Annotated in this window: 108 protein-coding genes, 1 tRNA gene and 1 riboswitch (2 of these 110 running past the window's edge); of the genes, 50 read left to right on the top strand and 59 right to left on the bottom strand. The window is 58.9% G+C overall.

Annotation, left to right across the window (positions count from 1 at the left end):
- The 15 genes from V6936_RS11925 to V6936_RS11855 form a co-directional block, all read right to left on the bottom strand.
- Positions 1-358: the 5' portion of an ABC transporter ATP-binding protein gene (locus V6936_RS11925; protein WP_301606447.1), read on the bottom strand. Its footprint begins 401 nt before the window's first position; the window shows 358 of its 759 coding nt (coding positions 1-358); its start codon is at positions 356-358; the stop codon falls past the left edge of the window.
- Positions 355-1,293, bottom strand: a complete 939-nt coding sequence (locus V6936_RS11920; protein ID WP_059318469.1) for a branched-chain amino acid ABC transporter permease — start codon at positions 1,291-1,293, stop codon at positions 355-357. Before V6936_RS11920 ends, V6936_RS11925 begins: the two co-directional genes overlap by 4 nt.
- Positions 1,294-2,163: a branched-chain amino acid ABC transporter permease gene (locus V6936_RS11915; RefSeq protein WP_039943940.1), complete on the bottom strand. Its 870-nt coding sequence runs from the start codon at positions 2,161-2,163 to the stop codon at positions 1,294-1,296.
- Positions 2,164-2,171: 8 nt separating this feature from the next.
- Positions 2,172-3,374: an ABC transporter substrate-binding protein gene (locus V6936_RS11910; protein ID WP_336579929.1), complete on the bottom strand. Its 1,203-nt coding sequence runs from the start codon at positions 3,372-3,374 to the stop codon at positions 2,172-2,174.
- 251 nt (positions 3,375-3,625) lie between these two features.
- Positions 3,626-4,087, bottom strand: a complete 462-nt coding sequence (locus tag V6936_RS11905) for a MarR family winged helix-turn-helix transcriptional regulator (protein WP_059318470.1) — start codon at positions 4,085-4,087, stop codon at positions 3,626-3,628.
- 124 nt (positions 4,088-4,211) lie between these two features.
- Positions 4,212-5,024: an ABC transporter permease gene (locus tag V6936_RS11900; protein WP_336579928.1), complete on the bottom strand. Its 813-nt coding sequence runs from the start codon at positions 5,022-5,024 to the stop codon at positions 4,212-4,214.
- 4 nt (positions 5,025-5,028) lie between these two features.
- Entirely contained in the window at positions 5,029-5,814 is a 786-nt protein-coding gene (locus V6936_RS11895) for an ABC transporter permease (protein ID WP_059318472.1), read from the bottom strand.
- Positions 5,811-6,575, bottom strand: coding sequence for an ABC transporter ATP-binding protein (locus V6936_RS11890; RefSeq protein ID WP_003804437.1), 765 nt, complete (start codon positions 6,573-6,575; stop codon positions 5,811-5,813). The genes V6936_RS11895 and V6936_RS11890 overlap by 4 nt, the downstream gene beginning before the upstream one ends.
- Positions 6,572-7,624 (bottom strand): ABC transporter substrate-binding protein, encoded by a 1,053-nt coding sequence (locus tag V6936_RS11885; protein WP_201024865.1) that lies wholly within the window; start codon positions 7,622-7,624, stop codon positions 6,572-6,574. The genes V6936_RS11890 and V6936_RS11885 overlap by 4 nt, the downstream gene beginning before the upstream one ends.
- Complete coding sequence (locus V6936_RS11880; protein WP_219235477.1) at positions 7,621-8,637, bottom strand: 3-hydroxybutyryl-CoA dehydrogenase; 1,017 nt, start codon at positions 8,635-8,637, stop codon at positions 7,621-7,623. Before V6936_RS11880 ends, V6936_RS11885 begins: the two co-directional genes overlap by 4 nt.
- Positions 8,637-9,719, bottom strand: coding sequence for an NAD/NADP octopine/nopaline dehydrogenase family protein (locus V6936_RS11875; RefSeq protein ID WP_059318475.1), 1,083 nt, complete (start codon positions 9,717-9,719; stop codon positions 8,637-8,639). The genes V6936_RS11880 and V6936_RS11875 overlap by 1 nt, the downstream gene beginning before the upstream one ends.
- A 164-nt stretch (positions 9,720-9,883) precedes the next feature.
- Positions 9,884-10,663, bottom strand: a complete 780-nt coding sequence (locus tag V6936_RS11870) for an alpha/beta hydrolase (RefSeq protein WP_003804428.1) — start codon at positions 10,661-10,663, stop codon at positions 9,884-9,886.
- Between the two features lie 6 nt (positions 10,664-10,669).
- Positions 10,670-11,803: an ABC transporter substrate-binding protein gene (locus V6936_RS11865; RefSeq protein ID WP_003804426.1), complete on the bottom strand. Its 1,134-nt coding sequence runs from the start codon at positions 11,801-11,803 to the stop codon at positions 10,670-10,672.
- A gap of 13 nt (positions 11,804-11,816) precedes the next feature.
- Positions 11,817-12,602: an ABC transporter ATP-binding protein gene (locus tag V6936_RS11860; RefSeq protein ID WP_131071200.1), complete on the bottom strand. Its 786-nt coding sequence runs from the start codon at positions 12,600-12,602 to the stop codon at positions 11,817-11,819.
- Positions 12,603-12,605: 3 nt separating this feature from the next.
- Positions 12,606-13,658: a FecCD family ABC transporter permease gene (locus V6936_RS11855; protein ID WP_003804421.1), complete on the bottom strand. Its 1,053-nt coding sequence runs from the start codon at positions 13,656-13,658 to the stop codon at positions 12,606-12,608.
- An 83-nt stretch (positions 13,659-13,741) separates the two neighbouring features.
- Between V6936_RS11855 and V6936_RS11850 the strand changes: the two genes are divergently transcribed.
- The 3 genes from V6936_RS11850 (at position 13,742) to V6936_RS11840 (ending at position 19,452) form a co-directional block, all read left to right on the top strand.
- Positions 13,742-14,509: an alpha/beta hydrolase gene (locus V6936_RS11850; protein ID WP_003804419.1), complete on the top strand. Its 768-nt coding sequence runs from the start codon at positions 13,742-13,744 to the stop codon at positions 14,507-14,509.
- Between the two features lie 374 nt (positions 14,510-14,883).
- Positions 14,884-18,084 (top strand): SUV3 family DEAD/DEAH box RNA helicase, encoded by a 3,201-nt coding sequence (locus tag V6936_RS11845; protein WP_003804417.1) that lies wholly within the window; start codon positions 14,884-14,886, stop codon positions 18,082-18,084.
- A gap of 180 nt (positions 18,085-18,264) precedes the next feature.
- Positions 18,265-19,452, top strand: a complete 1,188-nt coding sequence (locus V6936_RS11840; protein ID WP_003804414.1) for a multidrug effflux MFS transporter — start codon at positions 18,265-18,267, stop codon at positions 19,450-19,452.
- A gap of 7 nt (positions 19,453-19,459) precedes the next feature.
- Here the strand turns inward: V6936_RS11840 and V6936_RS11835 are convergent, their stop codons facing one another.
- Positions 19,460-20,032: a DMT family transporter gene (locus V6936_RS11835; RefSeq protein ID WP_336579925.1), complete on the bottom strand. Its 573-nt coding sequence runs from the start codon at positions 20,030-20,032 to the stop codon at positions 19,460-19,462.
- A gap of 89 nt (positions 20,033-20,121) precedes the next feature.
- On the opposite strand from V6936_RS11835, the gene V6936_RS11830 reads away from it, so the two are divergent.
- Both V6936_RS11830 and V6936_RS11825 read left to right on the top strand, forming a co-directional pair.
- The gene (locus V6936_RS11830; RefSeq protein WP_003804410.1) at positions 20,122-21,024 is read left to right on the top strand and encodes a LysR family transcriptional regulator; all 903 of its coding nucleotides are present in this window, start codon (positions 20,122-20,124) and stop codon (positions 21,022-21,024) included.
- A gap of 161 nt (positions 21,025-21,185) precedes the next feature.
- Positions 21,186-22,160 (top strand): FecR family protein, encoded by a 975-nt coding sequence (locus V6936_RS11825; RefSeq protein WP_100214892.1) that lies wholly within the window; start codon positions 21,186-21,188, stop codon positions 22,158-22,160.
- A gap of 209 nt (positions 22,161-22,369) precedes the next feature.
- Here the strand turns inward: V6936_RS11825 and V6936_RS11820 are convergent, their stop codons facing one another.
- Both V6936_RS11820 and V6936_RS11815 read right to left on the bottom strand, forming a co-directional pair.
- Complete coding sequence (locus V6936_RS11820; RefSeq protein WP_003804393.1) at positions 22,370-23,929, bottom strand: TerC family protein; 1,560 nt, start codon at positions 23,927-23,929, stop codon at positions 22,370-22,372.
- Positions 23,930-24,001: 72 nt separating this feature from the next.
- The gene (locus V6936_RS11815; protein ID WP_131071202.1) at positions 24,002-24,352 is read right to left on the bottom strand and encodes a hypothetical protein; all 351 of its coding nucleotides are present in this window, start codon (positions 24,350-24,352) and stop codon (positions 24,002-24,004) included.
- A 298-nt stretch (positions 24,353-24,650) separates the two neighbouring features.
- Here V6936_RS11815 and V6936_RS11810 point away from each other — a divergent pair, with 298 nt between their 5' ends.
- The 4 genes from V6936_RS11810 to V6936_RS11795 are packed head-to-tail and all read left to right on the top strand — an operon-like array spanning position 24,651 to position 29,160.
- Entirely contained in the window at positions 24,651-25,388 is a 738-nt protein-coding gene (locus V6936_RS11810; RefSeq protein ID WP_336579924.1) for a sterol desaturase family protein, read from the top strand.
- Entirely contained in the window at positions 25,385-26,299 is a 915-nt protein-coding gene (locus V6936_RS11805) for a fatty acid desaturase (RefSeq protein WP_131071203.1), read from the top strand. Before V6936_RS11810 ends, V6936_RS11805 begins: the two co-directional genes overlap by 4 nt.
- Before the next feature lie 14 nt (positions 26,300-26,313).
- Positions 26,314-28,224 carry a StlD/DarB family beta-ketosynthase gene (locus tag V6936_RS11800; protein WP_059318483.1) on the top strand — a complete coding sequence of 637 codons (1,911 nt, stop codon included), beginning with the start codon at positions 26,314-26,316 and terminating at the stop codon, positions 28,222-28,224.
- Between the two features lie 3 nt (positions 28,225-28,227).
- Positions 28,228-29,160, top strand: a complete 933-nt coding sequence (locus tag V6936_RS11795; protein ID WP_003804382.1) for a DUF6999 family protein — start codon at positions 28,228-28,230, stop codon at positions 29,158-29,160.
- A 123-nt stretch (positions 29,161-29,283) separates the two neighbouring features.
- Here the strand turns inward: V6936_RS11795 and V6936_RS11790 are convergent, their stop codons facing one another.
- From V6936_RS11790 to V6936_RS11745, 10 genes are all read right to left on the bottom strand, one after another.
- Positions 29,284-30,126 (bottom strand): branched-chain amino acid aminotransferase, encoded by an 843-nt coding sequence (locus V6936_RS11790; protein ID WP_003804381.1) that lies wholly within the window; start codon positions 30,124-30,126, stop codon positions 29,284-29,286.
- Positions 30,127-30,256: 130 nt separating this feature from the next.
- Positions 30,257-31,027, bottom strand: a complete 771-nt coding sequence (locus V6936_RS11785) for a fumarylacetoacetate hydrolase family protein (RefSeq protein ID WP_003804379.1) — start codon at positions 31,025-31,027, stop codon at positions 30,257-30,259.
- A 6-nt stretch (positions 31,028-31,033) separates the two neighbouring features.
- Positions 31,034-31,699: an aspartate/glutamate racemase family protein gene (locus V6936_RS11780; RefSeq protein ID WP_003804376.1), complete on the bottom strand. Its 666-nt coding sequence runs from the start codon at positions 31,697-31,699 to the stop codon at positions 31,034-31,036.
- A gap of 7 nt (positions 31,700-31,706) precedes the next feature.
- Positions 31,707-32,345, bottom strand: a complete 639-nt coding sequence (locus V6936_RS11775) for a flavin reductase family protein (protein ID WP_131071206.1) — start codon at positions 32,343-32,345, stop codon at positions 31,707-31,709.
- 1 nt (position 32,346) lies between these two features.
- Positions 32,347-33,609 carry a Zn-dependent hydrolase gene (locus tag V6936_RS11770; RefSeq protein WP_003804372.1) on the bottom strand — a complete coding sequence of 421 codons (1,263 nt, stop codon included), beginning with the start codon at positions 33,607-33,609 and terminating at the stop codon, positions 32,347-32,349.
- Positions 33,606-34,973: a dihydroorotase gene (locus tag V6936_RS11765; RefSeq protein ID WP_059318485.1), complete on the bottom strand. Its 1,368-nt coding sequence runs from the start codon at positions 34,971-34,973 to the stop codon at positions 33,606-33,608. Before V6936_RS11765 ends, V6936_RS11770 begins: the two co-directional genes overlap by 4 nt.
- Before the next feature lie 122 nt (positions 34,974-35,095).
- Complete coding sequence (locus V6936_RS11760) at positions 35,096-36,604, bottom strand: amidohydrolase family protein (RefSeq protein ID WP_240208881.1); 1,509 nt, start codon at positions 36,602-36,604, stop codon at positions 35,096-35,098.
- Positions 36,605-36,606: 2 nt separating this feature from the next.
- Positions 36,607-37,425: an ABC transporter permease gene (locus tag V6936_RS11755; RefSeq protein WP_003804367.1), complete on the bottom strand. Its 819-nt coding sequence runs from the start codon at positions 37,423-37,425 to the stop codon at positions 36,607-36,609.
- On the bottom strand, positions 37,425-38,186 hold the full coding sequence (locus V6936_RS11750; RefSeq protein WP_003804366.1) for an ABC transporter ATP-binding protein: 762 nt from the start codon (positions 38,184-38,186) through the stop codon (positions 37,425-37,427). The genes V6936_RS11755 and V6936_RS11750 overlap by 1 nt, the downstream gene beginning before the upstream one ends.
- A gap of 65 nt (positions 38,187-38,251) precedes the next feature.
- Complete coding sequence (locus V6936_RS11745) at positions 38,252-39,265, bottom strand: ABC transporter substrate-binding protein (protein WP_003804365.1); 1,014 nt, start codon at positions 39,263-39,265, stop codon at positions 38,252-38,254.
- A gap of 150 nt (positions 39,266-39,415) precedes the next feature.
- Between V6936_RS11745 and V6936_RS11740 the strand changes: the two genes are divergently transcribed.
- From V6936_RS11740 to V6936_RS11650, 19 genes are all read left to right on the top strand, one after another.
- On the top strand, positions 39,416-40,324 hold the full coding sequence (locus V6936_RS11740) for a LysR substrate-binding domain-containing protein (protein WP_003804363.1): 909 nt from the start codon (positions 39,416-39,418) through the stop codon (positions 40,322-40,324).
- 260 nt (positions 40,325-40,584) lie between these two features.
- A complete protein-coding gene (locus V6936_RS11735; protein ID WP_003804362.1) occupies positions 40,585-41,574 on the top strand; it encodes a substrate-binding periplasmic protein in 990 nt (329 codons plus the stop codon).
- Between the two features lie 85 nt (positions 41,575-41,659).
- The gene (locus V6936_RS11730; protein WP_003804360.1) at positions 41,660-42,391 is read left to right on the top strand and encodes an amino acid ABC transporter ATP-binding protein; all 732 of its coding nucleotides are present in this window, start codon (positions 41,660-41,662) and stop codon (positions 42,389-42,391) included.
- A gap of 8 nt (positions 42,392-42,399) precedes the next feature.
- The gene (locus tag V6936_RS11725; RefSeq protein WP_003804358.1) at positions 42,400-43,071 is read left to right on the top strand and encodes an amino acid ABC transporter permease; all 672 of its coding nucleotides are present in this window, start codon (positions 42,400-42,402) and stop codon (positions 43,069-43,071) included.
- A 12-nt stretch (positions 43,072-43,083) separates the two neighbouring features.
- Positions 43,084-43,752: an amino acid ABC transporter permease gene (locus tag V6936_RS11720; protein ID WP_003804356.1), complete on the top strand. Its 669-nt coding sequence runs from the start codon at positions 43,084-43,086 to the stop codon at positions 43,750-43,752.
- A gap of 14 nt (positions 43,753-43,766) precedes the next feature.
- Positions 43,767-44,672, top strand: coding sequence for a dihydrodipicolinate synthase family protein (locus V6936_RS11715; RefSeq protein ID WP_336579923.1), 906 nt, complete (start codon positions 43,767-43,769; stop codon positions 44,670-44,672).
- A gap of 828 nt (positions 44,673-45,500) precedes the next feature.
- A complete protein-coding gene (locus tag V6936_RS11710; protein WP_003804353.1) occupies positions 45,501-46,058 on the top strand; it encodes a methylated-DNA--[protein]-cysteine S-methyltransferase in 558 nt (185 codons plus the stop codon).
- A gap of 125 nt (positions 46,059-46,183) precedes the next feature.
- Positions 46,184-47,674, top strand: coding sequence for an aldehyde dehydrogenase family protein (locus tag V6936_RS11705; RefSeq protein ID WP_003804351.1), 1,491 nt, complete (start codon positions 46,184-46,186; stop codon positions 47,672-47,674).
- Between the two features lie 113 nt (positions 47,675-47,787).
- Positions 47,788-48,660, top strand: coding sequence for a transporter (locus tag V6936_RS11700; RefSeq protein WP_003804348.1), 873 nt, complete (start codon positions 47,788-47,790; stop codon positions 48,658-48,660).
- A 31-nt stretch (positions 48,661-48,691) separates the two neighbouring features.
- Positions 48,692-49,864 (top strand): amine dehydrogenase large subunit, encoded by a 1,173-nt coding sequence (locus V6936_RS11695; RefSeq protein ID WP_003804346.1) that lies wholly within the window; start codon positions 48,692-48,694, stop codon positions 49,862-49,864.
- A 1-nt stretch (position 49,865) separates the two neighbouring features.
- Positions 49,866-50,408, top strand: coding sequence for a MauE/DoxX family redox-associated membrane protein (locus V6936_RS11690; RefSeq protein WP_003804345.1), 543 nt, complete (start codon positions 49,866-49,868; stop codon positions 50,406-50,408).
- Positions 50,409-50,417: 9 nt separating this feature from the next.
- Positions 50,418-51,059, top strand: coding sequence for a methylamine dehydrogenase accessory protein MauD (gene mauD, locus V6936_RS11685; RefSeq protein WP_003804344.1), 642 nt, complete (start codon positions 50,418-50,420; stop codon positions 51,057-51,059).
- Complete coding sequence (locus V6936_RS11680) at positions 51,043-51,591, top strand: methylamine dehydrogenase light chain (protein WP_003804342.1); 549 nt, start codon at positions 51,043-51,045, stop codon at positions 51,589-51,591. The genes mauD and V6936_RS11680 overlap by 17 nt, the downstream gene beginning before the upstream one ends.
- A gap of 137 nt (positions 51,592-51,728) precedes the next feature.
- Positions 51,729-52,229, top strand: a complete 501-nt coding sequence (locus V6936_RS11675) for a hypothetical protein (protein ID WP_003804341.1) — start codon at positions 51,729-51,731, stop codon at positions 52,227-52,229.
- A 118-nt stretch (positions 52,230-52,347) separates the two neighbouring features.
- Positions 52,348-53,298 (top strand): helix-turn-helix domain-containing protein, encoded by a 951-nt coding sequence (locus V6936_RS11670; protein ID WP_003804340.1) that lies wholly within the window; start codon positions 52,348-52,350, stop codon positions 53,296-53,298.
- Between the two features lie 115 nt (positions 53,299-53,413).
- Positions 53,414-54,217 carry a hypothetical protein gene (locus V6936_RS11665; RefSeq protein ID WP_003804338.1) on the top strand — a complete coding sequence of 268 codons (804 nt, stop codon included), beginning with the start codon at positions 53,414-53,416 and terminating at the stop codon, positions 54,215-54,217.
- A 31-nt stretch (positions 54,218-54,248) separates the two neighbouring features.
- A complete protein-coding gene (gene hemE, locus V6936_RS11660) occupies positions 54,249-55,325 on the top strand; it encodes a uroporphyrinogen decarboxylase (protein WP_003804336.1) in 1,077 nt (358 codons plus the stop codon).
- A gap of 285 nt (positions 55,326-55,610) precedes the next feature.
- Positions 55,611-57,704: a primosomal protein N' gene (locus V6936_RS11655; RefSeq protein WP_003804335.1), complete on the top strand. Its 2,094-nt coding sequence runs from the start codon at positions 55,611-55,613 to the stop codon at positions 57,702-57,704.
- A 246-nt stretch (positions 57,705-57,950) separates the two neighbouring features.
- Positions 57,951-60,026 (top strand): UvrD-helicase domain-containing protein, encoded by a 2,076-nt coding sequence (locus tag V6936_RS11650; protein WP_059318490.1) that lies wholly within the window; start codon positions 57,951-57,953, stop codon positions 60,024-60,026.
- Between the two features lie 320 nt (positions 60,027-60,346).
- On the opposite strand, the gene V6936_RS11645 is transcribed toward V6936_RS11650, so the two are convergent.
- The 7 genes from V6936_RS11645 to V6936_RS11615 all read right to left on the bottom strand — a co-directional run bounded on the left by V6936_RS11645 (position 60,347) and on the right by V6936_RS11615 (position 69,944).
- Entirely contained in the window at positions 60,347-60,583 is a 237-nt protein-coding gene (locus tag V6936_RS11645; RefSeq protein WP_022983381.1) for a hypothetical protein, read from the bottom strand.
- 760 nt (positions 60,584-61,343) lie between these two features.
- Positions 61,344-61,448 (bottom strand): hypothetical protein, encoded by a 105-nt coding sequence (locus tag V6936_RS11640; protein WP_003804331.1) that lies wholly within the window; start codon positions 61,446-61,448, stop codon positions 61,344-61,346.
- Between the two features lie 101 nt (positions 61,449-61,549).
- Positions 61,550-61,654, bottom strand: coding sequence for a hypothetical protein (locus tag V6936_RS11635; protein WP_003804329.1), 105 nt, complete (start codon positions 61,652-61,654; stop codon positions 61,550-61,552).
- 101 nt (positions 61,655-61,755) lie between these two features.
- Complete coding sequence (locus V6936_RS11630) at positions 61,756-63,228, bottom strand: glutamate synthase subunit beta (RefSeq protein WP_003804328.1); 1,473 nt, start codon at positions 63,226-63,228, stop codon at positions 61,756-61,758.
- Positions 63,229-63,261: 33 nt separating this feature from the next.
- Entirely contained in the window at positions 63,262-67,995 is a 4,734-nt protein-coding gene (locus V6936_RS11625) for a glutamate synthase-related protein (protein WP_336579922.1), read from the bottom strand.
- A gap of 220 nt (positions 67,996-68,215) precedes the next feature.
- Positions 68,216-68,959 carry an enoyl-CoA hydratase/isomerase family protein gene (locus V6936_RS11620; RefSeq protein ID WP_336579921.1) on the bottom strand — a complete coding sequence of 248 codons (744 nt, stop codon included), beginning with the start codon at positions 68,957-68,959 and terminating at the stop codon, positions 68,216-68,218.
- Positions 68,960-68,972: 13 nt separating this feature from the next.
- On the bottom strand, positions 68,973-69,944 hold the full coding sequence (locus V6936_RS11615; protein WP_003804322.1) for an NAD(P)H-dependent flavin oxidoreductase: 972 nt from the start codon (positions 69,942-69,944) through the stop codon (positions 68,973-68,975).
- A 245-nt stretch (positions 69,945-70,189) separates the two neighbouring features.
- Between V6936_RS11615 and V6936_RS11610 the strand changes: the two genes are divergently transcribed.
- Positions 70,190-71,422 (top strand): CaiB/BaiF CoA transferase family protein, encoded by a 1,233-nt coding sequence (locus V6936_RS11610; RefSeq protein WP_003804320.1) that lies wholly within the window; start codon positions 70,190-70,192, stop codon positions 71,420-71,422.
- Positions 71,423-71,453: 31 nt separating this feature from the next.
- Positions 71,454-72,989, top strand: coding sequence for a 3-hydroxyacyl-CoA dehydrogenase (locus V6936_RS11605; protein ID WP_336579920.1), 1,536 nt, complete (start codon positions 71,454-71,456; stop codon positions 72,987-72,989).
- Positions 72,990-73,246: 257 nt separating this feature from the next.
- On the opposite strand, the gene V6936_RS11600 is transcribed toward V6936_RS11605, so the two are convergent.
- Positions 73,247-74,140 carry a c-type cytochrome gene (locus V6936_RS11600; RefSeq protein WP_336579919.1) on the bottom strand — a complete coding sequence of 298 codons (894 nt, stop codon included), beginning with the start codon at positions 74,138-74,140 and terminating at the stop codon, positions 73,247-73,249.
- A gap of 244 nt (positions 74,141-74,384) precedes the next feature.
- Here V6936_RS11600 and V6936_RS11595 point away from each other — a divergent pair.
- Positions 74,385-74,459: transfer RNA gene (locus V6936_RS11595), tRNA-Arg, on the top strand.
- 414 nt (positions 74,460-74,873) lie between these two features.
- On the opposite strand, the gene V6936_RS11590 is transcribed toward V6936_RS11595, so the two are convergent.
- From V6936_RS11590 to gshA, 3 genes are all read right to left on the bottom strand, one after another.
- On the bottom strand, positions 74,874-75,650 hold the full coding sequence (locus tag V6936_RS11590) for a class I SAM-dependent methyltransferase (RefSeq protein WP_003804316.1): 777 nt from the start codon (positions 75,648-75,650) through the stop codon (positions 74,874-74,876).
- A complete protein-coding gene (locus V6936_RS11585; RefSeq protein WP_336579917.1) occupies positions 75,647-77,695 on the bottom strand; it encodes a TonB-dependent receptor domain-containing protein in 2,049 nt (682 codons plus the stop codon). Before V6936_RS11585 ends, V6936_RS11590 begins: the two co-directional genes overlap by 4 nt.
- Before the next feature lie 206 nt (positions 77,696-77,901).
- The gene (gene gshA / locus V6936_RS11580) at positions 77,902-79,485 is read right to left on the bottom strand and encodes a glutamate--cysteine ligase (protein ID WP_131071215.1); all 1,584 of its coding nucleotides are present in this window, start codon (positions 79,483-79,485) and stop codon (positions 77,902-77,904) included.
- Positions 79,486-79,693: 208 nt separating this feature from the next.
- On the opposite strand from gshA, the gene V6936_RS11575 reads away from it, so the two are divergent.
- Positions 79,694-80,209 carry a hypothetical protein gene (locus tag V6936_RS11575; protein WP_003804313.1) on the top strand — a complete coding sequence of 172 codons (516 nt, stop codon included), beginning with the start codon at positions 79,694-79,696 and terminating at the stop codon, positions 80,207-80,209.
- On the opposite strand, the gene V6936_RS11570 is transcribed toward V6936_RS11575, so the two are convergent.
- Positions 80,139-80,414, bottom strand: a complete 276-nt coding sequence (locus V6936_RS11570) for a response regulator transcription factor (protein WP_336579916.1) — start codon at positions 80,412-80,414, stop codon at positions 80,139-80,141. The genes V6936_RS11575 and V6936_RS11570 overlap by 71 nt on opposite strands.
- 203 nt (positions 80,415-80,617) lie before the next feature.
- Positions 80,618-80,696: riboswitch (SAM riboswitch) on the top strand.
- Between V6936_RS11570 and metX the strand changes: the two genes are divergently transcribed.
- The 4 genes from metX (at position 80,686) to V6936_RS11550 (ending at position 84,429) form a co-directional block, all read left to right on the top strand.
- A complete protein-coding gene (gene metX / locus V6936_RS11565; RefSeq protein WP_003804310.1) occupies positions 80,686-81,930 on the top strand; it encodes a homoserine O-succinyltransferase MetX in 1,245 nt (414 codons plus the stop codon). It overlaps the preceding riboswitch by 11 nt.
- Positions 81,927-82,562: a methionine biosynthesis protein MetW gene (gene metW / locus V6936_RS11560; RefSeq protein ID WP_003804309.1), complete on the top strand. Its 636-nt coding sequence runs from the start codon at positions 81,927-81,929 to the stop codon at positions 82,560-82,562. The genes metX and metW overlap by 4 nt, the downstream gene beginning before the upstream one ends.
- 11 nt (positions 82,563-82,573) lie before the next feature.
- The gene (locus V6936_RS11555; RefSeq protein ID WP_059318496.1) at positions 82,574-83,803 is read left to right on the top strand and encodes a muropeptide transporter; all 1,230 of its coding nucleotides are present in this window, start codon (positions 82,574-82,576) and stop codon (positions 83,801-83,803) included.
- A gap of 8 nt (positions 83,804-83,811) precedes the next feature.
- Positions 83,812-84,429, top strand: coding sequence for a trimeric intracellular cation channel family protein (locus V6936_RS11550; RefSeq protein ID WP_336579915.1), 618 nt, complete (start codon positions 83,812-83,814; stop codon positions 84,427-84,429).
- A gap of 21 nt (positions 84,430-84,450) precedes the next feature.
- Here the strand turns inward: V6936_RS11550 and V6936_RS11545 are convergent, their stop codons facing one another.
- From V6936_RS11545 to V6936_RS11530, 4 genes are all read right to left on the bottom strand, one after another.
- Entirely contained in the window at positions 84,451-85,185 is a 735-nt protein-coding gene (locus V6936_RS11545; protein WP_059318497.1) for an LrgB family protein, read from the bottom strand.
- Positions 85,182-85,535, bottom strand: coding sequence for a CidA/LrgA family protein (locus V6936_RS11540; protein WP_003804305.1), 354 nt, complete (start codon positions 85,533-85,535; stop codon positions 85,182-85,184). Before V6936_RS11540 ends, V6936_RS11545 begins: the two co-directional genes overlap by 4 nt.
- Positions 85,536-85,680: 145 nt before the next feature.
- The gene (locus V6936_RS11535) at positions 85,681-86,175 is read right to left on the bottom strand and encodes a RidA family protein (protein ID WP_336579914.1); all 495 of its coding nucleotides are present in this window, start codon (positions 86,173-86,175) and stop codon (positions 85,681-85,683) included.
- 93 nt (positions 86,176-86,268) lie between these two features.
- Entirely contained in the window at positions 86,269-86,646 is a 378-nt protein-coding gene (locus V6936_RS11530) for a RidA family protein (protein ID WP_059318498.1), read from the bottom strand.
- Between the two features lie 117 nt (positions 86,647-86,763).
- Here V6936_RS11530 and V6936_RS11525 point away from each other — a divergent pair, with 117 nt between their 5' ends.
- The 5 genes from V6936_RS11525 to V6936_RS11505 all read left to right on the top strand — a co-directional run bounded on the left by V6936_RS11525 (position 86,764) and on the right by V6936_RS11505 (position 92,354).
- The gene (locus V6936_RS11525) at positions 86,764-87,645 is read left to right on the top strand and encodes an ATP adenylyltransferase family protein (protein ID WP_336579913.1); all 882 of its coding nucleotides are present in this window, start codon (positions 86,764-86,766) and stop codon (positions 87,643-87,645) included.
- A 323-nt stretch (positions 87,646-87,968) separates the two neighbouring features.
- Positions 87,969-88,748, top strand: a complete 780-nt coding sequence (locus V6936_RS11520) for an AraC family transcriptional regulator (RefSeq protein WP_336579912.1) — start codon at positions 87,969-87,971, stop codon at positions 88,746-88,748.
- A gap of 421 nt (positions 88,749-89,169) precedes the next feature.
- Positions 89,170-89,967, top strand: a complete 798-nt coding sequence (locus tag V6936_RS11515; protein ID WP_336579911.1) for a winged helix-turn-helix domain-containing protein — start codon at positions 89,170-89,172, stop codon at positions 89,965-89,967.
- A 526-nt stretch (positions 89,968-90,493) separates the two neighbouring features.
- Positions 90,494-92,197, top strand: coding sequence for a sodium:solute symporter family protein (locus V6936_RS11510; RefSeq protein ID WP_003804293.1), 1,704 nt, complete (start codon positions 90,494-90,496; stop codon positions 92,195-92,197).
- 34 nt (positions 92,198-92,231) lie between these two features.
- Positions 92,232-92,354: a putative transporter small subunit gene (locus V6936_RS11505; protein ID WP_003804292.1), complete on the top strand. Its 123-nt coding sequence runs from the start codon at positions 92,232-92,234 to the stop codon at positions 92,352-92,354.
- A gap of 521 nt (positions 92,355-92,875) precedes the next feature.
- Here V6936_RS11505 and V6936_RS11500 read toward each other — a convergent pair.
- On the bottom strand, positions 92,876-93,511 hold the full coding sequence (locus V6936_RS11500) for a threonine--tRNA ligase (protein WP_336579910.1): 636 nt from the start codon (positions 93,509-93,511) through the stop codon (positions 92,876-92,878).
- Between the two features lie 86 nt (positions 93,512-93,597).
- Here V6936_RS11500 and V6936_RS11495 point away from each other — a divergent pair, with 86 nt between their 5' ends.
- Positions 93,598-94,539 carry a LysR family transcriptional regulator gene (locus V6936_RS11495; protein WP_336579909.1) on the top strand — a complete coding sequence of 314 codons (942 nt, stop codon included), beginning with the start codon at positions 93,598-93,600 and terminating at the stop codon, positions 94,537-94,539.
- Here the strand turns inward: V6936_RS11495 and V6936_RS11490 are convergent.
- Both V6936_RS11490 and V6936_RS11485 read right to left on the bottom strand, forming a co-directional pair.
- A complete protein-coding gene (locus V6936_RS11490; protein ID WP_003804288.1) occupies positions 94,536-95,060 on the bottom strand; it encodes a carboxymuconolactone decarboxylase family protein in 525 nt (174 codons plus the stop codon). The genes V6936_RS11495 and V6936_RS11490 overlap by 4 nt on opposite strands.
- Before the next feature lie 110 nt (positions 95,061-95,170).
- Positions 95,171-96,502 (bottom strand): aspartate aminotransferase family protein, encoded by a 1,332-nt coding sequence (locus tag V6936_RS11485; RefSeq protein ID WP_003804286.1) that lies wholly within the window; start codon positions 96,500-96,502, stop codon positions 95,171-95,173.
- Between the two features lie 181 nt (positions 96,503-96,683).
- Between V6936_RS11485 and V6936_RS11480 the strand changes: the two genes are divergently transcribed.
- Positions 96,684-97,544, top strand: a complete 861-nt coding sequence (locus V6936_RS11480) for a MurR/RpiR family transcriptional regulator (RefSeq protein ID WP_003804283.1) — start codon at positions 96,684-96,686, stop codon at positions 97,542-97,544.
- A 5-nt stretch (positions 97,545-97,549) separates the two neighbouring features.
- On the top strand, positions 97,550-98,587 hold the full coding sequence (locus V6936_RS11475; RefSeq protein WP_240208899.1) for a C45 family autoproteolytic acyltransferase/hydolase: 1,038 nt from the start codon (positions 97,550-97,552) through the stop codon (positions 98,585-98,587).
- A 69-nt stretch (positions 98,588-98,656) separates the two neighbouring features.
- Here V6936_RS11475 and V6936_RS11470 read toward each other — a convergent pair whose 3' ends face one another.
- Together V6936_RS11470 and V6936_RS11465 are read right to left on the bottom strand one after the other, a co-directional pair.
- A complete protein-coding gene (locus V6936_RS11470; protein ID WP_003804279.1) occupies positions 98,657-99,220 on the bottom strand; it encodes a cob(I)yrinic acid a,c-diamide adenosyltransferase in 564 nt (187 codons plus the stop codon).
- A 3-nt stretch (positions 99,221-99,223) separates the two neighbouring features.
- A complete protein-coding gene (locus V6936_RS11465; RefSeq protein WP_003804278.1) occupies positions 99,224-99,754 on the bottom strand; it encodes a GNAT family N-acetyltransferase in 531 nt (176 codons plus the stop codon).
- 162 nt (positions 99,755-99,916) lie between these two features.
- Between V6936_RS11465 and V6936_RS11460 the strand changes: the two genes are divergently transcribed.
- On the top strand, positions 99,917-100,171 hold the full coding sequence (locus V6936_RS11460; RefSeq protein ID WP_230406306.1) for a copper-binding protein: 255 nt from the start codon (positions 99,917-99,919) through the stop codon (positions 100,169-100,171).
- A gap of 245 nt (positions 100,172-100,416) precedes the next feature.
- Here the strand turns inward: V6936_RS11460 and hslU are convergent, their stop codons facing one another.
- The 5 genes from hslU to V6936_RS11435 form a co-directional block, all read right to left on the bottom strand.
- Positions 100,417-101,754, bottom strand: a complete 1,338-nt coding sequence (gene hslU, locus V6936_RS11455) for an ATP-dependent protease ATPase subunit HslU (RefSeq protein ID WP_059318504.1) — start codon at positions 101,752-101,754, stop codon at positions 100,417-100,419.
- A 17-nt stretch (positions 101,755-101,771) separates the two neighbouring features.
- Positions 101,772-102,305, bottom strand: coding sequence for an ATP-dependent protease subunit HslV (gene hslV / locus V6936_RS11450; RefSeq protein WP_003804273.1), 534 nt, complete (start codon positions 102,303-102,305; stop codon positions 101,772-101,774).
- A gap of 357 nt (positions 102,306-102,662) precedes the next feature.
- The gene (gene dksA / locus V6936_RS11445; RefSeq protein WP_039943815.1) at positions 102,663-103,100 is read right to left on the bottom strand and encodes an RNA polymerase-binding protein DksA; all 438 of its coding nucleotides are present in this window, start codon (positions 103,098-103,100) and stop codon (positions 102,663-102,665) included.
- An 82-nt stretch (positions 103,101-103,182) separates the two neighbouring features.
- On the bottom strand, positions 103,183-104,283 hold the full coding sequence (locus V6936_RS11440) for a CobW family GTP-binding protein (RefSeq protein WP_336579908.1): 1,101 nt from the start codon (positions 104,281-104,283) through the stop codon (positions 103,183-103,185).
- Positions 104,284-104,482: 199 nt separating this feature from the next.
- Entirely contained in the window at positions 104,483-104,974 is a 492-nt protein-coding gene (locus tag V6936_RS11435; protein WP_003804266.1) for a Fur family transcriptional regulator, read from the bottom strand.
- 81 nt (positions 104,975-105,055) lie between these two features.
- Here V6936_RS11435 and V6936_RS11430 point away from each other — a divergent pair, with 81 nt between their 5' ends.
- Genes V6936_RS11430 through V6936_RS11415 form a run of 4 tightly spaced genes read left to right on the top strand, consistent with a single transcriptional unit; the run spans position 105,056 to position 107,877 of the window.
- Positions 105,056-105,205, top strand: coding sequence for a hypothetical protein (locus V6936_RS11430; protein WP_336579907.1), 150 nt, complete (start codon positions 105,056-105,058; stop codon positions 105,203-105,205).
- A gap of 4 nt (positions 105,206-105,209) precedes the next feature.
- Complete coding sequence (locus tag V6936_RS11425; protein ID WP_003804263.1) at positions 105,210-105,932, top strand: metal ABC transporter ATP-binding protein; 723 nt, start codon at positions 105,210-105,212, stop codon at positions 105,930-105,932.
- Positions 105,932-106,834 (top strand): metal ABC transporter permease, encoded by a 903-nt coding sequence (locus V6936_RS11420; RefSeq protein WP_059318506.1) that lies wholly within the window; start codon positions 105,932-105,934, stop codon positions 106,832-106,834. The genes V6936_RS11425 and V6936_RS11420 overlap by 1 nt, the downstream gene beginning before the upstream one ends.
- Entirely contained in the window at positions 106,831-107,877 is a 1,047-nt protein-coding gene (locus tag V6936_RS11415; RefSeq protein ID WP_336579906.1) for a metal ABC transporter substrate-binding protein, read from the top strand. Before V6936_RS11420 ends, V6936_RS11415 begins: the two co-directional genes overlap by 4 nt.
- Before the next feature lies 1 nt (position 107,878).
- On the opposite strand, the gene V6936_RS11410 is transcribed toward V6936_RS11415, so the two are convergent.
- From V6936_RS11410 to V6936_RS11390, 5 genes are all read right to left on the bottom strand, one after another.
- Complete coding sequence (locus V6936_RS11410) at positions 107,879-108,832, bottom strand: tyrosine recombinase XerC (RefSeq protein ID WP_131071225.1); 954 nt, start codon at positions 108,830-108,832, stop codon at positions 107,879-107,881.
- A gap of 74 nt (positions 108,833-108,906) precedes the next feature.
- A complete protein-coding gene (locus V6936_RS11405; RefSeq protein WP_219235536.1) occupies positions 108,907-109,584 on the bottom strand; it encodes a DUF484 family protein in 678 nt (225 codons plus the stop codon).
- A 2-nt stretch (positions 109,585-109,586) separates the two neighbouring features.
- Positions 109,587-110,510: a diaminopimelate epimerase gene (gene dapF / locus V6936_RS11400; protein ID WP_131071226.1), complete on the bottom strand. Its 924-nt coding sequence runs from the start codon at positions 110,508-110,510 to the stop codon at positions 109,587-109,589.
- Positions 110,511-110,518: 8 nt separating this feature from the next.
- Positions 110,519-111,409, bottom strand: a complete 891-nt coding sequence (locus tag V6936_RS11395) for a lysophospholipid acyltransferase family protein (RefSeq protein WP_003804253.1) — start codon at positions 111,407-111,409, stop codon at positions 110,519-110,521.
- Positions 111,406-112,260, bottom strand: coding sequence for a lysophospholipid acyltransferase family protein (locus V6936_RS11390; protein ID WP_059318510.1), 855 nt, complete (start codon positions 112,258-112,260; stop codon positions 111,406-111,408). The genes V6936_RS11395 and V6936_RS11390 overlap by 4 nt, the downstream gene beginning before the upstream one ends.
- 237 nt (positions 112,261-112,497) lie before the next feature.
- Between V6936_RS11390 and metK the strand changes: the two genes are divergently transcribed.
- Positions 112,498-113,419, top strand: the 5' portion of a protein-coding gene (metK, locus tag V6936_RS11385) for a methionine adenosyltransferase (RefSeq protein ID WP_003804249.1). Its footprint extends 242 nt past the window's final position; the window shows 922 of its 1,164 coding nt (coding positions 1-922); it begins with the start codon at positions 112,498-112,500; its stop codon lies beyond the right edge, outside the window.

Here is a 113,419-nt window from a genome sequence, read left to right as displayed (position 1 = left end):
CCGCTTTGCGTCCCCACCACTGGTAGCCACAGTCTTTCTTGATGCGTACTGCCAGGCTCAGGTTTTGCAGCAAGGTCAGCTCGGGGAAGATCCGGCTGGTCTGAAAGCTGCGCACCAGACCGTGACGAGCCCGCTCAATGGGGCCCAGGCTGCGCAGATCCTGGCCTTGTAGCAACACCTGGCCGCCTGTGGGGCGGGTAAGCCCGCTGATGATGTTGAACAGCGTGGTTTTACCCGCGCCATTTGGGCCAATCAAACCCAGCGTTTCGCCGGCGCGTAGTTCCAAACTGACGTCAGTCAGAATAGAGAGGCCGCCTACCTGCAGGGCCAGTTCGCGAGTGCTCAGTAAAACGCTCATGCAGACCTCTTGCGTCGTTCCGCCAGCCCATGGGGCATGAACAGAACCGTCAGCACAAAGATCAAACCCACCAGCAACTGCCACCGATCGGTATAGGAGCTCAGGTAGGTCTGGGCAAACAGATAGAACGTAGCGCCGATGAATGCGCCGCGCCAGGTACGTATGCCACCGATCACGCCCATGATGATCAGCGTGGCCGAGAAGCTCCAATGCACCTGCTGCGGGCTGACGTACTGATTCGCAAAGGGATACAGCCCGCCAGCGGCACCGGCTATCGCACCTGCAATCATGAAGGTGTAGAGGCGGATACGCCATGCCTGATAACCCAGGGCGGCCATCCGCAAAGGCTGGTCGCGCAGACCAGTCAAGGCCAGACCGATAGGAGCGCGGCTAAATGAGCGCAGCAACAACCAGCAGATGATAGCCAGCAGCAGGGCCAGAACCATCAAGGTATAGGGGGCGCTCAAGGGCAGTTCGCCCAGGCTCAGACGCGGGAAACCGCGCAGGCCATCGGCGCCGCCGGTGACATCCCGCCAGCGAAACGCCACTTCCCAAATCAGTTGACCGGCAACGAGCGTGGCTACCATGAAGAACAGTTCGGAGCTGCGCAGGCTGATCAGTGCCATCAATATGGACAGCAAAGTGCCTGCCGCCATGCCGACCAGAAGCATCAGGGGCAGGGATGCGCCCCAATACTGACTGCTGATGGCCGTGGCGTAGGCAGCAAAGCCAAAAACGGCGCCATGTCCCAGAGAGACCAGTCCCCCATAACCGATCAGCAGATTGATGCTGAGCACGGCGCAGCCGATCAATAGGGCTTCGGTGCCAAAGCGCCATAGAAACGGGTCGCCCCAGGCATGGCTGCTGAGTACGAGCAAGCAGGCCAGGGTGGGCCAAAGTCCAGTGCGCAGCTGGTGAATGTTGAGCGTGTTCATTTAAACCTGTCGGGTAGCGGACTTGCTCAGGCCGTTGGGCCAGCACAGCAATAGACCCAGCATCACGGCCAAGGTGGCGGCGTTGGCAAAGGCTGGGACCCAGACGCGTGCGAAGGTGGTGACAAAGCCCAGGATCAGTGCGCATAGCAAGGTGCCGCGCACTGAGTTCAGGCCACCAATGACCACAACCAGCAAGGCCAGCAACAGGATTTCTTCATCCAGACCGGGGTAGACCGACAGCATGCCTGCCCCCAACGCCCCGCCCAAGCCCGCCAGAGCGGCAGACAGGGCCATGCCGATGGCGAACAGGCGGCGCGAGTTCAAGCCCAGGGTTTCGACGATCTGCGCATCGTGCACACAAGCGCGAATGGCCGCGCCCCAGAGGGTGCGATCCAGCAGAAACCAGAACAGCAAGGCCAGCGTCAGGCCTGTGACGATCAGAAACAGGCGGTAGGTGGGAAAAGGCAGTCCCAAGATCCACACTCCGCCCCGCAGCACGTGTGGCAGCATGGGCGATAGCGTGTCGGCGCTGAAACCCCAGCGCATCAGGTCCGCCAGAATGACGGACAGGCCGTAAGTCAGCAGCACCTGCATCAAGTGGGTGCGCTGGTAAAAGCGGCGAAAGGGGAAGCGATCCAGCAAGAAACCCATCAGGCCGCACAGGGCAAAGGCGGCGGGAAAAGCTAGCCACCAGGGCGCGCCCGAAGCCAGCCACTGGACGCTGATATAGCCGCCTAGCAGAAAAAAGGAGCCATGCGTCAGGTTGATGAAGTTCATCAGGCTGAGCACCAAGGACAGGCCCAGCCCTGCCAGCATCAGGAGGGCTGAAAAAGACAGGGCATTGAGGATTTGGAGCAGAAAGTAAGACAAGGCGGAGCTCAAGAACGTGGGCCGGGGTCCTGGATGCGCTGGTAAGTGTGAACCACGGTGTTAAACGGGCGGCCCTGGTCGTCTTGTTCAACCCGGTTGACGTAAATGTCCAGAATTGACTGGTTGTTGCGCGGGTCAAACGCCATGGGGCCAAAGGCGGTGTTGATTGGCTGATCCAGCAGGGCTTGTTTGAAGGCGGCCTTGTTGGACAGATCGCCCTTGACCGCTTCCAGCCCTGCCTGGATGACCTGGCCGGTGACGTAACCGGCGGTGCTGGCCTCGCCGGGCAAGCGTCCCCGGCTGGCCTGGTAGGCGGCCACAAATTCCTGGGCCGCTGCCGCGCCTGGCGATTGGTGAAACGTGCTGACTCCTCCCAGGGCGGCCTTGCCGACCGTGGCAATTACGTCTTCTTGGTCATACAAGGCACCGGGGCCGACAATCTGGATTTTGCCGTGCAGCTGATAGTCCTGCATTTGCTGATGGAAGCGAACCGCATCAGCACCGGCCAGAAAGGTGTATACGAAGCGGGGGTTGCTGGCGGCCAGATTCATCAGGATAGGCGCGAAGTCCGGCGTACCCAAGGGGGTCCAGATGCGCTCCCCCAGGGTGCCACCCTGCTCCTGGTAGGTCTTGGCAAAATCTTCAATGTATTCGCGGCCTGCGGTGTAGTCCGAGCCCAGGGTGATGCCGCCGGATTTCTCGATCTGCTCAAAGGTCCACAAGGCGCCGGTGTGACCCAGCATCCAACTGGTTTTGGTGGGACGAAAGACGTAAGGGCTGGCTGCCCCCCGGGCCAGATCATTGGCTGCCGCATTGGAGATGAAGGTTGGCAGTTGGGCATCATGCACGATGTCACGAATGGCCAGCGCGATATTGGCGCTGATCACCCCGCCCAGAATATCGATCTGGTCGCGCTCGATCAGCTTGCGTACTTTACGGATGGCTTCGTCCGGCTTGCCGTGGTCATCTTCGACCAGCAATTGAACCTGGCGTCCGCCCATTTCGTAATTGCACTGTTTCAGCAACAACTCCAGGCCAGCCCGCATGCTTTCTCCCAAGGAGGCAAAGGGGCCGGACAAAGAGGTCAGCAAGGCAATTTTCAAGGGGCCGTCTTGCGCGCGAAGCAGGCGAGGGACGCCAAAGAGCAAAGGACCGGCCGCCGCGGCCAGCAATAGCCGACGACGTTCAGCGCGCGTAGAAGAAAGAGTCACGAGATCTTGTTTCCGTAAGAGAGCCACGGTTGCCTGGCAGGACATCTCAGGCGGGTGACTGCGATACTAAATGTTAATCATTATCATTTTATGGGCTTTTTACCGGTAAATAAAGGCTCCTTCAGGATGAAGGACGATTTCAAGTCTGGTTCACCGGCCGGACATGGCCTGTTTTTGAAGAAGGCGCAGTAGCCTGGGCATAAAAAAAGCGTCTACCTGGACGCTGGGGTGAAGCAAGGCAAGCACTGACCTTAGGGCGTCGCCCCGTTGATATTGGCGCGAATGCGGTTGAGAAATTGGCGCAGTAGGGCGAGCTCCTCAACCGAAAAGCCTTGAATGGCACGGTGATGAATGTCCAGCGCGGCAGGCAGGACGCGCAGAAAATGCTGTCGACCCTGTTCATGCAGATGGATGAGCACGCGACGCTGATCCAGCGGATCAGCCTGGCGCGACAGGTGACCGGCGTTTTCCATAACGACCAGGGCGCGTGACAACGTAGTTTGATCCACGTCGGTGTATTGCGCCAGGGTGCTGACGCCCAAGCCATCGGTTTCATTCAGAAAAGCCAGTACCCGCCAATGCAGCAGAGTCAGGTCATGGCTGCGCAGCAAGGTCTGAAAGTCGGCATTCAAGGCCGAGGTGCTGCGATTGAGCAGATAGGGGATGAAGGTATCGTGCCCGGTATAGGCGTCGGTCAGAGGGCGGCTGGCCATAGTGAAGCGGCTTCCTTGAGGCAAAAAAAAGCAGGCTACCCGTTCTGAGTGATTGAGTCAGCCTGCGAAAACCCGGCCAGCGCTGCAAGGTGGCCGGGCAAGTGGTCAGTTCAGTCTTGATGGGTTAGTTCGTATGATCCACTTTGTGCTGTAAAGCGGCAATGGTCAGGTTCAGTGCGAAGCCCAGCACGCAGATCCAGACCAGGGGGACAAACATATCAATCGTGCGGTAGCTGCGTGCAGCGGCGGTCAGCATATGGCCCAGCCCGTCGGTAGAGGCAATCATCTCGGCCAGAAAGACCACCACGCAGGCAATGACACCGGCTACTCGCACGCCGGCCAGCACGGTCGGGCTGATGGCAGGCAAAATGATTTTCCACAAACAGGCACTGCGGGATGTCCCCGCGGCACGGGCAGACCAGATCAGCTTGCGGTCCACCGTCTGCGCTGCCACCCAACTGGCCATCAGCACTGGGAAAATCGCATCCGAGACCACCAGTGCGATTTTCGATGAGCTTTCAAACCCCATGATGAGAATCAGCGCCGGATAAAGGGCGATTTTGGGAATAGGGGCCAGCAGACGGATCAGGGCATCGAGCAGAAAGGAGCTCCAGCGCGTCAGTTGAGCTGTCAGCGCCAGGCTTACACCGACCACGCAGGCGATCAGCAAACCACTGAGCAGGCGGTAGATCGTCATGCTCAGGTTGTGCCAGAAGTCGGCCTGAGCGGCCAGCTCCAGCACCCGCAAAAAAATGGCGGAGGGGGCTGGCAACAACTGCGGGCTGACCCAGCCCGAGCGAGTGCACAGTTCCCAGACAATCAGCATCAAGGCCGGACTGATGCACAAAGACAGTCCTGACCAGTCCCGGCGTTTGACCGGGCGGCTTGGAGTAGAACGCCTAGCGTGTTCCGCTGAGGCAAGGGTTTTAGTGGTCATGGCGTCATCCTTTGTCCATCAGGCTTTGGGTGGAGTCATGCCAACGCGTGCAGCGTTTGCGAACAAACTCGAACAGGGCGTCGCAGGCAATGCCCAGTACGGCAAGCAGCATGATGACGGCATACACGGTGGAGTACTGCGCCATATCCATGGAGGTGAACAGCAGATTGCCTATGCCTTCCTGGCGCGCGATCATCTCGGAGGACACCATCACGATCAGCGCCATGACCACCCCCACGCGGCAGCCAATCATGACTTCAGGCAAGGAGGCGGGCAGCACGATCTTGCCCAGCCGCGCCAGCGGCCCCATGCCCATGGATTGGGCCACCCAGATCAGCTTGGGTTCGATACGGCTTGCGCCGTGATAGCTGTGATAGAGCAAGGGCAAGGACACCCCCAGCGCGATGACCAGAATTTTGGAAAAGTCACCCAGCCCGAACCACAGCATCAAAATCGGCATCAAGGCCGCTTTAGGCATGGGGTAGGCCAAGGCTACCAAGGGATAGAAGGCGGTATAGACCAGGCGACTGCGGCCCATGGCCAGACCCAGCGGTACTGCTACCAGCAGCGCCAGGGCGTAACCGGCAAACATGCGGCCTATCGATTGCAGGATAGCCGACCAGGCCATCGGGTCGCTGATCAGGGCCGGTACCTCATGCAGGGCTGCCCAGGGGCTGGGGAAAGAGTCCAGCCCCACCCAGCGGGCCAAGCCCGCCCAGACCAGCAGCACCAGGATGGCCGCCATGACCAGGCAGGCCCAGCGATGTTCATACCAGTGCTGGGGCGTCATGGATGGGCCTCCGCCATCAGGGATTGCTCCAGACGGATAATGGTTTCCTGATAGACCGGATTGCGTAGCAGTTCACTGCGGATACGGGGGCGGGGCAGGTCGATCTCCACCACCTCCTTGATGCGGCCGGGCGAGCCCGTCATGACAATGACGGTGTCGGACAGAAATACTGCCTCGTCCACGCCGTGCGTCACGAATACCACGGTATTGCGCAACTGCTCCCACAGACTGAGCAGTTCCGTTTGCAGGGTGACGCGGGTGTGGGCATCCAGTGCCCCGAAGGGCTCATCCATCAGCAGGATGTCCGGCTCATAGGCCAGGGTGCGGGCGATGGCTGCGCGCTGACGCATGCCGCCGGACAGTTCACGCGGATAAAAGGAGGCGTATGGCCCCAGCTTGACTTTGTCCAGCCATTCGCTGGCACGCTGTTCGGCCTGCGCCTTGGGCATGCCTTGCTCACGCATGCCGTAGGCCACGTTTCCCAGGACGGTTTTCCAGGGAAACAGCGCGTACTCCTGAAACACCGGGCCGCGGTCCGGGCCCGGGCCGGTAATGGGCTTGCCCTTGACGCGAATCTGTCCGCTGGAGCAGGACTCAAAGCCCCCCAACATATAGAGCAGAGTGCTTTTGCCACAACCGCTGGGGCCCAGAATAGACACAAAACGCCCTGCCGGAATGCTCAGGGCGATGTCCTGCAGGGCGGTGTGGCTGCGGCCCTGCCGGGTGTTGAAGGTTTTGCCGACACCATCCAGTTCAATCATGGTGTTGCCTCGCGTAAATCAGCCCGGTAGAAGTCCCGCACGTTCAGCGCTTTTTTCAGGAAGCCGGCCTGGTGATAGCGATCGTAGGTCCCCTGAATCGATTCCAGATTGGGCTGCATGTCCGGGACACGTGCAAAGTCCTGGTCGGTGAACAGGTACTGTGCCAGCAAGTCCTTGGGCGCACGGGTGATCTGGGCGGTTACATCCACCGCCAGTGAGGGGTCTTTGCTGAGCATGCCCATGGCCGCTTTCAAATCCTGCACGTAGGCACGTACCACTTCGGGGTTGGCGTCGCTATAGGCTTTGCTGCAGGCTTCGAAAATCTGTACGGATGGGCTGGCCACTTCGGACAGGGAAAACAGCTTGCGCAAGCCACCTTTCTTCTCGTTCAGCAGGGCAAAGGGCTGGGCCATGGGACCGGCATCAATGCGGCCGCTGCGAATGGCGTCGGCGGCAGGCGGAAAGCCCGTTTCAACGATTTTCACGTCCTTGTCCGGGTCAATGCCGTTCTGACGCAGCCACAGCAGCATGTCGAAGTACACCCCGGCACCATAGGCATTGGTGCCGATGACCTTGCCTTTCAGGTCCGCCGCGGTCTTGATCGGGCTGTCTTCCTTCACGGCCCAGTAGACGGAGAAATGATCATCGTCCGAGTGCACGTGCTGGGCCACGATATAGGCTTCCAGACCGCTTTCAATCGCACCATTGGCCAGCGACATGGGGGCCATGGTGGAACATTCCAGCACACCGGCCCGCATGGCTTGCACCATGGGGGAGGTGCCCTGGAACTGTGTCCACTGGATCTGGTATTTTTTGCCTAATTGTGGAAACAGCTCGGGGCGCTTGGCCATCAGATACTTGGCTTCCTCGCCCGGAATGGTCCAGCCTACCCGTAGGGTGGGGACTTCCTGAGCCTGGCTCAGACCATGACAGCTCATCAGGGCAAACAGCAAGGCAGCGGTTTTTTTCATCGTCGGGCTGCCCCAGGATGAAAAGCGCCCTCCTGGAGGGCAGCAAGCCGAAGGCGCAGCGTGGGAGTCTTTTTTCATTCCTGTGTCTCCTTGGCAAAGTGCTCGGCGTGGGCGGGGGCCAGGCCGATGTGATCCAGCATGCCCAGTACGCGGGCCAGCACGTCGCGTCGATAGGCGGGCTGCTGGTCCACTGGGTACTCGTGAAAGCCCTGTCCGCTGCGCAGACCGTTGCGTCCACTTTCCATATAACGGGTGATGATGTCGGGAACGGCGTAGCGCTCCGGGTCCAGGTTCTGCGACAGGTACTGGCCGGCGTGGTACAGAATGTCGTTGCCGCCATAGTCGATGAATTCGAGCACGCCGATGCTGGCAAAGCGGAAACCCAGACCGTAGCGGGTGGCTTTATCAATATCGGCGGCGCTGGCCACGCCTTCCTCAACCATGCGGGCCGCCTCATTCATGATGAGGGTCTGCAGGCGTGGCACGATGAAGCCGGGATGGCAGCCGCAGACCACGGGGACTTTCCCGATGGACTCCAGATTGCTTTGCAGACGGCTCAAGGTCTGTTCGCTGGTGCCGGGGTGGGCACTGATTTCCACCAGAGGAATCAGGAATGCCGGGTTGAGCCAGTGGGCATTGAGAAAACGCTCGGGGTGACTGAGCATGGGGGCCAGGTCGGAGGCCAGCATGGTGGAGGTCGTGGAGGCGATCAGCGCCTCGGGCCGGGCCAGTTCGCCAATGCGGCCCAGTGCGTCAGCCTTGGCCTCGCGGGTTTCGGGCACGCCTTCGTAAATCAGGTCTGCCTGGCCCAGCACCTGGGCCGCGTCGTTTAACGGGGCGATGCTGATGCAGGCCAGATAGTCGTCAATCTGCTGGGCTGCGAACATGCCCAGCTCGGCCAACTGCTCCAGCGTGGCGCCTAACTCCTGGCGTATGTCGGCTTCCAGACGGGTGCGATCAGCAGGCTGACGGGGTTTGAAGTCCAGCAAGGTCACGGCGTGGCCGCGCAGCGCATAGGCCAGGGCAATGCCCCGCCCCATGCGACCTGCGCCCACCGCAACGATACTTTTGATCGGGGCGGGCGCGTTCATCAGGCTCTCCCGGCGTGCAGCATGGCTTGCAGTTGTTCGCGGTTCATCGTGTCCAGACCCAGGCTGGCCAGGGTGCGCCGGCCTTGACGCAGGTCTTCGCCCACGATGGCTCCGGCAATGGCCAGCAAGCCTTTGGTGACGGGGGCGTCCACACCGGCCCAATCGGCGACGGACGCAAAGAACGCCAGGCCCAGCATGGTGTCTTCCCGCATGTAGCGGTGCTCTTGCAGGTCGATCTTCTCGCGCCAGTCGCCGCTTTTCACCAGCTTGGAGTGCGAGGAACGGTCGCCATACATCCACTGATCGTTCTCGTAATGGTCAGACAGAGGGAAATGCGGGGCACCGTAGCCCAGCGCTTCACGAATGCGCATGCGCTCATTGTCCAGTTGCGTTGTTACCGCGCGCACCGAGGGCTGGGTGCCTTCGTTGTGGATATCCCAGGCCGGGAAATGCTCCAGCGGGCCGGCATTCATCATGATCAGTGGCGGGTGGATGATGGGGCCGGCATTCATCAGCGCGCCGGACAGGGCATCTTCGCAGCGCTCCACGCTGGGGAACACCTTGCCAATCACCACCAGGGCATGGTCGGTATTGCGGGCTGGGTAGACGCCGGTAGGCAAGCGGGTGGCGCGGGTAGTGATGTTGATGACGGTATCGCCATGCTTGCGGGCCAGCCAGGGCAGCGTGCCGGTTTCCGCCCAGCTGACATCGGCCTTGTTGCCGGTGCCGCGCACGATCTCGCTCATGATGAAAGAGCCAAACGTGCCGGGGGGCAGGAACACCACCTGGCCGTCTGTCAGGTGCGGAGCCATGGCGCGGGCAATATCTTCCTGGGCGATCGCAGGTGACGGGATCAGCACCAGATCGGCACCGGCGATGGCCTCGCCAATATCGGCGCAGATCTTGGCAATGGGGATTTCACGCTCGCCTGCTTCGTCTTTCAGCGTCATGACCGGACGGTCCAGCAAGGGCTGCAACTGAGCCGTATCCCGACGCCACAAACGGACCTCGTGACCCTGTTCGCTCAAGTCGGCTGCTGCCGCGTAACAACCGTGTCCGCCACCTAATACCGCTACCTTCATAATCTGTCTCCCATCTCTTTTGTAATTTCTATGCACTTGCATATAAATACAGACTAAAAGAAGTTGAGGCCTAAAACAAGGGGAGAAATGGGGGGAGTTACCCTAGGGCGGGAAAACTTGGATATGAAGTGAAAACGCGCGTCATGCGCGCCAGGAGAACACGGCTAAGCCGCGCCACAAGCCAGTTCCAGGGCTCGCAAGGTGGCTTGTGCCAGAACGTGGCCGTGGCCGGCGCCGGGCAGAACATGCAGATTCGCCTGCATGCCTTGGGCTTGCAAGTGCGCTTGGAGTTGTCGCATGGTGGGCAGGGTAGGTACACCATTTTTGCGTCCTTCCGGGCCCGCTGCCTGAGCGCTCAGCGGATACCAGGCCTCGGAGGCACCGGCCAGAATATCCACCTGTACCGGCTTGCCCAATTGCTCCAGCAAAGTCCAGATCAGGGGATCGCGCCACCACAAGGACGGACTGGCGCACAGATAATGATGGATGGGCAGGCTCTGTTGACTAAGGGCGTACAGCACGAACAGACCCGCGTAGGAGTGGCCGTACAGGCTGATACGGGCACGGGTCAGTGCGGGCGCTACTCCTTGGGCCAAGGCCAGAGCCCTGCGCACTTGTTCGATCATGGCGGGTGCGCCACCGGCTTGCCACTCGGGAACGCGCGGATCTTCCCATAAGCCGCCGTCCGGGCCGGGCGGGGTGTAGTCCAGTGCGCGGTAACGGGTGATCTGATCGCGATCGCCTTGATAGCCCAGCGACAGAATCGCGCAGCGCTGCAAGGCGGGGTGGCCGCTTTCTTCCAGCAGTGGCAAGGTCCACTGACCATCAAGCAGGCACAGCACAGGCAGAGGGCCTTGCGCAGGCTTTCCGTCCGGCAGGCGCAACAGGACGTGATGGGGATGGCCGCCCGTGGGGGGCAGCTCCAGTGGAATCAGGCGCGACATGAAGGTTTAGGACGCGGGCTTTAGATCAATCATGTAAGTGCCTTCCATGGGCACGGTCAGAAAGCGCTGGTTTACTTCTTCCAGCGTTTTCAGGGCCGACACCCCTTCAAAGCGATCTGGATGAATCCAGCCTGCCAAGGCTTCGATGAAAATCATATGCAAGGGGGAGTCGTTGAAAGCGTGCCAGATACCGTGGCTGTTGCCGCTGCGCACGGCTGGCAAGGCCTGCAGACGGTTGCCGTCAATGATGGCCTGCAGGCTTTGACGCGCCTGATCTTCACTGACGCCCGTGCCAATGGTCAGCCCGCCGGAGGTGCTGCGCTTGCCGGCGCCTGTGCCGGTGGCCACATAAACCATCGGGGCGCGGGAGTGGATGTATTCAAAGTTCAGTTTGCCGGTAGCACTTTTGAGTACATCCGCGCCAATATTATGGCCGCCTGCATAGCGGATCATGTCGTTGAAGGTGCCGGCGCCAGGCGAGTTGCAGCAGTCCGTGCTGCCGGCATGCGCATGCACGAAAACGGGCGGGTGATCGTCTTGGGGCAGATCCGTCAGTCGCTGGGCAACACCCTGCATGTGTTCTTCGTAAAACTGGATGAATTCCTCAGTGCGCTCCTTCTCACCAACGGCGTAACCCAGGGCGCGCAGGCTGGGCACGGTGTTCTCCAGCGGATTGACAAAGAAGTCGATGACAATGACGGGGACCTGGGCGGCGGTCAGACGCTGGATCAGGGCCGAGTCGCGCGTGTCCTGGCCGGGCGTCAGGCCGGCAAAGGCAGCGGTCAGCACCACAAGGTCGGGGCGCAGGGCCAGGGCTTGCTCTACCGAGAAGGTATCAGCCGTATGGCGTCCCACAACGGGGATGTTGGCCAGTTGAGGGTAGTGCTTCAGATAACGTTCATATTCGTTGGAAAAAGAGGTCTTGAACTCGTCCGACCAGCCCGCAATCAGCGTGGCCGGTTCGGGGTGAACCAGCGCCAGCACCGGAAAGTGTCGAGCCTGAGTCAGCACAATCCGTTTGGCCGGTCCGGGCAGGGTAACGGTACGGCCCATGACATCGGTGACTTCGATGGGCTGTGCGTTCGCCCCCAAGGGCAGGAGCAGGCACAGCGACAGCAGCAGGTGGCGCAGGATGTTCATGGATTCTCCGAAGTCACAGCACAGGCTCTTGCAGCCCGTCGATAATGATTTGCAAGGTACCTTGCGAGCAACTTTCCACGCGGGCGCGCACGCCATAGGCCTGGGCCAGCGAGTGGGGGGTAATCACCTTGGAAGGCTCACCTTGCGCCAGCAGGCCGCCGCCTTCAATCATCAGCGCGTAGTCGCTGTGGCGCAGGGCCACGTTCAGGTCATGCAGCACGATCAGGGTGATCAGATTGTTGTCGTGGGTTTCCTGGGCCAGCAGGTCCATGACATGGAACTGATAGTTCAAGTCCAGGGCGGACAGTGGCTCATCGAGCAGCAGCAAGGTGGGCTTGCGGATCAGGGCTTGCGCCAGACCGACCAGTTGTTTCTGGCCACCCGAGAGTTGGTCCAGATAGTGCATGGACAGGTGCGCAATACCCAGGCGCTGCAGGATGTGCAGGATGTGTTCATGGTCCACGTCCCGTGCATGGCCACCGGGAGCCGAGGCATTGGCAGCCACCAGTACCGATTCAAAGACGCGCAGGTGAACCGACGCGGGCAAGGACTGGGGCAGGTACACCACTTTTTGGGCCCGCTGCTCAAAGCTGACACCGCTCAGTTCCTGGCCATCGAGCAAGACCTCGCCCGTGGTGGGCTTGAGCAGTCCTGCCAAGGACTTGAGCAGGGTGGATTTGCCGCTGCCGTTAGGACCGAGCAGGGCCACAAGCTGACCAGCTTGCAAGGGCTTGATGGTCAGCCGGGATAGAATTTCGCGTTTGCCGTAGGATAGGCTCAGATCGTGGACTTCAAGCATGGTTCACTTTATTTGGCGGCGCAGCACCACGCCCAGAAAGAAGGGCACACCCACCAGGGAGGTGACAATGCCGACCGGAATAATGATGCCGGGCACCATGTTTTTCGAGGCAATCGAGGCCAACGACAAAATCACTCCGCCCACCAGCGCGCTGCCGGGCAGGTAAAAACGGTGATCTTCACCAAACAGGCGGCGGGCAATATGCGGGGCAATCAGTCCCACAAAGCCGATGGTGCCGACAAAGGACACGGCCAGCGCGGCCAGCAGACTGATGCGCAGCAGGGACACCAGACGCAGGCGCGAGACATTGATACCAAAGCTGGCGGCGCGGTCCTCTCCCAGACGTAGGGCGGTCAGTTTCCAGGTATCGCGCAGGGACAGCGGCAAAATCAGCGCAAACACCGCCAGCATGATACCGACCTTGCCCCAGGAGGAGCGCGACAGGCTGCCCATGGTCCAGAACACCAGCCCTTGCAGGGCTTCGGCGCTGGCCACAAACTGCACCAGCGAGACCAGCGCATTGAATGAGAACACCAGCGCAATCCCAAACAACACCAGATTGGCAGTGCTCATCGCCCCCCAGCGCGCCACCGCGTCAAGCAGCAAGGCCGAAAACAGGGCAAATACAAAAGCGTTGGCCGCAATGGTCCAGGCCTGGGGAACACCGGGCAGCGACAGGTCCAGCACGATGGCCAGGGAGGCGCCAAAGGCAGCCGCCGAGGAAATGCCCAGCGTGAAGGGACTGGCCAAGGGATTATTCAGAATGGTCTGCATTTCCGCGCCTGACAGGCCCAGGGCCAGGCCAATGGCCATGGCCATGAGTGCATAAGGCAGGCGGATTTCCCAGACAATGACACGTGTGGTCGGATCGGACTGTTCTGGCTTGAACAGCGCGTGGCTGAGTTCGCCCAGGCTCAGGCCCGAGGGACCGAGCATGAAATCGGCCACAATCGAGGCCATGATGATCAGGATCAGGGCGCCCACCAGCAGCCAGCGCCGCTTGAGGATGTGTTGATAGTCGGCCAGCGCCGTGGCCGGAACAGCAGATGTGGACATTAAGTTTCTGAATGAGAACCGTTTACGCAGAAAGAAAGTATAGTTCATCGGCTACGCTTTGGCGTCATCACCGCGACTCTTTTATGCAGCTTGAACACCTAGACTATCTTTCGCCTTTGGGGCGTCATTATCGCCTGACCCTGGCCGTCCCCCTGGGCTCGGCCCCGGAAAGCGGCTGGCCGCTGGCCTGCGTGCTGGACCAGGCGCAGTTTCAGGCGGTGCTGGCCGCCGTACCCGGTGCGGCGCCTCTGTGCGGTGCGGTGCTGGGCGTGGGCTATGTCCAGGAAAATTGGCGCGATCAGGATTACACGCCCGGACCCGAGGGCGAAGCCGGGCGGGCCGATGATTTCCGGGTCTTGCTGCGCGATGTGTTTCTGCCCTGGGCGCACGGCAGGGCGCAACTGGATCCGCAACGCCGCTTGTTGTGCGGCCATTCGCTGGCCGGTTTGTTTGCCTTGCATGCGTTGGTGCACGAACCAGGCCTGTTCCAGGCCATGGCGGTATCCAGCCCTTCGGTGTGGTGGGGGGACGCCTATCTGGCCCGATTGCTGGCGCAGCCCCTGCCGCCGGCGGCCTTGACCGTGCCGGTGTCGATCACGGTCGGCGAATACGAACAGCGCCTGGGACCGGCCGAAGAGGCCCTGCCGGAACCGGCCCGCGAGCAGCGGCGTCAGCGTCTGCTGGAGCGCCGCATGGTCGATGGCGCGCGCGAGCTGGCGCAGGAGCTGGCTCAGCATCAGGGTGGGGAACCGCGCTTTCGCATGATACCGGGCTGCAATCACAGTCAGTCCGGTTGGGTCGCCTTGCCGCAAGGCTGTCTGGAATGGCTGGCTGATGTGTGGCCTCGCTGATCTTGTTTAGCTGAGCCGCTGTTTTGCTGCTGCGCTTGGCGAGGGCGCCGTGCTTGATGCCTTGTGCAAGCCGTCGTTCCCACGCGAAGGAAGGCAGTGTGACGGTTTCCTCGAGGCGGACCGCGTATGTGATTGGCTCTGCGCCATCCGCTGCGAGCCCAGTTTACTTTCTTTGCCTGCTTTGACTCGTTTGCTTGATGATTGTGGGCGGGGATTGTCCTATGTTTTCTTGCCCTCAATGACGTTTATTACGGTGATTGCCTGTATTCTCTGAACGTCCTAGAGCAGACCCGTATAATGCTGCTCATGCTTGCTGGAACCGGCTTTTCTGCCTTTCTCGTTCTCTTCTTCCCGTATTTTCAGGTCCCCGCCCTATGGCTGCGCGTCGCGCTTCGTCCGTTTCCGATTCTCCCGTCCCCACTCAAGCGGGCATGCTGCTCCATCCTCAATGGCTGGACTACCCGCGCCTGGAAGGCGTGGCTCGTCAGGTCGCCAAGAAAGCGCGTTATCAGGACCGGTCAGGCATACGGCGGATATGGCTGAAAGCCTGGCGCCTGCCGCAGGATGCCGCTTTTTTCAATCAGATCATCGCTGCCGAACTGGGTTTGAAGGATGCGGACCAGCGTCTGGCATCCCAAGGGGTGCCCGAGCTTGTGATTGGCATCTTGCGCTTGCTCTATCAGATGAGCGTGGACAAGCTGGAAGCGGATGCGTATGAAGCCTTGCGTGAGCAACTGCTTGAACAGCGCGGCCGCTTGGCCGGGGCGATCGCGTCCCAGTCTTTGCCCTTGAGCGAGAACTGGCCGGAAGCTGAGCGTGGACCACGTTTGCAAGCGCTGCTGCAGGCCTGGCAGAGCTTGCCCTTGGCACAAACCTATTTGTGGCAGTTACAGGCTGAACAGCGCGACCGCGAGCAGCGTAGTCAGCGTTGGGAGCAGGCCCAGAAAGAACGTGAACAGGCGCGGCAAAAAGAACAAAGTGACAAGCAGCGCAAGTTCGATCACGCACAGGAGCGTTTGACGGCATGGTTAAAAGAGCAAGGTTGCGAGCCGCAACGCATTACCCTGGAGGCTTTTGAGGGCCTGCAAGCCGGTGAGCCTGCTCATTGGTTCCTGACGGTGTATGGCCGTAATGCCAGCGCCGCTGTGTTGACCCAGGAATTCAAGCTGGATGCCCAGCAGCAGGAGTTTCTGTTGCAGGCACAAGCCCAGCGTCAGGAACGTCAGCGTGAGCAGCGCCAGCAACGTTGGGCTTGGGAGCAGGAGTGTATCGGTTCCGAAGAAACCATGGCCTTGCTGGGGATTACCCGTCAGGAGTATGAGCTGTGGCTGGCGGACCGCCGTTTGCCCAGTACCAAGCTGGAAGTGCGCAGCGCAGCCGCTGGAGGGCGTGACCGCGTCGCCCATCATCCGGATTTACTGGCTGCGATAGATCAAAGCCAGATTGAGCAATGGCGAGAACAGCACGCCAGTACCCTGAGCAATCGTGAACGAGCGCAGTATCAGCGAGCCGCTGACCGCGCCCGCACGCAATGGCGTCAGCAACAAGTACTGAACCGGATCAGGACGCAGGAAGCGTGCGATTACGAGCTCGACCCGGAAGATCCGTTACGTCTGTGGTGGCACAAGGATGTGTGGCTGGCGGTGAATGTGCCCGTAGCGGGCGAGCGTCAGCATTGGCGCGCCAATGTACGCATGCAGGCGGCTGTGCCTTTGCCGCGTACTGGCTCGGAGCTTGATCGTCTGCCGGCGCGCGTGGCGGTCTTGTTCAATACGGCGGCTCAAAACCGTCTCTCCCAGCGTCTGGAAGATTCGCTGGATGCGTTTTTGCAAACCCAGCGCCCCCTGATTGATGGCTCGTCGTTTCTGGAACTGGCCAAGGCCTTGCGCATGGCCTTGGAAGAGGGCATCGAGCAAAAGGAAATCGAGGCCGGAGATTTTGAGAAGCGTCTGCTCAATGGCCCGGTGCGCCGCATTCTGGAGAGTGTGGAGCAGCAGCGTGCCCAGGACTTGATGCGTCTGGGCGATTTCCCGGAAATGTTCAGTCTGGCTCGTGGCATACGACGTCACCTGGTGTTTCGTTTGGGGCCGACCAATTCGGGCAAGACTCACGAGGCCCTGGAAGCGTTGATGGAGGCCCGCTCGGGGGTTTACCTTGCGCCCTTGCGCCTGCTGGCCATGGAAGTGCGCGATCGCTTGATGAATGCGGGCATCCCCTGCAATCTGGTGACGGGCGAGGAGCGCGTGATGGTGCCCGGCGCCCAGCACACCGCCTGCACGGTCGAGATGATGGACCCCACGATGGAAGTGCGCGTGGCCGTCCTGGACGAGATTCAAATGCTGCAAGACGAGCAGCGTGGCTGGGCCTGGACGGCAGCCTTGGTCGGTGTTCCGGCCCGTACCCTGTTTGTGTGTGGCGATGCCTCGGTGTTGCGCCCTTGTGAGCGGCTGGTGCGCTCCATGGAAGAGACCATGGAGCTGGAATTTACCGAACGCAAGACGCCACTGGAAGTGATGCCTTATCCGGTTGAGCCACCGCCCGCCACGGGCAGACAAGGGCGTCAACCTGCCGCCTGGCGTGGCCGCAAGGATCGTCAGCGTGAAGCGCAGGGAGTGTCCAAGGGCGATGCGGTGGTGGCCTTCACCCGTAAAGATGTGTTGACCTTGAGTGCCCGCTACCGCGCCCAAGGCTGGAAAGTGGCCACGATCTATGGTGCGCTGGCTCCGGAAGTGCGCCGTACCGAGTCCGAGCGCTTTTCCCAAGGCGAGGCCGATGTGCTGGTGGCGACCGATGCGATCGGCATGGGTCTGAACCTGCCGATTCGCCGTGTGTTGTTCTCCACAGTGCACAAGTTTGATGGCCGCTCCATGCGCGTCCTGAACGCCACCGAAATCCGCCAGATTGCCGGCCGTGCCGGCCGCTACGGTCTGTACCCCAAAGGGTATGTGGGGGCGATGGACAAGCAGGACTTGAACCACATCCGTACGCAACTGCAAACTGAGGCACCCAGTGTGGATCTGCGTTTGCCCATCGCGCCCAGCCCCGAGCATGTCCAGGCGCTGGCGGCTTTGCTGGATAACAACAATATTGGCGCGGTGTTGCAGTATTTTGCCCAGAAGGTGGCCTCAGACAGTCCTTTGTTCCAGACGGCCGGCCTGAAAGATGCCATCGAGCTGGGTTTTTGGGTGGACCGCCTGGCACCGAAACTGGAGTTGCGCGAGAAGTTCACCTTTGCCTGTGCGCCGGTCTCGGTGGATAAAGATACCGAGCTGGATTATTTCAAACGTTGCCTGTCGGCCTATGTGGCGCAACGGCCGATGGCCCTGCCCCCGGCGCCCTCCTGGCTGAAGTCGGCCAGTCCCTCGCGTCTGGAGGATGCCGAATTGTTGAGCAAGCAGATCAGTCTGTACGCCTGGTTCAGCATGAAGTTTCCACAGGTGTTCGACCAAGGGCCCTGGCTGCCGGAAGTGCGCTCTCAAGTCAGCCGCTTTATTGAACGCAGTCTTTTGCACCAAAGCGGCTTTGGGCAGACCAGCCGCGAGGCGTTTGGAACACCCTCGCCCGGCAAGCGCTGAACCGGTTGTTAATCCCGGTGTCAGCGCGTTGGCCCGGGCGCCTCCCAGGGATTCGATCCTGTCTGGGGCGTTTGATACACTATGCTCCGTACGGAGGTGTCCGTACGGTCCGGTTAAGGGGTACCATGCCCCTATCCCTGCGCTGTTGTCTGGCGCCCTCCCTGTTTTCCAAAGCTATCTATGAATTACCGCAAGCTGACCTTGGTGTTGGCGGCGTTGGCGATGCTGGGGCCTTTTGCTACCGATGCCTATCTGCCGTCCTTTCACCGCATTGGTGTCGAATTTTCTGTTGACCAGTCAATGGTTCAGCAGACCTTAAGTCTGTATCTGTTCGGTTTTGCTTTCATGAGCCTGTTCTGGGGCATGTTGTCTGACAGTTTTGGACGTCGCCCCGTGATTTTGGCCTCTCTGATCCTGTTTCTGATCGGTTCGATTGGCTCTGCACTGGCCCCCAGTTTTTCCTGGCTGCTGTTTTTCCGTATGGTACAAGGCTGTTCAGCGGGAGCGGGCCGGGTGGTAGGCCAGGCCCTGGCACGAGACTGTGTGCAGGGCGTCACGGCCCAGCGTTTGTTTGCCCATATCACGATGGTGTTCAGCCTGGCTCCGGCGATTGCTCCCGTGTTGGGCGGCTACTTAAGCAGCTACTCGGGCTGGCGCTCGGTATTTTGGATGCTCACGGTGCTGAGCGTCGCGCTGATCGCCGTGTGTTGGCGCCAGTTGCCTGAAACCTTGCCCGTGGCCTCCCGTCAGCCCTTGAAGTTGGGGGTTATTCTGGCTAATTACGTGCGCGCTTTGAGCAATGGCCGCTTTGTGTTGGCGATCTCGGCGATTGCCTTCGCATTTGGCGGTTTTGCCTTGTACATTTCGTCGGCAGCCAGCTTTGTGATTGGCGTATTGGGACTGACGGAGACGGCATTTGCCTGGCTGTTTCTGCCCTTTATTGGTGGCATGCTGGGTGGCTCGATAATCAATGCGCGTTTTGCCGAGAAGCTGGCCCCGGCGCGCATGATCCGCCTGGGCCTGGGCTTGATGCTGGGAGGGGCGGCATTTAACACGGTGTACAACCTGCTGTTTCAGGCAGAGGTGCCCTGGGCGGTGATGCCGATTTTTGTCTATGCCTTTGGCATGTCCATGGCCTTGCCAGGCATGACCGTGGTGACGTTGGGGACATTTCCCAGCATGCGCGGCCTGGCCTCCTCGGTACAAAGTGCCTGGCAAATGCTCTTGTTTGCTACCGTGTCCGGCGTAGTGGCCCCGCTCCTGTTTGAGAGCGGTTTGTTGCTGGCGCTGGGCATGCTGGCGGCAGCGGCTTTGTCAGCCGGTTTTTGGTGGTGCAGCCAGTTCCGTTCTCAGTGCAAGCGGGCCTGAGTCGGCTTCAGGCGCGGGGCGGCGTGTTGGTTGGCGACTCTCGGGCTATCGCCTGATTCTCTGGCAGAGCTTCGCCGTGCTCGGCTGTGGCGTCTGGGCCCGAGGCCTTGCCGGTGGGTGCCGAGGGGGTAAACCATTGCACCAGTCCCACTCCGGCCAGAATCAGCAGCACGCCCAGGATGCGGCCCATAGGTACGGGACGGGGATTCAAACCCATCAGGCCATAGTGGTCGATCAGCATGGAGCTGAGCATTTGCCCGGCCACGACGCACACAATAAAGCTGGCCGCGCCCATTCGTGGGGTCAGGATCAAGGCCGCGCTGATGTAGATCACCCCGCCAATTCCGCCCGTCCAAACCCACCAGGGCGCCTGGGCCAATTGTGCGGTCACCGGTGCGGGGGCGCGCATCAGCCAAAGGGTGGGCAGAACCAAGACGGCGCTGATGGACAGGGACACGAGCGTGGCCCAGAGTGGGTGACCTAGCATTTTTCCCAGGATGGCATTGCTGGCAGCCTGGAACGGCACCACCGTTCCCGCAAAAACAGCCACGAACAGGCTTATCAAAGCGGTACCGGACATAGACAACTCTCCATAGAAGGTAAAACCTTATCTTGCACTATTCGTAAAACTTATTGAAATTGATAGTGCGCACAGTCATTATTCGTTCTATGGATGAGCTACGTCGTATAGACCTGAATCTGATGCTAAGCCTGCATGCCTTGTTGACGGAGCAGCATGTGACGCGTGCTGCCCATCGACTGCATAAAAGCCAACCTGCGGTCAGTCACGCCTTGGCGCACTTGCGCCAGGTGTTTAACGATCCCTTGCTGATACGTCGAGGCTCGCGGCTGGAGCTGACAGCGATGGCGCTGCAATTGCAGCGTCCCTTGGAACAGGCTTTGCAGCAGCTCAATGCTTTGCTGGATACGGGGGGCTTTGACCCGGTCAGCGAGCAACGTGAATTTCGTCTGGCCATGTCTGATTACGGTGCGCAAATCGTACTGCCGCCCCTGATGCGACGTTTACGACAGCAGGCACCGGGGATTCGGCTGGCGGTAAGCCAGGCCAGCCGCGAGGCCATGCTGGCCCAACTCAGTGATGGTGAGATTGATCTGGCCTTTGGCGTGTTCTCGGAAATGGCGGCCAGCTTGCGGGCGCAGACTTTGTTTGATGAGCATTTGATCTGCATCGCCGATCAAGCCAGCCTGAGCGGCGGGCAGCCCCCGGGCCTGGACGAGTGGTTGCAGCGTCCACATGTGTTGCTGGCCATGCGTCCCGGCGGCGAGAGTGAGGTCGACAAGGCCTTGAGCCAGCATGGCCTGCACCGGCAGATTGTGCTTTCCTTGCCGCACTGGAGTGCAGCGGCCCAGGTGCTGGAGGGCACGGACTTGATCCTGACAGTCTCCAGTCGTAGTGCCGAGCATTTACGCGATCAGGCCAGACTGGTGTTTTTCCAGCCCCCCCTGCCCATTCCCCCCGTCTTGTTTCAGCAAGTCTGGCATCGTCGCCGCCACACTGACCCAGCCCACGCCTGGTTGCGCCAGCAGGTGATGCAGTGCTGCCAAACCTAGGCTTTACCCTTTATGACGGCCTATCGCTTGACGATAGGGCCTGCAGTTTCCGACAATTTACGCTTACCGTTGAATTTCGCTTTTTATCCGTTTAAACGACGGGATAAAACGTTTGGATGACGCTCTGCGACCGGTGTGTCGCGTTTTTTTACTCATTGTTGATGAACCCCGCTACTGCCTTGAATCTGGATGAAGACACCTTGCACAAAGAGGCACGAGCTTGGGTCAGCCGCCTGAAAACGTCCTCGCTGACCTCTCGTCAGGCTCGGGAGCTGCGCCGCTGGTGTGGCCGCAGCCCGTCCCATGCGTCCGCCTTTGCTCATGCTCGCGAACTGTGGGATGCCATGCCACAGCATCGCGAAGACTGGCTACGTGAGGCCAAGCTGACCCAAAAACGTGGCCATCGGCCTTTGCGCCGTGCCTTGCTGGGTGGCCTGCTGCTTGGTGGTGGTTTATACCTGGTCGCCAGGCCACCGTTGCAACTGTGGCCCTCGCTGGCAGATTTGCGTGCTGATTACCGTACCGGTGCGGGTGAGCAGCGGCGCGTGCAGTTGCTCGATCATGTCTGGCTGGACATGAATACGCGCAGTCGTTTGAATGTCAGCGATGATCCACATCTGGGCCGGGTCGTGGCCTTGCTTGAGGGCGAAGTGGAAGTGCGCCAGTCCGAACGTTCGGCATCGGTCTGTACCGTGTTTGCTGGTGCCGGGTCCATTCAGACCTTTAACGGCCGCACCAATATTCGTTATGTGAATGGCGAAACCGAGGTGACGTGTTTGTCAGGCAGCGCCCAGGTGGATTTCGGTGGACAGGGTTATCGTCTGGCGGCCGGCGAGAGGCTGGTCTACGGACGCCACACCATCAGCGCGGTGCAAACCGTTCTGGAGAAGGATTTTCCTGCCTGGCGCCAGGGCCGGCTGGTCTTTCATGAACAGCCCTTGTCCCAGGTGGTGGCCGAGCTGAACCGATATTGGGCCGGGCACGTGATTCTACGGGACGCGTCCTTGGGTTCTATCCTGGTCAGCTTCGGGGTCAGTCTGGATAATTTGTCGGAGGCGCTGGACATCTTGCAGCAGCTCTACGGTCTGGATGCAATGCGTCTTCCCGGCGGGATTGCTCTGCTAAGTCGCGCCTGATTTTGGTACGCCCCCCTTGTCCTCGTCACAACAGGGCAGCGAATGCCGGTCGCTGCCGGCATTCGTGAACAACAAGAGCTACATACAGCGCAGAGGATGCCTGTCATAGGTAACAAGGCCAGGGTAATACCCTGGCCTTGTTTGCTTGCGACCTGGAGGCGTTCCTGCAGACCCGCTCCAGTACGGCCGCTGTGTAGCGTGGTCGCCGCTTATTCCTGCGCTTGCTCCGCTACGTGCAAGCGGCTGACGTGTACCGTGGCGATACGACGCTGGCTGACTTCGGTAATTTCAAAGCGCAGGCCCTCAGCTTCAACGACCGTGCCCACGGTGGGCAGGGAGTCCAGACGCTCCAGCAGGAAACCGGCGACCGAGTTGAAGCTGTTGTCTTTCAGGAGCAGATCGTCTGCTTCGACCGCCTGGGCCAGCAAGAGCAGATCTATGCTGCCGTCCACCTGCCACAGGTTGGGGCCGATCTGCTGGATGGCAGGCTGCTCGTCCTCGTCCGGGAACTCGCCGGCAATCGCTTCCAGAATGTCGATGGGTGTCAGCAAGCCCTCAATGGCGCCGTACTCGTCAGTGACCAGCACGAATTGGCCGTTGGACTGCTTTAGCATGGCAATCGCGCTCAGCACATCGGTGTGCTCGTGCACGATGATGGGTTCACGCAGATCCGGCCACAGCTTGACCTGTGGGTACTCGTCCAGATCCGCCAGCAGGTCCTTGGCGCGCGCTACACCGACGACCTGGTCCAGATCTCCCTGACAGACGGGCAAAAAGCTGTGGGGGGTCGCGCGCAACTGTTGACGCAAGGTGTCGGTGGTGTCTTCGATGTTCAGCCAGGTGATTTCCTGGCGAGGGGTCATCAGCGAGCGGATGGGGCGTTCGGCCAGACTGAGTACACCGCTGACCATATTGCGCTCTTCGGTGCGGAAGGTCTGTTCATCCAGATCCGGCTGGCCCTCGCTGCCACTTTCATCCTTGTCTTCATGCTTGCGGTTGCTGAGCATGCGCAGCACGGCCTCGGCGGTACGGTCACGCAAAGGGCGGCGCGACTCCGAACGCAGCAGACTGCGGCGGGCAATCTGGTTGAAGAACTCGATCAGGATGGAAAAGCCAATAGCGGCGTACAGATAGCCTTTGGGGATCTTGAAGCCCAGGCCTTCGGCGGTCAGCGTCAGACCAATCATCAGCAAGAAGCTCAAGCACAGCACCACCACGGTGGGGTGATTGTTCACGAAGGTGGTCAGTGGTTTGGAGGCCCAGATCATCAAACCGATGGATATGATAACGGCCGCCATCATGACAGGCAGTTCGTCCACCATCCCCACGGCGGTAATCACCGCATCCAGGGAGAACACGGCATCCAGCACCACAATTTGCGCCACCACCACACCAAAGCTGGCGTAAGCCTTGTTGGTGCTGGCGTGGTGACTGCCGCCTTCCAGACGCTCATGCAGCTCGCTGGTGGCCTTGAACAGCAGGAACAGGCCACCCAGCAGCAAGATCAGGTCGCGCCCCGAGAAACTGAGCGGGCCAATGGAGAACAGCGGCGTGGTCAGGGTAACCAGCCAGGAGACGATGGTCAGCAGACCCAGACGCATGATCAGCGCCAGAGACAGGCCGATCAGGCGAGCACGGTCACGCTGATGCGGGGGAAGTTTATCGGCCAGAATCGCGATAAAGATCAGGTTGTCGATGCCGAGAACAATCTCCAGCACCACCAGAGTTAATAAGCCGACCCATATGCTGGGATCGAGTAGCCATTCCATGATGTTGTCCTGTTAGACAGAGAAATAAGTGCAAAAACGCAAAACAAGCAGGGCGCAGGGGCGCGTCAGGAGTCAGACTCGTGGTGGACGATGCTCGGGGGCGAATTCGCAGCAAATAGCGGGCAGGGAATAAGGCGGGCAAGCCGAAGGCCAGGCATGCAGCCAGAACGACTGAACCGGGCAGGGCAAAGGGGTATCCGCATGGTCAGCGTACTGTTGCATGGGCGTATGCGCCAAAATGGCGCTGAGCTGCTGCAAAGGATGCTTTCCGGATTTGACTCGGTGGTCCACAGGCTCGGCCGCATCCGATTCGTGTTGAGCGAATAAGGCGGACTGACCACCTTGCACGGTTGCGTGGTAGTGAGAGCTGTAAGCCTGCAGGGGTAGGATGAGAAGTAAGACGACGACGAACCAACGTCTCATGGTGTCTAGGGAAAGTCTGTGACGACTCAGTATATCGTATGCGGACAAGTTCAAGGCAAGCGCAAGATCAAGTTCTGCTGTGTTGTGTATTCCTCACACAGGCGCCCTGGGTGAGTACCGGCTTCTCAATGGCACTGCCACGGAGCAAAAGTACACGACTGTTGTTCCCGCGCCGGGCTGCTGCAAGTCGGCCTGGCGTGGGCCGCTTGGACGGCGGCAAGCAATTAGTAACTAAATTAACAAACGTGATTTTTCTGACCGCGCTAGCATTAGCGCATTTTGTTACGTAGAGAGTGGAATGGGGCAGGCTTTTCAGGCCTTGAGCGTCTGGCAGGTAATGGGCGTGGGCTTATTGTTTTTCGGCGGCATCTACCTGCTGTTTGCACTGGTAACCCTGGCGCTGACACGATGGCTCTTGCCGGCTGTGGGCTGGGGGCGTCCTCTCGATACGCGTCCGTTGCGGCCCGGTCAACTGCGCCGGGAACTGAAGCAGTCGGGATCGGCCATTCTGATTTTCGGCCTGGGCATGGTGTTCCCCTGGGGGCTGCTGCAATTGGGCTGGGCGCGGTTGACGCCGGACGCCAGCGCCACCCGCATTGCCTTGGAAATTCTGGCCCTGATGATCTGGAACGATGTGCATTTCTGGGTGAATCACCGTTTGCTGCACACGCGTTGGTTGCGTCGTTATCATGGCCCGCATCATTCTTCTGTGGTGGTGACGCCGTTTTCCACCTACAGCTTTCACCCGCTTGAATCTCTGATGCTGGGCAATGTGATTCTGTTGCCGATGGTTGTGCATGATTTCAGCTTCTGGTCGCTCTTGTCGGTGCCCCTGTTCAGCCTGTTTTTCAATTGCATAGGCCACTCCAATTACGATTTTTTCCCCCATGTCTCCAGCCGGAACTGGTTGGCCGCCAGTCGTCGTCACCAGCGTCATCATGCCCAGTACAACGGGAACTATGGGTTTCAGTTCAGTTTCATGGACCGCCTGTTTGGCACGCGCCTGCCTGATCACCCCGAGGAGGCGCGGGGATGAGTGCTGCGTGGCGTTTACGTCACCCGCGTGACTGGCAAAGCCTGCTGTACCTGATTGTCTACCCGGTCGTGATGGTCGCGCTGTGGCGGGGTGGCTTCTCCTGGATTCTGTATGGCTTGCTGCTGTTTTTGACACTGGGTATGGGTGTCATCAACCACAATCATCATCATGTGCGCATGTGGCGAGGCCGTCTGCCCAATCGCCTGACGGATTTCTGGCTGACCCTGTTACAGGGCCATCCCGCTTGCGTGTTCTGGCCGGCGCATGGCTGCAATCATCATCGCTATAAACATGGACAAAAAGACGTGGGTCGTACCTACCGCTTCTGGCGTGGCGATACCAACGACGCGCTGGGCTGGTTGATGCACCCCTTTGAAGCCGTGCTTGCGCTGTATCCGGCAATTTATGCCTGGCTGGGCCGCCTGCGCCGACACTGGCCGGGTGTCTGGGGCTATTGCCTGGCGCAGTACGGACTGTGGCTGGGGAGTTGGACGCTTGCCCTGGCCCTGGACCCAGTCAAGGGTTTTTTATACGTCATCGTGCCGCAGCTGCATGGTTTGCACTGGCTCTTGACCACCAATTATCTGCAGCATGCCCATGCCGATGGCAGTCATCAGGCCCATCAGGGCGGTCAATTGAGCTACGCGCGCAATTTTGAGGGGCTGGTCAACCCCTTGCTTTTTAATATCGGCCTGCATGTGGCCCACCATGAGCATTCGCGTGCGCATTGGTCGGAGCTGAAGCGGCTGCACGATACCGAATACCGAGCCCGCACCCCCGAGACCTTGAATGAAGGGGGGCTGGTGCCCTATATGCTGCGTGTTTTTGTGTTGGGTCTGTTCGTGCCCCGCTACCGCAGTCAAACCATGAACGCCGTGGGCCAGACAACGCATTGGCGTGATGGCGTGTAATCAGGAGTAGTGTTATGCCCGTGGCCTTTGATCAGGTCGTGATTCATCAGGCTCAGTGGTTTATGCCCGGCGAGCCGGTCGACAACGCCGCAATGGACAAGTTTATCGCCCCGCTGAACCGTATTTCAGGGCGCATCAAGCAGCGCATTCTGGCCGAAAACGGTATTGCGCAGCGCTATTACGCCATTGGGGAGGATGGAAGTACGCGCTGGAGCAATGCCACCATGGCCGCTAATGCCGTGCGGGCCTGCCTGGAGCAGGCAGGTTTGACCATGGCGGATGTGGGCCTGCTGGCCAGCGGGTCCTCGGGCGGGGACTTGCTGATGCCCGGTTTTGCCAATGCCATTCAGGGAGAGCTGGCGGCCCCGCCCCTGGAAGTGCATTCCGTTCACGGGATCTGTGCCGCGGGTGTCACGGCGCTGCAGGCTGTTGCCCAAGGGATTGAGCTGGGCACACACCGTCACGGTGTGGCAGTAGCCAGTGAAATGCCCTCGCGCTTGTTCCGCCGTTCGCGCTTTGCGTCACAAGATTATCAGGCAGATTTTGACTCCCATTTTTTGCGCTGGATGTTATCCGATGGCGCGGGAGCTGCGTTACTCAGCCACCAGGATCAGATTCTGCCTACCACGCAGGCCGGTGTGCGTTTGCGTTTGCGCTGGATTCATCAAAAATCCTTTTCCGGCGATTATCCCGTATGCATGCAGCTGGGCGCGGCGCGTGATTCGACGCGCAGCCATCTGGATTACGATTCCTGGTCTCAGGCGGAGCAGGATGGCGCCTTGTCCTTGCGTCAGGATATCCGTTTGCTGCCTCATTTGTTCGATATCGGAATTCACGAATACGTAAAACTGGTGCGAGACGGTTGGGTTGACCCTGAGCGCATCAGCCATTTCCTGTGCCATTACTCGTCCGAGAAGTTCCTGCCCGTGGTGGCGGACTTGCTGGAGCAGGCAGGCCTGGGTATTCCTGCCGAGCGCTGGTACAGCAATTTGCGCTGGCGCGGTAATACGGGCGCAGCCTCGATTCTGATCATGCTGGCCGAGTTCATGCGCGATCGGACCTTGACGCCCGGCGAACAAATCCTGTGCTACGTGCCCGAGTCGGGTCGCTTCATGACGGCCTACATGCTACTGGAAGTGGAGGCCTGCAATGCACCGGCCCCCGCCGTGTCCTACCCGTCTGCCAAGCAGGCGGCGGTGGCGTCCTGCGATCTGGTGGACATCGCTCCCCCGCACGACCCTGCCACGGCCCCACAAGGTTTGCGCGACTTGTTGACGCAATTGGCCCCTATCTGGCATGACTATCGTTCGCAAGTGTGGCGTACGCCTTTGCTGCGCAGCCTGCACGACGGCTCTATCCGGATGCAGGATTATCAGAAATGGATGGCCGACTGGATTCCCCAAGTACGGGAAGGGGCTAAATGGATGCGTGAAGCCTGCGACTCCTTATCACCCGCCTACGCGCCCTTGGCAGAGCTGATTCGCCTGCATGCTGGCGAAGAGCAGGATGATTTCAACATTCTGTTCGAGGACTACCGGCACGCAGGCGGTACCGCTACCGAGATAGAGCAATTGACGCGTAATCCAGGCGGTCAGGCGCTGAATTCCTATTTGCATGCTCTGGCGGCCAGCCAGGACCCGATTGGCTTGCTGGGCGCGATCTACATTATTGAAGGTACCGGTCAGCGCATTGTGCCGGCCCTGCTGCCCTTGCTCAAATCCGCGTTGTCGCTGGAGCCGGATATGTACCGCTTCCTGCACTATCACGGCATGAATGACGAGCATCATCTGGCCCGATGGCTGGTGGCGGTGGAATTGGCCCTGGACTGCGATGAAACAGGCCGTGCCGAGCAGATTATTATTGACACCGCGCGTCGTACCGCCGCCTTGTATCTGATGCAGTTCCAATACGCGAAAGAGTATTAAGACATGGACCCCATCCCGGATTTTTTAAGCAAACCGCATGACCCGCAGGACCCCAATCCCTGGCGGGCCCTGTATCTGGATCGCAGCACCCCCTTGCCAGACGAGGTCAAGCAGGCCTGGCTGACTGATTCCAGCTCGTCCTCGCGCCAGTATTTGTTGCCGTTTTTGCGGCCCCTGGCCCGTTTGACGATTGTGCTGATTCAGGTCGTTAAAACCTTTTTGCCGCGCAAATGGTCGCACTCGGGCCTGCTGCACCGCATTTTGGTGTGGGGCCTCAAGCGTTTTGTTTCGCCTCAGGCAAACTGGCTGATCTTGCGACACTTTCACCTGGGCTCACAGGTGCTGGCTTTTATTGCCGCCAACTCGCCCACCTCGGTGCCGACCACGCCGCTCACGCCCATGAATCTGGACGAATTGCGGGATCACACCTTTGTGAAGCACGATTTGAACCTGTTCAATTTCGTCATCCGTCTCAATCAGGCTTTGCGGGACAATCATCAGGAAATTGGCCCGCCGGAGCGGGTGGATTTTTCCATGATTCAGCCCGTTCCCCTGGCCTTGGAAGATATGCCCCAAGGCCCCTTGAACAAGGTGGACCTGCAAAGTGCCATCGAACTGTTCACGCCCTTGTACCAGTTGCTGCTGACCGATAACGACTTCTGGCGCGCGGCCAACTCCCTGCAGCTGGATGAGACTATTGGCATCTACGCGGCCAAGATCCTGCAGGCTCCTGAGCACCTGATTCTGGTGAACAATGGCCACCCTCTGGTGCCCATGTCGACCTTGCGAGCTGGTTACCGCCTGGTGCTGCACGGTCTGTCCACCGAGATGCTGCATAGCTTGCTCCATCAGATGAAGCAGGCGCAGGCGCTGCAGGAAAGTGCCCCGGCCGCCAATGAGCCACTGGACCCATGCACGGTTGATTCGCAGGCTTGATTACGAAACGGCTCATGATTGAGCCGTTTTTCCAGGGGCAGAGCCTGTCCCGGACACCCAGTTGTTCAGGCTCAAGACTCATCCGCCCCCGGTGTTCGTGGGGGCGGCGAGTCTGTTCGCCCCTTAATTGCGTTCGGTATACGCCATGTACAGCTCGTGAGCACGGGTTTCAACCGGGCCGCGAGCATAGTGGCGGTCGTCAATGCGATTGCAGTGCAGGACCTTGCCGTAATTGCCAGTGCTGAATACTTCATCTGCTTCCAACACGTCTTGTGGCGTCAGGCTGGCTTCCCGCACCTCCATGCCGTCATCTCGCAGCAGCTGCAGGACACGTCGGCGGGTAATGCCGTTCAGGAATGTGCCGTTCAGTTCGGGCGTCAGCACGATGCCGTCACGCACAATCCACAAATTGGCGACGGCAAACTCGGCCACTTTACCCTTGGAGTCCAGCACGATGGCGTTGTCAAAACCGCGTGCGCTGGCATCGCGCAAGATACGCTGGGTATTGGGGTACAGGCAGGACGCCTTGGCATCGGTGGGAGCCATGGAGGGATCGGGGCGCAGGAATTCGCTGAATGTGGCGCTAAAGCCGCTGTCGTCCGGCATGGGAGATTCAAAAATATGAATGGCCAGTTGGCTCGTTGACGGATCAGGCTGGATAAAACCGCCGGGTGCGAAATACAGCAGCTTGATGTAGTAATCCGTCGTGTGGGACAGTTTTTTCAGGCCCTCGTGTACCAGGTCGACGGTCTGTTGGGGGGTCATCACCGGTTCCATGCCCAGGGTGATGGCCGAACGGTTCAGGCGCTCACAGTGCAGGTCCAGATCCGGCGTATGGCCCTGAATGGAGCGGGCACCGTCAAACACCGTCGTGGCCATCCAGAAAGCGTGGTCAGTAGCGCCAATCAAGGGGGCGCTGGTGTCGCTCCATTGACCATTGGACCAGGTGATTTCGTTTTTGCTCATGGGCCTTTCTCCGAATGTTGGGGTGGCGGGGCGGCAATGGATCGCGCCCGTGTACTTTTTGCAGTACACATCATAGAGAGTAAAAGCCCACTTGCGGTGCTATCCGATAGGCAGGCCGCTTCCGCTGGTGTCAGGCACAGATAAAGTCCAGTTCGCCTAGCCCTTGAATGGCCGCCTGAATCCGGTCTCCGGCAGTGGCATACAGCATGGGCAGGCAAGAGCCGGTGATGATGACTTGCCCCTTTTGCAATCCACCGCCATGATGGCTGCCTTGATTTGCCAGCCAGATCAGCAGCCGCGTCAACTCGCCAGCGGGGTTTTGAGTTGGGCCTTGTAGGGGTGTTTGCTGTCCGACCTGCAAGCGCGCCCACTGCGGCTGGAGTAGTGTCCTGTCCTGTGCCGCCTTGCCTTGGACTTGATAGACCAGCGCACCATGACTGGCCAGATCTGCCAAGGTGGATAGGCGGCCTACCGTATCGCGTTGCGCAAAGCGGGACTCTACGATTTCGACCGCCACGCAGACTTGGCTGACCGCCTCCCAGATCTGCTCCAGCGAGTAAGGGGCGTGACTGGGTGGCAGATCCTGTCCCAGGATCAGGCCAATCTCCACTTCCATGCCTCGCAAGTCCAGATCCGTGCCGACGGGCTCTGTTGGGTTGGCATGGCGAAAGCGCAGGGGTAGGGGCGCGCAGGTAGGGGGGGCCACTGCGGTGGCTGCACCTACTTTCCAGCCGCCGATAGGACCCAACACCTCCATTTGCAGTGCCTGGACAAGGTAGGCCTGCTCAAAAGACACCGGGCGTAGCGCTTCGGGCCAGTCCTGGATGGGGCGGTGTTCGTGGCGAGCCTGGAGCAGACGCCGTGCGCTTGCCAGACCGCTCGATTCTGGAGGGGCGTTCATCGACACTTACCAGCCTAGCAAGCAACGACCCAGGGCAACGGCCACGGTAGCCTGCGTGGGTTCCACGACGGCAATCCCCAAGGCTTGCTCCAGCGCCTCTCGTTGACTGGCCATGCCCGCGCAGCCGAGTACCACCACATCAGCACCGTGCTCGTCACGCAAACGCCGGCCGACTTCTGTCAGGCCTTGCAGGGTTCTTTTCTCGTCGGCCAGTTCTGACACGCTCATATTGATGGCCAGATCGGCAGCGAGGCGGTCGGTGACGCCCATGGCCCCAAAGTAGCGCAGGTGACGCGGGATGGAGGCCTGCAATATGGAGAGCACGCCAAAGCGTTGGCCCAGCGTCAAGGCGGTCAGCACGCCGGTTTCGGCAATGCCCAATACAGGCACATCCACCGCTTCGCGCAAAGTGTACAGGCCGGGGTCGCTAAAGCAGGCCACCACATAGGCGGCGGCGTCTTCTTGGACGCTCAGGGCCTGGGCGCGCAGGTGAGGAATCAGGGTGTCAATATCGGTTTGGCTTTGTACACCCGCCGGGCCTTGGGGCAAGCGCAGGCAGGAGATGGCCGGGCCATCGGCCAGACGCAGGGGCTGGACGGCACGGTCCAGGCCATCCGTTACGATCTGGCTGGAATTGGGGTTCAGAACGTAGATATGAGGGCGACGATTCATGATGTTTTTAGGTTTGGGTGGGCGGCGGCCCGTTGTGATGGCTCAGTTTTTCTGATTGAAAGCGGCCTTGCAGGCCGACATACCAGTCCGAACCATGCAGGCGCCCGATCGGGTCGTAAGCGGCTATGTCAATGCGCCCGTCAGGCGTCAGGATGGCGTCGTCGCAGTGCAGATGCAGGATTTCGCCAATGACGATATGGCGTAGCGGGCCCAGGTCCAGTGCAGTGTGCAAGCGGCATTCAAACTGCACCGGGCATTGGGCGATGCGGGGCGGCTGCACTTGTGCACTGGGGGCCAGATTCAGGCCCGCTTGCAGGTGCTCGGCCTGTCCGGTCGGGTAGGCTATGCCGCAGATATTCATGGCGCGTGCCAATTTCGCGCTAATCAGGTTCACCACAAACTGTCCTGTTGCCAGGATGTTGCGGGTGGTGTCTTTCAGGCCATCGGCAGAGTGCGCGTCGTTTTCCAGGCCCAGCGCCAAGACGGCAGGCTCTGAGCCCATCACATTGAAAAAACTGAAAGGGGCCGTGTTCACGCGCCCTTGCGGGTCACAGGTGGTGACCAGGGCAATGGGGCGCGGCAACACGGTGTTGACCAACAAGCGGTAGCGTTCGCGTTCGCCAAGCTGATCGCAGGACCAGTCCATGTCAGTTCTCCAGGTGCTGGTCCAACATGACAATGCTCTGATACAGCACGCGTGTACCGTCCAGCAACTGCTCGGAAGTAATCGATTCTTCGGGGCAATGGCTGCGACCATTCAGGCAGGGAATGAAAATCATGCCGATAGGGCCGCTGGGGGCCATGTAGACCGCATCGTGACCGGCTCCGCTGGGCATCACCATGCTCGGGTAACCCAACGCACTGGCGGCCTGCTCGATGATGCTCATCACATCGGGCGTGCAGTCCGTGGGCTTGGCCAGGCTGACTTGCGCCGCGTCCAGACCCAGGCCCATGGCCTCGATGTCCGGGCGCAACTGGGCCAGCAACTCCTCGGTGAAGTTCTGCATCAGCTCCTGGCGGTCGCTGCGTACTTCCACCATCATCTCCACACGGCCGGGTACGGCATTGGAGGCGTTGGGCGTCAGGTTCAGGTTGCCAATGGTGGCGACCAGATAGTCTGGCCCTCCCAGCGCACGGCGGGCCTTGCGGTCCACTTCACCGATGATCAGGCTGGCACCGACCAGGGCATCACGACGTATGTCCATGGGGGTGGTGCCGGCATGGTCAGGGCGACCGGTAATGATGATGCGATGGCGGCAAATGCCCACGATATTGCTAACCACGCCAATGGGCAGATTGCGCGACTCCAGCACGGGCCCTTGTTCGATATGCAGCTCGACAAAGGCGGCAGTATCGCCAGGGGCACGACGGGCCTGGGCCAGTTCCTGGGGGCGGCCGCCGATGCGGGCAATGCCTTGCGCCAGTGTTTCGCCCTGTGGATTGCGTTCGGCCAGCATGGCTTCGGACAGGACACCGCCCATGGCACGGCTGCCTACGCAGGACACGCCATAGTCGCTAGGTTCCTCAGACAGAAAATCCACCACTTCAAAAGGATGGTCCAGCTCGATGTCCTGCTCGTTCAGGCAACGGGCGACTTCCAGCCCGGCCAGCACGCCGATAATGCCGTCGTAGCGTCCGCCATACATCACGGTGTCGCAGTGTGAGCCGGTTGTAATCGGCGCCAGCCCAGGCTTGCGCCCTTCACGGCGACCGATCAGATTGCCGGCGGCGTCCATGCGTACGCTCAAGCCTGCTTGCTCGAACTGTTCCCGCAGCCACTGACGTGATTGCAGAAACAGATCGGAGAAGGCGCGGCGGGTCCAGGGCTGGTCGGGCAATGTGAACCTTGCCAGCTCCTGGGTGCTGCGCCACAGGCGCTCCTGATTCAACAAGGGCATGGCCAGACTCATGACAATTCGCCTGCTTTGTGCGGACGGATGAACTGACCGTCGCCCGCGGCATTGCGTATGGTCTTGCCGTCCCAGGCCAGTTGTCCTCGCACATAGGTGGCTTCCACACGTACCTGAAACTCGCGGTCCTCAAAAGAACTCCAGGTCACGGCGGACAGGCTGGTGGACGGGTCAAAGCGGTAGGTGTCGGGTTTGACGATCACGATGTCGGCATCTGCACCTACATTCAGCGAGCCCTTGCGGTGTTCCAGCAGGAAGTGTTGGGCCGGGCCCCAGCACAATTGCTTGACGACCATGGTGGGGGAAATGCCGTGCTCGGCGCAGCCGGTCCAGAAGGCGGGCAGCAGCGTTTCCAGACCAGGACCACCGGAGGAGTTCTGAAACACGTTTTCAAACTGTTTGCGCTCCAGGCCCCAGCTTACGTGGTCGGAGGACACGAAGGTACATTCGTCGTTGGCGATGTGGGTCCAGAGCAGATCCATTTCCGCTTTGGGACGAATGGGTGGGTAGTGTTTGGTCTTGGCACCAAAGCGGCGGGTATGCTCCTCGTGGTTCAGCATCAGGTACTGCACGCAGGTTTCGATCGAGGCTTTGTGGCCGGCCCGGCGATACATATTGCAGATCTCAAAGCCACGCGACAGGGAGACGTGTACGGCGTGGGCACGGGCGCCGGTCTGGGCCCCGATTTCATAAATGGCGCTGGTGGCCAGGTTTTCGATCAGGGGGGTATGGGCGCGCAAGAACGCGTCCCAGCCTGTATCACCCGCTTCAACCATGCGCTTGATGTTCTTGCGGGTCAGCTCCTGGTCCTGGTTATGCACACCGCAAGCCAGACCGGAGGGGGCGATCAGGCGAAAGGCCTCCATCAGAATGTCTTCTTCCACGCGCGGGAAGCGGTTGGGGCTGGCTTCAAAGGTTGAGAATTTGAAACCGCAGACACCGCCTTCAATCAGGCCGGCGGCCGCTTCCAGACCGTGCTGGTCATTCAGGGTGCCGTAGCAGGCCACGTCCACATGGCAATCGCTTTCAATGCGGGCAATCTTGTCTTCCAGCTGCGGGCGGGAGGCCACGGGTTCGGGGTCGTCATAAGGCATTTCCACCATGGTGGTGACGCCACCGGCTGCCGCCGCCCGTGAGGCCCAGCCCAGCCCTTCCTGATTGGCCTGGCTGCCGGAGTGCACCTGACCGTCCAGCACGCCGGGCATGACCCACATGCCACGCGCATCCACATGTTCACGGGCTGAAGGAGCCGCGCCAATACCGCGTGCGGCCACCCGGCCCTCACGCACGGCGACCCAGCCGTCCGTGATGATGCGGTCGCGCTCAACAATATTTCCTCGTACTACCAGATCAAAATCGCTCATTGTCTTCCTCCTTGAAGGGCTCGGACCCGCCTAGCTCGCGTGTCCGCAATCGTGTTCGTTTCCATGATTGAAGCAAATCCATTCATGAATGTCGTATGCCTATTTATCTGTAAAACATAACGTCATGTTAAGTCTTGGCTGGGGTGTGCCCAGCGCTGCACGTGATAGCGGTCATGGCCCAGGCACAGGCAGAAAGAACCTACGGCCTTGGCCAGTTTTTCCGTGATGTGGCGCTTGTCGTAGGTATTGCGTGTGATGCGTTCCTGGGCCTGCTCCACTTGCTGTCGCAGGCGCGGCATATTCACTTGTGTTAACTGTCGGTCGCGCACGGCAAACCGGCCGTCGACCATTACGTGGCGCAGGGCCAGACCGTCTTCCAGATGCACGAGCTGATTGACCGTGTTGTTATGCGGAATCCAGTTGATATGGGCCAGATCCAGAAACACGATATCGGCCTTGCGACCCGGCTCCAGACGTCCCAGTTGCTCGCCCATGCCCAGGCAGCGGGCGCTGCCTTCGGTGGCCGCGTACAGCGCTTGTTCGGTGGTAATCCAGCGTTCGGTATTGGGGCCACGCACCTTGGATGAGAAGGAGGCCAGGCGCATGGCTTCGTACATGTTCTGGTTATCGCCACTGTTTGAGCCGTCCGTGCCCAGACCCACGGTAATACCGCGCTCCAGCATGGCATTCACATCGGCAATCCCATTGCCCAGACGCATATTGCTGCCGGGGTTGTGGGCCACCATGGCTCCGCGCACCGCCAGAATGTCCAGGTCGCGCTCGTCCAGCCAGATGGCGTGCGCCAGGGTGAAACGGGGCGAGATCAGGCCCAGCTTGTCCAGGTGTTGAACAATGGTGCTGCCATAACGTTTCATGCCGGTCAGGGCTTGCACATAGGACTCGCCAACGTGGCTGTGCAGGCCGATATCGCGCTCCGCGCTGATTTCACCACAGCTTTGCAGGAACTCGTCCGAACACAACATGGGAATGGTCGGGGCCAGGGCCACGCGAATGCGGTCGGCGTTGCGCTGCTGGTCCAGAAAGTCCGTCAGCCCCGATAGCGTGGCCCGGAATGATTGCGGTGTCAGTTGGGCCACAAACTTCTGCAAGTCCTGGGGCAGGGCTTCGATCAGGCCGGGCACGGACTGGTAAAAGGACAGGTCGGCCATCATGGGCGCGACCGTGGCCCGCATGCCGGCATCCACATAGGCCTGGGCCACGGCATTCATGCCTTCGGCAGTGGGTACAGGCACCTCGGAGTACAGGTCGTAGCTGGCGGTACAGCCCTTGAGCAGCATTTCGGCCGCATTGAGCTGCGTGCTCAGGTATTTGTCTTCCAGATGGCGGTCGCCATTGATCCAGGGGCCAGCCGTCAATAACAGTTCCAGTGACCAGCGATCTCCCATGGCCTTGGCATAGGTGCCATGGCCGTGAGTGTGGGCGTTGATCAAGCCGGGATGCAGCAATTGGTCGTCCGCTTGTACCACCGTGGCATCGACGGGGACGGGCAAGCCGGGCGGGCCCATGGCTTCGATCTCGCCATTCTTGATCAGGATGTCCAAAGGCTCGGCCTTGGCCTGGGCGTGGGACAGCACCAGGCCACCACGGATGACGGTATAAGGGGAGGTCATGATCAGCTCCGATTGTCTTTGATCGCCCACGGGAACAGGATGCGTTCGGCGGCGGAAATCACCTGGAAGAACACAATGCCCAGGACCGACAGGATGGCCATGGCACCGAAGGCAACCGGCGTCTTGAAAAAGGCGGTGGAGGTCGTGATCAGGTAACCCAGACCTTGGTCGGCCGCCACAAACTCGCCCACCACGGCGCCCACCACGGACAAGGTAATGGCCACTTTCAGGCCCGAGAAAATAAAGGGCACGGCAAAGGGCAGGCGAATGCGGAAAAACTCCTGCAGGCGGGTGGCGCGGCACGCACGCACCAGCTCAATCAGCTCGGGTGGCGCTGCGAGCAGGCCTGCCGTCATGGAGATCACCAGCGGGAAGAAGGCGACCAGAAACGTCACCACCACACGGGGTAACTCGGTGGGGCCGAAGATAATGACCAGGATCGGAGCCAGAGCCACCTTGGGGATGGATTGGGTCAGGATCAATAAGGGATAGATGGCCTGCTCAAAAAAACGTGAATAGGTAATCAGCACGGCCAGCGGGAAGCTCACCGCAATGGACAGCAAAAAGCCCAGCATGATGGTGCGCGTCGAGACCAGCGTATGCATCAGCATGGCTTCTTTCATCTGCATGGAGTCGGCCCAGATGCGCGAGGGGGCGGGCACCAGGTATTCAGGGATGTCAAACAGGCGGCTGGCCAGCTCCCACAAAATGACCACGGCAATCAGGGTGATGGCCGGGACGGTAATTTCATTGAAATCGCGCAGGCGCAGCCGTCGTTTATAGACGGGCGTGACGCCCAGGGTTTGAGCTTGCTCACTCATCACGCCACCTCGTGTTGGAAAATAAGTTCACGCACGGCAGCGGCACAGCGCGTAAATTCCGGTGTGCCCACTAGGGAAAAGTCACGTTCACGCGGCAGGCTCACGTCCAGAATCTCGGTAATCTGGCCGGGGCGTGGCGACATGACCACGATGCGATGCCCCAGCATGACGGCCTCGGAAATCGAGTGCGTCACAAACACGATGGTTTTGGGGTCTTCGTACCAAAGGCGCAGCAACTCCAGCGTCATGGTCTCGCGGGTCAGCGCGTCCAGAGCGCCAAAAGGTTCGTCCATCAGCACCACTTTCGGGTTGTGAACCAGTGCGCGGCAAATGGCGACGCGTTGCTGCATGCCACCAGACAACTGTTTGGGATGATGGTGCAGGAAATTGCCCAGACCTGCGGTGGTCAACAGGCGCGTGGCGCGGCTGCGGGCCTGATCGTCCAGGCAACCCATGATGCTGGACGGCAAGAGGGTGTTGTCCAGAATATTGGCCCAGGGCACCAGGGTCGGGGCCTGGAACACAATGCCGGTGTCCTGGCGGGGGTGGGCAACGATTTCATCATCAATACTGACGGTGCCGCTTGAGGGCATCAGCAAGCCGGCAATCAGGCGCAGCAGGGTGGATTTCCCGCAGCCCGACGCGCCGACGATGGCAATGATTTCGTTGTCCTGGATGTCCAGATTGATGTGTTTCAGTGCCTGAGTCTCGCGCTCGGTATGACGACCGTAGATCAGGTTCACGTCTTGAATGCGTATCACAATGCGCTCCTAGGGCGCGCGCCGGCCCGCCGGGGCCAGCCAGCGCTCGCGAAAATCAGCGTGGCTCAGGGCTTGGCCGTGCCGTTGGCCTTGACGATGAACTGGGTGTCGTAGGCTTGGTGATAGTCCCAGGCAGGGTCCAGGCTTTGTGCCTCCGCCACCGCTTCATAGGTGTTTTTCATGCGACCCTCTTCCAGGCTGCCGACACCGTGCTCCTTGCTGAAATCGGTGTAGATGTAGCCCAGCACGGCGTTCAGATTGCCCATGCAGTCATCCCGGTCAATTTCAGGATTGGCTTTGACGTGGGCCTGACAAGCCGTGTCCGGGTCCTTGCGGGCGGCGTCCCAGGCCTCGATGGTGGCGTTCAGAAAGTTCTGCACCATCTGTGGGCGTTCGGCCAGCGTCTTGTCAGTGGTGAAAACGGACAGGGCGTAGATGTTGAAACCCTGGTCGCTAAAGGGCAGCACCACGATCTCCTTGCCAAAACGCTTGGCCTGTTTGTTCTGGTAGTAGTAGTTGGTGGCCAGGAAAGGGGCGGCGTCCACTTTGCCGTTAATCAGCAGTGGCGCCATGGAAGAACCGTCGACGGTGACCCACTGAATCTTGTCGGGATCGGTATTGGCTTTGCGCGCCACCATGGGGAAGTACAGCTTGTGGCTGTTGCCGGGCGAGACGGCAATTTTTTTGCCCTCCAGGCCGGAGAAGTTGGTGATGCCCGAGTCCTTGAGCACAAACAGGGAATGGGCCGAGTGCGAGAAGGTGGACGCAATGGCCTTGATGGGAGTCTGGCTGTTCTGGCGCGAGGTCAGAATGGCGGAAATGTCGGCCAGACCAATATCGGCGGCACCACCGGCTACCTTCAGCACGGTGTCGCCCGAACCTGTGCCGCGGGTGATCTTCAGGTCTATGCCGTGTTTCTCGTAAATCCCGTTGGCAATGCCCGAGTAATACGGGGCATAGTCGCCGGTGGGAATGAAGTCCAGCATCAGATGAACGTTGTCAGCGGCGTGGGCGGTGGGCGCAGCAGCGGCCAGTCCCACGCCCAGCACCGCCAGGGTGCGAGCAAGCAGGGTTTGCATGGTTTTGTCTCCGTGTCGTAGTAATGAGGCCGCTCTGTAAGCCCGGTGCGATCAAGGCGCGCCGGGATGGCAGCTTGAAAAAATTGAAACATAGGCCACTTAAAATGTCTTATGCTTATTTGTGCTCGAAACATAAGGCTACGTTAAGGGATGTTGCTCAATCTTCGTCAAATCGAGGTTTTTCGCGCCATCATGCTGACCGGCTCGATCAGCAAGGCAGCGCAACTGCTGAACGTGTCGCAGCCGGCCATCAGCCGCCTCCTGTCCTATACCGAATCACGCATTGGTCTGGTGCTGTTTGAGCGCATCAAAGGGCGGCTGTATCCCACGCCCGAAGCGCGTCGGCTCTATCAGGAAGTGGAGCAAGTCCATAACAGTGTGCAGCGGGTCAACGAGGTGGCGACCGACTTGATCGAAAAGCGTCATGGTAGCTTGCACATTGCCGTCAGTCCCAGTTTGGGACAGACCTTGATTCCCATGGCGGTGACGCGTTTTCGCCAGGCCTTTCCGGATGTGAAGGTCTATGTGCGTACCCTGATTTCCAGCGACCTGGTACAGGCTTTGGTCACGCAACAGGCCGAAGTGGGCGTGGCGATTGTGCCCCTGACCCATCCCAGCCTGCACGCCCAATCCATTTACGAAAACCATCTGGTGGCTGTGCTGCCAGCCAGCCATCCGCTGGCTGACAAGCAGGAGCTGGACGCCCGTGACCTGGAAGGTCTGGACCTGATTGGCTATGGCAATGACACCCCTTATGGCCAGATGGTGCAGCAGTTGTTCGGCAACCGTCCCGGCATACCGCAGCTGGCGGTAGAAGTGCGTCTGACTCATATTGCCTGTGCCATGGTGCAGGCCGGCGCGGGAATTGCGATTGTGGACGAACTGGCCGTGGCCGGTCGCGTCTGGCCGGATGTGGTGGTACGACCGATCAATCCGCGCACCACCATGCCCTTGCACATGCTGCATTCCAATGTGGTGCCGGTCTCGCAACTGGCACACGATTTCATGGAAATGGTGGTCTCGACGGCTTCCCGGGGCATGCGGGCGGGTTGGGCCTGAGTGGCTCGTTCATTACTCAAGCCCTAGTCCTGCACGGGGTCGCTGGCGCGTCGCCCCCTTTCTCATAGAGAAGTCTTGTTCCGGTTGCGCTATTGGCGCCTGCCGAACCTTGCCTGCAAACGCCATGTTATGCAGGCGGCAGCCTTATTGACTTAATGCAATGTTATGAAGAGTTAATAAAAAAGCATATGACATCAAGGTTTTGCCAACCCTAGAATGAACGCACTACAAACAGAAAATAATGGCAAGGAGACAACAATATGCAAGGTGTAAACACCATTGCCGCGTGGGTCGCGGCTATTTCTCGCACACGTACTCCCTCTCAAGGGGGACATGCCCGTTTGGGACGTGCCCGTTTGGGACATGTCCGCCTGGGACATGCCTGTCTGGGCAGGAAAGCGGGTGTGATGCTGGCGGCTGTCGCTGCAAGTCTGGCCTTGAGCCTGCCTGCACAGGCGGACAATCCCAATCAGGGCAAGAAGTTCAAAGTGGCCGCGGATGTGGGCCTGGTGCCGTTTTTCATGCGCGGCGCCGATGGCAAGCTGGATGGTTTTTCCAACGATCTGACCCAGGAAGTAGCCCAGCGCATGGGCTATGACGGTGCCGAGGTCATCGACACGCCGTTTTCCGCCATTTTTGCGGGCCTGTTTTCCAGTCGCTACGACATGGTGGCGGCGCCCACCAACACCACACGGGAACGGGCCGAGCAAATGCTGTTTGCCGAGCCGTATATGGCAGGCGGTCTGAGCTTTCTGGCTAAAAAAGGCGCAACGGTCAATACGCTGGATGATCTGAAAGGCAAGACGATTGCTGTCAATAATGGCAGTTTCTCGGATCGCTGGTTGCAGGATAACCAGGATAAATACGGCTACAAGATCCAGCGTTTCAACAAGAATACCGATGCGGTGCAGGCGGTGGCTATTGGCCGCGCGTTTGCCAATATGTCCGAAACGCCATTGGCCCGTTACATTGCCACGCAAACCCCTGCTCTGGCACCGGTGTACGACATGACGACCGAAGCCAACTATGCCTTTGCGTTTCGCAAGGACGATACGGCTTTGCGCAATCGTGTCGACGAAGTGCTGGAATGCATGAAGCAGGATGGATCGCTGTCCAAGCTGCACATGAAATGGTTTGGCACTGAACCCAATGCCGGCACCGCCATGACGGTGATCTTCCCCGGCTATGGCGTGCCTGATTATCCCGGCTACGAGCCCACCGGGCACACCCCCGACTGCTCCCGTCCTTAAGGCGCTTTTGCGCTGATTTTCCAGCTATACGGCCCTGCTGGGCCGGTTCCCGCCTGCCCGGATGGCAGGCGGTCAAGGAGCGACCATGAGTGAGATTGTCCGCATCCAGGGCTTGCGCAAATCCTTTGGGCAGGCCGAAATTCTTAAAGGCATAGACCTGAGCGTCAACACCGGCGAAGTTCTTGTGATGATTGGCGGGTCGGGCTCGGGAAAAAGTACCTGCCTGCGTTGCATCAACCGTCTGGAGACCCCCACCAGCGGCACGATTATGGTGGCAGGCAATGAAGTGACCTGCCCTCGCACCGATCTGAATCAGGTGCGCCAAAACATAGGCATGGTGTTTCAGGGCATCCATCTGTACCCGCATATGACGGCGCTGGGCAATGTGATGCTGGCGTTGCGCAAGGTGAAAAAAGTACCCAAGCCACAGGCCGAGGAACTGGCCCGTCATCACCTGGAGCAGGTCGGTCTGGCCCAGCGCATGGAGCACTATCCCAGCCAGTTGTCCGGCGGTCAGCAGCAACGTGTGGGCATTGCCCGTGCGCTGGCGCTGGAGCCCAAAGTCATGCTGTTTGATGAACCTACTTCGGGCCTGGACCCTGAACTGGTGGGGGAAGTGCTGAACGTGATGAAACGTACCCGTGATGCAGGCATGACCATGGTGATTGTGACCCACGAAATGCAGTTTGCCCGCGAGGTGGGGGACCGCATTGTATTCATGGACCAGGGTGTGATTCTGGATCAAGGCAGTCCCGAGGACATTTTGGGCCAGCCGCGTCACAAGCGCATTCAGGATTTTCTGAGCCGCATGCACTGAGGCCCGCCATGGAGCAGATTCTTTATTACTTCTTTAACTGGACGCTGATCAGCCCCTACCTGCCTGAGATATTGCAGGGCTTTTGGGTGACGCTGCAAATGGCCGTCATGACCGTGGTTCTGGGCACGGCCCTGGGTCTGGCACTGGCGGTGCTGCGCTGTTATGGCTGGCGTCCAGTCAATATCCTGATGACGCTGTATGTGGACGTATTCCGTGCGATTCCACAACTGGTCATTATTGTGTTGGTCTTTTTTGCTTTGCCGTCTGTGGGGATTGTGATCGATCCTATGCCAGCCACGGTGCTGGCCTTGAGTCTGGTGCTGTCCGCCTTTGCGGAAGAGATCTTTTGGTCCGGTATTGCAGCGGTGCCGACCGGGCAATGGGAAGCGGGGCGCTCGACAGGCATGGGTTTCAGCCAGACGCTGTTTGCCATCATCTTGCCGCAGGCCGTGCGGCTGGCGATTCCTCCACTGACCAATCGTGCCATCGGGATTACCAAAGGCACCACGCTGGGCTCGGTCATCGCTGTGCCTGAATTGCTTAACGTCTCCAGCAACATTCAGTCCACCATTGCCAACCCCACCGCCTTTACGGCCGGGGCCTTTTTGTTCTGCCTGATTTTCTTCCCCTTCGTGTATCTCACGCGGGTGCTGGAACGGCGCTATGCGATCAAATCGTAGGAGGGATGCGCGATGGAATTGATCGATACCTTCCTCAATCCGACGATTCTCGCCGCCAGCTGGCCCTTGTTGCTGCAGGGCTTGTGGCTGACCGTCAAGCTCTCGGTCATTATCGTGCCGCTGGCTGCCTTGCTGGGTCTGGTGATTGCCGCTGTGCACTATCAGCAGCATCGCTGGCTGAATCGGCTGATTTTGCTGTACGTGGACTTTTTCCGGGCCTTTCCGCCTTTGGTGCTGCTGATCTTCATTTATTACGGCTTGCCGTTCCTGGGCCTGCCTCTGAATGAGTTCTCTGCCACGGTGCTGGCCCTGGTTCTGAACAGTAGTGGCTATTTTGCGGAGATTTTCCGGGCGGGCCTGGAGTCGGTGTCACCGGGGCAAAATGAGGCGGCTCGCTCGACGGGACTGAATGCCCGCCAGGCCATGGCCTATGTGGTAGTGCCGCAAGGTGTGCGGAATGTGATCCCTGATCTGGCCAGCAATACGCTGGAAGCCATCAAACAGACCTCGATTGCCTCGGCCGTGGCCTTGCCCGAGCTGTTGCGCTCGGCCCAGATCATGCAGGGTGAGACCTACAGCCAGACACCGCTGGTCGCGGCCGCGCTGATTTACTTCATTCTTCTCTGGCCCTTGGTACGCATGATTTCGCGTATGCAAAAGCCGTTTGTCATTCCACGTTGAGCCTGAGTGTCATTATGAAAAATAAAGGTGTCTTTTCCATTTGCCCGACCCCTTTCAAACCGGGTGGCGAGCTGGATTTGCAAAGCCTGGTCAGTCTGGTGAATTTTCAGCTGGAGGCCGGTATACACGGACTGGCGATTCTGGGGGTGATGGGCGAGTTGCATAAGCTCAGCACGTTCGAGCGTCGGCGTGTTATTGAAACGGTGGTGGCCGGCGTGCGTGGCGCAGTGCCGGTCTGGGTGGGGGTGCGGGCCATGGGAACGGCAGCCGCGGTGGAGCAGGCTCGCAGTGCCGAGGACCTGGGAGCAGATGCCATCTTTGTCGCACCCCTGGCCGGGGCGGACGACGAGATGCAGGTGTCTTTTTATCGCCAGATCGTGCAGGCCATTCGTATTCCCGTCGTCATTCACGACTTTCCGGAATTGTTTGCAGCCCGTATCAGCCCGGCTTTGGCGGTGCGGCTGAAAGAGGAGGCGGGAGTATCCATTCTGAACTCCGAAGATCCCCCTGTCGGCCAGAAAATCACCGCCGTGCGGGGTTTGTCAGGGGATACCTTGCCCATTTTGAGTGGCTTGGGCGGCATGCATTTTCTGGAGGAATTGCAGCGGGGTGCCGATGGTGTCGTGACAGGTTTCTCCTTTCCGGAAATCCTGCTCAAAGTCTATGCGCTGTATCGGCAAGGCGAGCAGCAAGAGGCCGCGCGTGTGTTCGACCGTTATTGCTCGCTGATCCGTTACGAGTTTCAACCGCTAGTGGCACTGGCGCTGCGCAAATATTCCTACATGCGCCGTGGCATCATCGCCTGCGACGCCACCCGCGATCCAGCCACGGCGCTGGATCACCTCAGCCGTGACGAGTTCGAGGCTGTGGTACGCCGTGTGGGCCTGGACTTGTCCGTCATGGGTGTGCAAACCGTTTAAACCTTGCTGCACTTGTTGTCATTGCCGGATAAACATCGAGAATCCCCTCGCTGTTTATCCGTTTTTTATTTTTTGCTTGCGTCACTTCTTTTTCTTCTTCGTTTTGGGCTCTGGTAGAGCGGAGCTGCGTCCGAAGCAGGAGGCTGGTGAGATAAGGAAACAAGGAGCGCAAAAGTGGCTGCATGTTTAGAGAGTGTCTCGTGAAAACGCCGGTCTGGGCCGGAGGGCCGTCCTCCGGGCTTGGCTCCTTGCCGGTGCTACGCACCGGTACCCTGGTCAGGCGAGCTATTCGGGCGCGTCCTGAACTCGCGAAAGTGCCTTGTCCCCCGGACAAGGCACAAGCATTGCGCTCAAACAACAGGACGCTTGAACCCCGAATAGCCAGCCTGCCTGCGGCAAGAAGCCTGAATCGCCCGGAGGACGGCCCCCCGGGCCAGACCGGCTCACAATGACTATTAATACAAGCCCTGCCTGCTTCTAGGGCCTGGCCGTAGGTGGTTCTTTCGGCTTATGTAGCGGCGTTAGGGGCTTGAGGGTGTCGAGGTTTGCGTGTTGATCGTCACTCCCATCCGTTAGCGGTGGGTGTGGGCAGACACAAAAGTACAAGCCAACTCCTCACTATTGAGTGCCTGACGCTTTGTGGGAGCATGCGCCTTGCTTGGAGTATCCCGCTCAACAAACTGTCGTGCGTAATCTGGAGTTTGTCATTTGTCATTTGTCGATTCTCTTTGACGCTAAAGCCCAAGCTGCCTGGGTGTTGCCCGCGTTTTTGAAGAGGCTCGAGTCGCGCAGTATGATCAAGCATTCTGCCTTTGGACCGGAATTGCCATGTTTGCCTATGTCGGGCTGCGTACGGCCTGCTTTGACACGCCTTTAGGGACGATGCGTCTGTTGGTCGATGCTCAAGGTGCTTTGCTGCGTCTGGACTTCGAGCAAGAGACCGTGCATGGCCTGACCGCCGAGCAACGGGCCGGTCTGGTGCCTGCACCGGAGCTGGCCTTGCCGGTACAGGCACAACTGGATGATTATTTCGCCGGTCGTCGGCAGCAGTTTGATCTGCCCTTTCGCCTGCAAGGCACCGAGTTCCAGCAACAGGTCTGGCAGGCTTTGCTGACCATCCCCTACGGCCAGACCTGGACCTATGGTCAGATGGCCGATCATCTGGGCCGCCCCAAGGCCGTGCGCGCTGTCGGTCAGGCCTGTGGCCTCAATCCCATCAGCATCATCGTGCCCTGCCACCGCGTGCAGGGAGCCAATGGCATGTTGACCGGCTTTAGTTCCGGCTTGCATCGCAAAGCCAGCTTGCTGCACTTCGAACGCCGCGTCCATGTGAGCGGCGTGGGCGACATTCAAGCCAGCCTGCCCGCCCAGCTCGATTTGTTCTAACGCAGGTCGGGGTGCACTCCGTACCCAAATCAACAAGCCCTCGTGCACAGAATCACAAGTCTGGGCTTGGCCTCGTCCCTATACTGGATTCGTGAAGAATCAACTATTCCGTGTGGAGACAGACTATGGGGCAGGACGTACAAGCCGAGCGTAACGCGATTCGCGAACACATGATTATTGACGGCAAACCCGTCACTGAATCTCAAGGACCCACGATACCCGTCTACGATCCCGCCACGGGACACGTGATTGCGCATCAGCCCGAGGCTGGTGTTCAAGGCGTAGACAGGGCCGTGCGGGCCGCCCGCCAGGCTTTGGAGCAGGGCGAATGGAGCAAGATGCTGCCTGCCCAGCGTGAGCGCCTGTTGCTGCGTTTGGCTGATCTGGTCGAAGCTCATGCCGACGAACTGGCTCGTCTGGAAACCTTGAACAATGGCAAGCTGCTGTTCTTCTCCTACGGTCTGGAAGTGGGTGCCAGCGCACAATGGCTGCGTTACATGGCCGGCTGGGCCACCAAGATCAGTGGTGAGCTACTGTCGCCTTCTATCGCTTTTCCACCCGGTATCAATTACCACGCGTATACCCGTCAGGAGCCGGTAGGGGTGGTGGGGGCGATTGTGCCCTGGAACTTCCCGCTCTTGATGGCAGTATGGAAAATCGCCCCGGCCATGGCCGCTGGCTGCACCGTGGTTCTCAAGCCCGCTGAGGAAACCCCGCTCACGGCCATCCGTCTGGCCGAACTAGCTCTGGAGGCCGGTTTTCCCGCTGGGGTGATCAACGTCATCACGGGTCGTGGCGAGAGCACGGGCGCGGCACTGACAGCACACCCCGACGTGAACAAGATTTCCTTTACTGGTTCCACGGAGGTGGGCAAGTTGATCGGCCATCAGGCCGTCAATGACATGAAGCGCATGTCTTTGGAGCTGGGCGGCAAGTCACCTGTGGTCATCATGGACGATTGTGATGTAGACATGGCCATTCAAGGGGCGGCCAATGCCATTTTCTTTAACCAGGGGCAGGTGTGTACCGCCGGTTCGCGTCTGTTTGTACAAAAAGGCATTTATGAGCGCGTGGTGCAGGGCGTAGCCGATCTGGCGTCCTCCATGACGCTGGGTTCGGGTTTTGAGCAGTCCACCCAGATTGCGCCGCTGATCTCGGCGCGCCATCAGCAGCGCGTGCAGAACTACATCGACGTGGGTCGTCAGCAAGGGGGACGCATGTTGGCGGGCGAGGGTGCGCGCCCTGAGCAAGGCTATTTTGTACGCCCCACGGTGTTTGCCGATGTAGCCCCCGATGCCCGCATCATGCGTGAAGAGATTTTTGGGCCGGTGGTGGTCGCCACGGCGTTTGATTCGGAGGCGCAGGCATTGGCACTGGCCAACGATACGGACTTTGGCCTGGGCGCCAGCGTCTGGAGCCAGGATCTGGCCCGCGTTCAGCGTTTGACTGCGGGCATCAAGGCCGGAACCGTGTGGGTCAACACGCATAACATGCTGGACCCCAGCATGCCCTTTGGGGGCTACAAGCAATCGGGCCTGGGTCGGGAGCACGGGCGTGCGGCCGTAGAGGCTTACCTGGAGACCAAATCGGTCTGCATGGCCTACCCGGCCGCCTAGCGAAAAGCCGAGCTAGGCCTGGAGGTCGGCATGACAAGGCCTTGAGCGGATTCAGTACACGGGCGCGAACACAATAACGATACCGTTCGCGCCTTCTTGAGGAGACAACAATAATGATTGCAATCGTGCAGCGTACCGCTCTGGCCTTGGCCTTGAGCGGCGTCAGTGTCGGGGCCGCCTTTGCCGGGGACCCCAGCGCACGGGACTGGATTCCTGCTCCAGTAGGGACCAATGTTCTGGCCGTTTACATGATGGGGCTGAAATCTCACGGGTTTTACGATCAGGGCGCCCGTCTGGCAGACAGCCCCAAACTGAGTGTGCAAGGCATGGTTTACCGCCAGATGCACTATCGCGAACTGGCCGGTAAAACGGTGCAGTATGAGCTGATTGTGCCTGGCTTGCGCACCACCTTGGATGTGCCCGGAGCGCCGCGTGACCGCCTGACTGGTATTGGCGATGTGACCGCCGGTGCCGCGGTCTGGCTGCACAACGATCCTGACAATCGATTCTGGTTTGCCTGGGAGCCCTTCATTACCGCACCGACGGGTCGCTACCACGGCTCGCAGGCCGATGTGTCTGCCGGCAAGAACCGCTGGAGCACCGTACAGGATTTTGCAATCGTCAAAGGTTTCGGGGAATCCTCGTTTGTGGAGGGCGTGGCGGAGTTTGAATTCTTTGGCAATAACAAGAACTACTACGGCCAGACCCTGAAAAAAGACACGGCAATCCGCTTGATGGCGTTGGTGTCCACCAACTTGACTGAGAAAACGTATGTGGGTTTGCGCTACCGCTACGAAACGGGCGGTCGCGAGCGGGTCAATGGGCAAACCACCGTCACGCGGGCGCGCAACCATCAACTTGCAGCCGAGATCACCCATCAGTTGACGGATGCCCATCAGGTGCAACTGCAATACATCCATGATTTGAAAGTCGAAAATGGCCCGCGTATGCGCGGCCTGCAATTCCGTTATGCCTATGCGTTCTGACAGCGTGGACGCCCATGAGGAGAGACATCCAATGAAGTCTAAATTTAAAGTATCGACTGCCGCCGCTTTGCTGGGCTTGCTGGCGCTGGGCGGTGGCGCGCAAGCCCAGGATAAGCCGCGCGAGGTTCTGACAGGCGGGCACAGTGTGTCTGCCCCGCAGGAAAATCGTATCTATGTCATGGACTCGGTGTTCATGCACCTGACCGAAAGCCGTGTCCATGTGTATGACTACACCACGGGCAAATTCCTGGGCATGGTGCCAACGGCCTTTAACGGTCATGTGCAGTTGTCCAATGATGGCAAGAAAATCTACACCATGACGACCTACCACGAGCGTATTACCCGCGGTAAGCGTTCGGACGTGGTGGAGGTCTGGGATGCCGACAAGCTGACCTTTGAAAAAGAGATCGCTTTGCCGCCCAAGCGCGTGCAGGGCCTGAACTACGATGGCCTGTTCCGTCAGACCACGGATGGCAAGTTCATCGTGCTGCAAAATGCCTCGCCAGCGACCTCGATTGGTATTGTCGATGTGGCCAAAGGCGATTATGTGGAGGACGTGACTGCCGCTGCCGGGTGCTGGAGCGTGATCCCCCAGCCTAACCGGCCACGCAGTTTCATGACCATTTGCGGCGATGGCGGCTTGCTGACCATCAATCTGGACGAGAACGGCAAGGTGGCCAGCCAGTCGCGCAGCAAGCCCATGTTCTCCGTGAAGGATGATCCAGTCTTCATCGCCCCGGCCCTGGATAAGGACAAAGCCTATTTCGTCTCCTATTACGGCAATCTCTACAGCGCCGATTTCAGTGGAGATGAGGTCAAGGTAGAGGGCCCCTGGTCCATGCTGGACGACGAGGACAAGGCGGGTAACTGGGTGCCTGGCGGCTACAACCTGGTGGGCCTGCACCGTGCCAGCGGCCGTATGTACGTGTTCATGCACCCCGATGGCAAAGAGGGCACCCATAAGTTCCCTGCCGCCGAGATCTGGGTTCTGGACACCAAGACCAAAAAGCGGATCGCCCGTATTCCTGGTCGGGATGCCTTGTCCATGACCATCGATCAGCAACGCGATCTGATGCTGACGCTGGACGGTGGCAATGTGAATGTCTACGACATCAGCCAAGCTGAACCCAAGCTCTTGCGCACCATTGAAGGCGCGGCAGAAGCCTCTTTGCAGGTTCAGTTCCACCCGGTGGGAGGGGCTTGATATGGACCCCGTCCTGACCTATGCCAGCCTGGCGTGTCTGGCTGTGCTGATGGGGCTGGGCGCCCTGGACAAACTGCGCCACTTCAGCTTGTTTGAGGCTGCCGTGGGCGCCTACCGCCTGTTGCCCGAAGCCCTGGTGCGTCCGTTCAGTGTGTTGTTTGTGGCCGCCGAAGCCCTGAGTACGCCCTTGCTGTTGTGGCCGGCCAGTCGTTCGCTGGGGGCGGTGCTGGCTCTATGCGTGTTGCTGGTCGCCACCAGCGGGATTGTGCTGAACCTGCTGCGTGGCCGTCGCGATGTGGATTGCGGCTGCTCGGGCCTGGGTGAGTCTTCCGGCGGCCTGTCCTGGTGGCTGGTGGCGCGCAATGCCGTGCTGGCTGCGCTGGCGCTGGTCAGTGGTGATTGGGCGAGTGATGGTGCCCGTGAGCTGGTCTGGGTGGACGGCTTGACGTTCTTTGGTACCACCTTGGCCTTGTTGGGGCTGTATTACGCGGCCAACCAACTGATCGAATCCCATCTGAAATTTCAGAAAATGCAGAATTCCTAGGAGACCTCAATGACCGCTTTACTGATTTCCAATGTCATTTTGTGGGTAATCGTACTGGCCCTGGTGCTGGTGGTACTTGCCCTGTCGCGCCAGATCGGCGTGTTGTACGAACGGGTCGCTCCCATGGGGGCGCTGACCATGGACAAGGGGCCGCAAGTGGGTGATGCTGCCCCGGTGATGGAGCTGCAGGACCTGCGTGGTCGAGCAGTCTCGGTCGGGGTGGCCGGCCCGCGCAGCCAACTGATTTTCTTCATGTCCCCCACCTGCCCGGTATGCAAGAAGCTCCTGCCGATTCTGAAGTCCATTCAGGGTTCGGAGGGCCAGTGGGTCGATATTGTGCTGGCCAGTGATGGTGAGATGCCCGAGCACCTGGCGTTCTACCAGAAAGCGCAACTGGATGCCTTCCCCTACGTTCTGTCCACCCAGTTGGGCATGGGTTTTCAGATCAGCAAGCTGCCCTATGCGGTTCTGATCGACGAGCAGGGTGTGGTGCGCGGCAAGGGACTGGTCAATTCGCGTGAACAGCTCGAAAGCCTGTTTACCGCCAAAGACCTGGGCGTGGCCTCGGCGCAAGAATACTTGGCCGGCGACTCGGGCATGAAGCAAGTGCAGGTATCACGAAAGGAGAACGTCAATGCGTTGGCTGGATAAATTTGGGGAGAGTCTCTCCCGTTCTGTGGCCCACAAGACTTCGCGTCGCAGCGTGCTGCGCTCGGTGGGCAAGTTAATGGTCGGTTCGGCCTTTGTGCTGCCGGTCCTGCCTGTGGCCCGCGCTGCGGGCGGCGGTAGCAACAGCAGTGCTGCGGATCACCTCAGTTTGAATCCCGATCTGGCCAATGAAGACGAGGTGAACTCCTGCGACTACTGGCGTCACTGCGCGGTGGACGGGTTCCTGTGTTCGTGCTGCGGTGGCACAACCACCACCTGCCCGCCAGGATCAACGCCTTCGCCCATTTCGTGGATTGGCACCTGCCACAACCCGCATGATGGCAAGGACTATCTGATCAGCTACCACGACTGCTGCGGCAAGACCGCCTGCGGGCGCTGCCAGTGCAACACGCAGACCCGCGAGCGCCCCGGCTACGAGTTCTTCCTGCATAACGATGTCAACTGGTGCATGGCAAACGAGAACAGTACGTTCCATTGCACGACATCGGTGTTGGTGGGTTTGGCGAAAAACTAAAACAAGCCGCCAGCGTGCCCACGCTCTGCAAGAAGGGATCTTTGGGTCGCTTCTTTGCCGGGTGTGGGCTCGTTCTTGGGCTTGAGCATGGTGAGCGGCGGCCTGGAAGGCGTCCGCTCCACGAAGGAGGCATCACTGTGTGGACATCGTTGCGCCTGGCCTGTTTGGGCGCCGTACTCCTGGCGTTCACGCCTTGGGCTCAGGCCCAGGAAGAGATGGCCGGAACGGGCGATTACTTGCAAAGCTCCCAGGCTTTTAAAGACTATATGCTGCAATGCGCGGGCTGCCATCGCTATGACGGTCAAGGCTTGACGCATCGTGGGATTCCGGATTTCAACCGCTCTATCGGCCTGTTCACGCGTTTGCCGGCGGGGCGGGAATACATGATACGGGTGCCCGGCGCGTCGCAGTCGCAATTGGACAATGCCGACTTGGCGCGTGTGCTGAACTGGATCGTGGCCAAGTTCAGCCCGGAAGACATCACGCCCGAATACCGGCCTTTTACCTCTGCCGAGGTGGGGGCTTCACGAGCGCAACGCTTTGACGATGTGCTCAAGGCGCGTACAGCGTTGACCGCCAAAATGAACCGCATGGGTCTGGAGCCTGCTCCTTACCTGTACGGTTCCATGGAACGCTGAAACAGCGGGTTAACGTCCGTAGACGCTTGGATTTTTTAGGGCTATAAGAAAAGGGGGCATGTCATGCCCTCATCCCGATCATTAGCGTTGGCCGCAAGGGCCCCCCCAGGCAATGTCCATGTTATTGCGCACTCCCTCTGCCTCTTTCAAGAGCCTTGCCGCTTGGCAGGAAGTGGTGTGCGCGTACTTTGTGCCCCTGGAGGTACAGCCCGACTCGCGTCGGGGCTTTTCCAACCGTGCGGCAAGCGATCGCATGGGTTCGGTCGATGTCATGGAGCTGTGTACCAGTGCGCAGCGTGTGCGGCGCACTCAGGCCCTGGCCAGCCGTTCCGAGCAGGCTCTTTACAAGGTCACCTTGCAGATCAGCGGCAGCAGCCAGATTGAACAGGATGATCGCAGCGCTATATTGCATGCCGGGCAGTGGGGCATTTATGACACCACCCGCCCCTATGAAGTCGCCGTGCAGGATCAATCCCATTTTCTGGTCCTGCAGTTTGAGGAGGAGCGCCTGCTGCCTTGGCTACCCTGGCTGAGCGATGCGGTGGCCCGTTCCTTTTCCGCCACCACAGGCCCCGCCCGGATTGCCATGGATATGCTGCGGCTGGGTTTGCAAGAGCGCGGGCATTTGTCACCCTCGGCCTTGAGCGAACTGTCTCAGACCGTGATTCGCATGATGGCGCTGAGCCTGGCCGACGGACGCCCGGTGCCCAGCGAGTCCGCCCTGGACGAGGTGCGGCGTGGCCAGTTGCTGCAAATTCAACAGTATGTGCAGGACCATCTGGGGGATGCGGGATTGAATGCGCAGTCTCTGGCGCTGCAGTTCCGCATTTCGCGGCGTTATCTCTACAAGCTGTTTGAATTGTGCGGGCAGGCGCCCGCCGATTACATCATGGCTGCCCGCCTGGAGCGCGCCTGTCAATTGCTGCTCGATGGCAAGCCGGGTCGGCAGATCAGTGAGCTGGCCTGGCAGATGGGTTTTTCCGACGCGGCGGTGTTCAGCCACGCGTTTCGCCGCCGCTACGGCGTGTCCCCCAGTGAGTGGCGTCGCAGCCGTCTGTGCGGGGATTAAGTATAGCTACGTAGGCGCAAGTCCGACTTATCGCAAACGGGTCGGATTCCTATTCTAGAAGCTCACGATCTTGAGGCGACCCGTGGGGTACGCCCAGCTTCTCAAGGACAGTTTTATGCGTCTACACCTCGATTGCGCTTTGTTGCACACCCATCCTGACTGGGCCCGCAATTTGCAGGCCATCATTCCCCCTTGCGAGCGTTTGCAATTGCACCTGTTGCAGGCCCCGCCGGCCACCTGCCCCGATCAGGACTACCTGTTTTTACGCCGCTCAGCCGCCTTGCTGTTGCGATTTGACGCCTGTCTGATACCGATCGAAGCGGCCACCCTGATCCACGTGCGCCGCGCCTTGTCTGCGGCCCGAGGGCACCTGCCGGTGCCGGTCTTTGGCCTGGTGCGTGCCACCATCAAGGCTGCCGCCTTGACAGACCTGCTGGAGCTGGGCCTGGCCGACTATGTGCGCGAGCCTTTATGCCTGGACGATCTACGTGCCCGCATCCATCGCCAGCGTTTGCAGTCCTCATCCCATGCTTTGAATGAACCGGGACTGTCCGGTCGGATACACTATAGGGTGCAGGAAAACCAGGATCTGGTCCTGCACCCCGGCCCAACGGAGCAGCGCCTGTCGCAAACGATCTTGCAACAGGAGGGGACGACGCTGGAAGCCTATGCCGCTGCGGTAGCCTCGCGCTATGCCTGCAGCCAGGAGTCTTTCAAAGTTGCCAAGGGACGGATAGTGGCCCGCTTCGAGCAGGCTTACATCCATGCCGCCCTTGATCGCCATCGCGGTAATATCGCCATGGCAGCCCGCTCCGCGCAAAAGCACCGGCGTGCTTTCTGGGCACTGATGCGCAAGCACCATATCGATGCGGCACGCTTTCGATCCGCGTCAAGCCCAGACGACGAACACGATGGTTAAAATTAACAGGCATTTTTCAATAGGGATTGCCGTGTCTTTACCTCAATTAAAAAACGATGTTTTCCTGCGCTCGCTGTTGCGCGAACCTGTGCCCTACACCCCCATCTGGCTGATGCGTCAGGCCGGGCGTTATTTGCCTGAATACAATGCCACCCGTGCCCAGGCTGGCTCCTTCATGCAACTGGCTCAGAATCCCGAATTTGCGTGCGAAGTCACCTTGCAGCCCTTGCGCCGTTTCGATCTGGATGCCGCCATTCTGTTTTCGGACATCCTGACCGTGCCACACGCCATGGGCCTGGGTCTGGATTTCGTCGCCGGTGAAGGCCCACGCTTTGCGCGTCCCGTGCGCAACGAGGCCGACGTCATGGCACTGGAAGCGCCGGACATGGGCAAGCTGCAATACGTGTTTGACGCGGTCTCGCTGATCCGCAAGGAGCTGGACGGCAAGGTGCCGCTGATCGGTTTTGCCGGCAGTCCCTGGACAATCGCCTGCTACATGGTTGAAGGCCAGGGCTCGGATGACTACCGCCTGGTAAAAAGCATGATGTATCAGCGTCCGGACCTGATGCACCGCATGCTGGAAATCAACGCCCAAACCACCTGCGAATATCTAAACAATCAGATACGCGCCGGTGCACAGGCTGTGATGCTGTTCGACAGCTGGGGCGGCGTGCTGTCCGACTCCCTGTTCCAGGAGTTTTCCCTGGCCTATACCCGCAAGGTGGTCGATGGCCTGATTCGCGAGCACGATGGCCAGCGCGTTCCCGTCATTGTCTTTACCAAGGGCGGTGGCATGTGGCTGGAAGATATCGCGGGCTGTGGTGCGGATGCCATGGGCGTAGACTGGACAGTGAATCTGTCCCGAGCCCGTGCTCGTATCGGCGACAAACTGGCCCTGCAAGGCAATCTGGATCCCATGACCATGTTCGGGGGTGAAGAGGCCATTCGCCGGGAAGCCCGCCGTGTGATCGATGACTTCGGTCCCGTGGGCCAGGGCGGCCACGTGTTCAACTTCGGTCATGGCATCTCGCGTTTTACCGATCCGGAAGCCGTGGGCATTCTGGTGGATGAAGTGCATTCCTACAGCCGTCGCCATCACAGCGTTTGATCCTTATTGCGCACAAGCTGAGACAGCTTGTGCGCAAAGTTATACACACAGTCCGACTCAGTGTTGAGGCCTTGCTATTTAAGGTTCGATTTCAATACCTGATTTTAATTGTTTGATATCTCTAGGTTTTATCTTTATTCCAGAGATATTGAAAATTAAATTGTATCTGTGCTTGCTTCTTTGTATTTTTTGTTCATGTCATTTTCCCCAAAGTTATCCACAGGCTGCTAAGCTCTTGACTTATCAGGCTTTCAGCCCGGCCAGCCCTTTTTTGAAACACCATCCATGACCGCCACCCCAGACGCTATTTCTGCATCGGCAAGCACCGGGCCTTTCTGGCTGCATGTAGCCCTGGACGTTCCCCTTGAGGGGGTGTTTGACTATCAGCACCATGAGCCTGTGCAGGTTGGACAACGGGTGATTGTGCATTTTGGGCGGCGGCAGATGATAGGCGTTGTGGTGGCGTTGCCCGAGCAACCTTCCTACCCGCCCGAGCAGGTCAAAGCGATTGATCAACTGCTGGATGACTTGCCTCCTTTCCCGGAGGACTGGTTGCGGATGGCGCGCTTTGCGTCTACCTATTACCACCGTCCTCTGGGTGAGGTCATGATGCCATCCTTGCCGGGGCCCTTGCGCAAACCCTCCGCCTATCTGGGCAAGCGGTCTGCAGGGGGGCCAGTACTGCGCATGGCCAAGCGCAAGGAAAAGAAGGTGGAACCGGTGGACAGCGATGTCCTGCCTGTGCTCAATGCCGAACAGCAAGCTGCGGTGGATGGCATTGTGGCCGCCAAACCCGGTAGCTGCATCTTGCTGCACGGGGTAACGGGTAGCGGTAAAACCGAAGTCTATATGCGGGTGCTGGAACACGCGTTGGCTGCAGGCCGGCAGGTCTTGTTTATGGTGCCTGAAATCAATCTGACGCCCCAGTTCGAGCAAGTCCTGCGCGCCCGTTTGGCGCGCGTCTTACCGGGCGATGTGCTGGCTGTCCTGCATAGTGGCCTGTCCGAAGGTGAACGGCTGCGTTCTTGGTTGCGCGTCAATAGTGGTCAGGCGCGTATTCTGCTGGGAACACGGTTGTCCATCTTTACCCCCATGCCTGAGCTGGGCCTGATTATCGTGGATGAGGAGCACGACGCTTCTTACAAGCAGCAAGATGGCCTGCGTTACTCCGCGCGGGACTTGGCCGTATGGCGTGGTTATGACCTGAAAGTACCGGTGGTGCTGGGTTCAGCGACCCCTTCGCTGGAAAGCTGGAATCACGCCCGGCAAGGGCGTTATCGTCTCTTGAGTCTGCCCAAACGGGCGCGTGAGGTTTCCCTGCCGCGGGTACGGCTGGTCGATACCCGGCATTTGCGTCTGGAGTCCGGTTTTTCGCCGCAACTGTTGGATGCCCTGGAAGCTTGTCTGGAGCGTGGTGAACAGTCGCTGGTTTTCATTAACCGGCGGGGCTACGCACCTGTGCTGCATTGTGCGTCCTGTGGCTGGCTGTCCCAATGCCCCCGTTGTACGGTTTATACCGTGCTCCATAGGCAAAATGGCTTCAAGCACAATTTGCAATGTCATCACTGCGGCTATCAGGCCCCAGTGCCACGTGCCTGCCCCGATTGTGGCGATCAGGACCTGCAACCCATGGGTCGTGGCACGCAACGGATCGAAGAGTTTCTGGGCGAGCGTTTTCCCAATGCGAGACTGGTGCGTATCGATGCCGACAGCACCCGCTTGAAGGGCAGTGCGCAACAATTGTTCGAGCAGGTGCATGCGGGCGAAGTGGACATTATGGTGGGCACGCAAATGGTGGCCAAAGGTCATGACTTCACGCGTCTGAGCGTAGTCGGTGTACTCAATGCCGATGCCACGCTGTTTGCACATGATTTTCGGGCGCCAGAACGTTTGTTTGCTCAGTTAATGCAGGTTGCGGGTCGGGCTGGCCGTCACACGGAAGGGGCGGATGTCATTATCCAGACGGGCTACCCGGAGCAGGCTGTCTACCAGAGTTTGATCAGGCACGATTACATAGGCTTTGCTCAAAGCGCCCTGAGCGAGCGCGAATCCGTGGGTTTGCCGCCTTTTGCTTATCAGGTGCTGTTGTCAGCCGAGGCGCCACAGTTGGCGGATGCCCTGCGTTTGTTGACCCAGGCGCGTCGCCTGCCCGAAGACCACCCCAATGAATTTCCCGGTGCGGATCAGGTTTTCCTGTACGATCCAGTGCCGTTGCGCGTATTGCGCGTTGCCAAGGTCGAGCGTGCCCAGTTGCTGCTGGAAAGCGCTCATCGTCCGGCTTTGCAGGCCTTTGTGCGCTACTGGGGGCCACAGGTTGCGCAACTGGCCAAACAGCACAAGGTGCGCATTACGATTGAGGTCGACCCCCTCGAGATTTAAGGTTCCACAGGCTCAGGTATGTAGAGAGACAGTAGGAGCGTCTCGGGTACAGCAGGGTGTATCCTTGTGCGCTATGCGGCGGTACCGCATGCTGTCATGCCGTTGTACCTTGCCGCCGCTGTCTTTCTGAGCCAGCCTGTCGTTTTGCATCAAACCGTACTCGGACTGGCCGGGATGTCACCTTTAGCGCTGCTTGTTGTTTGGCCTTGAGCCTCGTTTTCTTGCCTAGTACTCACTGATTCCACCATGACTACCTCCGTCACTACACCAGGCCATACCGTCCCCACTGACCTGAACGCCATGCAACGTCAGGCTGTGTTGTATATGGATGGGCCCTGTCTGGTGCTGGCTGGGGCAGGGAGTGGCAAAACACGAGTAATCACGCAGAAAATCGCCTATTTGCTGCGCGAGTGTGGATATACCGGCCGCCAAGTGGTGGCGCTGACTTTCACCAATAAAGCCGCACGTGAAATGAACGAGCGTATTCGCGCCTTGGTGGACCCCAAGCTGCTGCGGGGGTTGACCGTCAGCACGTTCCACTCTCTGGGCCTGCGCATGCTGCGTGAGGAGGCTCAGCACGTGGGTTTGAAGCCGCGCTTTTCCATTCTGGACGCGAATGATGCCCTGGCGATTATTCAGGAGCTGTTGGCCACCACGGACAAAGGGCGCCTCAGATCCGTGCAACAAGAGATCTCCTTGTGGAAGAACGCCTTGATGGGGCCTGACCAGGCAGAGCGTGCCGCGAACTCACCCAGCCAGATAGAAGCGGCCCGCATTTACCGAGACTATGCGGCCACCTTGATTGCCTATCAGTCGGTGGATTTTGATGACCTGATTCGCTTGCCTGCGCAATTGATGCAAGACAATCAGGAAGTGTGCGAACGTTGGCAGCGCCGAGTGCAGTATCTGCTGGTGGACGAGTATCAGGACACCAATCTTTGTCAGTATCAGTTGGTGCGCTCCCTGACAGGGCAGCGCAACATGTTTACAGTGGTCGGCGATGACGATCAGGCGATCTATGCCTGGCGCGGCGCTACCGTGGAGAATCTGGCGCAGTTGCCTAAGGATTATCCCGAGCTGAAAGTCATCAAACTGGAGCAGAACTATCGCTCCGTGCAGCGAATCTTACAGGCAGCCAATAATGTCATTGGCAACAATCCGGTCGTGTTCGGAAAAAAACTGTGGTCCGATCTGGGTTTTGGTGAGCCCATTCAGGTTCATGTCACAGACGACGAGCAGCATGAGGCCGACTCGGTGGCCATGCGTATCTCGGCAGAGCGCTTCGAGCGTCAGGCCGAATGGCGTGATTTTGCGGTGCTGTACCGCGGCAACCACCAGGCCCGGATCTTTGAGCAGGCGCTGCGTAATTTGCGTATTCCTTACACCATCTCCGGCGGGCAAAGCTTTTTCGACAAGGCCGAGATTCGCGACATTCTGTCGTACTTGCGCATTGTGGCTAACGAGGATGATGACCCGGCATTCATCCGGGCGGCCACCACTCCGCGTCGGGGGATAGGGCAAGCCACGTTGCAGGTGCTGGGTCAGTTTGCGGCAGAACAAAAGCTGTCTTTGTTTGCGGCCGTCTCACCACTTGCGCTGACAGATCGCTTGCCCGAGCGGCAGTTGGAGCCTTTACGCGTGTTTGCGCAGTTTATTGGGCGTATTCAGCAACGAGCTGATCGGGTAGAAAGCGAGCAGGAAGGACATGACACGGCTGTCAGCGAGCTGCTGGACGAACTGCTGCGAGCCATCGATTACGAGCGCTATCTCTACGATATGTTCGACGAACGCCCTGCGCAGACCCGTTGGGAAAACGTGCTGGAGCTGATTACCTGGTTGAAGTCCAAAGCGGCAGACGATGAGCTTAGTTTGAATGATCTGGTGCAGCGCGTCGCCCTGATCACCATGCTGGAACGCGGTGAGGACGATGACCCGGATGCGGTCAAATTGTCCACGCTTCATGCTTCCAAGGGGCTGGAGTATCCGCATGTGTTTTTGGTGGGGGTGGAAGAAGGGCTGCTGCCGCACATCGGGCGCGATGACGAGGATATAGACCCGGATAAAGAAGCAGATATTCTGGCCCAGCGTATTCAGGAAGAACGGCGTCTGATGTATGTGGGCATTACCCGTGCACAGCGTAGCTTGCGCTTGAGCTGGTGCAAGAAACGTAGACGTGCGCGTGAGAATCTGGTGCGCGAGCGCTCCCGCTTTATTGATGAGATGAAGATCGAAGACCCCGGTGCGCAGGAAGATCCGGCGCAGGCGGCCTTGAGTCCCAAGCAGCGCCTGGATATGTTGAAGAACTTGTTGAACAAGTCTTGAGCGCTTTGCCTTGATTGAGAACGCTTGGGTTCTCGGTCTGGACTTGGGGGCTGGGTTGTCCTGCAGGCCCGCTTTTGCGGGCCTTTTGCATGGTTTACATCATCAGAAGTGGTATTGCCTTTGTAAAAGCCAGTCTCTTTCTTGGGGGACAAGCCGTGAGGTGCTGACGCCCGTTGATCTAAGATCTTGGGCTGTGCGTCAGGGTGCGCTGTCGGAAACGCGGGTTTGGCAGGCGCAGAAAAAACAAAAGCCTGCTAAATCAGCAGGCTTTTCAACATCAAGCGGTGTTTTGCTTGAGCGGTACGACGGTGATGCGTGGCTTACCAGTAGCTGGCCGACATGCGGGAATCACGGATGCGGGCTTCGTTCAAGGCGCGGGTCAGTTCGACCATGTACTTGAACACCACGTTTGCGGCTTTGGAAACTTGTTTGGCCGCTGCTTTGGTCAGTGCAGTTAAAGACACGGATTCACCATTTTCCAGGGCGTGCTGCATTACCCCACGCTCAACAGCATCACTCCAGTGGATGTAGTGCGAGTAAGTGGTCATGGTAGACATTTGCTTTCCCTTTAAGGTGAAGGTCTAAGTTACGAATCCTCATTATAGGGTTTTCCCTAGTTTTTAAGCAAGGGTAAACCCTAGGGGGTGGGGTGGCTTGTGGTTTTTAAGGGAAAACCCTAGATTTCTGATGAATGTTGTTTGGAATCAGAGGGTTGTGGTGGCTTGGTTTGGGTTGGTTTGGATCGTTTTCGTTGGGGGCTTCCTTGCGGCAGTCCTTGCTGGCGGGGGACGGGGGTGGAGCGGAAGCCTGCCGGTGCTGCGCACCGGTACCCTTGTCTGAGCCTGTCGTAGGGCGCTCCTTGAACTCGTTCGGTGGTTTGTCCCCCGGACAAACCACAAGCGCCGAACTCAAACAGCAAGGCGCTTGCATCCCTACGACAGCCTCAGACGGCGGCAAGCTCCCTGATTGCTCCAATCCCGTCCCCCGCCAGCAAGGACTTCAGAATGGTGGCCGCCAACCGCCAACCGCCAATAAGCTCCCGCGGTGTTGTCTTTAATCTGCCGTTTCACGGCTAGAGCTAGTGACTGTGGATCGATAGCCTGTAGGCTGATTGCAAACGGCAAACGGCAAACGGCAAACGGCAAACGGCAAACGGCAAACGGCAAACGGCAAACGGCAAACGGCAAACGGCAAACGGCACATAAGATCCTGTAACGTCGCTTTGCGTTGTTAACGGGCAGGGCCCATTCGCTCAAAGACAAACAGCCAACCGTTTCTCGCGGCTGGCTGTTTGCTTGCTGGCGCTGCCAAGAGGACTTAGCGGTGCAGTGTCGAACTTCCCATCAGGAACTCGTCTACGGAACGGGCACACTGGCGACGTTCGCGGATGGCCCAGATGATCAGGGGCTGGCCGCGTTGCATGTCGCTTCGCATTGTTAACGAGCAGGGCTCATTCGCTCAAAGGCAAACAGCCAACCGTTTCTCGCGGCTGGCTGTTTGCTTGCTGGCGCTGCCACGAGGACTTAGCGGGGCAGTGTGGAACTTCCCATCAGGAACTCATCGACGGAACGGGCACACTGGCGACGTTCGCGGATGGCCCAGATGATCAGGGGCTGGCCGCGTCGCATGTCGCTTCGCGTTGTTAACGGGCAGGGCCCATTCGCTCAAAGACAAACAGCCAACCGTTTTTCGCGGCTGGCTGTTTGCTTGCTGGCGCTGCCACGAGGACTTAGCGGGGCAGTGTGGAACTTCCCATCAGGAACTCGTCTACGGAACGGGCACACTGGCGACCTTCGCGGATGGCCCAGACGATCAGGGACTGGCCGCGTCGCATGTCGCCGGCGGCAAAGACTTTGGCGCGGCTGGTTTGGTAGTTGTCGGTGTTGGCCGCAACATTACCGCGCTGGTCGGCTTCTACGGCGAAGGCGTCCAGCACTTGCCGCACGGGCGCGGTAAAGCCCATGGCCAGCAAGACCAGATCGGCTGGGAAGGTCATTTCGGAGCCAGCGATAGGGTTCATGCTTATGCGGCCTGTCGATGGGTCGGTTTTCCATTCCACGCGCACGGCGCGCAGTTCTTTGACATGGCCGTTTTTGCCTTGCAACTCGACGGTGTTGATGGCCCAGTCGCGCTCGCAGCCTTCCTCGTGAGAGGAGGAGGTACGCAGCTTCATGGGCCAGTAGGGCCAAGTCAGTTCCGTGTTTTCCTGCTCGGGCGGCCGGGGCATCAGTTCAAATTGGGTGACGGATTTTGCGCCCTGTCGTGTGCTGGTGCCGACGCAGTCCGAGCCGGTATCGCCACCACCAATGACCACCACATGCTTTCCTTGAGCACTGATGGCAGGGGCGCCGCGCGAACCGGCCACCTGCTGGTTCTGGATGCGCAGAAAGTCCATGGCAGGATGCACACCTTGCAGTTGGCTGCCGGGTGCGTCCAGCAGGCGCGGGGTTTCCGAGCCGCCTGCCAGGACAATGGCATCAAATCGCTGTTCCAGTTCGGAGGGTGATAGCACGGTCAGGCCGGGCTCCTGGGCAGCTTGGTCCTGCGCCTGGCCAATGTAGGTAGAGGGGGAAAATTGCACGCCCTCGGCCTGCATTTGTGCGATACGACGATCCAGCAGGTGTTTCTCCAGCTTGAAATCGGGAATGCCGTAGCGCATCAGGCCTCCAATCCGGTCGCTTTTTTCGTACACCGTCACGTCGTGGCCTACGCGCGCCAATTGTTGGGCACAGGCCAGCCCCGCTGGGCCGGAACCGATGACAGCGACGCGTTTGCCGGTTTTTTGGGTGGGCACTTGGGGAACCACCCAGCCTTCTGCCCAGCCTTTGTCGATAATGGCGTGTTCAATGGATTTGATACCGACCGGGACGCGGTCAATATTCAAGGTACAGGCGGCCTCGCAGGGAGCGGGGCAGATGCGGCCGGTAATTTCCGGAAAGTTGTTGGTGGAGTGCAGCACGTCCAGCGCTTCTTTCCACTGCTGGCGGTACACCAGATCATTCCAGTCGGGAATGATGTTGTTGACCGGGCAGCCGTTGTGGCAGAAGGGCACACCGCAATCCATGCAGCGGGCCGCCTGCTGGCCGGCCTGCTCGTCATTCAATACCTGGACAAACTCTTTCCAGTGCTTGACCCGCTTTAAAGGAGCTTCCACGGCTTCTTGCAGACGTTGAAACTCAAGAAATCCAGTCGTCTTTCCCATGATGTGTCGTTTCCTGATGGTGATGGGAAGGGTTCAGGCCGAAGCCGAACGGCGGGTTTTACTGCTTTTGGGGGTTGCCTTGCCCGTTGACGGGCTTTGCCACAATTCGCTCAGGGCACGACGGTATTCGCGTGGAATGACCTTGACGAACTGTGCGCGGGCGCTGTCCCAGTCTTTCAGCAATTCGCGGGCCTGGAAGCTGCCCGTGGCCTTGAAGTGTTCCTGGACCAGCGTTTGCAAGATGGCATCGTCGGTCTGACGCTCGCTCTGGGCGCTGCGGCTGTGCCATTGGGTCATGCTGCTGTTCATTTCTTGCTCGGCCTTGCTCAGGACTGGCTCCAGATCCACCATGCCCGGGTTGCAGCGTAGTTGCAGACGACGTTGCGGGTCCCACACATAGGCCACGCCCCCGGACATGCCGGCAGCAAAGTTGCGTCCCACTTCGCCCAGCACCACCACGGTGCCGCCGGTCATGTATTCGCAGCCGTGATCGCCTACCCCTTCCACGACGGCACTGGCACCGGAATTGCGGACGGCAAAGCGCTCGCCAGCGACGCCATTAAAGTAAGCCGTACCGGCCAGGGCGCCGTACAGGACGGTGTTGCCCACGATGATGTGATCCGGACCGTAACCACGAAAGTCGTTGGGCGAGCGCACGATAATGCGTCCACCGGACAAGCCCTTGCCTACGTAGTCATTGGCCTCGCCCACCAGATCCAGGGTGATGCCCTGTGCCAGGAAAGCGCCAAAGCTCTGGCCCGCCGTGCCTTTGCACTGAATGTGCAGGCTGTCGTCAGGCAGGCCCTGATGGCCGTACTTCTTGGTGAACACGCCCGAGAGCATGGCGCCCACACTGCGGTTGCGGTTGCGTACCGGGGTAATGAAGGACAGTGGCGTACCGTGGTTCAGGGTGACGGCGCTGCGCTCGATCAGTTGGCGATCCAGCGTGTGTTCCAGGTCATGATCCTGGGTGGCGATCTGACGGGGCGACTCCTCGTTTTCAACTTTGTGCAGCAGACGCGAGAAGTCCAGACCCTGGGCTTTCCAGTGCTCGATGCCGCTGCGCATATCCAGCCAGTCGCTGCGACCGATCAGATCGTCAAAGCGGCGCACACCCAGCTTGGCCATCAGTTCACGCACTTCTTCGGCAACGAAGAAAAAGTAGTTCACCACGTGCTCGGGCTTGCCTTTGAATTTGCGGCGCAAAACGGGGTCTTGGGTGGCCACACCTACCGGACAGGTATTCAGGTGGCATTTGCGCATCATGATGCAGCCTTCCACCACCAGCGGAGCCGTGGCAAAGCCAAACTCGTCAGCCCCCAGCAGCGCGCCGATTACCACATCGCGGCCGGTCTTCATCTGGCCGTCGGCTTGCACGCGGATGCGGCTGCGCAAGCGGTTCAGCAGCAGAGTCTGCTGGGTTTCAGCCAGGCCCAGTTCCCAAGGGGTGCCGGCATGTTTGATGGAGGACAGCGGCGAGGCACCGGTGCCGCCGTCGTGACCGGCAATCACAATGTGATCGGCCTTGGCTTTGGCAACCCCGGCCGCCACCGTGCCCACGCCGACCTTGGATACCAGCTTCACGGAGATGTCTGCCTGCGGGTTCACGTTTTTCAGGTCGTGAATCAGCTGGGCCAAATCTTCAATGGAGTAAATATCGTGATGAGGTGGAGGCGAAATCAGGCCGACACCGGGTACCGAGTAACGTAGCTTGGCGATGTACTCGGACACTTTATGGCCAGGCAACTGCCCGCCTTCACCGGGCTTGGCCCCTTGGGCCATTTTGATCTGGATCTGATCGGCGCTGCACAGATACTGGGCTGATACGCCAAAACGGCCGGACGCAACCTGCTTGATGCGTGAGCGTAGCGAATCGTTTTCCTGCAGTTCGATATCGGCATAGACCCGGTCCTGGCCCAATACGCTGGCCAGCGTGTCACCTTGGCGGATGCCACTTTTGCCATGCTGCATTTCGTGTTGATAGCGCAGTTCATCCTCGCCACCTTCACCCGTATTGGATTTGCCGCCGATCCGGTTCATGGCCACGGCCAGCACGGCGTGGGCCTCGGTGGAGATCGAGCCCAGCGACATGGCCCCGGTTGCAAAACGTTTGACGATTTCACTGGCGGGCTCGACTTCGTCCAGGGGAATGGCCTTGGCCGGGTCCAGACGCAGCTCGAACAAGCCGCGCAGTGTCATGTGACGGCGGCTTTGCTCGTTGATGAGCTGGGCGTATTCCTTGTAGGTGCTGTAGTTCTGGCTGCGGGTGGCGTGTTGCAGCTTGGCGATGGTGTCGGCCGTCCACATATGGGCTTCGCCCCGCACACGCACGGCATACTCGCCACCGGCTTCCAGCTGGTTTTCCAGCACGGGGTCTTTGCTGTAGGCGGCGCGATGCTGGCGCAGCGCTTCTTCGGCGACCGTGAAAATATCAATCCCTTCTACCGGACAGGAGGTGCCCACAAAGTATTTGTCTACCAGTGTCCGCGACAGACCGATAGTCTCGAAAATCTGGGCTCCGGTGTAGGACATGTAGGTGGAGATGCCCATTTTGGACATGACCTTGTACAGCCCCTTGTTGATCGCCTTGATGTAGTAGCTCTCGGCTTGAGAAGCATCAATCTGGTTGACTGGGTCCTGGGCCAGATGTTGCAGGCTTTCAAAAGCCAGCCAGGGGTGCATGGCTTCGGCGCCATAGGCACCCAGCAGCGCAAAGTGATGTACTTCGCGGGCCGAGCCGGTTTCCACGACCAGACCGGTGCGGGTACGCAGACCGATACGGATCAGGTGTTGATGGATGGCCGAGGTCGCCAGCAGGGCAGGGATGGCCACATGTTCGGCGTCGCAGCGGCGATCCGTCAGAATCAGGATGTTGTAGCCGTCACGCACGGCATCGGCTGCCCGGGCGCACAGCGCAGCCACACTGGCTTCAATGCCCTCTGGTCCCCAGGCGCTGGGGTAGATGATATCCAGCTCCTGACTACGGAACTTGCCATTGCTGGCCGCTTCAATGCGCCGGATCTGGTTCATGTCAGCCGGACTGAGCACGGGCTGGGATACTTCCAGACGCAGCGGCGGGTTGACGTTGTTGATGTCCAGCAAATTGGGTTTGGGGCCAATGAAGGAGACCAGCGACATCACCATTTGCTCACGAATCGGGTCGATCGGTGGGTTGGTGACCTGGGCAAATAGTTGCCGGAAGTAGTTGTAGAAGGGTTTGGCCTTGTCCGATAACACGGCCAGGGGCGCATCGTTGCCCATGGAGCCGGTTGCCTCTTCGCCCTTGCTGGCCATGGGCAACAACACGACTTTGATGTCCTCCTGGGTCCAGCCAAAGGCCTGTTGCTGATCCAGCAGGTCGCGGGTCGCCAGTTGGGGACGCACGCCGGGCACGTTGGGCAGGGAATCCAGGCGCAGTCGCAGTCGTTCAATCCACTGCTTGTAGGGGTGCGTATTGGCTAACTGGGACTTGATTTCGGCATCGTCAATAATGCGGCCCTGCTCCAGATCGATCAGCAGCATTTTGCCCGGCTGCAGGCGCCATTTCTTGACAATGCGATGCTCGGGAATAGGCAGCGTACCGGCTTCGGAGGCCAGCACAATCATGTCGTCATCCGTGATGACGTAGCGGGCTGGACGCAGGCCATTGCGATCGAGCAGCGCGCCGATTTGCAGACCGTCGGTAAAGGCAATGGCCGCAGGGCCATCCCACGGTTCCATCTGGGCGGCGTAGTACTCGTAAAAGGCACGACGGCTCTCGTCCATCTCGGCATGCTGCTCCCAGGCCTCGGGCATCATGATCATCATGGCGTGCGGCAGGGAGTAGCCAGCCATGACCAGCAGCTCCAGACAGTTGTCGAAGGTGGCGGTATCCGACTGGCCTTCGTAGACGATGGGGTAGAGTTTTTGCAGATCCGAGCCCAGCACGGCCGATTCCATGGCACCTTCACGGGCACGCAGCCAGTTGAAGTTGCCTTGAACCGTGTTGATCTCGCCATTGTGGGCGATCAGGCGGTACGGGTGAGCCAGAGGCCAGGCCGGGAAGGTATTGGTGGAAAAGCGCTGGTGTACCAGGGCCAGGGCGGAGCAGGCACGAGGGTCGGCCAGATCGCGATAATAGCGGCCCACCTGGTCGGCGAGCAGCAAGCCTTTGTAGACGATGGTACGCACCGAGGCGGAGGCCACAAAATATTCCTGGCCGTGGGCCAGGGCCATGCGGTAGATGGCATGGCTGGCGGTCTTGCGGATCACATACAGCTTGCGCTCCAGTGCGTCCGGCACCATCACATCCGGACCGCGGCCGATAAACAACTGGCGAATCACCGGCTCGTTAGCCTTGACGGTCGGCGACATGGGCATGGTGCTGTCCACCGGGACATCGCGCCAGCCCAGCATGTGTTGGCCTTCAGCACGTACGGCCCGCTCCAACTCCTGCTCACAGGCCAGGCGGGACGCGGTTTCCTTGGGTAGAAACACCATGGCAACGCCATATTCGCCGGGGGGCGGCAGGGTCACGCCCTGGGCGGCCATTTCTTCGCGGTACAACTGGTCGGGGATCTGGATCAGAATGCCTGCACCGTCGCCCATCAGAGGGTCTGCGCCGACTGCGCCGCGGTGATCAAGGTTTTCCAGGATTTTGAGGCCTTGGGTGATGATGGCGTGGCTCGCCTGGCCTTTGATGTGTGCGATAAATCCGACGCCGCAGGCGTCGTGTTCATTAGCGGGAAGGTACAAGCCTTGGGCTTGGGGGGGACAGGAGTGTGTCATGGGCGTATCCGCAAAGAACGTGTTAAAGCGGTGCATTTGTTGCAGCGCAAAAAATAAAATACAGCGATTTTTTTTTTATGCGCAAGAATTTTTTGCGAATACGGTAAAAAAAATTAGGGACCTGCGCTTGCAGGCCCCTTATCACCCCTTTTGAATCGGGGTCAGTGTGGCAAGATCGCTGCACATGCGGGTTTGCGCAGAAATCAGGCTACCGGTGCAGCTACTTTTCGCTGCGGTTCTGGCGCATTTGCCCCAGGATGTGCAAGGCCTCCTCGCCTTCCAGCTGTTGGGAAAACAGTTTGCGTTCCCGCTCCAGCACGTCCAGCAAAATCTCGCGCTGGGGCTCACGCAACAAGCGTTTGCTGGTGCGCAAGGCAATGGGCGGCTGCTCGGCCAGTGCATGGGCGCAGGCACGGGCAGCTTCCAGGCTGTTGCCGTGGTCGGTCAGCTCGGTGAGCAGGCCGTCTTGCAGGGCCTGCTCGGCACTGAAGCCTTGCGATAGCAGCAGCCATTCATTGGCACGGCGCTGTCCTACGTATTGGGCCAGCAGGTGGCTGGATGCCCCTTCCGGGCATAGTCCCAGGGCGGTAAACGGCATGCGCAAGCGAGCGTCGCGGGCCGCATAGACAAAGTCCGCGTGCAGCAGCAAGGTGACCCCAATGCCCACGGCATGACCTTCCACGGCCACAATCAGAGGAATATCGGCCTTGACCAGACTGCGCAAGAAGGTGATCGGCGGCGGCTCGGTGGTGTTGCGTACCGTGGCCAGATCGGAAATGTCGTTGCCCGCGCAGAAATGTTCGCCCGCGCCGGTCAGAATCAGGGCGCGATATTGTCGGTTCTGATCGGCTTGGTCGATGATCTCGGCCAGCTCTTCGTACATGGGGCCGGTCAGGGCATTGCGTCGCTCCGGTCGGTCCAGAATGACTTCCAGCCAAGGACCGGCGTCATGAGTGCGTATCATGGCGTGCTCCTGTTCAGGCGAAGGGGGAGGCCAGCAGCGCAGCCTTGGCCTGCTGATATTCGCGATGCAAACGGGCCACAATCTGGGCAGTAGACTCGACCGAATCAATGCCGCCGATGCCTTGGCCGGCTCCCCAGATATCGCGCCAGGCCTTGCTCATGCCCGAGCCAAAGGCGGTATCGGCCACTTTCTCGGCATCGAGCTTGTCCGGGTCCAGCCCAGCCGCCCGGATGCTGTCCTTCAGGTAGTTGCCCGGGATGCCGGTAAACAGCGGGGTGTAGACGATATCGGCGGCGCGGCCTTTGACGATCATGTTCTTGTAGTCGTCCGAGGCATTGGCTTCGGTGCTGGCAATAAAGCGCGTGCCAATGTAGGCCAGGTCGGCACCCATGGCCTGGGCGGCCAGAATATCGCTGCCCCGGCTCATGGCGCCGGACAGCGCAATCGGACCGTCAAAAATCTGCCGGATCTCGTTGACCAGTACAAAAGGGCTCAGGGTACCGGCATGGCCACCTGCGCCCGCCGCCACCACAATCAGACCGTCCACCCCGGCCTCCAACGCCTTCTCGGCGTGACGCAAGGTGGTCACGTCATGAAAAACCTTCCCTCCCCAGGCATGTACGTGCGGCACGATCTCCTGCGGGGCGCGCAAGCTGGTGATGACCAAGGGCACTTTGTGGTCGGCGCATACCCTCAGATCCTGCTCCAGCCGGTCATTGGATTGATGAATGATGTGATTGATGGCGTAGGGGGCAATGCGGCGCTCGGGATGGCGCTCGCGCAGCTCGGCCAGGGTGTCCTCGATTTCGTTCAGCCAGTCCTTGAGCTTTTCCTGGGGACGGGCATTGAGGGCCGGCACGGAACCAATGATGCCGCTGGCGCATTGAGCAATCACCAGGGCGGGGTTCGAGACGATGAACATGGGCGCTGCCATCACAGGCAGGGTCATAGATTGATAAAGCTGCTGCGTTAATGCCGAAGGCATAAGGTCGGTCTCCTATTATCGAATGATGTGCCCCGCCTCTTGATGGGGTGGGGTCCTGCAAGGAAGATCTGCCGCTGATAATCTATCGTCACCTATTCTAGGATGCTTTATCGTAGCCGGACGTGGTGCGCTGCACAAATGTCCTCCGGCTCGAAAATGACCATTGTTTGAGCACTTTTTCTGTCCGTAGACCGGACTAAGAAGACCTGGTGCACAATAAGCAACTTGAAGGATTTTTGTCTGCTATGACCACGACTGAACGAAAAGCGCCTTTGGCCGGATTGCGTGTTCTGGACTTGACGCGCGTGCTGGCAGGTCCCTGGTGTACCCAAAATCTGGCCGATTTAGGTGCAGAGGTCATCAAGGTTGAACGCCCCGGTACCGGGGATGACACCCGGGGCTGGGGGCCTCCCTATCTAAAGGATGGTCACAGGGCGGACACAGAGGACGCGGCCTATTTTGGAGCGGCCAATCGCAATAAAGAGTCTATCGTGCTGGATATTGGCACTGCACAAGGTGCGGATCTGGTGCGCCAGTTGGTCAGACGCTGCGATATTCTGGTGGAAAACTTCAAGGTGGGTGGCCTGAAGAAGTACGGTCTGGACTACGAAAGCCTGCAAGCCATCAACCCGGCCCTGATTTATTGTTCGATTACCGGCTTTGGGCAGACCGGCCCCTATGCAAGCCGCCCGGGATATGACTTCATGATCCAGGGGCTGGGTGGTTTGATGTCCCTGACCGGAGAGCCAAGGGGGGAGCCGCAAAAAGCGGGGGTGGCGGTGGCCGATGTCATGACGGGCATGTACGCCACGGTAGCCGTTCTGGCGGCTGTGGTGGAGCGTCATCGCAGCGGCCTGGGGCAGCACCTGGATATTGCCTTGCTGGATTGTCAGGTGGCCATGATGGCCAACCAGAATATGAATTACTTATGTACCGGACAGGCCCCGCAGCGGCCCGGCAATGCCCATCAGAATCTGGTGCCCTATCAGGTCTTTGAGGCCAGTGACGGGCACTTGATTGTGGCGGTGGGCAATGACGCCCAGTTTCGCAGCTTTGCGCAGGAGCTGGGGCATCCCGAATGGGCCGATGATCCCCGTTTTTCGCGCAATTCCGGGCGGGTCATGCACAGGGATGAACTGGTGCCCATGTTGGCGCAGGTCATGCTGAGCCGGACGCGCGATAGCTGGTTGCAGGCGCTGGAAGCCGTGGGTATTCCCGCCGGGCCCATCAATACGATGGAGCAGGTGTATCAGGACCCACAGGTGTTGGCGCGTGGTTTGCGCCTGGACTTGCCGACCGGGCAGGGGGGTAGTGTACCTTCGGTGGCCAGCCCCTTGCGTTTGTCAGCCACGCCGGTGCAGTACCGCAGTGCGCCGCCACGCCTGGGCGAACATACCCGCGAGGTCCTGGCGCGTGTGTTGGAGCTTACGCCCGGCAAGGTCGAGGCCCTGGTGACCGGCTCGGCTGAGCAGGCTTAATTTTTATTGCTTTTCGATCAGGTTGTGAATCATGAAACAGATACAAACCATCGCTATTGTTGGCGCAGGTGCCATGGGACGGGGCATTGCTCAGATTGCCGCCCAGGCTGGCAAGCAGGTCCTGCTCTATGACCTGAATGCGGACTCGCTCAAGGCCGCTTTGGCCGATGTGCATGCCGTCTGGAGCCGTTTGCAGGAGAAAGGCCGCATGACGGCTGAGCAGGTGCAGTCGGCCACAGCATGTTTGCAAACGGCCAGCGATTTGCAAGGCCTGGCCTCTGCCGATCTGGTCGTTGAGGCCATCGTGGAGCGTCTCGATGTCAAGCAGGGCTTGTTGCAGCAATTGGAAGAGATTGTCTCGGCCGATTGCGTGCTGGCCTCCAATACCTCCTCGCTGTCCATTACCGCGATTGCGCAAGCCTGCCGCCACCCTGAGCGTGTGGCGGGCTACCATTTCTTTAACCCTGTTCCCTTGATGAAAGTGGTTGAAGTCATTGATGGTTTGCGCACCTCTCCTGACGTGGGCGATGCTCTGATGCAGGTGTCGCGCGAGATGGGCCATACGCCTGTACGCGCCAAGGATATGCCCGGCTTTATCGTCAACCACGCTGGTCGCGGCATGAACATCGAGGGTTTGAAGATTGCCCAGGAGTGCGTCGCGCCTTTCTACCAGATTGACGCCATCATGCGCGAGCAGGCTGGTTTCCGCATGGGGCCTTTTGAACTGCTGGATCTGACCGCGCTGGATGTGTCGCACCCGGTGATGGAGTCCATCTATCGCCAGTTCTACGACGAGCCGCGCTTTCGTCCTTCGCCCATTACAGCGGTGCGTCACGCCGGCAAGCTGTTCGGCCGCAAAAATGGCGAAGGTTTTTACAAGTATGAGGATGGCAAGAAGCAGGTTCCGCAAGAGCCTGCCGTGCCTGTCGTGACCTCTTTCGCGCCCGTGTGGGTCTCACCCTACCACGAACAAGGCCAGGCTCGTGCGCTGCAATTGCTCAATGAGTTGGGCATGACGGTAGTCGATGGCGATCAGCCTCCTGCCGATGCCTTGATCTTGCTGACACCTTACGGTGAGGATGTGGCCAGCCTGGTGTCCCTGCATGGCCTGGACCCGGCCCGCAGCGTGGCGCTGGATACCTTGTTCGGTCTGGAAAAAGGCCGTCGACGTGTGTTGATGTGCTCGGCGGCGACAACGCCAGAGTGGCGTGATCAGGCCTGGGCTATGCTGGCCAGCGATGGGACTGCCGTTAGTGTGATTGAGGACTCGGCTGGCTTTGTGGCGCAGCGTCTGGTGGCCACCATTGTGAATATTGCCAGTGATATTGCTCAGCAGCAGATTGCCACCCCGTCGGATATCGATGCCGCAGTACGCCTGGGTTTGGGCTATCCGCACAATGGCCCATTGTCCATGGGGGACGCCGTCGGTTCGCGCGATCTGCTCGATGTGCTCAATACCCTTCAGGCCGTGACCGGTGATATGCGCTACCGCGCCAGCCCCTGGCTGCAACGGCGTGTGCAATTGGGCTTGTCCTTGACGGCATTGCCTTTGTGCAAGGCGCAGTAAAGCGGGGCTGGCGCGATGGTCAGACTGCGCTGCCTGCTCGCTGGCAGGTTTGATCCGGTCTGACCCATAGCTTGCGCTTGCTAAAGCCTGAATCCGCATGATCGCCGGATTCAGGCTTTTTTATACACGCCACTTTTGTGTCGACTGCCTCCGTGCCGGTCAGCAGTACGATAGCCAGCGCAAAGAAAAAGCCCGATGAATATTCATCGGGCTTTTTATGCAGAGGCACTGTGCGATGACAGGGCCTTGGCGCAGTCTTATTTGGCCGCGTTGACCATGTGCTGGATGGCTGCACGAAGTTCTTCGTCAGAGGCTTGCGAACCACCGCGTGGGGGCATGGCGCCCACACCGTGAATAGCCTTTTGAAGCATCGTGTCCATACCGGTTTCGATATAAGGTTTCCAGGCGGCCTGATCACCAAACTTGGGCGCACCGGCTACACCGGCCGCGTGACAGGCGAAACAAATGGTGTCGTACAGCTTGATGCCAGCAGGGTCGACCTTGCTATCGTCAGCGGCAGCGACTTGGCTGGCCTCAGGGGCAGCGGCAGCAGCAGGAGCCTGGGCAGGCTTGCTGTCCTCGGCCGCTGCAGCTTCAGGCTTGGCATCGGCCTCCTCGCCTTCTGGAGCAGGGGCTTCGGGTTCTTTAAAGTCGGCGCCGGCAGCGTTGGCCATGTAGACAACGGCACGAGCCACTTCTACGTCATCCAGCGAGGGGTTGCCGCCTTTGGCGGGCATGCCGCGAATACCATGAATGGCATTTTTGACCAGTTCGTCCTGACCCAGCTTGAGCAACTCGCCCCAAGCACCCTTGTCGCCAAACTTGGGCGCGCCGGCTACACCGGCACCGTGACAGGCAGTACAGGTGGTTTCGTATACTTGCTGACCGGTTTTCAGTTCTTTTACCGCGTTGGCGTCCACCAGCTTGAAGCCGGCCACAGGCTGGATACGTGCGGCAATGGCCTCTGGAGACAGGGCGGCCGAACCAGCGCCTGTGCTCATGGTGGAGGTGACCAGACTGACCAGCATGACAATAATCGCGATGGGCACCAAGAAAGCCAGAGCCACGGTCACAAGCAATTGTTTAGGGGTTTTGATCATGGCTGAGTGACCCTCGTTGTGTTCTTCGGGTTTTTGTTCCGTGTTGCTCATTATCGGATCCTGCGAGTTCGTACAAGAAATGACGGGAGGGCCTTATACAGGCCACCAATAAAGGCTTGCGCCTACCTAAGGGGTGTGCGCAAGGACGTGTCTAGCAAGCCACCGACCCAGATCGCGCAACCATGGATTATAGCGGACTGTATCGCTCTTGTATCCGACTCTTGATCTGGCATACATATAATTGCCGTATAGATACTGAAAAAAAGTTCAAAGTCGCGCTACAATAGCGAGCTTGGCGTCCGTAGTTCAATGGATAGAATTAGGGTTTCCGAAGCCCTCGATACAGGTTCGATTCCTGTCGGACGCGCCAGAATTCCTTGTTGATGCGGCTCTTTACGGGCTTGCTTCCTGCCTGTCGGGGTGTTTTCCTCGTCTGAGCGTGACTGTAAAAAGCAGCCTGTGGCTGCTTTTTTTGCGTCTGTTGCTTGCGCCTCTGTGGCGCTCGACATGAATAGCTGGAAGTGGCCTAAGGTTTGATATCAATCATTTGATCTAGGACAAAATGACGTTGCTCCTTGTGTTTGGAGCGCGGATGGTATCCCTGGCTTTCAAGGAGCACCGATTGTCCGGGCAAGAAGCAGGGCCGTGATCTGAACGGGCAGGGGCATATCCCGGACATCGGTTCGGTTAACCAGGGTCTCGATAAAGCGACCTGCCCGTGCAGCGTTTTTAAGACATAAAGGGGCCGTAGCCCCTTTGTGTCTTTCCTATGCTGCTTTCTTTTTTAAGCAAGTTCGGCGCAAATCACATAGTCATGACCATGACGCAGGCCACCCAGGGTGTGATTCAGGGCCAGGGCGCGCCGACGCAAGGCTTGAACATGCTCGGACAAGGCGACCGCCAGTGTGCGATCCTGCAGGCGACGCAAACGTCCGTCACACATATCCAATTGGCTGTGGATAAAGCTGTCTCCATAACGGATGGCAAAGCGCTGCGCATCCACACAGCGGTATCCCGCCTGTCGCAAATGGCGCAGCACCCAGTCCATCGGATACTCGCGATACGGGCGCTCACCGGCCAGTAGCAGGCAGGCATCGCGCAAGCGGCCGATCTCCACGATCAGCTTGCCGGCCGGATCGGTACTGCTGTAGGGCACATAAGGTTCCAGCCCAATGAGGTAGAGACGCTGGCCGGTCAGGGGTCGCAGGCGGCTGAACAGTTGATCCTGGGTGTAAGGGGCAAAGCCCTCAATGGCGCCCAGCAAATAGTCCGCCAGCACCGTGTCAAAGCGTTCACCTTGCAGGAACGACGGGTCGCTCCAGTTGCCGACCAGCAGCCGGTCCTGGGGGCGCTTCTGATCCCCCAGTTCGCGTGTCACCTGCTCGGCCATGCTGGGCGAGGCGGTAATGGCCGTCCAGCGTGCCGTGTCCAGGGTCAGCAGCCAACGCAGCGAGCCCTTGCCGGTGCCGGCATCCAGAAAGTCGCCCCAGGGACGCTCGCCCTGCATGTCGGCCACGATCTGGTAGAGCCGGCTCCCCGTGTGGATGGCGGTCTTGCTCAAAACTCCACCTGTATTCCAGCCAGGATGTTGCGTCCCATCAGCGGCGCCTGACGGGCAATGAAAGAGGTATGGCGGTAGGCCAACTTGTTCAGCAGGTTATTTCCCCTTAGGTAAAAGGTGTAGGTGTTCTGAGCGCTATGCAGGCGGTAGCTTAAACCCATGCTGAGCAAACCGTAAGAGGGTGACCGTAGCTCATGGTCAGCCAGTCGGTTTTGGGCAAAGGTGTGGGTGTAGCCGACAAAACCCGACCAGTTCTGCCAGTTCAGATCGGTGCGAATACCCAGACGGGCGGCCGGTATGCGTGGCAGGTTGCGGCCAGGGTCTTGCAGTTTGCCACGCACCAGATCGCCATGGACGCTGAACGAACCCCAGGAGGTGAGCGGGTAGGAGGCCTGCGCTTCCAGGCCCCAGAACTGCGCTTTGCCCTGACTGTACTGGATCAGTTGAAAGTCTTCGTGGCGGTCCAGACTGTGGCCGTAAATGTAGTTGGCGCTGCGCGTGTAGAAGGTGCGCAGATCAAAACGCAGATCGCCCAGATGCTTTTGCAGCCCCAGATCCAGAGTGTGGCTGGTTTCCCGATCCAGATTGGGATCGCCGCGCTCATAGCTCAGCGTGGCAAAGTGCACGCCTTTGGCAAACAGTTCCTGGGCCGTGGGCAGGCGTTGCGAACGCGACAGGGACACGGTGGCGGCATACTCGGGGGCAAAGTCCCAGACAGCGCCCAGGGAGAAGGAGGTGGCAGTGCCTGTGCGGCGCTCCAGGGTGTTCGAGTCCGGCGTGACGCTTTGCCATTCCTGGCGTGCGCCCAGTTCCAGCCGCCAGTTGTCCCAGTTCAGGCTCTCGAGCAGGAACAAGCCCTGGCTGCGAGTACGGGTGGGCGGGATGAAGTTTTCCGTGCCGTCGCGCGAGGCAAAATCAGACTGGCTGGTTTGCAGGCCAATGACGCCTTCAAAAGGCCCCCAGGGCTGGTGCTCCAGTTCCAGCCGCGTGTCGTAGCCGCGATTGGTGAAGCGGGTGCCAACCTTATCGCCGTCTTTTTCCACATGCCGGTAGTTGGTGGAACCGGCGCGCAGGCGAGCCCGTTTGAAACCGGGCAAAGGATCACGCAGTTCGCCGCGCAGGTCAACGCGCTCGGTGCGCAGATGCGCTGTCGCAGCGTGCTCATGGTCCTGGTCGTGGCCATGGTCGTGATCGTGGCCGTGATCGTGGCCGTGGCCACCGCAATGCAAGGTGGCACCGTGCGGGTGGCAGTCTTCGTACTCATGGCTGTGGCCGGGCAAGCCATAACTGCCTTCCCGATAGGAGTACGCGGCCCCGATGTAACCGCGCTCGCCAATAAAAGACAGGCCGACACTGCCAGTGTCCGTACGGGAGTCGGAGTCTTTGACGCGGCTGTCGGTCCAGTTGGGCACGCGATAGTCACGGCTGCGGTGCGAGGCCCCTTCTACGTGCAAGGCAATATTGCCCTGACCGGCTGTCATGTCGAATGCGCCGACCCGGCCTCGATCGGCTGTGGAGCCTTGGGCGCGGACTGAGCCTTCAAACCCTTTTTCGGGGATCGCCGTGGGAATCTTGCGGTCCAGCACGTTGACCACGCCCCCGATCGCACCGCCGCCATACAGCAGGGCGGAGGGCCCGCGCAGTACTTCAATGCGTTCTGCTTGCCAGGTGTCGACCGTAATCGTGTGGTCGGGGGAGATGGCAGAGGCATCCATCACTTCGGCGCCGTCGCTGAGCACTTTGACGCGAGGCGCAGTCTGGCCACGAATGACCGGTCGGCTGGCACCGCTGCCAAAGCTGTCGACGTGGATGCCCACTTCCCCATTGAGCAGTTCACCCAAAGTGCTGCTACGGCGCAAATCCAGCTGGGGGCCTTGCAGCACCGTGCTGGCTGTGGCCAGTTCTGTCTGTTGCAAGGCCAGGGGGCTGGCGGAGATTCGGATCGGGGCCAACTGAGAGACAGGGGGTTCAAGCTCATTGGCTTGTGCTGAGGCGCAAAGCGCGAGGGCCAGCGCCAATGGCAAGGGGCGGGGACTGAAGTGCATCTCATCTTCCGGAAAGTTAATTTTTGAGATGTTATAACATAACAATAACTGGTTGAAACAGTCGGAAAACCAGGCTTGGTCGTGGGGGAAATGGGGGTGGGTAACGTATAGGACACGGGGCCGTGCGGCTGACCAACTCGGCCCCTGGTTGTTGCCAGGTAAAAAAATGCCGCCTTCAGGAGGCGGCTCGGCAAGCGATGAATAACTTAACGGTTCTGAATTTCCGGGGGAATGAGGTTGCGCTCGTAGCGCTGGACATAATCTTCAAAGGACTCTTGATCCTGGGCTTCAATATCCAGCTGGGCCTGCAAAGAGTCGGCGGCCTGCTGTTCGAAAGCGGCTTGCTTGTCAGCCGGCAAAGGATGGGCCAGCAGGCTGGCGTGGTGTTCGCGGCTGCGCTGTAGGGCGTAGTCATGAAAGCTCAGGCCCGTCTCGTGTAAACGTTTCAGTAACTGGGCCGACGGTGTCCGTTCCGGATCGTCCAGTTTACGCATTTGTGCCTGCACGGCTTGGGTATGGCCGTCTGTATCCAGGGCGTGATCCAGCATGTGTGCGTAGGGTAAGAGGGACTCGAGAATCTCCCGTCCCCATTGTTGCAAGCTGACCGCTTGTTTTTGCTGGTTGGTCAACATCAGGCCGGGGCGACGGCCTTCACGCACGACGGTGGCAAAGTTGTTCTTGCTGTCCTGACAGTAGCCACCGTCCGGGAAAAAGGGGCTGTCTTGCACGGCACAGAACAGCAGGAAGGTATCCAGAAAGCGACAGGTTTGCTCGGATATGCCAGTAGGGGATTCGGGGTCGATATCCAGGCAGCGTACTTCGATGTACTCCACACCGCGCTGAGCCAGGGCGGTGGCCGGGCGTTCGCTGCGCTGGGTTGTGCGCTTGGGGCGGATGCTGGAGTAGTACTCGTTTTCAATCTGCAGGATGTGGGTGTTGAGCTGAATCCACTCGCCATCACGGTGCGTGCCCAGCTTTTCGTAATCCGGCCAAGGGGTCACGGCAGCGTGATACATGCGCATCACAAAGGTGTCCAGGTCGTTGTAGCAAAGCTGAAGCTCGGCTTGGGCTTCCTTGTTGTGATAGCCCAGGTCGCTCATGCGCAGGCTGGTTGCCCAGGGCATAGTCAGCGTGTCGTCGTCGATCTTGTCCAGATTGTTGCTACGACCTTGCAGGAAGTTCGCATCCAGCACGGGCGAGGCGCCAAACAGATACATCAGCAACCATGAGTAGCGTGTGAAATTGCGAATCAGCGCCAGGTAGCCATTGGAGCGTTGGTCTTGCAGATTGTCGCCGCAGACGTTCAGCAAGGGCCAGATGCCGTCGGGCAGGGAGAAGTTGTAATGCACCCCGGCAATACACTGCATGGGTTTTCCATAGCGTTCGGCCAGGCCGCGACGGTAAACATGCTTGAGCATGCCCGTGTTGGAGGTGCCGTACCAGGCAATGGCAATCTCCTTTTCGGCGGGCAGCAAGGCGGGCATGGACTGGTTCCAGATGATTTCCTGATCCAGTTTGCCGGCGACAAAGGTATGAATATCGGCCAGCTCTTGCAGCACGTCCTCAACCCGGGCTTGCGGCTCGGTAATCAGCTCCAGCAGGGCCTCGGCGTAATCGGTGGTGATGTGGGCATTGGTAAGGGCAGAACCAATGGCGCGGGGGTGGGGAGTCTTTGCCAGCTGGCCCAGCGCATCAACGCGCAGTCCTTCTTTCTCGATGCCTCGCAAGATCCCCTTCAAGATATCGGGGTTCTGTTGCAGGGCAAGGCGGCGTTCGTGGCTGGTGTTCATGGTGGTGTTTCCCACTTTCGAAATCGGATGCAAGATACGGGACTGTTCAAGGGGCCTGAGGCCGTCTATAAATAGTAGTCCGACCAAACTTGCTTTGTTAAGTTGCGCCAAAAGGCGAATCGGGCAGGGCGAGTATAAGGCGGCTGTTCAGGCAGCTGATGAAAAGCATGAAACGGGATATGGGATTAGCACCATGATAATCAGGCGCATGACCGCCGTACTGGCGGCCTTATGGATGTTGGCGGCCTGCAGTCCGGAGTTTAACTGGCGCAAGGTTCAACTTGAGCAAACGGGCTTGTCAGCCATGTTGCCCGGCAAGCCAAGTACCAGTCACCGCGTGTTGGATTTCGAGCAGTACCCGCTGGATTTTTACCTGACGACGGCGACCGCGGGTGGGCAGATCTATACCGTGGGTCATGTGATTCTTCCCGCGCAATTGCAACAGGACCCAGCCGCCCGTGAGCGCCTGTACGAGGCGCTGCATGAGTCCTTGCGTGCAAAATTCGTCCCGGATGGGCAGGCCAGTCAGAAAAGCGCCGTGCAGATCCCGCCACCTGGCCAGATTTTTTACATGACACGCGATGTGGGCGGCGTGGCGTTGCGCCTGGAGGCGATGATCCGTATGGAGCCGGGCTGGCTGGTGCAGGGCTTTGTTATGACGGATTCCGGTAAGGCGCCGGATGCGGCTCAGGCAAAGATTTTCTTTGACGGCTTAGCTCGCTAGCGGGGTCGCCGCTGATCAGGCGCTGTTGCAAGGCCTGGGTAATGGCGGCCTGGCGGCTGTAAACCCCCAGTTTGGCGTAAGCGTTCTGGAAATGAAAGTTGATCGTGCGCTCAGTAATGCCCAGGATGATGCTGATTTCCCAGCTGGTCTTGCCATGGGCAGCCCAGTTCAGGCAGGACTGTTCGCGTGAAGTTAAATACGTCACGGTAAAGCCATTCCTCATGCATTCGTGGTAAACGTCGCGCCAATGTACTCAAATTTAGCTTAGCTGGCAGACCGATGAACATGGAAATAATGATGCAAATCAAAGCATTGTCTGTTTCCCGAACGGATCTTTAGGCACAGTGGCGAAGGGAGGCGGCCTGCCTGGTTTGGACGACGCGCTGCAGCGATGCTAGAATTTTGTCTTATACGTTTTGCGCCGATTTGCCTGATCCGCTTGCGGGCGCTCCATAAATCCAGCTAAAGAGGTCCAGATGGCCACTGATTCCGTCCCCTGCGCCAACGTTGGCGCCCCTAGCCCATCCTGCGGATTGATCCCCGAAGGTTCTGTGGGCCCTGTACAAGCCGAACTCATTGCGTTTGATGAACCGCTGCACCTGCGCAGCGGGCAAGTGCTGCCCAGCTACGAGCTGGCCGTCGAGACGTACGGCACCCTGAATAAAGAGCGCAGCAACGCGGTCCTGGTGTGTCATGCGCTCAATGCCTCCCATCACGTTGCCGGCTATTACGATGACGATCCCAAAAGCGTAGGCTGGTGGGACAATATGGTCGGTCCCGGCAAGGCCGTGGATACGGATCGGTTTTTTGTCATTGGCGTCAACAATATTGGCTCCTGTTTTGGTTCTACGGGGCCGTCCAGCATCAATCCCGCTACCGGCAAGCCCTGGGGCTCCGAGTTTCCCGTTCTGACCGTGGAGGACTGGGTACGTGCCCAGGCGCGTCTGGCCGACTATTTTGGCATTCGCAAGTTCGCGGCCGTCATGGGAGGATCGCTGGGTGGCATGCAAGCCTTGAGCTGGGCGATCAGTTGCCCCGATCGCGTCGAGAACTGTGTGGTTATTGCCAGCACACCGCGCCTGTCAGCGCAGAATATTGCGTTTAACGAAGTGGCCCGCAGTGCCATTTTGTCTGACCCGCAGTTTCATGGCGGCAATTATTACGAGCATGGCGTGGTACCCAAGGCCGGACTGGGCGTGGCCCGCATGGTGGGCCATATCACCTACCTGTCTGATACCGTCATGGCCGAGAAGTTTGGCCGCACCCAGCGTGCGCCGGCGCAAGGTGGCGAATACCACTACAACTATGGCGTGGAATTCGAGGTCGAATCCTATCTGCGTTATCAGGGAGAGAAGTTCTCACGCTACTTTGACGCCAATACCTACCTGATCATTACGCGGGCCCTGGATTACTTTGATCCGTCCCGTCCGTATCAGGGGGATCTGAGCAAAGCCCTGGAAAACGTGATGGCCAAGTTCCTGCTTGTTTCCTTCACCACGGACTGGCGTTTTTCGCCCGAGCGCTCGCGTGAAATTGTGCAGGCCCTGCTCCGTAACCAGCGTCAGGTGACCTACGCTGAAATCGATGCTCCGCATGGACATGATGCTTTCTTGCTGGAAGACCCCCGCTACCATGCGGTCGTACAGGGATACTATGATCAGATCGCCGTTAATTTGGGCTTGCCTGCGCGCACGCGCACGACGGGGGTGCTGGCAGAATGACTAAGCCGCAAACACAAGTGGCCGCCGCCATGTTAAGACCGGATTTGCTGCGCATTGCGCAGTGGATCGAGCCCGGCTCGCGAGTGCTGGACCTGGGCTGTAACGATGGGACCTTGCTGGCACATCTGCGTGATACGCGTCAGGTCGTTGGCACAGGGGTGGAGCTCAATGATCAGTTCGTCATTGCGTCGGTCCGCCGGGGTGTCAACGTCATTCAGCAAGATCTGGAAAAAGGTCTGGCCCTGTTTAGCGATCAGCAGTTCGATACCGTGGTTCTGTCCAAGACCTTGCAGTCCATGCACCATACGGAGCACATCTTGCGTGAGATGGCGCGGGTGGCGCGGTATGGTATCGTCTCGTTTCCCAACTTCGGTTACTGGCCGCACGGCTGGAGCATTTTGCGTGGCCGCATGCCGGTGACCGGTGAAATGCCTTACCAGTGGTACAACACGCCCAACATTCATTTGTGCACCATGAAAGATTTTCAGGATCTGGCTCAGGCAGTGGGCGTACGTATTCTTGATCGTGTTGCATTCAATGGCGGTCATACGGTTCGTTTTTTACCGGGCTGGCGCAGTACCCTGGCTGTCTACCGTTTCGAATCCCCCCATTTTCTTGGTGCTTCGCGCTAACAAGGCCTGACGTGTCACGTGTCTATACCAGTCCCCGAGTCTTGCCTTTGCTGATTCTGGGGTTCGCCAGTGGCCTGCCCCTGGCCCTGGTGTCAGGCACTTTGCAGGCCTGGGCCACCGTGGAACAGGTCTCGCTGACCGAAATCGGGTTCTTGACCCTGGTGGGCTCGGCGTACACGCTGAAGTTTCTCTGGGCTCCCCTGATTGACCGTTATGCTCCCCCCTTCATGGGGCGTCGACGTGGCTGGATACTGCTGACCCAATTGTTGCTGGCGGGCTCGATTGCCGCGATGGGCCTGTTTTCCCCTTCCGTGAATCTGACCGCACTGGCTTTGCTGGCCGTGTGGGTGGCTTTTTTGTCCGCCACACAGGACATTGCTTTTGATGCCTATTGCACGGACGTGCTGCAGGCCCACGAGCGTGCGGCGGGAGCGGCCGTCAAAGTCATGGGGTACCGCATCGCCATGATTGTTTCCGGTGGCCTGGCGCTGATCCTGGCCGATCGCTGGTTGGGCTGGGCCAATACCTATTTTCTGATGGGTGCCTTCATGGCACTGTGCGCGCTAGTGACCTTGGTGTCCCCCGACCCTCAGGAACAAAGCCGCCCGCCGCGCAGCCTGTCCGAGGCGGTGGTCGCGCCGTTGGCGGATTTTTTCTCTCGTCCCGGCGCCTGGAGCGTGCTGGCCCTGATTGTGCTCTACAAATTGGGTGACGCCTTTGCCGGCGCCTTGTCCACTACGTTTCTGATTCGTGCGGCCGGCTTTACCTTGTCGGAAGTCGGCACGATCAACAAGGTGTTTGGTCTGGCGGCCACAGTGGTCGGGGCCTTGATGGGGGGGGCGATCATGGCACGCCTCGGGCTTTACCGGGCCTTGATGATTTTCGGGCTGCTGCAGGCCGTCTCCAACCTGGGTTATTGGCTGATCGCGATTGAAACCGCGCCGTCCATGTGGCTGATGGGCATGGTGGTGGGTCTGGAAAATCTGTGTGGTGGCCTGGGGACAGCGGCCTTTGTCGCCTTGCTGATGGCCTTGTGCAACCGAACCTATTCAGCGACTCAATTTGCCTTGCTGTCGGCCTTGTCGGCGGTGGGCCGCACCTATCTGGCCGGCCCGTTGACACCGCTGCTGGTTCAGACCCTGGGATGGCCAGGCTTTTTTATCTGTACGGTGTTTATTGCCGTGCCCGGTTTACTGATGCTGCGTTGTTATCGCGGCCTTATTCAACAGCTTGATGCGTAAAAAATATCATGCTCTTACTTGTTCTCTACATTATTGCCATTACTGCAGAGGCGATGACCGCCGCCCTGGCGGCAGGCCGTCGTGACATGGACTGGGTTGGCGTGTGTACCATCGCCTGCGTCACGGCCTTGGGGGGCGGTTCCGTGCGGGACGTGCTTCTGGGGCATTATCCGCTGACCTGGGTGCAGCATCCCGAGTATTTGTGGATTACGGCAGGCGCGGCCATCTTGACGGCCTTGATCGCTCCGATCATGCGGCGTTTGCACAGTCTGTTCCTGCTGCTTGATGCCATGGGGCTGGTGGTCTTTACCGTGATCGGCTGTCAGATCGCGCTGGAGATGCAGTTACCCATTACGGTGGTGCTGCTCAGCGGCATGATTACCGGCTGTGCCGGAGGTGTTTTACGCGACATTCTCTGTAATGACATCCCCTTGCTGTTGCGCAAGGAGATGTATGCCAGCGTATCCATGTTGACCGGTGCTTTATATCTGGGTGCTCAGCACCTGGACTGGGACCCCTACGTAACCTTGCTGGGGCCCATGGTTATCGGCTTGAGTTTCCGCATGCTGGCCCTGCATCGTAATTGGCAGATGCCCCGCTTCGTCTATCGAGACGAGTGGCGTTAAGCTCAGCCTGCCTGAGTGGGCTCAGACCATGCCCAGCCAGCGCAAGATCAGGGGCACGAAGGGCACCAGTATGGCAGTCATGATTCCATTGAGGCTCAGGCCAATGGCCGAGAAGGCCCCGATTGTCTCATGGACCTGCAAGGCGCGAGCGGTGCCAATCGCGTGTGCCGTCACGCCCACGGCAAAGCCGCGGGCTTCGGGGCGGTCAATGCGCAGCAGGTTCAGCAGGGGGCGTGCCATGATGGTGCCGGCGATGCCGGTAATCGCGACAGCCACGGCTGCCAAGGAAGGCTGGCCATCAAACTGCTCTGCCAATGCCATGGCAATGGGCATGGTGGCCGACCGAGGGGCGACCGACATGATGGTTTCCATCGATCCACCCAAGGCCCAGGCAATCAGAACCGTACTGAAAATAGCGGTGACTGAACCGATCAGCAGCGCAATCGTCAAGGGTTTCCAGATTTTGCGCAGCTGACGCAACTGGCTATAGAGTGGCACGGCCAGGGCGACGGTCGCCGGGCCAATCAGAAAGTGAATGAATTTGGCGCCCTCGAAATAGACTGGGTAGGGCGTGCGGGTCAGCATAAGCAGAGCGACGATGACCAGTACGGAGACCAGAATCGGCAGCAAAAAGGGGCTGCTCCCCGATTGACGATACATCCAGACCGAGCCCGCGTAGACCGAGCAGGTCAGGGTGAGCCACAGCAAGGGGGAGCTGGACAAAAAGACCCAGATTTGAAACAGTCCGTCGGTCATTTTTCTTCTTCCTGACGGTTTTTGAGCAAGCGGTTAAGCACCAGAGCCGTCACCACCATCGTGATGACGGTGCCACCCAGGGTGGCAATCAGAAAGGGCTGCCATTCATCGGCCACCCGATCAAAATACAGCATCACGCCGGTGACGGCGGGAATGAATAGCAGCATCAGGTTCTGCAGCATGACACTGGCCGTGCTCTCGAGGGCGGCCGGAACCCCGCCACGGATCAGCAAGGCGGCCGCCAGCAAAAGCATGCCCGCCAAGGGGCCGGGCAGCGGTAAAGACAGAGTCTGCACCAGGACTTCGCCGAGTAACTGAAAGGCGAACAGGGCAGTAATCGCGTAGATCATGACAATATCCGTAAAGCACGAAAACGCCAGGCGGCAAGCCTGGCGCAGGTAACAAGGTCTGGCTGAGGGTGCTAGTGTGCCATACAAGCCAGTCAGGCAGTAGACGTGCTGCTTATATGGAATTGGCTATGGCAAGTTCGTCGTATCAATGCTTGGCGGCAGGGGGTTTGGCGCCTGTCCAGGCCTGGACTTCGATTTCAACATCCACCCCGCCTGCCAGTTTGGCTTGTACCAGAGAACGGGCCGGGAAGTTGCTGCCCAGGCGTTCCTTATAGATTTTGTTGAACTGGTCGTACAAGGCAATATCGGACAGATAGACGGTGGCTTTGACCAGCTGGTTCAGGTCGGCGCCGGCCAGGGCCAAGGTCTCCTCAATCCGGTCCAAGGTGGCATTGGTTTGATCCTCAATGCTGCCCCGCACGATCTCGCCTTTCTCGTTCAGCGGAATTTGCCCGGACAGAAACAGAAAATCACCGGCCTGCACGGCGCGGGAAAAGGGCATGTCCGCATCCGCCAGAAAGCGTTTGATTGCCGTCGGTTCTGTGCTCTTGCCTGTGCTTGCGGCATAAGCGGTGCTGATGCCCAGTCCTGCGACCGAGCAAACCAGCAAAGTGTGACGGGCCAAATCAAATAAACGCATCAGAATTCTCCTTGGACAAGGGGGAATCCAGTGTGCCACAGTCGAGGCCGGGCAGCGTTAATTAATGTGACGGCCCGTCGGCCTCAGGGTTGCTTAAGCGCGATCGCCCAACCAGGCCTGGACTTCGATTTCCACGTCCACATTCTTGGCCAGCTTGGCTTCAACCAGCGAGCGGGTCGGCAAGGTGTCGCCAAAACGTTCGGCATAGACCTTGTTGAAGTCAGCAAACAGGGCCATATCGGACAGCCAGACTGTGGCTTTGACCACGTCGGCCAAGGTGGCGTTGGCCAGTGCCAGGCCTTCGATCAGGCGATCAAAGACGGCGTGGGTCTGGTCCTGGATGGAGCCACGTACCACTTCGCCCTGGGCGTCGTAAGGGATCTGACCAGACAGGAACAGAAAACCGCCAGCGATGGTCGCACGCGAAAAAGGCAATGGCAGTGGGCTGGCAATACGGCGGATACCGGACATGGAGTACTCCTGATAGGGATGGTGGAAAATTCGGTCAAGGCAGCAATGCGTGTTTGTTCACGTCTCTTGCCTACAATAAGGCGTCACTATACAACTTCAAATGAGGAGCGAGACGACGTGAGCAAGGAAATTTTGCAACGCCTGGACCAACTCAGTCAGGCTGCGCTGGCCAGCGGGGATTTGTTGCCTGTGCAAGCTCAAGAAGAGCTGATGCACGATCAGGGGCTGACGTTTTTTGTGCGTTGGGTGTCCACTCTGGCGGCCAAGGATGCAGCCAGCGTCTCGATCCCGGGCGGGCCGCGCGACCCCAATTTCAATCCTTTCCTGCCCCCAGCACCGGCATTGACCGTAGCCGATGCCAGCCCCACCCACAATATAGTGCTGAACAAGTTCGCGGTCTGTGATTTGCATCTGGTGCTGGCTGACAAGGTGTTTAGCGAGCAGCTGAGTCCTTTGCGCGACATTGATTTTCAGGCTCTGGCGGATTTTCTGGCCTTGCAGGGCGGGCTGGGGTTTTACAACGGCGGCGGACCGGCCGGAGCCAGTCAGCGGCATAAACATACACAATGGGTCCCCCCGGCAGAGAGCAACGGCTCTTTGGCTTTGTATCTGGATGAGCTTCCTGCTCAGGCCCCGGTTGGCAGCGTGCATCGGCACCCGGCATTGGCCTTTGAACACCGCTTTGTGCGCCTGCTGGAGACGCAGGACCCGACCACTTTGAGCAGCAGCTTGTTGAGCGCTTACCAGCTTGCGTGCAAGGAATTGGGTCTGGTCATGGACGAACAGGGTTTGTTGCCGCCCCATAATATGCTGGCCGGTCAGGGCTGGCTGCTGGTGGTGCCGCGTAGCGTGGAGCTGGTGGATGGCATCTCGGTCAATGCCCTGTCGTATGCAGGCTGCATTTATGTCCGCACTCCCGAGCAAATCGAGCGAGTGCGGCAGATAGGCCCTTTAGCTGTTCTGGCTCAGGCTGCCTATGCCAGCACGCGTCAGGCTTGAGTTCCCTGGTCGCTGAGCAGGATGAGCCCCGCTGCGGCGGGGTTTTTTTCTGCTCTGTTGTCACATTTTGAATCTCTATTTATTGTTAAGAAACATCAGGCAAGTATGGGGATTTCATACAAATTGATTTTCGTTTCATTTCATTTTGGTAAAGAATTAATGAATATAAACAGCAATTGATTGAAATAATGTAACTTTGTTTTTTGAAAAGAAGGGAACTGAGGCGTTTCGAAAATAGAGCCATTCAGGTATAAGCCTATTAACTAATAGAACCATCATCGGTTTGAGCAATGTAGGCTAATCTATCTAAAGGTGAATGGCTTATGCATGTCTCGTCGGATGCCCATATTCTTTTTATTGCACCCGAACCCTTCGGAGCCATGGATCTGCTGGTGTTATTGCGCACCAGTTTTGGCCGGGTCAGTTTTGCGCTTGATGCCCAGCAAGGCTTGGCACGCTGTCTATCACTGCGGCCCGACTTTGTGCTGAGTGAGTACCATCTGCCTCGTTTGAGAGGGGATGCCTTTATGCGATTGCTGCGCGCCAACCCAAAAACCGCCGCCATACCGGTTGTGTTCTTATCCGTCCTGTCCTGTGCCGACAGCCAGTTAATGGCCTTGCGCAGCGGGGCGCGCGATTTCATCGATTATCGAACGAACGTACAACTGGTGCTCGAGCGTATTCGTCTGCATCTGGGGTTGAGAGAAATACAACCAGAGAGCGTGAGCAGGGAACGTCGGCGCTTGCTGGAACGGGGCAAGGAGTCGTCCCCACGCACCCCCTTGGTAGAGACAGTGCAGCAGCATGTACGCGACAATTTATCGGAGCAGCTCAGCGCCGAGAATCTGGCGGCCTTGTTCGGCACAAGTGCCCGGCGCCTGAATGCACTTTTCAAAGCGACCTGTGGCGTGACGGTGCACGATTACGTGCGCTCCACCCGGATGGCCTATGCCATGCACCTGTTAACGCATACCGACATGGCTGTCATCAATGTGGCTGTGGAGTCTGGCTATGTGAATCCGGCCAATTTTGCCACTGCGTTCAGACAATATAGCGGCCTGTCTCCATCGGTCTATCGGCAGTGCAATAGATCTAATATTTAAATCGACTTTGAAATGGAAAAAATTAATAAATTCCTGTTTTGTGCAATGATTCAAATGGGTTTAGTGGAAATTCAAAAGTAATTATTAAAAAGCAGTAAGAGAATAAACACAGCCGGATGGGTTAGGGGTTCGGTAAGACTTTTCTGAGTATCCAGATTTAATCAATCGCCATAACGGTGTGAGGGGCGGTTTTGCGCCCTGAAACCGGCATGCGTCAGCGCGTACGGCGGCTCTGAACTTATCCAGAGCTGTTTGCAGGCAAATTCTGCCACTATCACGAATGCCGTGGCGGCTGGTTGTGTTAGTGCCGGGAATACTTGATCTTGCGGTCCCTGACGCGGCTGCGGCACAGCGCTTTCTAAGCCAGGTTCAAGGGTAAAAAAACATAAAGAGCCTGAAGAGGCCAGCAAGGATGGGGACGATGACGGTGGAGCAGATATTTCTGTTGTATGACGAGCTGACGGGCCTGCAGCATATCGCACGGGAGGCGGAGCAGTGGGGCGTACGGGTTCAGATAGTTGGAACGATAGGGCAGTGCTTGTCATTGGCATCGGCAGCAGGTGTGCAGGCGGCCTTTGCCTTGTCGTGTCAGGCAGACAAGGTTTTTCTGCATATCAATCGTCTGCGCGTTGTCTTTCCTGCAGCGGGCATTATTGTCGTGCGACGAGACAAGATGGCCGGTATGGAGCGGGGGCATCTGATGCTGGCAGGGGCCGATGCCTGCTTTGATCGTGAGGCCCTGCCGGTCGAGGTGGTGGCCTGCGTTCAAGCCTTGCGTCGACGCGGCTATGCCTTGCGGCAAAGCGTGGCACTGGCTGAACCCAATTGCTCCAAAGAAGCACTGGTCGTGTCAAAAACGGGCCCGGAATCCGACTCCTCCTTATGGGAACTGATGGAAGACGGATGGACCCTGCTCACCCCGCGCGGTCAGCCTGTAATGCTGACTCGGGGTGAGCGCCGTATTGTCTTGGCCTTGTTCGCTCTCAGTCCGCAAACCGTAGCGCGCGACCGTTTGTTTCTGCCGGAGGAAAAGGGCGGGGCACAAGTGCGTTCTGTGGATGTTGTCATCAGCCGTTTGAAACGCAAATTGTGGGCTCTCGGCGAGGAGCTGCCGATTCGCTCCGTGCGTGCTCAAGGCTACGCGTTTGTGGGCAGCGTCCCGGCAGTCTGTCAGGAGCTGGCGCGTGAAAGCCTCCGTAAAGACGGGGTTTACGACTGACGGGGACAGGACGGAGAGGGGTTTTCTCGATGCTGAAACGGCATGATATAGACCCTAAAATTTTAAATATGTATAATTGGTCGCTCTGGTTCATGGAACCAGCTTCTCGAACTGACCGCTCAGGTGCGACAAAATCGCATAAAAATGGCGGTCTGTTCTTCAACAGGTTGTTGCACAACAACCCGGCTTTTTAGTCCGAAACACCTTGCCCGACCTTCTGGTCGCGGAACAACCAGCCGACTGTCCTGGCGGACATCGGCCTGCAACAGAGCGGCTTGTCTCTGGCCATATTGTTTTTTGTCCGGCCCGCAGACTTGCCGTAATGTGAGGCACTTTGCGTTGTGTCTTGCTTTTTCTCGCTTCGGCTTGTGCCGAGGGCGGGAGCGTGTGTGCGCGCGTTCGGTTTGGGTGCTTCGGTTCAGGTCCTGGGATCTGTGCCGCCCAGCGCGTTATGGCGGAATCGGCACGCATGCGAGCGGGGAAGGCTTGGCCAGACTTCCCGCCGCAGAAGAGAAAGGGAAAAGACATGCAAGAGGCGGAGTTTTTTACACTTTCAAGCACCACGGCAATCTTGCTGCTGCTTGGTTTTTATGGCGCGACATTCTTGATGTCGCTCATGATTGGTCAGAAGAAAGAAAATGTGGACGGATACATGGTATCCAATAGTGCAGTGGGCTTTGGCCTGGCGGCGGCCAGCATGATTGCCACCTGGGTATGGGCCGCGTCGTTTTATGCCAGTGCGACGTCAGGCTACAAGTATGGCTTGTCCGGGCCTTTGCATTACGGGCTGTGGGGCGCCTTGATGATTCTGTTCATCTATCCCTTTGGGAGGCGGTTTCGCCAGTTGGCGCCGCAGGCGCATACCTTGGCCGAGGTGCTGCACGCGCGGCACGGCTCGTCCAGTCAGATGATTATGGCGATTTCCAACGTGGTGGGAAGTGGCATCAGCCTGATGGTGAACTTCACGGCCGCTGGTGCGTTGGTCTCGATCCTTAGCCCTCTGACATTCATTCAAGGTGTGCTGATCGCCGGGTTAGGTGTGTTGTCCTACACCTTGTGGTCGGGATTTCGCGCCTCGGTCATGACCGATTTTGCGCAACTGGTGGCCATGATCCTGTCGGCTGTCATTATTATTCCGCTGATTTTTTTCAATGCTGGTGGTCCAGAGATGGTTCAGGCCAACTGGTGGCGCCTGGACTCCGAACAAGCGAATTTCTATTCGACCAAAGCGATTTTGGAGCAAGGGGCTCCCTACTTTGTCGCGGTACTGGCCTATGCGATTGGTAACCAGACCATCGCGCAGCGCCTGTTTGCCGTGCGTGAAGATCTGATCAAGCCTACCTTTCTGACCGCCACCATTGGCTATGGCGCGGTGGTGATTGGTCTGGGCATGTTGGGACTGCTTGCCCTGTTCACCGGTCTACAGCCTGTAGACGGCAATATGAACAACATCATTCCACAGATGGCATCCACGTATTTGCCACCCTTTGGCATTGCCCTGTTTTTTATTCTGGTTATCGGCTCCCTGTCCTCCACCGCGGACTCGGACCTGGCGGCCCTGTCGGCCATCATGATGACGGATATCTATGCCAAGAACATTGCTCGCGGTCGACCCAACCCCACTCGTATGTTGTGGTGGGGCCGTATCACCATGGTGGTCGCCACGATGGTGGGGGTGATCTTTGCCAGCTTGCGTCTGGATATTCTGGTCATGCTGGTGTTTGTGGGCGCACTGTGGGGGGCAATCGTCTTTCCGGTCATCGTCAGTTTCTACTGGGACCGAGTCACCAACAAGGCGTTTAGCTGGTCGGTCCTGTGTGCCGTGGTGCTGTTTACGATTGTGCGCTTTGAGCTGATCCCCATTGAGGGTGTGGTAGCCGTGTTCTACGAAATAAGCGCTTCGATTGGGGGAGGCGTGGTGGCCGGTCTGATGGCGTTCGCTTTTTTCAACAGCCGTATTGCGATTGCGGTGGGGGTGATTGCGACCGCGGTTCTCTTGCCCAACTTTATCGGTTTCTTGCGTGAGTACATCGTGCTGCTGGGTTCCTTGACCGCTTACGGAGTCAGCGCGGTGGTGTGTGTGGCATTGAGTCTGCGCAGCCAGGAGCGTTTTGATTTTTCCGTGCTGGCCGAGCGTGTGCAGTCGTTTCACTATGACGACACTCCCGCGCCGGGAAAGCAGAAAACGCGGCAGTCACAACAAGGCGAACCCGCCTCGGCCCGCGCCTGAGGGCAGGTTTAAACGACGTAGAAAGGAGAACACGATGCTGATGACAATTTACTTTTTGGTCTGGCCTGTGATGTCGGCCATCATTCTGGTCTTGCTGTTGGGTAATCTGATTCGTGATTGGCGCATGGCCCGCAAGACGGGTCAGTCCATGGTCTAAAAGCAGCAATCCCGTCCTCAGTTGCAGGACGGGATTTTTTTTGAGGGGGGCCGGGGCAAGGCCGGGGAACAGACCAGAGCGCAGACTCCGGATGCTGTTCATGTACAGCCTCGACGACGGATTGCCAGCGTGCCCCGCTGCCCGCCGCTGCGTTGTAGGCCGATTCTGGCAATGCATCCCTAGAGGGCTGATACCTTGCTCCGCTTTGTCCGTCTGACTCAGAGGGGCTGCTCGCCGGGCCTGCAAAAGCTAAAGCCGATATTCCTGTCACTTAGCATCTGTCGATGATGAATAAGGCCATGGATCTGGATTTTGTGAAGCGTAAGCATCAATAGGCGGTGCCAGTCTCAGATGCGGACTCGCTCATCGAGTGGTATCCGTCTGCGCACAGTGTGCCAAGGCGCTGGCCCTATAGGCTGGGTTTGGCTGTCGTGTGCCGATAAAGAATAAAGATGTTTACTTTTTTTGATGCTTTCTGCTGATGGCCGGAAATAATCAATAGACTAAATTTTGATTATTCATTAATCGAGTATTTCATAATGAATGCTCAATTCATCTTTTTTATTTTTGATACGGGTTATGGTCAATCCATTTAATTCTGCCGTATTTTCAACATGCGTTCCGCCGCAGGGATACTGGCCCAGCTTGCCAATTGCAATCTGACGGTGCCCCTGATGAATGTGGATGGAAATAGGGTGGGCCAACTGAATTTGTTCCCTGCAGCGGGCCGATAAGTCTTCCAGGCTAGGAGGCAGCGCATTGTTGGACTGACGAAACACGAGCCGCGCCTCGCCCGGCCAGTGATGCGCCTTGATCGCTTGCCAGCCAGTCTGCTCAAGCAGATGGCCGATCAGGTGGCCGGCAGTATGCAAACGTGCATGCGCAAGCCTGTGCATCTGATCGATTTTCATTTCTACCGGCCCCAAGGGCAGGCTCACCGGTAGATAGTGCAAAACCTGTCCGTCGCGGTTTTGGGTCACATGCAGAACTTCGTGTCCGTTTAATGTGCCTTTGTCGCAAGGCTGACCACCACCTTGGGGATGGAATAAGGTTTTATCCAGCCGAACGACATAGCGCTCATTTTCCGAGTGATAACACTCGAGGATTTCTGTTTTGCCAAAAAGTTTATGGCTGGTCAAATATAATTTATCGTGCATTTCATAATCGATGGGTGGGTGCTCATGCATTGTAGGCGTAGTAGCCCCCCCTGATAATTGCAATTCAACGACATAATTTATTCCCTATGAGCACAAGTAACCTCACTTCCTTGATGAGCGACATGGTGGTGTTTGTCAAAGTCGTGGAGACGGGCAGTTTTTCCGAAGCTGCTCGCCAGCTGGGCAATACACCCTCGGCAGTCAGCCGTTCCATTGCACGTTTGGAAAAAGGGCTGGGAACCCGGGTGCTGCAGCGCACCACGCGTAAACTGCGCTTGAGTGACAGCGGTCAGGCAATTTATGAACATGCGCGTGACATGTTGGCCTGCGCACAAGCAGCGATGGAAATATCGGGGCAGTTTCAGACGGAGCCGGAGGGTCTTATACGCTTGAGTGTTCCTAAAGCGGTGGGGCATTTTCTGATTCATCCGCACATGCCTGACTTCTTGACCGCGTACCCCAAAGTGAACGTGGTGATGAGTCTGGATGACCGCTATACGGACCTGATCGACGATCAACTGGATCTGGCCATTCGTATCACCGACCAGCCGCCGCCGGGTTTGATGGGGCGGCATCTGAGCGATATTCGACATGGACTGTATGCCAGTCCGGACTACGTGGCGGCACACCCGTTGCCCACGCATCCGCAGCAGTTGCGCGAGCACAGTTGCATCTATTTAGGGGAAGCGCCGAGCGATTCTCGCTGGCGTTTCAGCAAAGGCGGTAAGGTTCTGAACGTGACGGTTAGCGGCCGCTATGCGGCCAACCACACCGGCGTCCGGCTCGACGCCGTAGAGCGAGGGCTGGGAATCGGCAGCCTGCCGCGCTTTGTCGCCAAGGGAGCGGAGCAGCAAGGGCGTATCGTACGCGTCCTGCCCGATTGGGAATTCCGGACGCAATACTGTGGCGCCCTGTGGGCGCTGTATCCGCCCACTCGCCATTTACCCCCCAAACTGCGGGCGATGGTGGAGTTTCTGGCGGAGCGGCTGGGAGGGGGTAAAGGGGAGGTCTGGGGGCCGTCGCCTTAACGGGCATCATCCGAATGGATGTGCAGGGCTTCCAGAAAACGCGACACCATATTGTAGGTGGCGATGGTGGCCGTCAGCTCAACGGTCAAGCGTTCATTGAAATGCTGCCGTATGGCCTGGAAGATGGCAGGCTCCACTTGTACCTGCAGGGTCATGGCATCGGTATAGGCCAGTACGGCACATTGAATGGGTGTGAACTGATCAGAGTCCTGCCAGTTGGATAAAGCATCGAGCTGCGCCTGACTCAGGCCCTCTGCAAGGGCGATCGGGGCGTGCTGATCGGCTTCGTAGGGAGCGCGGTTCAGCAAGGCCACGCGCATGATGACCAGTTCGCGCAAGTCGCCCGGCAGACTGCTGTGGTGGCGTATGCCGGTCAGGTGATTGAGCCAGCCCTTGGCAATGGGCGCGCTGTGCAGCAGCATCTGGTACAGGTGCAGCACGCTGCCGCGTTCGGCAATAATTTGCTCGACCAAGGGAGCCGCATCGGGGGCGCTCAGGTCTGCATAAGGTAGGCGGGCCATGATTCTCCTTTCTGTGTTGAGGGAAATGGCGGCATGTAGGCCGCCAGTTATAGGACAGAGCGCCGGCTCCTTGTCACCTGCTCGGGTGGTCAGGCAGACGCTCGGGACGTTCAGACTTGACGAGGCAGGACGCGTTCCAGGGTGTGTGTCAGCCGCTTCACGATCTCGTGAATATCCGCTTCCGTGCAGATAAAGGGCGGTGCCAGCAAGATATGATCGCCGTGAACCCCATCAATGGTGCCGCCCATAGGATAGAGCATCAGCCCCTGTGAAAACGCCTCTTGCTTGATCCGCGCATGCGTTTTCAGGCCGGGGTCCAATGCCTGTTTGCTGGCCTTGTCCTGTACCAGTTCAATACCCACGAACAGGCCGCGACCGCGGATATCGCCCACATTGGGATGCTCGTCCAGAGCCTGGTGCAACTCACGACGCAGTTGTTCGCCCCGTTGGCGTACATTTTCCAGCAACTGCTCGTGTTCAATCACTTGTTGCACGGCCAGGGCGCCGGCGCAGGCCGTCGCGTGCCCCATATAGGTATGACCATGCTGGAAAAAGCCCGAGCCGTTCAGGATGGCCTGATAGATCCGGTCACTGGCCAGCATGGCGCCGATCGGTTGATAGCCGGCTCCCAGCCCCTTTGCAATGGCCATGATGTCCGGTACAACGCCATCCTCTTCACAAGCGTACAGGTAGCCGGTGCGGCCCATGCCGGACATGACCTCGTCCAGAATCAGCAAAACGCCGTGCTTGTCGCAGACCTGACGGATTTTTTTCCAGTAATCGCCCACGGGTGCCAGGGCACCGGCGGTTGCGCCAACAACGGTTTCGCCTACAAAGGCGGCCACATTTTGGGGCCCGAGACGTTCAATGGTGTCGTCCAGTTCCTGGGCCAGCCGGTCGGCGTATTGCTCGTCGCTTTCATGGCTGCCTTGATCGCGGTAGGGGTAACAGGGGGAGACATGCTGGGCAGGAGCGAGCAAGGGCAGGAAAGGCTTGCGACGCCATTCGTTGCCGCCGATCGCCAGTGCGCCCAGCGTATTGCCATGATAGCTTTGGCGACGTGCGATAAAGATATGGCGTTCGGCTTGACCTATTTCCACGAAATATTGTCGAGCCAGCTTCAGGCTGGCTTCCACCGCCTCGGAGCCGCCGGACAGAAAATAGACATGGTCCAGATCGCCGGGCGCACGGCTGCTCAGAAAGTCCGCCAGACTCTCTGCGGCCTGGCTGCTGAAAAACGAGGTATGGGCGTAAGCAATCTGATCGAGCTGATGCTTGATGGCGTCAATCACGACAGGGTGACTGTGTCCCAGGCAGGAGACGGCTGCCCCGCCGCTGGCGTCGATATAGGACTTGCCTGTGCTGTCAATGATATGGATGCCATCGCCTTTGACTGCATAGGGCAAGGTTTGTTTTGGGTTGCGATGAAAGACGTGTGTCATGGCGCAGATCCGGAAAGTAAACGCATAAGGGTTTTCAACGTATGTTGAAACTATAATAATACTTTCAACAAATAAATCATCTTTGTTGAGGTGGCAGGGGTGGATAAAGACCTCACTGTTGCGTTCAGACTGCATTTGTACCCGATATATACTTGGTATCCCTTTTTAAGCGTGTTGGCCCATGAACTCCTTGAGCACTTTGACCGAGCGTATTCAGGCGGCTTTTGCCTGCATGTCGCCCCAGTTTCAGCAAAGCGCGCGCTATGTGCTTGATCACGCCGATCAGGTGCCCTTGATGTCCATGCGACAGTTGGCCGTACAGGCCCAGGTGCAGCCGGCCACGCTGCTGCGCTTTGCCCGGTCTTTGGGCTTTGATGGTTGGGCGCCGTTCAAGGCCGTATTCACCCAGGCCCTGCACGGTCAGGGGGCGCGACGCTATGCCGAGCAAGCCCGCGCCGTGGTGCGCAACCGCCGCAAAGAAGACCGCCTGGCGCAGGTGCTGACCGTGCAAATGGATAATCTGGCCGTATTGCGGGAGGTCAACGAAACGCGCTTGCCTCAGGCCGTGGCGCTGCTCAGCAAAGCCAAGCGGGTGTTTGTGGCAGGGTTCAGGGCCTCTTTCGCGCCCGCGTTTTCTTTTCATTACCAGTACCGCCTGTTTCGCCCCTCGATTGCCTTGTTGCGCGGCGAGTCCGGCACCCTGGATATGGATTTGCGGGCCCTGCAAAAGGGCGATGTGCTGGTCTTGTTCGGTTTTGCTCCCTATTCCCAGGAAGCGGTGTTGGCTCATGGGGCAGCCCGGCAGGCGCAGGCACATATTCTGGCGATTTGCGACAGCTTGCTTGCCCCTATTGCGCAGCAGGCAGATGCCACATTATTGTTTGGAACCGACAGTCCGTCTTTTTTTCCTTCTCTGGTTGCCGCTCAGGCGCTGGTCGAGGTCTTGCTGGAACAGGTTCTGGCCAAGGCGGGCAGTCGTGCTGTAAGCGGTATTGAGTTGGTTGAAAATCAATTGCACCAGTCTGGTGCCTACTGGAAATAGACGCGATGGCTAAGTTGTCCTATCTGGAGTTAACTGGTGGTCCCAAAGAAATTGGCCATTCTTTGGGACGTTTTGGAGCCCCCGCCGTGCATGCCTATTTGCTCAGCTCAACAGCTTGGCAAGGCATCATGCAATTTAAGGGGACGGCTGTTGCCGCTGAGCTGGCGCAGTATACCGAGCGTTATTTTCCCCGAATATGGACCGAGCTCCAGGGCCTGGCATTGGGTCTGGAGCTCCCCTTTGAGGACGTGTTTTTGTGGAATTGCCGTGGCGATTTGTGGGCCATGGCCCCGGACGGCTGCACGACCGTGCAGTTGCCAGCCCAGGGTGAGCCTCGACTGGTGCACAACGAAGACGGTGACCCGGGTTTTGCCGGTTATTGCGGGGTGGGCAAATTCATTCCTGACAGTGGCATGTCATTTGTGTCGTTCCTGTATCCGGCCTCCTTGCCCGGGCACAGTTTTGCCGTGACACAGGCCGGGCTGGCCATGACGGTCAATAATGTCCGCGCCCGCCATGTCACCCCTGGCGTGCCGCGTATGGTTCTGACCCGCGCCATGCTGGATCAGCCTGACCTTGATCAGGCAGTGAGCCTTTTGCAGGACCATCCCCGCTCGGGAGCGTTTCACCTGAGCCTGGCCCAGCGGGGCGATACGCGCCTGCTAAGCGTGGAGTTCAGTGCGCAGGCCGTTTCGGTCCAGACAATTGAACGCAATCAGTTGCATGCCAACCACGCTGTGCACGAGTCCATGCAAGGGTTTGAACAGCGTATTACCCGATCCTCCGAATTGCGCCAGGAGCGCGGCGACGAGTTGCTCTTGCAAGCCGGTTCAGCCGTCGATCCCTTGAAAATTCTAGCGGACCAGCACCACGTGCAGTTCCCAATCTGGCGTTGTGACCCTGATGACAGTGACAGGGAGAACACCTTGGCAACCGTGGATATTCAGGTGGGCAGCCAGTCTCTGAAATGGCAGGTCTACGAAGATCCGACCGATCAACCCGTGCTGACCTTTGCGGATGTCACCCGCATCGATCAGGTCTGAAGATGAAAATAAACAGGGCCCTGTCAATGCAGGGCCCTGTGCGTAAGGGGATAACGCGCTACGACGCAATCAGCTTGTGGACGATTCGTGGCGCTTGGGTTCCCAGAGGACATCGGGGCGGCCCGCATGGCGGTTGAGGGTACGCGCCAGCACAAACAGCAAATCCGACAGCCGGTTCAGGTACAGGCGTGGACCATCCTGTGGCAAGGCCTCCGAAGGGACGGCCACGACACTGCGCTCGGCACGTCGTGCCACGCAACGTAGCACATGCGCCTGTGCCGCGGCCGGACTGCCGCCGGGCAGAATAAATTCCTTCAGTATGCCCAAGGGTTCGTTGTAATGGCGTATTGCCGCATCCAGGCGCTCCACATGGACTGAACCGATGACCTGATGGCCAGGAATGCACAGCTCGGCTCCCATATCGAACAGATCGTGCTGGATATCGGAGAGCAGGGCGTCGACATCTTCGGGCAGCTCCAGGCTGCGCAGCACACCAATATGGCTGTTCAGCTCATCCACATCGCCCAGGGCGTGAATCAGGGCTGCGGTTTTGGGCAGGCGGCTGCCATCGCCCAGGCCGGTCGTCCCGTCGTCGCCCGTGCGAGTGCTGATAATGGAAAGTCGTGTGGACATAATTTAGCCTTGTGCTTCTGCGGGCACGGGTGTGCCATTGGCCATATTGACCAGGGCCTCTCCGGTGACACGAACCACGCGCCAGTCTTGCAGCACCTGGGCGCCTTGATGCTGATAAAAATCAATGGCGTTCTGGTTCCAGTCCAACACCACCCATTCCAGGCGGCCGCATCCCTGAGTCACCGCCATCTGCGCTAGATGGCGCAGTGCTGCGGCACCCAGACCTTTTTTACGGTGGGCAGGATCGATGTACAAATCCTCCAGATAGATGCCGCGGCGATCCAGAAAGCTGGAGTAGTTGTAAAACCACATAATGTAAGAAATTATGGTGTCGGGCTGGCCCTCAGGGGTGATGACCAGACAGTAGGCGCTGGGCTCATCCGAGAAGAAACTGTTGCGCAGCGACTCGGCGCTGGCCTTGAAAATATGCTCCAGTTTCTCAAAGGAGGCCATATCGCGCATCAGGCCCAAAATGGCGGGAATGTCGGCGGGAGTGGCTGGACGCAGCACATACCCTTTAATAAATTCGCTCATGCTTTTGCAAAGGTTTAGCGTTATGCTTGATCGGAAACAGACGCAGCAGGCGTCCGAAAGTAGGCATTATGAGCTAATTGTTCAGCTCTGCCCAATTTGCAGGAGTGAAAAATGACGTGGACAAAACGGGGCGCGGCTCTGGCGCTGGGAGCCTTGGGAGTCATGGCTGGATCGGCTTATGTCGTGGTGGCCCAGGCCCAGGAAGCCAGTGCATCGGGCGAAGTTCGTCGACTGGACACGGCAGCAGGCAAAATCACCATCAAGCATGGTGAGATCAGCGAACTGGAACTGCCCGCCATGACATTGGTGTACAAAATTGATCCTGCCTTGCTGGCCGACATCAAACCGGGCGACAAGGTGAAATTCACGGCCAAGCGTGACGGCGGGGATTACGTGGTCATCAAGATCAGTAAATAAGCCGTGTCAAAAACCATATGAAAAGCCGGGTTCGCCCGGCTTTTTTCTGCCCCAGGCAATCAGGCGGTCGGTCACGGCATGTAAAGTCGCGTGATAAGTGTAGAGGCGGTCGACATAGAGGGCCGACGAGTGGGGCGGGATGGGCAGCGACGCTTGGTGCTCTGGGCTTGCAGGGAAATGGGACGGGATAAAAAACGGGGGCAGATTCTTCTGCCCCCGTTTGTGCTACTACGACTGTCCGCCGCTTACAGTACGTAGCGTGCCAGATCCTGGCTAGCTGCGGTTTCCTGCAACTGCTTGTTCACATAATCGGCGTCGATGACCACACTTTGCTCACCGTGGCTGCCAGCGCTGTAGGACAGTTCTTCCAACAGTTTTTCCATGACGGTGTACAAACGACGGGCGCCGATGTTTTCGGTGCGTTCGTTTACATCGAAAGCCAGTTCGGCCAGACGCTGGATGCCGTCTGGGCGGAAGTCCAGTTTTACGTCTTCGGTGCCCAGCAAGGCGGTGTATTGCTTGGTCAGGGACGAATCGGTGGCCGACAGAATCTGCACAAAATCCTGAGCGCTGAGCGATTCCAGTTCCACACGAATAGGGAAGCGGCCTTGCAGTTCGGGAATCAGATCCGAGGGGCGGGACAAATGAAAGGCGCCCGAGGCAATGAACAGGATGTGATCGGTCCGCACCACACCGTATTTGGTGGTGACGGTGGTGCCTTCTACCAGCGGCAGCAGGTCCCGTTGCACGCCCTGGCGGGAGACGTCGCCGCCACTGCCTTGGCTTTCGCCGCGCGCGGTGATCTTGTCGATCTCATCCAGGAATACAATCCCGTTCTGTTCGGCATTGGCTACCGCGGCCGTGCGCAAATCGTCCTCGTTCACACGACGGGCAGCCTCTTCTTCGGTCAGTTGCTTGAAGGCTTCCTTGACCGTCAGCTTGCGGGCTTTGGTCTTTTCCTGGCCTAGGCCGGAGAACATGCCGCGTAATTGCTCGGTCATTTCTTCCATGCCGGGAGGGGCCATGATTTCCATGCGAGGCATGGCCTGGGCCATCTCGATTTCAATCTCGGTATCGTCCAGCTTGCCTTCACGCAGGCGCTTGCGAAACACTTGGCGTGCCGAGTTATCTTCACGCTGCGGTTGGCCGTGGGCATCACGTGAAGGCGGCACCAGCACGTCCAGAATGCGGTCTTCAGCGGCTTCCTCCGCCTGAGTGCGGACACGGCGCATCTCGATCTCGCGGGTTTGTTTGACCGAAATATCCACCAGATCGCGGATGATGGTTTCGACGTCACGGCCCACATAACCCACTTCCGTGAATTTGGTGGCCTCAACCTTGATGAAAGGCGCATTGGCCAGCTTGGCCAGACGGCGGGCGATTTCGGTTTTGCCCACGCCGGTGGGGCCAATCATCAAAATGTTCTTGGGCACGATCTCGCTGCGCAGGGGCTCGGCAACCTGCTGGCGGCGCCAGCGGTTGCGCAGGGCCACGGCCACAGAGCGTTTGGCCTTGCCCTGGCCAACGATATGCTTGTCCAGTTCGGAGACGATTTCTCCGGGAGTCATATTAGGTGTAGACATGGTGGTGTATCCGGCTGTCAGAGTGTTTCGACGATATGGTTCTGGTTGGTGTAGATGCACAGATCACCTGCGATCTCCAACGATTTCTTGACGATGTCGGCAGGTGCCATATCGGTGTTTTGCAGCAAAGCCAGGGCTGCGGATTGCGCATAGGAGCCCCCCGAACCAATGGCAGCCAGGCCATGCTCGGGCTCCAGCACGTCGCCATTGCCGGTCAGCACCAGCGTGTGCTCTTTGTCCGCCACCAGCAGCATGGCTTCCAGACGGCGCAGGACGCGATCGGTACGCCAGTCGCGCGTCAGTTCGACGGCAGCGCGCAACAGGTTGCCCTGATGCTTTTCCAGCTTGGCTTCAAAGCGTTCCTGTAGGGTGAATGCGTCGGCAGTCGCGCCGGCAAAACCGGCCAGGATGCTGTCGTTGTACAAACGGCGGATCTTGCGGGCCGTGCCCTTGATGACAACATTCCCCAGGGTGACCTGACCGTCGCCACCGATGGCGACTTGATCTCCGCGGCGTACACAGACAATGGTAGTGGCGTGAAATTGTTCCATGATTTCCTTCCTTGAAGTTCTCCATCTGGGGGCCGGGTAAAAAATTTCAAGCGCGTGATAGCAGGAAGTTTTTTCAGGGCCTGGCGGGAGTTTGTCTTTGGGCAAGACAGAGGATAAGCAGGACGGAGGGCCAGGCCGTGCATGGCGCACTCAGCACGGTTCGGGCTGTGCCGCTTGTCAGGCTGCCCGCCCGCCGCCAGTTCTGCGTGTCAATCCGCTTTAGCTGCTGCGGGTTCGCCTCGGCCTACGTGTTTCCTGGCCGATTCGCCTGGCGGGGCGCGTGAAACGCAGGGGCAAAAAAAAGCCCGCCAGAATGATCAGGCGGGCTTTTTGTCGGGGCATGAGCGAATCAGCCTATCAGTCCCCAAACATCTTTTGACGCTTCTCGCGACGCTCCTGGGCTTCCAGCGACAGGTTGGCGGTCGGGCGGGCCAGCAAACGGGGCAGGCCGATCGGCTCGCCGGTTTCCTCACACCAGCCGTATTCGCCCGATTCGATCAGGGCGATGGACTGTTGCACTTTCTTGAGCAACTTGCGCTCGCGATCGCGGGTTCGCAGTTCCAGAGCGTGTTCTTCCTCGATCGTGGCACGGTCAGCTGGGTCAGGAACGAACTGGGTTTCACGCAGGTTTTCCGTGGTGGCACCCGCATTGGCCAGAATTTCCTGCTCAAGCTGGCGCAAACGATGCTTGAAAAACTCCAGCTGGGCGGCGTTCATGTAGTCTGACTCAGGCATCGCCAAAAGCTCCTGCTCGGTCAGCAGGGTTGTAGTACTGTCATGTGACTTAGTTGCCATGATGCTTACCTCTTGTTGACGTCTGGGAGCCTGTAACTGTCGTCACGCGCAATCGCTCCGCATTTACTGAATAATTATTAATTCAGACCAGGCAATTCTCCAGGCCCTGGGTGAATATATCTTGGGGCAGCTTGCGGCCAATAAAGACCAGCTTGGTGCCTTTCTTATCTTTGGCCAGCCAGGCATTGCCGGGCTCGGCGCTCATCATCATGTGTACGCCTTGAAAGAGCATACGACGATTGATGCCCTTCAGATACAGAATGCCTTTATAGCGCATCAGATCTGGTCCAAATACCTGAACAATGCCCGACAGGAAATCTTCGAGGCGTTCGGGGTCAAAAGGACGATCCGAACGGAACACGAAGGCTCCGATTTCGTCATTGTGAACGGCGTGTCCGTGGTGATGATGGTGGTGATCGTGGCCGCAGCCCGGACCGCACTCGCCTTCATCGCCGTGGGCATGATCGTGGTGATGATCATGGTCGTCAGCCGCATCGGGATGCTGCTCTGCCAGGAATTGCGGATCAATGTCCAAAATGGAGTTCAGGTTGAAACCGCTGACTTCCAGCAAATCCTTGATATCGGTTTCACCAAAGTGAACCGGCGTAATGGTGGCCCGCGGATTGATACGGATCAGACGGGCGCGCAGGGCCTCGTACTCGGCATCGTTGACCAGATCTTTTTTGGAGATCAGCAGGCGGTCCGCAAAGCCAACCTGTTTCTGGGCTTCTTCCTGCTGGTCCAGCGTGGCCATGCCATGTTTGGCGTCCACCACGGTGATGACCGCGTCCAGCCGATAGTAGTCGGCAATATCATCGTCCATGAAGAAGGTCTGACAGACCGGGCCGGGGTTGGCCATGCCGGTGGTCTCGATGATGACGCGTTCAAACTTCAGCTCGCCCGCCTCGCGACGCACACGCAAATCGTTCAGGGTGCGCATCAGGTCGCCACGTACCGTGCAGCAGACGCAACCGTTGCTCAGCTCAACGATTTCTTCTTCGGAGTCCTGTACCAACAACTCATTGTCGATGCCTTCCGGTCCGAATTCGTTCTCGATGACGGCAATGCGTCGACCGTGATATTCGCTCAGGATGCGCTTGAGCAGCGTGGTCTTGCCAGCGCCCAAAAAACCAGTCAGCACCGTGACTGGAACCATGTTTTTCAGATCTGATGCCGCGTTCATAAACATGCCTCGCAGTGGCGGGCGAAAGGTACAAGGCACGGCCCTTGCCGCGGCTTCCTGTACCCCCCTGCTCCGCACGAAAACAACGTGCGATTACATCACAGCCTTGCCTGTTGGGCAAACGGTGATCTGTAAAAATTCACAGAGGTTTGCCAATCGATCGAGGAATATATACTGATTGGCGGCAAAATACCATGTTTTAGCGGGCAGATAAGGGTTTTCGCTCGTTTTTAGCCGCGACGCAACGCTGGCACAGGCCGCGCAGCTCGGTTTCGTGGCCCGACAGGGCAAAGCCGGCACCGCGTACGCAGTCAGCCAGCCTTTGGCTCAGGTCCGGTGCGCACAGTTCCACCACGGTGCCACACTGGGTGCAGACAATCAGCAAGTCGTGGGGGTGGCCGCCGGCATCCACACAGGCAGTCCAGGCATTGACGGCATCCAGACGGTGGATCAGGCCTTCCTCTGTCAGAAAGTCCAGGGCGCGGTACACGGTAGGGGGCTTGGCCCCAGGCTGGAACTCGCGAACCAGATCCAGCAGTTCGTAGGCGCGCAAACTGCGCTGGGCCTGAATCAGGATTTCCAGTACCTGACGGCGAATTGAAGTCAGCCGTTTGCCGCGCTCCAGGCAAAGCTGGTCCGCGGTAGCAAGCTGGTCTTCAATGGCGGCGGGCGTAAGAATATGTACAGGCATGGCGCTTGATGGGTTGTTTGTTATGTTATAACATCTTTAGAGAAATTAAATATCCTCATCCAGCCGCATTATCCCTGTTTCATGTCCTGTCCTCAATTTCCCTCGACTTTCCGCAGTCCGGCGCCGCGCCGTTCGCTCTTGCTGGCCTCGGCCGGGCAGCGCGTACTGGGCGCTTTGTGCGTGGCTGCTGTGCTGTGGCTGCTGACGGCCTGGGCCATGGGCGCGTGGTAAGGGCATGAGTTCACATCAGACCTTGATCGAGCTGGATCATGTGGCGCTGGGCTGGAAAGACAAAATTGCTCTGCGTGATATCAGCGGTGGCTTTACCCGAGGCTCCTTGACAGCCATTGTGGGGCCAAACGGGGCGGGCAAGTCCACCTTACTCAAAGGCTTGACCGGGCAGATCAATCCGCTCAAGGGGCGGATTGTTGTCGATAGTGGCTTTTTGAATGAATTGGCCCTGTTGCCGCAGATGGGGGATCTGGACAAGAGCTTTCCCGTGACGGTGCATGACCTGGTTGCCATGGGGGCCTGGAAGCGGGTCGGAGCCTGGGGCGGTTTCCCCAGGGCGGAGCATGAGCGGATTGCCCATGCGCTCGAACAGGTCGGTCTGGCGGACTTCGCCCGGCGTTCCATTGGCACCTTGTCGGGCGGGCAGCTACAGCGTGCCTTGTTTGCGCGCATGATCATGCAGGACGCCCAGATTCTGTTGCTGGACGAACCCTTTGCCGCGGTGGATCGCGCGACATCGGATGAATTGATGAGCTTGATTCTGGATTGGCATCAACAGGGCCGTACGGTCATGGCCGTGCTGCACGACCTGGATATGGTGCGTAGCTGCTTTCCGCAAACGGTGCTGCTTGCCGGACAAGTTGTTGCCTGGGGGGAAACCGAAGCCGTGCTGACGCCGGAGAATCTGCATCTGGCCCGGCATTTGTGCGCGGGGGACTATCTGTGATGGCACTCATTGATGTTCTGTTCGGCCCTTTCATGGACTTTGGCTTCATGAAGCGCGCTCTGGCCGGCTCCTTCGCCCTGGCCGCAGCGGCCGGGCCGTTGGGCGTGTTTCTGGTGCTGCGTCGCATGAGTCTGATGGGCGATGCCATGGCGCATGCCATTTTGCCTGGGGTGGCGGTGGGGTTTCTGACGGCCGGCCTGTCTTTAAGTGCGATGGCCATAGGGGGCATGATTACGGGCCTGGTGGTGGCCTTGCTGGCCGGATTGGTCGCGCGCCTGACTCCACAGCGTGAGGACGCCAGTTTCGCCGCCTTTTATCTGGTGTCTCTGGGGTTGGGGGTGCTGCTGGTGTCGCTGCGCGGCTCCAATATGGATTTGATTCATGTGCTGTTTGGGACGGTACTGGGCCTGGATGATGCGTCCTTGCTGCTGGTCACCAGCAGCACGACGGTCACCTTGGTGATCCTCGCGCTGGTCTTTCGGCCCCTGGTGCTGGAGTGCATGGACCCGATTTTTTTACGCACCCAAGGGGGCCGCGGCTCGCTGGTTCATATGCTGTTTTTGTTCATGCTGGTCATTACCCTGGTGGCCGGCTTTCAGGTTCTGGGGACCTTGATGGTGGTGGGGATCATGATGCTGCCCGCTGCCTCGGCCCGGTTCTGGGTGTATTCCGTGGGCCGGCAAATGCTGGTGGCGGCCTTGCTCGGCATGATCAGCGCGTATCTGGGCTTGCTGTTTTCCTACTACTACAACGTGCCGGCCTCTCCCGCGATCATTCTGGCGGCTGGTGCGTTTTACTTTCTTTCCATCACCTTTGGCCCTCAAGGCGGTTTGCTGCGTGCGTATTCCCAATGGCGCGCGCGGCGTCGGCGCATGGCCTCTCTCTTGGAGCATGATCGATGAAAATGCGAGACATTCATTCAGGCCGCGCCGTACTGGCGCTGGGCTTGCTGGCACTGAGCCTGTCCGTACAGGCGGAACCCTTGCGCGTGGTCAGCAGCTTTTCGATCCTGAACGACATGGTCAAGGAGATTGGCGGCGACAAGGTGATAGCCAGCACGATTGTGCCCGCCAATGGTGACGCCCATGCCTTTGAGCCACGCCCCAGTGACGCCAAGTCTCTGGCCAATGCGCAATTGCTGGTAATTAACGGTCTGGAGTTCGAGACCTGGCTGCCGCGTTTGCAGCAGGCCGCGGGTTATCAGGGCCCGCAGGTCGTGGCTACGGCGGGCATTACGCCCTTGGCGTTTGAGGGCGGTCACGATGACCATGCCGACCACGGCCACGGCCACGACCACGACCACGACCACGACCACGATCATGATCGTGCCAAGGAACCCGGCCACGCCCATGAGGCCGGACATGCTCCACAGGGCGAGAAAGAGCCCGGCACCCATGATGACAGCCATCAGCATGGCAGTCAGGACCCACATGCCTGGCAAAGCCTGGCCTTGGCGCAAATATATGTGCGCAATATCAGCCAGGGGCTGGAGCAAGCGGACCCAGCCAATGCGGACTACTATCAGCGCCGTGCCAAGGATTATGCGCAACGCATTCAGGAACTGGATGATTCCATCAAGGCTCGCCTAGAGGCAGTGCCGGTCGACAAGCGCAAGGTCATTACGTCCCACGATGCCTTCTCCTACATGGGCAAGGCCTACGATATTCGCTTTATTCCTCTGGTGGGCGTCTCCAGCCAGGCGGAGCCCTCGGCGCGAGACATTGCGCAAATTGTTCAGCAGGCTCGTCGTGAACAGATTCAGGCCATTTTCGTGGAAAACACGGTCAGCGCGAAGCTGGTAGAGCAAGTTGCGCGTGAAACTGGGGCGAAAGTGGGCGGGACTTTGTATTCCGACGCCTTGGGGGAGCCCGGCTCCGGCGTGGACACCTACTTGGGCATGATGCGCTCAAACACGGATCAACTGGTCAAGGCCTTGCAGCCCTGATTCACTCCTCCGGCTTGTCACTGGCCCGGTTCTTGCGTTGTGCCCGAGGGTGGGCCTGATCGTAAGCCTGGGCCAGGTGCTGAAAGTCCAGCCGTGTATAGATCTGGGTGGTAGAGATATTGGTATGACCCAAGAGCTCCTGTACTGCCCGCAAGTCCTGGGCAGATTGCAGCAAATGGCTGGCAAAGCTGTGACGCAGGCTATGGGGATGCACATGAACGGGCAGGCCGCTGGCGCGGGCGTAGTTTTCCAGTTCCTGCTGGACGACACGCGGGTGGATCCGCGCTCCTCGTGCCCCCAGAAACAGCGCGGCATTGGCATCTGCGTTAGGGGCCAGCGAGGCCAGAATCGGACGTTTTTTCAGCCACGCCTGCAAGGCCTGGGCGGCCTTCTCGCCAACCGGCAGGCGCCGCGTCTTGCCACCTTTACCACTCACAAGCAGTTCGCGCTCTTGCAGCAATAACCAGCTTTTGGATTGATGCTGGGGGCTTTGGTGATAATGGGTGTCCAGGCTGACCAGTTCGGCCAGGCGTAGTCCGCTGGAATAAAACAGCTCGAACATGGCCTGATTGCGCAAACTGACCGGATCGTCCTGAATAGGTGCGCTGGCGTGGTCCAGCAGTTGCTGGGTCTGGTCTACGGACAGTGCTTTGGGCAGAGGTCGGCCTATCCGGGGAGCCTTCAGGCTGGCGGCAGGATTCAAGGGCCAGCCCAGCGCTTGGGTACGCGACTGATAATAGCCGCGCCAGGCAGCCAGAATGCGGGCCAGACTGCGTGGTGCCATGCCTTGGGCATGCAAGCGGGCCGCGGCCTGCCGTAACTGGCTTTGATTTAGCGTGTCGGGGTCGGTGCCGGGATACTGCGCCAGCAAATGACGTAAGTCGTTCCGGTACGCACTGAGAGTGTGTTCCGAATAGCGTTTTTCCTGCCTGAGTTGATTTAGCCAGTTTTGCATGGCCGGACTGAGCACCGGGTGGGCGACAGATTGCCCTGGCGAGTGGTCCTTGCTAGCGGTGCAGTCTGGTTTTTTCAGGCCGGACATTCGTTTTGATTAATACGGCTGGGTTTGTGTAAACGCTGCAAGGCCGCGCTGCACAGTTCGCCGATGCCTTCCAGAAAGTCGGTGCCCATATCGACGGTAAAGCGAGAGTCCTCGGGGGAACCCAGCACCAGCAGGCCAAACAAGGCATCGGATTCGGGGAATCTCAAGGGCACGATCGCCACTGACTGGGCATCCTGCTGCAGGTCAGCCAGAAAGTCTTGTTCACGACGGGGACCGCAATAGGGTTTGAGCAAGGTATAGGCCCAACTGACCAAGGGGTCATCGGCCAGTACCTCGTCCGGATTCCAGCAATGCAGGCGCACGACTGGCATCTCGAAGATGCGTTCCAGGCTGCTGCAAATCAGAGCGGGCAAGGCCGCGGGATCAGACTCGGCCAGCATCTGGCAGTTCCATTGATGCAATTGGCGCGAGATTTTTTCATTGCCCCGGGCATTGGCCACCAGCATGGCCAGTTGGCGTTCGGTTTTCTTGCCGCGTTCGCGCAGCAGCATGATCTGGCGCTCGCCCAGGGAAATGGCGCGGCTTTGATGCGGGTGGGGCACCATCAGTTTGGCAAAAACGTCGGCGTGTGCGTCGAAAAAATCAGGGTTGGCTTTCAAAAACTGGGCCACGTCCACGGCGCTAAGGCTGTTGGGGGTATCCATGTCTAGAAGGTTTCCTTTCTGGCTACGGATGCACACAGTGCATCAATATCGACTTGTCCGGTAAAGACGGTTTGGGCCGGGCCGCTCATGCGTAGCGCCTGTCCGTCCCATTCAATGCGTAGACTGCCTCCACGAGTATCAACGACAACCGGGCTTTGGAGCAATCCCCGGCGTATGCCTGCCACCACAGCCGCACAGGCGCCGGTCCCGCAGGCCAGCGTTTCACCCGCACCGCGTTCGTAGACGCGCAGCTTGATATGGTGGGGATCAAGAATTTGCATGAACCCGGCGTTGACCTTGTGGGCAAAACGGGGGTGGGACTCGATAAACGGGCCGACCGTGGCAACGGGAGCCTGCTTGACGTCATCGACTACTTGCACCGCATGGGGATTGGAGATGGACACCAGCGACAGGGAGACGGGTTCGGCTTGATCGGGCACGGGCAGCAGCCACAGCGTATCCTCGCCCTGAGCTTTCTGTTCCAGCCCGCTTGGGTCAAAAGCAACATCGGCCGGCGTAAATCGGGTGGTGCCCATCATGACCTCCACGCCGCGCTCCGGATCATCATTCAAGCTGATGATGCCGGTGCGAATTTGCGCACGCAAAGGGTTGGCCGACGACAGGCCTTGCTCATGCACGAAGCGGACAAAGCACCGCGCGCCATTGCCGCAATGTTCGACCTCGCCGCCGTCGGCGTTGAAGATCCGGTATCGGAAGTCGGCGCCGGCTTCGGTTGCCGCCTCCACCAGCAAAATCTGATCGGCACCAATCCCGAAATGGCGATCTGCCAGAGCGCGGGCTCGTTCCGGTGTCAGTTCGATGTCCTGCGTCACACCATCCAGCATGACAAAGTCATTGCCCGCACCGTGCATTTTGCTGAAATGCCAGATTGTGGCTGCGGGTTGGGGTGCAGGAGAGCGATACATGATGGGGCCTAGTAGATGCCGGGTTGCCCTTCAGGGCGGGTTTTGAAGCGTCGATGTACCCAATAATACTGCGGCGGGTCCTCGCGCACATAGTTTTCGATCAGGGCATTCATGCGTTCGGTGGCCTCTTCCAGGCTGCCTTCACCCGGAAAGTCGGCCATGGGTTCCAGCACCTGAATATGGTAGTGGCCGGTTTGTGCGTCCAGTCGCGAAATCACCGGAATGACCAGCGCGTCCTGGTTTCGGGCGATCTGCGCGGTGGACAACAGCGTGGCCGCCGGAACATTGAAAAAGGGCACGAACGCCGCGCCTTTGGTGCCGAAATCCATATCGGGCAGGTAATAAATTGGCTGACCCTTTTGCAGCGCGCGCATCAGGCCGCGAATACCGTCCTTGCGTGAGATCAGCGGCACCGAGGAAAAGCGGCTGCGGCCTTCATACATCAGGCGATCCACATGGGGGTCGCGTTGCGGAGTGTAGAACGCCACCAAGGGTGAAATGGACATGGACAGTCGTGTGCCCGCTGCGTCCATCCCCAGGAAATGCGGGACCAGCAGCATGACCTTGCGGCCTTGTTCCAGGGCTTGGGTAATGTGTTCTTCACCCGTCAGGTGCAGGGTGTTCAAAATGGTGCTGGGCAGGCCGAACCAAAGCAGGCCCCGGTCCAGATAGGATTGAGCCAGCAAGCGAAAGTGCTGCTTCTCCCATTCACGACGGGTGCTTTCGGGGGTGTCGGGAAAACACAGGTCCAGATTGGTACGCACAATATGCCGGCGGCGCGAGGCAAAGCGATGTACCAGTCCGCCCAGCACAGTGCCCCAACGCTGGCGCGTGCGTACCGGGACACGGCCAAAATAGGAAAAAACGGATTTGAGCAGCGGGTAAGAATTAAAACTCATGGGGTGGTATCGCCAGGCAAAGGGGGCGCATCGTGAGGAATTTTGTAGCGGTTATAGCCCCACAGGTATTGGGTGGGGAAGCGCCGGATCATGGTTTCCATGGACTGGTTGATCAGGGTAGCCAGTTCTGTCGGGTCCTCGGGCAAGGGCTCGGGCAGACGCAAGGTATGGATATGCCATCCACGACCTTTGGGCAGGCGCTCGGCAGCAGTCACAATCACAGGCACGTTGGATTGGCGTGCCAGCTTGCCCGCCAGCGTCATTGTCAGGGCAGGGCGACCAAAGAATGGCGCCCATACACCATCTCCGCCGCTGGGAACCTGATCGGGCAACATGCCGACCGACTCGCCCCGGCGAAAAGCACGAACAAATTCGCGCACGCCTTTCATGTTGGCGGGGACGGCATGCATTCCTGGTAATTCGCGCGACGCTACCATCAAGGGCTCCAGGAAGGCTTGGCGGGGGGGGCGGAACATGACGGTCAGCGGTCCTAAACCGGCCAGATAGCGCGCAATCATTTCAAAGCAGCCCAAGTGTGGGGTCAGGTAAAGCACACCGCGCCCTTCGGCATGGGTAGTCTGGAGCAGGGTGGGGTCGTCCGCAGTGCAACGGGCCAGGCACTTTTCCGGATACAACCAGACGCGTGGCGTTTCCAGGATCATGGCGCCGGTTTCTCCGGCCGCTTGTCGAAAAAAAGCGGGGGAGTCGTAACCCGCTTGCCGACAGTGGCTTTGCAGACGGCGGCGATAGCGTCCGGGAAAAGCGTAAATCAGGCGTCCGATTCCTTTGCCCAGCCCATGCAGGACGGGTAAAGGCAGACGAGCCATCAGACGTAAAAGTGCCGCGAGCATGGGCCTGGCAATCCTTTAGTGTGAAGTTTTGCTGAAATAAATACGTATTTTCGCTTAAAATGGAATGTATCGCTGAGTTAAACGACAACTTGCGGAGCGATCAGGCAGCAATCTGCCCACTATAAACCGCTAAAGCGTCGCGCCCCGTCTATCGTATCCACATCGCTGGCTTCGAGGTGCAACGCAGTTTGTTCAACCTCGTGCTGATTATCAGCCCTTATCCAAGGAAGCTACGCTGTGAACCACAACGACTTTCTCTTTACGTCCGAATCCGTCTCTGAAGGGCACCCCGACAAGGTTGCCGACCAGATTTCCGACGCCATCCTGGACGCGATTTTCGAGCAGGACCCGCAAGCGCGTGTTGCCGCTGAAACCCTGTGCAATACCGGCCTGGTGGTGCTGGCCGGCGAGATCACGACCCACGCCAACGTGGACTACATCCAGGTAGCCCGTGACACCATCAAGCGCATTGGCTATGACAATGGCGACTACGGCATCGATTACAAATCCTGCGCGGTTCTGGTGGCCTATGACAAGCAATCGCCCGATATCGCCCAGGGCGTGGACCGTAGCCCTGAAGAGCTGCTGAACCAGGGTGCCGGCGACCAGGGCCTGATGTTTGGCTATGCCTGCGACGAAACCCCTGATCTGATGCCTGCTCCGATCTGGTATGCCCACCGTCTGGTGCAACGCCAAAGCGAGCTGCGCAAAGATGGTCGTCTGCCCTGGTTGCGCCCGGATGCCAAGTCCCAGGTTACCTTCCGCTATGTGGACGGCCATCCTGCCGAAGTGGACACCGTGGTGCTGTCCACCCAGCACGCGCCTGAAATGTCCCAGAAGGACATTCACGAAGCGGTCATTGAGCACATCATTCGTCCATGCTTCCCATCGGATCTGTTGACCGAGAAAACCCGCTTCCTGGTGAACCCCACCGGCAAGTTCGTGATTGGTGGTCCTCAAGGCGATTGCGGTCTGACTGGCCGCAAGATCATTGTGGACACCTACGGCGGTGCCTGCCCGCACGGTGGCGGTGCCTTCTCCGGCAAGGACCCCTCCAAGGTGGACCGTTCCGCGGCCTACGCGGCGCGTTACGTGGCCAAGAATATTGTGGCCGCCGGTCTGGCGCGTCAGTGCCAGGTGCAGTTGAGCTACGCCATTG

The organism is Alcaligenes sp. CHO6 (assembly GCF_037120595.1).
Taxonomy (GTDB): domain Bacteria; phylum Pseudomonadota; class Gammaproteobacteria; order Burkholderiales; family Burkholderiaceae_B; genus Alcaligenes; species Alcaligenes ammonioxydans.
This window is presented reverse-complemented; position numbering and strand designations above follow the sequence as displayed.

Excerpts from the sequence above, each read along its gene's own strand:
- V6936_RS11920 (WP_059318469.1), bottom strand. The coding sequence starts at position 1,293 with ATGAACACGCTCAACATTCACCAGCTGCGCACTGGACTTTGGCCCACC.
- V6936_RS11905 (WP_059318470.1), bottom strand. The coding sequence starts at position 4,087 with ATGGCCAGCCGCCCTCTGACCGACGCCTATACCGGGCACGATACCTTC.
- V6936_RS11900 (WP_336579928.1), bottom strand. The coding sequence starts at position 5,024 with ATGACCACTAAAACCCTTGCCTCAGCGGAACACGCTAGGCGTTCTACT.
- V6936_RS11895 (WP_059318472.1), bottom strand. The coding sequence starts at position 5,814 with ATGACGCCCCAGCACTGGTATGAACATCGCTGGGCCTGCCTGGTCATG.
- V6936_RS11890 (WP_003804437.1), bottom strand. The coding sequence starts at position 6,575 with ATGATTGAACTGGATGGTGTCGGCAAAACCTTCAACACCCGGCAGGGC.
- V6936_RS11885 (WP_201024865.1), bottom strand. The coding sequence starts at position 7,624 with ATGAAAAAAGACTCCCACGCTGCGCCTTCGGCTTGCTGCCCTCCAGGA.
- V6936_RS11880 (WP_219235477.1), bottom strand. The coding sequence starts at position 8,637 with ATGAACGCGCCCGCCCCGATCAAAAGTATCGTTGCGGTGGGCGCAGGT.
- V6936_RS11875 (WP_059318475.1), bottom strand. The coding sequence starts at position 9,719 with ATGAAGGTAGCGGTATTAGGTGGCGGACACGGTTGTTACGCGGCAGCA.
- V6936_RS11870 (WP_003804428.1), bottom strand. The coding sequence starts at position 10,663 with ATGTCGCGCCTGATTCCACTGGAGCTGCCCCCCACGGGCGGCCATCCC.
- V6936_RS11865 (WP_003804426.1), bottom strand. The coding sequence starts at position 11,803 with ATGAACATCCTGCGCCACCTGCTGCTGTCGCTGTGCCTGCTCCTGCCC.
- V6936_RS11860 (WP_131071200.1), bottom strand. The coding sequence starts at position 12,602 with ATGCTTGAAGTCCACGATCTGAGCCTATCCTACGGCAAACGCGAAATT.
- V6936_RS11855 (WP_003804421.1), bottom strand. The coding sequence starts at position 13,658 with ATGTCCACATCTGCTGTTCCGGCCACGGCGCTGGCCGACTATCAACAC.
- V6936_RS11850 (WP_003804419.1), top strand. The coding sequence starts at position 13,742 with ATGCAGCTTGAACACCTAGACTATCTTTCGCCTTTGGGGCGTCATTAT.
- V6936_RS11845 (WP_003804417.1), top strand. The coding sequence starts at position 14,884 with ATGGCTGCGCGTCGCGCTTCGTCCGTTTCCGATTCTCCCGTCCCCACT.
- V6936_RS11840 (WP_003804414.1), top strand. The coding sequence starts at position 18,265 with ATGAATTACCGCAAGCTGACCTTGGTGTTGGCGGCGTTGGCGATGCTG.
- V6936_RS11835 (WP_336579925.1), bottom strand. The coding sequence starts at position 20,032 with ATGTCCGGTACCGCTTTGATAAGCCTGTTCGTGGCTGTTTTTGCGGGA.
- V6936_RS11830 (WP_003804410.1), top strand. The coding sequence starts at position 20,122 with ATGGATGAGCTACGTCGTATAGACCTGAATCTGATGCTAAGCCTGCAT.
- V6936_RS11825 (WP_100214892.1), top strand. The coding sequence starts at position 21,186 with ATGAACCCCGCTACTGCCTTGAATCTGGATGAAGACACCTTGCACAAA.
- V6936_RS11820 (WP_003804393.1), bottom strand. The coding sequence starts at position 23,929 with ATGGAATGGCTACTCGATCCCAGCATATGGGTCGGCTTATTAACTCTG.
- V6936_RS11815 (WP_131071202.1), bottom strand. The coding sequence starts at position 24,352 with ATGAGACGTTGGTTCGTCGTCGTCTTACTTCTCATCCTACCCCTGCAG.
- V6936_RS11810 (WP_336579924.1), top strand. The coding sequence starts at position 24,651 with ATGGGGCAGGCTTTTCAGGCCTTGAGCGTCTGGCAGGTAATGGGCGTG.
- V6936_RS11805 (WP_131071203.1), top strand. The coding sequence starts at position 25,385 with ATGAGTGCTGCGTGGCGTTTACGTCACCCGCGTGACTGGCAAAGCCTG.
- V6936_RS11800 (WP_059318483.1), top strand. The coding sequence starts at position 26,314 with ATGCCCGTGGCCTTTGATCAGGTCGTGATTCATCAGGCTCAGTGGTTT.
- V6936_RS11795 (WP_003804382.1), top strand. The coding sequence starts at position 28,228 with ATGGACCCCATCCCGGATTTTTTAAGCAAACCGCATGACCCGCAGGAC.
- V6936_RS11790 (WP_003804381.1), bottom strand. The coding sequence starts at position 30,126 with ATGAGCAAAAACGAAATCACCTGGTCCAATGGTCAATGGAGCGACACC.
- V6936_RS11785 (WP_003804379.1), bottom strand. The coding sequence starts at position 31,027 with ATGAACGCCCCTCCAGAATCGAGCGGTCTGGCAAGCGCACGGCGTCTG.
- V6936_RS11780 (WP_003804376.1), bottom strand. The coding sequence starts at position 31,699 with ATGAATCGTCGCCCTCATATCTACGTTCTGAACCCCAATTCCAGCCAG.
- V6936_RS11775 (WP_131071206.1), bottom strand. The coding sequence starts at position 32,345 with ATGGACTGGTCCTGCGATCAGCTTGGCGAACGCGAACGCTACCGCTTG.
- V6936_RS11770 (WP_003804372.1), bottom strand. The coding sequence starts at position 33,609 with ATGAGTCTGGCCATGCCCTTGTTGAATCAGGAGCGCCTGTGGCGCAGC.
- V6936_RS11765 (WP_059318485.1), bottom strand. The coding sequence starts at position 34,973 with ATGAGCGATTTTGATCTGGTAGTACGAGGAAATATTGTTGAGCGCGAC.
- V6936_RS11760 (WP_240208881.1), bottom strand. The coding sequence starts at position 36,604 with ATGACCTCCCCTTATACCGTCATCCGTGGTGGCCTGGTGCTGTCCCAC.
- V6936_RS11755 (WP_003804367.1), bottom strand. The coding sequence starts at position 37,425 with ATGAGTGAGCAAGCTCAAACCCTGGGCGTCACGCCCGTCTATAAACGA.
- V6936_RS11745 (WP_003804365.1), bottom strand. The coding sequence starts at position 39,265 with ATGCAAACCCTGCTTGCTCGCACCCTGGCGGTGCTGGGCGTGGGACTG.
- V6936_RS11740 (WP_003804363.1), top strand. The coding sequence starts at position 39,416 with ATGTTGCTCAATCTTCGTCAAATCGAGGTTTTTCGCGCCATCATGCTG.
- V6936_RS11735 (WP_003804362.1), top strand. The coding sequence starts at position 40,585 with ATGCAAGGTGTAAACACCATTGCCGCGTGGGTCGCGGCTATTTCTCGC.
- V6936_RS11730 (WP_003804360.1), top strand. The coding sequence starts at position 41,660 with ATGAGTGAGATTGTCCGCATCCAGGGCTTGCGCAAATCCTTTGGGCAG.
- V6936_RS11725 (WP_003804358.1), top strand. The coding sequence starts at position 42,400 with ATGGAGCAGATTCTTTATTACTTCTTTAACTGGACGCTGATCAGCCCC.
- V6936_RS11720 (WP_003804356.1), top strand. The coding sequence starts at position 43,084 with ATGGAATTGATCGATACCTTCCTCAATCCGACGATTCTCGCCGCCAGC.
- V6936_RS11715 (WP_336579923.1), top strand. The coding sequence starts at position 43,767 with ATGAAAAATAAAGGTGTCTTTTCCATTTGCCCGACCCCTTTCAAACCG.
- V6936_RS11710 (WP_003804353.1), top strand. The coding sequence starts at position 45,501 with ATGTTTGCCTATGTCGGGCTGCGTACGGCCTGCTTTGACACGCCTTTA.
- V6936_RS11705 (WP_003804351.1), top strand. The coding sequence starts at position 46,184 with ATGGGGCAGGACGTACAAGCCGAGCGTAACGCGATTCGCGAACACATG.
- V6936_RS11700 (WP_003804348.1), top strand. The coding sequence starts at position 47,788 with ATGATTGCAATCGTGCAGCGTACCGCTCTGGCCTTGGCCTTGAGCGGC.
- V6936_RS11695 (WP_003804346.1), top strand. The coding sequence starts at position 48,692 with ATGAAGTCTAAATTTAAAGTATCGACTGCCGCCGCTTTGCTGGGCTTG.
- V6936_RS11690 (WP_003804345.1), top strand. The coding sequence starts at position 49,866 with ATGGACCCCGTCCTGACCTATGCCAGCCTGGCGTGTCTGGCTGTGCTG.
- mauD (WP_003804344.1), top strand. The coding sequence starts at position 50,418 with ATGACCGCTTTACTGATTTCCAATGTCATTTTGTGGGTAATCGTACTG.
- V6936_RS11680 (WP_003804342.1), top strand. The coding sequence starts at position 51,043 with ATGCGTTGGCTGGATAAATTTGGGGAGAGTCTCTCCCGTTCTGTGGCC.
- V6936_RS11670 (WP_003804340.1), top strand. The coding sequence starts at position 52,348 with ATGTTATTGCGCACTCCCTCTGCCTCTTTCAAGAGCCTTGCCGCTTGG.
- V6936_RS11665 (WP_003804338.1), top strand. The coding sequence starts at position 53,414 with ATGCGTCTACACCTCGATTGCGCTTTGTTGCACACCCATCCTGACTGG.
- V6936_RS11655 (WP_003804335.1), top strand. The coding sequence starts at position 55,611 with ATGACCGCCACCCCAGACGCTATTTCTGCATCGGCAAGCACCGGGCCT.
- V6936_RS11650 (WP_059318490.1), top strand. The coding sequence starts at position 57,951 with ATGACTACCTCCGTCACTACACCAGGCCATACCGTCCCCACTGACCTG.
- V6936_RS11645 (WP_022983381.1), bottom strand. The coding sequence starts at position 60,583 with ATGTCTACCATGACCACTTACTCGCACTACATCCACTGGAGTGATGCT.
- V6936_RS11640 (WP_003804331.1), bottom strand. The coding sequence starts at position 61,448 with ATGCAACGCGGCCAGCCCCTGATCATCTGGGCCATCCGCGAACGTCGC.
- V6936_RS11635 (WP_003804329.1), bottom strand. The coding sequence starts at position 61,654 with ATGCGACGCGGCCAGCCCCTGATCATCTGGGCCATCCGCGAACGTCGC.
- V6936_RS11630 (WP_003804328.1), bottom strand. The coding sequence starts at position 63,228 with ATGGGAAAGACGACTGGATTTCTTGAGTTTCAACGTCTGCAAGAAGCC.
- V6936_RS11625 (WP_336579922.1), bottom strand. The coding sequence starts at position 67,995 with ATGACACACTCCTGTCCCCCCCAAGCCCAAGGCTTGTACCTTCCCGCT.
- V6936_RS11620 (WP_336579921.1), bottom strand. The coding sequence starts at position 68,959 with ATGATACGCACTCATGACGCCGGTCCTTGGCTGGAAGTCATTCTGGAC.
- V6936_RS11615 (WP_003804322.1), bottom strand. The coding sequence starts at position 69,944 with ATGCCTTCGGCATTAACGCAGCAGCTTTATCAATCTATGACCCTGCCT.
- V6936_RS11610 (WP_003804320.1), top strand. The coding sequence starts at position 70,190 with ATGACCACGACTGAACGAAAAGCGCCTTTGGCCGGATTGCGTGTTCTG.
- V6936_RS11605 (WP_336579920.1), top strand. The coding sequence starts at position 71,454 with ATGAAACAGATACAAACCATCGCTATTGTTGGCGCAGGTGCCATGGGA.
- V6936_RS11600 (WP_336579919.1), bottom strand. The coding sequence starts at position 74,140 with ATGAGCAACACGGAACAAAAACCCGAAGAACACAACGAGGGTCACTCA.
- V6936_RS11585 (WP_336579917.1), bottom strand. The coding sequence starts at position 77,695 with ATGCACTTCAGTCCCCGCCCCTTGCCATTGGCGCTGGCCCTCGCGCTT.
- gshA (WP_131071215.1), bottom strand. The coding sequence starts at position 79,485 with ATGAACACCAGCCACGAACGCCGCCTTGCCCTGCAACAGAACCCCGAT.
- V6936_RS11575 (WP_003804313.1), top strand. The coding sequence starts at position 79,694 with ATGACCGCCGTACTGGCGGCCTTATGGATGTTGGCGGCCTGCAGTCCG.
- metX (WP_003804310.1), top strand. The coding sequence starts at position 80,686 with ATGGCCACTGATTCCGTCCCCTGCGCCAACGTTGGCGCCCCTAGCCCA.
- metW (WP_003804309.1), top strand. The coding sequence starts at position 81,927 with ATGACTAAGCCGCAAACACAAGTGGCCGCCGCCATGTTAAGACCGGAT.
- V6936_RS11550 (WP_336579915.1), top strand. The coding sequence starts at position 83,812 with ATGCTCTTACTTGTTCTCTACATTATTGCCATTACTGCAGAGGCGATG.
- V6936_RS11545 (WP_059318497.1), bottom strand. The coding sequence starts at position 85,185 with ATGACCGACGGACTGTTTCAAATCTGGGTCTTTTTGTCCAGCTCCCCC.
- V6936_RS11540 (WP_003804305.1), bottom strand. The coding sequence starts at position 85,535 with ATGATCTACGCGATTACTGCCCTGTTCGCCTTTCAGTTACTCGGCGAA.
- V6936_RS11535 (WP_336579914.1), bottom strand. The coding sequence starts at position 86,175 with ATGCGTTTATTTGATTTGGCCCGTCACACTTTGCTGGTTTGCTCGGTC.
- V6936_RS11530 (WP_059318498.1), bottom strand. The coding sequence starts at position 86,646 with ATGTCCGGTATCCGCCGTATTGCCAGCCCACTGCCATTGCCTTTTTCG.
- V6936_RS11520 (WP_336579912.1), top strand. The coding sequence starts at position 87,969 with ATGCATGTCTCGTCGGATGCCCATATTCTTTTTATTGCACCCGAACCC.
- V6936_RS11515 (WP_336579911.1), top strand. The coding sequence starts at position 89,170 with ATGACGGTGGAGCAGATATTTCTGTTGTATGACGAGCTGACGGGCCTG.
- V6936_RS11510 (WP_003804293.1), top strand. The coding sequence starts at position 90,494 with ATGCAAGAGGCGGAGTTTTTTACACTTTCAAGCACCACGGCAATCTTG.
- V6936_RS11505 (WP_003804292.1), top strand. The coding sequence starts at position 92,232 with ATGCTGATGACAATTTACTTTTTGGTCTGGCCTGTGATGTCGGCCATC.
- V6936_RS11500 (WP_336579910.1), bottom strand. The coding sequence starts at position 93,511 with ATGCACGATAAATTATATTTGACCAGCCATAAACTTTTTGGCAAAACA.
- V6936_RS11495 (WP_336579909.1), top strand. The coding sequence starts at position 93,598 with ATGAGCACAAGTAACCTCACTTCCTTGATGAGCGACATGGTGGTGTTT.
- V6936_RS11490 (WP_003804288.1), bottom strand. The coding sequence starts at position 95,060 with ATGGCCCGCCTACCTTATGCAGACCTGAGCGCCCCCGATGCGGCTCCC.
- V6936_RS11485 (WP_003804286.1), bottom strand. The coding sequence starts at position 96,502 with ATGACACACGTCTTTCATCGCAACCCAAAACAAACCTTGCCCTATGCA.
- V6936_RS11480 (WP_003804283.1), top strand. The coding sequence starts at position 96,684 with ATGAACTCCTTGAGCACTTTGACCGAGCGTATTCAGGCGGCTTTTGCC.
- V6936_RS11475 (WP_240208899.1), top strand. The coding sequence starts at position 97,550 with ATGGCTAAGTTGTCCTATCTGGAGTTAACTGGTGGTCCCAAAGAAATT.
- V6936_RS11470 (WP_003804279.1), bottom strand. The coding sequence starts at position 99,220 with ATGTCCACACGACTTTCCATTATCAGCACTCGCACGGGCGACGACGGG.
- V6936_RS11465 (WP_003804278.1), bottom strand. The coding sequence starts at position 99,754 with ATGAGCGAATTTATTAAAGGGTATGTGCTGCGTCCAGCCACTCCCGCC.
- V6936_RS11460 (WP_230406306.1), top strand. The coding sequence starts at position 99,917 with ATGGCTGGATCGGCTTATGTCGTGGTGGCCCAGGCCCAGGAAGCCAGT.
- hslU (WP_059318504.1), bottom strand. The coding sequence starts at position 101,754 with ATGTCTACACCTAATATGACTCCCGGAGAAATCGTCTCCGAACTGGAC.
- hslV (WP_003804273.1), bottom strand. The coding sequence starts at position 102,305 with ATGGAACAATTTCACGCCACTACCATTGTCTGTGTACGCCGCGGAGAT.
- dksA (WP_039943815.1), bottom strand. The coding sequence starts at position 103,100 with ATGGCAACTAAGTCACATGACAGTACTACAACCCTGCTGACCGAGCAG.
- V6936_RS11440 (WP_336579908.1), bottom strand. The coding sequence starts at position 104,283 with ATGAACGCGGCATCAGATCTGAAAAACATGGTTCCAGTCACGGTGCTG.
- V6936_RS11435 (WP_003804266.1), bottom strand. The coding sequence starts at position 104,974 with ATGCCTGTACATATTCTTACGCCCGCCGCCATTGAAGACCAGCTTGCT.
- V6936_RS11430 (WP_336579907.1), top strand. The coding sequence starts at position 105,056 with ATGTCCTGTCCTCAATTTCCCTCGACTTTCCGCAGTCCGGCGCCGCGC.
- V6936_RS11425 (WP_003804263.1), top strand. The coding sequence starts at position 105,210 with ATGAGTTCACATCAGACCTTGATCGAGCTGGATCATGTGGCGCTGGGC.
- V6936_RS11420 (WP_059318506.1), top strand. The coding sequence starts at position 105,932 with ATGGCACTCATTGATGTTCTGTTCGGCCCTTTCATGGACTTTGGCTTC.
- V6936_RS11415 (WP_336579906.1), top strand. The coding sequence starts at position 106,831 with ATGAAAATGCGAGACATTCATTCAGGCCGCGCCGTACTGGCGCTGGGC.
- V6936_RS11410 (WP_131071225.1), bottom strand. The coding sequence starts at position 108,832 with ATGCAAAACTGGCTAAATCAACTCAGGCAGGAAAAACGCTATTCGGAA.
- V6936_RS11405 (WP_219235536.1), bottom strand. The coding sequence starts at position 109,584 with ATGGATACCCCCAACAGCCTTAGCGCCGTGGACGTGGCCCAGTTTTTG.
- dapF (WP_131071226.1), bottom strand. The coding sequence starts at position 110,510 with ATGTATCGCTCTCCTGCACCCCAACCCGCAGCCACAATCTGGCATTTC.
- V6936_RS11395 (WP_003804253.1), bottom strand. The coding sequence starts at position 111,409 with ATGAGTTTTAATTCTTACCCGCTGCTCAAATCCGTTTTTTCCTATTTT.
- V6936_RS11390 (WP_059318510.1), bottom strand. The coding sequence starts at position 112,260 with ATGCTCGCGGCACTTTTACGTCTGATGGCTCGTCTGCCTTTACCCGTC.